Source organism: Neoactinobaculum massilliense (assembly GCF_900604955.1).
Lineage (GTDB): Bacteria > Actinomycetota > Actinomycetes > Actinomycetales > Actinomycetaceae > Neoactinobaculum > Neoactinobaculum massilliense.
On record NZ_UWPE01000001.1, the window covers coordinates 689,936 to 805,278 of the forward strand.

Sequence of the window (115,343 nt, forward strand, 5' to 3'; positions counted from 1 at the left end):
GGCCTCCACGTATTCGTCGTATCCGTTGGCTTCCAGTTCTTCGGCCAGCTCGGGGCCACCGGTACGAACAATCTGCCCGTGAGCAAATACGTGCACGAAATCCGGCTTCACGTACTGGAGAATGCGGTTGTAGTGGGTGATGAGAAGGATGGAGTTCTTGGTGCGCTGGTGCACATCCATGATGCCCTCGGACACCACGCGGAGCGCGTCCACGTCCAGGCCCGAATCTGTCTCATCGAGAAGCGCGATCTTGGGCTCGAGTAGCTCCATCTGGAGCACCTCGGTACGCTTTTTCTCACCACCGGAGAAGCCCACGTTGAGGTCACGCTTGATGAAGTCCGAATCCACCCGGAGGGTCTTGGTCACCTCGTTGAGTTTCGAGGTCCACTCACGCAGCTTGGGTGCGTGACCGTCAATCGAGGTTTTGGCCGTGCGGAGGAAATTGGTGACGGATACACCCGGCACCTCCACCGGGTACTGCATGGCCAGGAACAGGCCGGCCCTTGCCCGCTCGTCCGGCGTCATGTCCGTGATGTCCTCGTCGTTCAGGTAAATCTTGCCCGAGGTGACCCTGTACTTGGGGTGGCCGGCCACCGTGTAGGCGGTGGTGGACTTGCCCGAACCGTTGGGACCCATGATCGCGTGAATCTCATTGTCCCCAATGTGGAGGTTAACCCCGTGGAGAATCGGCTTCTCTTCACCCTCCTTGGTGATGACCGAGGCGTGTAGATCCTTAATATCAAGTGTTGCCATGCTGGCTCCTTAAATGGTGTGGTCAACGTCCACAAGGACGTCCGCGCCGGAAATCTCCAACGCAAAAACTGGTACTGGTTTGACGGCGGGAAGGGAATTGGGCTTACCCGTGAAAAGATCGAAGCTGGAGCCATGTTTCCAGCACTCGATCTCATGGTCGAATACGTCACCCTCTGAGAGAGAGACGCGGGCGTGGGAGCAGGTATCGCCAATGGCGTGCCAGGTTCCATCCGAATCTCTGGCCACGCACACGAGGATTTGTTTCCCGGCCCCATCCGTCAGCGTCACCTGTGTGGCGGCAGCCGGCTCCACCTCGGTGGTGGCGCATGCACGTTGCAGGCTCACGCGTCCTCCCCCAGATCCAGTTCCCGCTCGATGGCACCCATGAGTTTCTCCCGCACCGGCGCCACATCAATCTGATCCACCAGTTCTGCGAAGAAACCACGCACCACCAGGCGGCGCGCCACGCTGGCCGGAATACCGCGGGCCTCGAGGTAGAACAGCTGCTCCTCATCGAAACGACCGGTGGCCGAGGCGTGCCCGGCCCCCACGATGTCACCGGTGAGTATCTCCAGGTTCGGCACGGAGTTGGCCAGCGCGCCATCGGTCAGCACCAGGTTGCGGTTGAGCTCATACGTGTCCGTCTGGGCAGCATCCGCCCGAATCAGGACGTCACCCACCCACACGGAATGGGCGTCCTTCCCCGCCAGCGCACCCTTGTACGTGGTGCGGGACTTGCAGTGGGCCGGCTTGTGGTCCACGAATACGCGGTGTTCGTGGTGGCGGCCCGCCTCCGTAATGTAGGCACCCAGCAGATTCGACTCGGCGCCCTCGCCCTCGAAGGTCTGTTGCGTGGTAACACGGACAAAATTGCCGCCAATGGTCACCACAATGTGCCGGAGCTTCGCGTTACGCCCCAGGCTCAGGCGCTGAGCGGAGTGCATGGCGCCGCTGGGTTCCTGCTCCTGGACGGAGACGATGGTGACATCGGCGTCGTCCCCAACGCGCGCCTCCACGGTTTCCGTAAGATTGCCGGCGCCCGTATGCTCAAGCACCACGACGCCACTGGCTCTGCTCGGCACGTCCACGAAGGTGTGTACCGCGCTCATGCCGGTGGGCGCGTCAATCCGTAGAACGGCGTCGGCGTGCTCACCAAGCGTCACCACATGCGAGGTGCGGAACGCCGCCCAGGCCAGTGCCGCAGCACGGTCGTCGGGACGCCCCACGGTGCCAAGCCGCGGATCCTCGCGCCCCACTTCCTCAATCGTGACGTTATCCGCGTTTTCTACGGTCACGTGTGCCGGGGCCATATCCTGCGAGGCTTCAACGAACGGCGCGGCCCGGTCCATCGGCGTAAACCGCCAGTTTTCCTCATCGTCGCCGCCGCGAGGCACCGCGAAATCGTCCGGGTCAAATGAGGTGAGCCGGTCCGATCGGTCCGAATGCTTCAATTGCGTGGCCTCCATTAGCCGACGCTCCCTTCCATCTGCAGGTCAATAAGCCGATTAAGCTCCAGGGCGTACTCCATGGGCAATTCGCGTGCGATGGGCTCCACAAAACCACGCACAATCATGCCCATGGCCTCCTGCTCGGAGAGGCCACGCTGCTCCAGGTAGAACAGTTGGTCCTCACTCACCTTCGTGACCGTCGCTTCGTGTCCCATCTCGACGTCGTCGGTGCGCACGTCCACGTAGGGGTAGGTATCGGTGCGGGAAATGTCATCCACCAGCAGTGCATCGCACACCGTATTGGACTTCGAACCGTGCGCGTCCTCCGAAATCTCCACGAGACCGCGGTAGGCGGAGCGCCCGCCACCACGGGAAATGGACTTGGACACGATGGACGAGGTGGTGTTCGGCGCCATGTGGTACATCTTCGCGCCGGTGTCCTGATGCTGACCCGGGCCCGCGAATGCGGCCGAAAGCGCCTGGCCATGCGCGTGCTCTCCCAGGAGCATGCAGGAGGGGTACTTCATGTTGATGCGCGAGCCGATGTTGCCATCCACCCACTCCATCGCGCCACCCTCCTCAACCGCGGCGCGCTGAGTCACGAGGTTGAGCACGTTGTTGGACCAGTTCTGCACCGTCGTATAGCGGCAGTGCGCGTTCTTTTTCACCACGATCTCCACGATGGCTGCATGCAGCGAATCCTCCGAGTAGATCGGCGCCGTGCACCCCTCCACATAGTGGACCGAGGAGCCCTCGTCGCAAATAATGAGCGTGCGCTCGAACTGGCCCATCGCCTGCGTGTTGATGCGGAAATAGGCCTGCAGCGGGATTTCCACGTGCACGTTCTTCGGCACATAGACAAAGGAACCACCGGACCACACCGCCGTGTTGAGGGAGGCGAACTTGTTGTCTCCGGCGGGGATAACCGTGCCGAAGTACTCCTTCACCAGGTCCTCGTGCTCACGCAGCGCCGTATCCGTGTCCACGAAAATAACGCCCTGGGCAGCCAGATCATCACGGATGGAGTTGTAGACCACCTCGGACTCATACTGAGCCGCCACACCGGCCACCAGGCGCTCTTTTTCCGCTTCGGGAATACCCAGCCGGTCATAGGTGGTCTTAATATCGCTGGGCAGCTCGTTCCAGTCCTTGGCCTGTTTATCGGTGGCGCGCACAAAGTACTTGAAATCATCGAAATTGATGCCGGAAAGATCTGCACCCCACGTGGGCATCGGGCGCCGCTCGAATAGCTTGAGCGCTCGCAAGCGCCGCTTGAGCATCCATTCTGGTTCGTGCTTCGCCGCGGAGATGGAGCGAACCACGGACTCGTCAAGCCCGCGCCTAGCTCTCTCCCCCGCCTCGTCGGAGTCATGCCAGCCGAATTCGTAGGCGCCGGAGAGCGATGCAATAGCCTCGTCCTGCTCGCGTACGGCATCAGCTACGGCAGCCTCGTGCCGAGTCTGTGTCATGTTCATCCTTTCTGCAGTGCCGGAGCATGCCGCCCCGATACGTTTCCTGGCGCCCACCCGCGCCTCTCCCAACGGCGGCGGGGCGGATAGGCCCGCATTTCTATGCGGCGGTTAGGCGGTTGTGCGTCGCACTGGCGCGCCACCCGGAATCGACACGTTGCACACGTGTGCCCCGCCGGCAATGGTCGAAAGCCGCTGCACGTGCGTATCCAGAAGGCGCCCCACGGCACGCGTTTCTGCCTCACATAATGCTGGTACGTGCTCGGCCACCTCGAGAATAGGGCAGTGTCCCTGGCAGAGCTGGAGGGTGGTGGTACCCGCCACGCGCCGAACCGACGTGGCGTATCCGTCCTGGGTGAATGCCCGCGCCAACGCCTGTGCGCGCTTGCGGAGAGAGTTGCCTCCTTTTTCGACGACGCCGCCGTAGCGCGTCACCAGTTCCGCTTCCCGTTTCTGCGCGAATTGTTCTACGCCCGTCGGGCCGAGTTCCTGCCGCACAAAATCGAATACTCGGTTCGCCAGGGATCCGCACGCATCCCCCAGGACCGACTGCCCGGAATCCGTGGCCACATACTTCCGCGCTGGACGTCCTCGACGCGCATGATCGGATACGTGGGCCGTATATTCCTCGATCTGGCCGGCACGTTCCAGGTGCGCCACGTGTCTGCGTACAGCGGCGGGTGTGAGCACGGTGATCTGAGCCAGCTCAGTGGAGGTAATTGGTCCGTTCTCAACAATGAGGCGGAGGATGCGGTCCCGTGTGCGTTCATCAACAGCAACTCGCGGCATTTGAGTCTCCTCTCAGCTCGCCCCATTTTAGCAACGTAGCAATTGCGAAAACAATGTGGACGGGTCGGAGTGTCTACGTTTCGTGAACGGCGTGGCGCTGTACGACGCCGCGGCACGGCCTCACGTAGGCGAGTGCCCCTATTCCACGGAATGCCCGGGGTGACGGCGTCGTGAGGACCGCGCGGTGTACGCCAGTACAGCGGTAACCAGCGTGGGCGAGGACAACCGACCCTCCAGCACGCCCTCCAAAACTTCGCTCACGGGCACCCACCGGCGTTCGATCTCGGCTTCCTCATCCACGCGCGGGAAGGGCTCCTCGGCCCGGGTGGAATGCTCGGCAAGGTAACACGTCAAGCGCTCGTTCCCCGCGCCGGGCGAGGAAAAGAACGTGCACAGGAATGTGAGGTGGGAGGCCACTAAATCGGCTTCCTCACGCAACTCGCGGACCGCTGCGGCTTCGGGCGCCTCGCCCTCCACATCGAGCATGCCGGCCGGAATCTCCCAGAGTAGCGCATGAACCGGATGGCGATACTGCCGGATAAGTAGCATTTCGGGGCCGGCCGTCCCGCCGCGCACGGCCATGACCGCCACGCCGTCGTGACGCTCCATCCATTCGCGATTCATTCGCGCGCCCGTCGTGGCAAGTTCCAGGTTGTCCACCCACGCCCGTGACACCGCACCGTGAAAACGCTCCTCATGGGAGAGCAGACGGGCGTGGTGCGGTGCGAATTCATCTTTCAGTTCCATGCTTCACCTCTAGTGACTTTGGTGCCCCGAACTCGGGATGCCGCGTGCCCGTCAGCGCACTACGATCCAGCCCCACGATGGTGGCGGCGCCCAGCCCAAGCGTGAGTATGCCGCCAGCTCCAGCCGCGATCAGCGCGCCGAGCACCGAATGGCCCATCGCCGTCAGAATCCACCGGGCTACCCACCATCCGGCCAAGCCCGCCACGGTTGCGGCCGGCACCATAATAAGTGCGGAACGCCCCACACCGGCGAGTGCCCGGTGTCCCACAGCCCGGTGCACCGCCCAGAGTTGGCCCACGGCAGCCACGCTCATACCAACGCTGATGCCGACGCCGATAGCCGTCAGCACACTCGCGCGCCCCTGCGTTCCGGCCAGCCAGTATCCGGCCACCACGGCGGCCACTCCCAACCAGGCACCCACGTTGACGGCCGCCACAGCACGGGGTCTATCGGTGGCGAACAGTACACGGGAGCAGTGGTAAATGAGCGAATAGCCGAGCAGCCCGGGTGCCATGCACACCAGGGCGTGGGCCATGCCGTCCACCGGACGTACCACGGCAAATACGTATTCTGCCGGCACGGCGACGGCCGCAAGCAGTGCCACACAGAGAATCCCCACGTCCACCACCAGCCGGGTGGATGCCGCGGTGAGGCGTGCCAGTCCCGGCCGCCCCGGCAGCGCGGCGGCTTCGGCCAGCCGCGGGTACACGGCGGTGGCAATGGGTACCGCCAGCACCGCATAGGGCACCATATAGACCTGATTAGCAAACGTGTAGACCGGATAGGTGCCCACATCCCCGCGCGCGTTGGCGAACACCATAATGGCCACAATTTGCACCTGCTGCGCCACCACGCCGCCGATACCGGCGGCGGCCAGTGTTGCCGCACGCCTGCCCACACCGGCGGGAAAACGTAGGGTGGGGCGAACCCTGCTGAGGCGCAGGACAGGAATGAGCTGCGGCAGCGAAAATGCCACGACGCCGAGCGTGGTTCCCCACCCCAGCACGTAAACGGCGGCGGTGGACAGCGCCGCCGGATGGGCTTGCTGGCCGGCGGCTACCGCCTGAAACACCGCAAATGCGGCAATGACGGTTACGGAGGAGAGCGCCGGAGCCAGTGCCGGGAGGACAAAATGCCGGTGCGCCTGCAATACGCCGGTGCACACGGCGGCCAGCCCGTAGAGTGGAACCTGCCAGGAAAAAGTGCGCAGCAGAGTGGCGCCCAGCGCCATTTCATCGGGCTTCGCGGCCGGTAGCAGCACAGTCACAACGGCGTTGGCCCCCGCGGTGAGGAGCAGCGCCATCGGCACCGTTAGCGCAACCACCCACGTGAGTAGAGCAGAGACGGTGCGGTCGGCCTCGTCCTGTAGCTGCCTGGCGAGGAAACCGGATACCAGCGGAATGACGGCAGCCGCCAGCGCGCCGCCAGCCACCACCTCAAAGAGCACATTGGGCACCGTGTTCGCGGTGGAATAAGCCTCCCCGGCCTCGGTGGCACCCACCGCCCAGTTCTGCACCCATACGCGCACGAACCCGATGAGGCGCGAAAGCAGAGTCAGCGCAGCGATGGATCCGGCGGCCGATAGTGCCGCCCGACGCAGCGATCTCACGCGTCTGCCCCGCGTCCCCATCGGTCGAGTGCCGCCAGCCACGGCGTGGAAGCGATGATTCGGCTGAAGGAGTAGCGCTCCGAGAGCGCATTAAGTGCGACGACGACGACGAGTGCCGGCCAGCGCACGCCCGCCGGCGCGGCGGCAAGCGCGTATCCCAGCGTAGCGCCGAGGGCGTTCGAACCCAGGTCGCCGAGCATGGTTGTGCCGTGCGCATCCTCCGGGAAACAGACAGCACCGGTTGCGAGGACAGCGCCGGCCAGCGGCCCGGTGGGAGCTGTGGCGAGCGTGAGGGGCAGAGCCAGCGCGCCCGCGCCCTTGAGCGCTCGAGCTGGGCGAAGGTCGAGAAGATTGACCGCATTCGCGGTGCCTGCAATAAGGGCGGCCTGGCAGCCCCACGTCATGGTGCGGATCAGCCCCGAACCGGACCGTTTCATCCCGGCTGCCGCCAGTGCGCCGCCCGTACCGATGATGCAGATTTTCGCCAAACCGCTGGTGAGCTGACCGTGCCGCAACGCCCCTAGGTGCCCCTTGAATCCCTTTGCGGCCGCTGGGAACCGATCCTCACAGTGGTCGTCAATGGCACCCGCAACGGCACCGGCAAGCGCCGCGAACGAGCCGCCCGACGCACCGGCGGCTGCAGCGCCCGCTACCACGCCCATGGCGGCCGCGATGCCTTCACCGAGTCCCACGGTGCGGCCATCTCCCGCCACCCGTGTCCACTCGGCGCCCGGGAGGGCATGGCTGACCCACCGGCCAACCGCCGCCCCCGTGAGCGCGCCCAGTACGGCACGCGTACGTGTAAACCTCACTTGGACGAGGACTCTGCGGACGGCGTGTACCGCGTCCCGATAGCGGCGTCGGCGCCCTTCTCTGAGCCGAGAGCCTCATGCTTGCCGGACAGCTCCGCGCCAAGTGCCAGCACGGTATTAATGGTGGCCGTATCCGTGCCGAGCGAATCCACCGTGGAGCCGCTCCCCTCACCACGAATAGCAGCGAGCAGATCATCATCGCCGCCACCGATAGCCACGGAGGGCCCAACCGCGCTCATACCCGCAAAGGCAGCCCGGTAGGTGGTGGCGTTGGCGGATTCGAGCGCCGCCGCGCTGGCATCCGCACTGGGCGTTGTGGACGTATCCGACGTATCGGCCGGAAGGGACGGCGTCACCAGCACCACGGCCGTAGCCGCAGCCTTGGGGGTAGCCGCCGTTTGAATGAGCGGATTATCCCCGCTCGAGAGCGTGGTCAGGATCGCGGACACGTTGGAATCCGAAGGGTCCCCACGCAGCGCGGTGGCCACGGCCCGCCCCAGTGTCTCCTCCGTGCTGGCGTTGTCCGGCACGTCCGTCAGGTACTGCGTGAGCGAATCGGCGATCGTGGAGCGGTAGGAGCTTGTGGCCGCATCCGAGAACGCCTCGGTCAAGGAGACCACACCGGACACGGATCCACCGGCCTTCGTGATTTCCTGCTGTACCTTTTGAATATCCTCATCGGAGGCATCCGGGGTGACAGCGAAGCCAATGCGCTGCCCCTTAAGCGTGCCGGCGGTCAGTTGCTCGCCGGCGGCCAGCACGGCCGTGTTGGCGGCGTCGAGCTGCGCATTCGCCGTGTCCAGCTGGGTGCGCATGTCGTCCCGGGAGGCGCGCAGTGAATCCAGCTGCCCGGACAGTTCGTTACCGAGCGAGCCCTGCAGCGGCCCCGCCCCAAGAATGATGCCCACCGCCAGCGCCAGAAACACGGACACCAGCGAAACCAAGTGATAGCGAAAATCAACCATGAACGTCCTCTAGAACAAATTCGTCAGCGAGTGCCACACGTCGCCCAACCATGTGGCGATGAGGCTAAGCGTGAGCCGGCCGGTGGTGGTGGAGGCAAGCGCCACCAGGACGGCCGCCAGGCCGGCCACCACCAGCAGGGCAATCATGCCGTTGGAGATGCGGGAGCGGTAAAGCCGCGAAACGCCTTTCGCATCAATGAGTTTTCCGCCCACGGCCAGGCGCGTAAGGAAGGTGGACGCCATGCCGCTGCGGCCTTTGTCCAGGAATTCCACGAGCGTGTTGTGCGTACCCACGGCCACGATCAGCCGTGCCCCCTTGGCGTTGGCGAGCAGCATGGCCACGTCCTCCGAGGTGCCCGTGCAGGGGAACACCACGTGGGGCACGCCCAGGTCCTCGACCCGCTTTTTGCCCGGCGCACGCCCGTCACGATATGCGTGCACCACGATCTCCGCACCGGAGCGCAGTAGCGCCCGATCGGATACCGAATCCATGTCCCCCACAATAATGTCCGGCTTGTATCCGGTCTCAAGGATCGCGTCCGCACCACCGTCCACGCCGATGAGCAGTGGCCGGTACTCACGAATGTAGGGCCGCAGCGCCGCAATATCCTCCTTGTAGCGGTATCCGCGCACCACCACGAGGACGTCGCGCCCGGCAATCTTCGTGCGAATATCGGGCACCCCGAGGCCATCAAAGATGAGGTCCTTTTCACGGCCGATGTATTCCTGCGTGTTCGTGGCGAACGCCTTGAGCTGTGTGGCCATGCCCGCCTGCGCCTCTTTGGCCGCACGCGCAATAGTTTCCGCGGTCTGTACGGTGCCGGCCGCGATCACCTCCCCGTTTCTGCGCACCTCGCCGTTCTCATCCACCTCAACACGGTCGCCATCTCGCAGGTCCATGACGGCCGGCCCCAGATCGTCAATGAGCGGCACACCGGCTTCATTAAGAATTCCGGGTCCCAGGTTGGGATAGCGCCCCGAGGTCGATTTAGCCGCGTTCAGTACGGCGGCTGGTTTGCGTTCCACGAGGCTTTCGGCTGCTACCCGATCCAGATCCACGTGGTTGATGACGGCAATATCGCCTTCTTGGAGGCGCCGCGTGAGCTTCTTGGTTCGGGGGTCCACGCGCGCCGAGCCCACGATTGCGCCGTCGGGCTGCTCCTCATGTCGCTTACCGAGATGAAATACCACGGATTTATCGTGCCACACTTACCTCGGCGAGGAGTTCAGCGGCGTGGGCGCGTCCCAGTGTCGTATCGGTGCCGGCCAGCATACGCGCCAATTCCTCAAGACGTGCTTCTCCGGTCACCTCGTGAACCGCGGTTTTGGCCATGCCTTTCGTTGTCTTTTTCACGACGACGGCGTGGGTGCTCGCGTGGGCAGCCACCTGGGCCAGGTGGGTAACCACGATGGCCTGGTTTACCTTGGCTAGCCGCGCCAATCGGGCACCCACGGCCAGCGCTGCGCGCCCGCCCACGCCGGCATCCACCTCGTCAAAAATGAGGGTTTGGTGGGCATGGCCGGAGCGCGCGGCAAGGGCCACTTCAAGGGCCAACATGATGCGTGAGAGCTCACCACCCGACGCGCTCTTGGCGAGCGGCGCGAGAGGCGCACCACGGTGAGATGCGAGCCGGAACGTGACGGAGTCCATTCCACTGGGTCCCGGTTCAGTGGGCGTGAGAGCAATATCAAAATGCGCATCCGGGAGGGAGAGCGCGGGTAATTCGGCTTCGACCGCTTGCGCGAGGGCGGTGGCAGCGGCGGTGCGCGCCGCCGTGAGCGCGGCCCCGGCGGCGTGCATAGACGCATCAGCCGCAGCCAATTCGGCTTCCAGCTGCTGCCGTGTTTCTTCCGGATCGCCCAGTGCGGCCAGATCCGCACGAGCGCGTTCAGCAGCCGCCAGCGCCTCGGGAATATCCATGCCGATGTCCTTGCGCAGTCCGGCAAGGGCCTGCCGCCGGGCGTAGATGGCGGCGAGGCGTTCGGGCTGCGCCTCGTTATGGGCCGCGAGATCCGCTAATTCGGCACCGATATCCGTCACTTCCGCCGCTACGGATTCGAGCCGCTCGCGCAGCCCCGCCGTCGAATCTACGCCGCTCAGTTTCTCGAGTGCTGCCGCTATCGTGGCGGCCGCCGGCTGTTCCTCCACGTCCGAACCAGTCAGGGCCGAGGCTGCCGCAGAAAGCGCGTCGTAGCGGTCTTCCGCTCCTTCTAGCTCACGCGCTTCTGCTCGGAGCGCCTCATCCTCTCCCTCCTCGGGGGCAACGGCGTCGATCTTGTCCAAGAGGGCGCGCGCTGCCAGCCGACGTTCGGCGGCCTTCGCCACGGAGGCGTTGAATGCATCGAGCTTGTCCTGTGCCGTCGTGTACGCCGAATATGCCGCGGCCCATTTCTCTATCTTTCGCCGGATCTCCGTACCGTAGGCGTCCAGGGCTGCTCGCTGCTGTGCGGGCCCGGCTAGGCGCAGCTGATCGGCTTGCCCGTGAATGGTCACCAACTGGGAGGTGACTTCATTGAGCAGTGCGGTGGGGACGGATCGTCCGCCCAAAAATGCTCGGGACCGCCCGGTAGCCGGCACCACTCGCGCGGCGAGCAGTACCGCACGCCCGTCCTCGACGTCGACGCTGCCGCCCGCTTCCCGTACGCGCGCCACCACGGGGTGATCGGGGTCGATCACAAAGGTGCCCTCCACGGTTGCCTCGCGGGCCCCAACCCGCACCTTCGACGGATCCGCTTTTGCGCCGAGCAGTAGCTGGAAGGATGTGATTGCCATTGTCTTGCCGGCGCCCGTTTCACCCGTCAGCGCCGTGAGGCCGGCTCCCAGCGGCAGTTCGGCCTCCTCAATGACGCCCAGGTTGGTGATACGTACACGCTCGATCACGCGGCCCCCTCGGATCGCCACCCCTGCACGGGAAGATGAAACTTTTTCACTAGTCGCTCGGAAAACAGGGTGGAGCCGAGCCGGGCCAGCTTAATGGATGTTTCTCCCTTGGTGGCTAGGATTTCTGTGCCCGCCGGCGCATTAATGGAGCGGCGGCCGTCGCACCACACCACGGCTTCCTCCTCGGTGATGCGCACCCCGGCGACAGAGTTCGGACTAACCACAAGGGGACGGCTGAATAGGGTGTGCCCGGCGATGGGCACAATAATCATGGCTTCCACGTCCGGCCACACCACGGGGCCGCCCACGGAGAAGTTGTAGGCGGTGGACCCGGTGGGGGTGGAAAATACCAGACCATCCGCGCGAAATGCGGATACGGCACGCTGATCCACCGCGAAGCTCACGCCAATCATTCGGGAGGAGGGGCTTTTTTCAATCGATACGTCGTTCAGCGCCCAGTTGGTGGTCACGGTGCCATCCGGCAGCGTGACGCGCAGTCCCATGGTCATGCGTTCGTCCACCTGCCAGTCACGCTGCACAATTCGTGCCACGACCGTGGGCAATTCGTCAGGCTCGGCTTCCGAAAGGAAACCCAGATGACCATAGTTAATTCCGAGGATGGGTACACCCACCGTGCGAGCAATCTCGGCGCCACGCAGGATGGTACCGTCCCCGCCCATCACCAAGATAAGTTCGGCACCGCGTGCACCCGCGGGCGTTTCGCTGGTATCCACTTCGAAACCCTCGGCCTCCAGAAGGGTACGCAGCACCGCCGCAGTTTCTCGCACCTCGGCGCGGTCACCGCGGTGAATCACCATGGACACTAAACGCCTCAACTGGGCCTCCTTTACTTCGACCATGCTACCCGCGTGAGCCCCGTCGCTTGACGCCCGGTGAATCTCAGCGGCGCCGGTAATCGTGGACGCTATGGGCCTGCCGGAAGCCCCACCGTCAGCGTCGGCTAGTCCTCGTGCGCCAGCCGGCCGAGCTTGCCCGCCGGACCGTTGTGCACGGCCTCACGGACCGCATCCTCAAGGCCGTCCCCAAGCAGGTCCGGCCCATCCTTTGCCATGTGCAGGAAATACTCCACGTTACCGGCGGGCCCCGGGAGCGGCGAGGGCGCCACCGCCTGGATCGCTAATCCTTCCGCGCGTGCCGCCCGTGCCACGTCCGTAACGGTTTCCACGTGGAGCGCCGGATCCCTCACCACGCCGCCGTGGCCCAACCGGTCCTTACCCACCTCGAACTGCGGTTTCACCATGAGTAGGAAATGGGCGTCAGCGGCGGAAGCTCGCACCAGCGCGGGCATGACCAGTTTGAGGGATATGAAGCTCAGATCACCAACGACGAGGCCGGCCTTCGGTGTGACCAGTGCCGGATCCAGGGTGCGCACGTTGGTACGTTCAATCACGGTGACGCGCGTATCCTCGCGGAGGCGCCACGCGATCTGTCCGTATCCCACGTCGACGGCGTACACGTGCGTAGCACCACGCCGCAGTAGAACATCCGTAAATCCACCGGTGGAAGCGCCCGCATCCAGTGCTATGGCGCCCTGCACCCGCGGCGCCTGCTCGCCGAGGTAATCTAGCGCGCCCGCCAGCTTGTAAGCACCCCGGGACACATAGTGTTCCGAAGCGTCCTCCCGAACGAGGAGCGCCTGGGCCGGATCCATCTGACGCGCGGGTTTGGTTACTTCACCCCCGTCCAGGAAAACGGCTCCCATTCGGATGAGCGCGGCCGCCTCCGAGCGGGATTTAGCCAGATTCCGCCGCACGAGCTCGGCGTCTACCCGTACCAGTCGTCCCATTAGCGTGCACGTCCCAGATCTCGGCCCAGCGCCTCCGCAACACGTTCCAGAATGTCGATCTGCTCAGCATCGGACGCCTGGTCGAGCGAGTCCAGGAGCACGGCGGCGTCGTCCGGAGCCTGGGGCTTCGGCGCGTCCCCGCGTTCTTCTCCCCTCGCGCTAGTCACAGGGACTCACCACGGTGAATTCGGGAAGGTGGGATGCCAGGGTCTCGCGCGGCAGTCCCCTGTCCACTGCTTCCCACGCAGCTTTCGCCAACGCCCGGTAGGCCGTCACCGGAATCGGTGCGTCGGCGCCGACCGGCATCCCGTCCACCGTGACTGTGGGTACGCCTGCATCATTCACCGAGGCGCGGGCTCCAGCCGCGCTCCATGCGCCGTCGGCATCACGAACGGGTGCTCTGTAGGGTGCGTTGAGCTCGCGCAGGTCCACCAGCAGGTAGTGGGGGCGTTCCTCCGGCACGGCAAGTACCACGTCACGGGCCGAGTTCACCCCGGTGAGTACGTGGCAGCTTGGAATTTCGGCCGCGTTGGCGCCACGCACATCCGTATTGAGGCGGTCTCCCACGGCACCCGGCGCTGTTGCACCCAGGTGCTTGGTTGCGGTCCGGAAGATTTCCGGTTCCGGCTTTCCGCCCGACGCCGCCTTGACGCCCGTGGCGTTTTCCACCGCACGTACCAGGGATCCCTGGCCCACCATGAATCCGCGCTCCATGGGTAGCGTCGCATCCAGGTTGCTGGCGATGTAGGCGGCCCCACGTTCGATGGCCAGGGCGGCCTCTGAGAGATCCTTCCACCCCACCTCGGGGTAGAACCCGTGGACGACGACGTCTGGAGCGTCATCCGCTGAGTGCACCGGAATTAGGTTCGCGTCCTTGAGCGCAGCCATGACGCCCGGACCGGCAATCGGCAACACTTTGCCGCCCGGGAAGCGCTCTTCGGCCATGTGTACGGCCACCATCGCCGAGGAGAGCACTTCTTCCGGGTGGCCGGTAATACCAACCGAGGCGAGCTGCGCTACCACCTCGTCAGCGGACCGGGACGCATTGTTCGTCAGGAACATGACGGGCAATGTGATCGTGCCGAAGGCCTCCGCGGCATGCGGTGCGGGCTTGGACCCCAGGTAGAGCACACCGTCCAGATCGAAAATGATGCCGTCAAACTGCTCGATCAGGTTCATTCGGCCTCGGTTCCCTCCGCCGCATCCGAGTTTTCATCCGCAGGAGCGACGGTTGCCTCACTGTCAGCGTTTCCTTGAGCACTTGCCCCGTCATCAGCCGAGGCTACCCTGTCCGCTTCATCCTGATCCGTGCTCTCCACGGTGGCCGTAGCCGAGGACTCGGCGTCGGCAACGTCCGCTTCCTCTGTGGCCGCCTCGTTCCCACCGGCGGCATCGGCATGCGTCACGTCGGCACCCGCGGCCGAAGCCGGCTCCGAGTTATCGACGGTGTCCTGCTCAGACTTTGCATCCTGGGGATCGGAATCTTCCGACGGCTCTTCCGTCTCGATATCCACGGCATCGCCGTCGAACACGGACTGCCACCTGCCGCGAATCTCGTCCGCCTCGGTGTCGCGACCCACCTCTTCAAGCCGGTCGGCACGTACGAGCTCCACGCGCGCACGCAGTTCGCCATCAAGCTCCGAGGTATTTACCTTCTCGATCGCTGCCAATCCGCCTTCAGAATCACCCGCATCCGCGCGTGCACCAGACGTCACGATCGCCAGCTCAATCTGTGTGGCCGGATCCAGACGCTTCATCGGAATCTCTGCGATGAAGGACAGCGCCTTTTCCGGCCGTCCGAGCCCACGCTCGGCGTCGGCCTCCAGCGTCACATGCGAGTAATCATCCGTCATGCGACGGTAGGTGCGTAGCTCTCGTAGCGCCTCCCCGTATCGGCCGGTGAGGTAGCTGGTCACGCCAAGCGCTTCGCGCACAATATCGATGCGTCGTGCGGAGGCGTAGGCCGCCTTCGCGTGCTCGTATGCCAGTTCCGGATTGTCGTCGATAACGGAACCGGCGTACGCGAGGTGACGGGCAACTTGGTCCGCATTTGCCTTACTTAGCGGGCGCAGATGGCGCAGGCCCTCCTGGCCGAGATCCGATGCCTGCACAGAATCCGGTACCCGGGGGCCACGGCTGCGCGGCGCTTCATCGCGGCGATCTTCGCCCCGCCGCGTTTCGCTGCGACGGTCATCACGGCGGTCATCCCGACGACGCTCACCCCAACGATCACCACGATCGCTCCGACCACCACGCCGATCATCATTCCACCGGCCACCACGGTCATCACGCCGATCGCCCCAACGCCCACGATCATCCCGCGAACGCCCATCACGATCCCGACGACCGCCACGCCACTCATCACGACACCCACGATCCGAAGAATCCCACCGATGCCCACGCTCCTGGCCACCACGCCCATCACGCGACCAATTCGACTCCCGCCGGCCATCCCGACGACGCTCACCCCAACGATCACCACGATCACTCCGACCACCACGCCGATCATCGCGTGCATGCCATTCACCGCGGTCACGCCGGCCATTGGCGTCTCGATTCCAGCGCCCCGCATTACCGCCGCGGTGCTGGGAGTCGCGGTCACGGGCCGACTGCCATCCGCCCCGCTCAGAATTCTCTCGATCAGACATCGCTACCTCTCCTTTAAACAAACACGCGCGCAAGGCGCCAGACTGCCGTTTAGTCTACGCGAACAAAACCTCATGACGCTTGCATGCTATTCGTTCCGTTGCGCACCGTCGATTCGGTGGATTACTGCCTCACACAGCTCCTCTGGCGCGAAAGATTTCAAGTTCTTATTCGAAGGACTATTGCCTTTGCAAAAACGCGATTAGGTTGGTGCGCTATCAAAATTGCGGTGTGTTGGTGGATTGTTTTGTGGGTCCGCTCCATCAGTCGTGGGCATGAGTACGACGGCGAAGCGGGGCGCGTGGTAGTGCCCCGCTTTTCGTGTTTCAGGGCGTGTGGGAACCGGTGGTCCTGGTTCCTGGTTTCCGTGCCCTTGGGCTCGTGGGTCTTGTGTCTACGGTCTTGTCTACCGGATGCCCCGCCCCTTTTGGGGTGTGGGTGTGAAAAAGAGGGGGGTGCTCGCATGAGCACCCCCCTCTGGGGTTTGTGGGCGGCGGTGTCTTACTCTCCCACACCCTATCGAGTGCAGTACCATCAGCGCGTTGCGGGCTTAGCTACCGGGTTCGGAATGGGCCCGGGCTTTTCCCCACAGCCATGACCACCGCCACAAGCATGGATCACCACAACCCTGCCGACTAGGCGTGGGGGCCGTGAATCGTATAGTAGACGCGAACAACAAGAAAGAATCGTGTAGGTTTTCGGCCATTAGTACCGGTCAGCTCCACCCTTTACAAGGCGTCTACTTCCGGCCTATCCATCCCATCATCTCTAGGAGGCCTCACCCAACCCCACAGGGCTGGTAGGAGAACTTATCTTGAAGCAGGCTTCCCGCTTAGATGCTTTCAGCGGTTATCCCTCCCGAACGTGGCTAACCAGCCGTGCTCCTGGCGGAACAACTGGCACACTAGAGGTTCGTCCATCCCGGTCCTCTCGTACTAGGGACAGCCCTTCACAATTCTCCAACGCGCGTAGCGGATAGGGACCGAACTGTCTCACGACGTTCTGAACCCAGCTCGCGTACCGCTTTAATAGGCGAACAGCCTAACCCTTGGGACCTACTCCAGCCCCAGGATGCGACGAGCCGACATCGAGGTGCCAAACCATTCCGTCGATATGAACTCTTGGGAAGGATCAGCCTGTTATCCCCGGGGTACCTTTTATCCGTTGAGCGACAGCGCTTCCACAAGCCACTGCCGGATCACTAGTTCCTACTTTCGTACCTGCCCGACATGTCTGTCTCACAGTCAAGCTCCCTTGTGCACTTACACTCACCACCTGGTTACCAACCAGGCCGAGGGAACCTTTGAGCGCCTCCGTTACTTTTTAGGAGGCAACCGCCCCAGTTAAACTACCCACCAGGCACTGTCCCTGACCCGGATCACGGGTCGAGGTTAGAAGTGCAACACGGCCAGAGTGGTATTTCACCAATGACTCCACACCCACTAGCGTGACTGCTTCACCGTCTCCCACCTATCCTACACAAGCCGTACCGAACACCAATACCAAGCTATAGTAAAGGTCCCGGGGTCTTTCCGTCCTGCTACGCGAAACGAGCATCTTTACTCGTAATGCAATTTCACCGAGTTCATGATCGAGACAGTGGAGAAGTCGTTACGCCATTCGTGCAGGTCGGAACTTACCCGACAAGGAATTTCGCTACCTTAGGATGGTTATAGTTACCACCGCCGTTTACTGGGGCTTAACTTCCCAGCCTCACACCCACAAGGAGTGCTCACCAGTCTGCTTAACCTTCCAGCACCGGGCAGGCGTCAGTCCGTATACATCGCCTTACAGCTTCGCACGGACCTGTGTTTTTGATAAACAGTCGCTTCTCCCTAGACTCTGCGACCCTCAACCCCACATACCCGCACGGGGCATGCCAAGTCTCAGGTCCCCCTTCTCCCGAAGTTACGGGGGCATTTTGCCGAGTTCCTTAATCATGATTCACTCGCACGCCTTAGTATTCTCTACCAGACCACCAGTGTCGGTTTCGGGTACGGGCGGTTCAAACCTCGCGTCGATGCTTTTCTCGGCAGCCCAGGATCATTCACTACCCCATATACTGGGTCCTCATCAGGCCTCACCCACACGTCTCCCGGATTTACCTAGAAAACGGGCCACACCCTTGAACGTGCCAAGCCATAAGACACGCTGAACTACCACTCTGCGTCACACCTGTTACCACGCTTGCGACCCGTACTTCGGACCCCACGCCGCCCCGCCCACCCATACAAGAAAAATCCTGCACAGGACAGACAGTTTGGGGTGGTTAGCATCAACACGGACCACACGGACGGTTCTCTACCGGTACCAGAATATGAACTGGTCACCCATCGACTACGCCTGACGGCCTCGCCTTAGGACCCGACTAACCCAGGGCGGACAAGCCTGCCCCTGGAACCCTTAGTCATACAGCGGACGGGATTCTCACCCGCCTCTCGTTACTCATGCCTGCATTCTCACTCGCGTCCAATCCACAACCCATCACCAGGCTGCTTCACCTCGAACACGACGCTCCCCTACCCAACACCACCACAAGGATGATGATCATTGCCGCGGTTTCGGCGGTGTACTTCAGCCCCGCTACATTGTCGGCGCAGAATCACTTGACCAGTGAGCTATTACGCACTCTTTCAAGGATGGCTGCTTCTAAGCCAACCTCCTGGTTGTCACAGCAACTCCACATCCTTTCCCACTTAGCACACACTTAGGGGCCTTAACCGGCGGTCTGGGCTGTTTCCCTCTCGACCATGAAGTTTATTCCCCACAGTCTCACTGCGCTGCTACCTGTCCCTGGCATTCGGAGTTTGGCTGATATCAGTAACCCGACAGGGCCCGTCCACCATCCAGTCGCTCTACCTCCAAGGCAGACCACAACACGCTGCACCAAAATGCATTTCGGGGAGAACCAGCTATCACGGAGTTTGATTGGCCTTTCACCCCTACCCACAGCTCATCCCCTCCATTTTCAACTGAAGTGGGTTCGCGCCTCCACACGCTCTTACACATGCTTCACACTGGCCATGGGTAGATCACCCCGCTTCGGGTCTAGAACACGCAACTACCGCCCTTAACAGACTCGCTTTCGCTACGGATACCCCACACGGGTTAACCTCGCCACGCATCACTAACTCGCAGGCTCATTCTTCAATAGGCACGCCATCACCCCCACACAGGAGCTCTGACGGATTGTAGGCGCCCGGTTTCAGGCACTATTTCACTCCCCTCCCGGGGTACTTTTCACCATTCCCTCACGGTACTATCCGCTATCGGTCACAACAGGTATTCAGCCTTACCACATGGTCATGGCAGATTCACACGAGATTCCACGAGCCCCGTGCTACTCGGGAACACATCAACGCAGCCCAGGCAATTCCAGTTACACGGCTCTCACGCTCTCCGGCAGGCCTTCCCAGACCCTTCACCTATCACCCAGGTTTATCACTACGCACCCCAACGTCGGTCAGGATAAAGACACGTCCCACAACCCCCAGCATGCACCACCCGACGGCTCAACACACACACTAGGTTTAGGCTCCTCCGCTTTCGCTCGCCACTACTCACGGAATATCTACTCCAGCAGGTACTAAGATGTTTCACTTCCCCGCGTTACCACCACCCCCCTATCAATTCAGGAGGCAGCGACCAGGCATCACCCCAGCCAGGTTTCCCCATTCGGACACCCTCGGATCAAAACTCGCTAGCCAATTCCCCGAGGCTTATCGCAGGCTACAACGTCCTTCTTCGGCCCATCATGCCAAGGCATCCACCGAACGCCCAACACAACCTACAAACAAAATCTAAAGATGCTCGCGTCCACTATACAATTCACAACCACCACACCAACACCACGCACAAACACACACATAACGCGCGCATCCACACATGGATAGTCACAGGGCCAGTAACCCAGAACCTGACAGCATGAAGACCAGAGAGCATCCACACACAAACCACACAAACACAGGCCACACCAAGCAGCCCATCATGGTTTCAATCCTTAGAAAGGAGGTGATCCAGCCGCACCTTCCGGTACGGCTACCTTGTTACGACTTCGTCCCAATCACCAGCCCCACCTTCGACCGCTCCCCCCACAAGGGTTAGGCCACGAGCTTCGGGTGTTGCCGACTTTCATGACGTGACGGGCGGTGTGTACAAGGCCCGAGAACGTATTCACCGCAGCGTTGCTGATCTGCGATTACTAGCGACTCCGACTTCATGGGGTCGAGTTGCAGACCCCAATCCGAACTGAGACCAGCTTTAAGGGATTCGCTCCACCTCACAGTATCGCCACCCTCTGTACCGGCCATTGTAGCATGCGTGAAGCCCAAGACATAAGGGGCATGATGATTTGACGTCATCCCCACCCTCCTCCGAGTTAACCCCGGCAGTCTCTCGTGAGTCCCCGGCCAAACCGCTGGTAACACGAGACAAGGGTTGCGCTCGTTGCGGGACTTAACCCAACATCTCACGACACGAGCTGACGACAACCATGCACCACCTGTCTACCCGCCCTAAAAGGGCCACACCATCTCTGGCATGTCCAAGTAGATGTCAAGCCTTGGTAAGGTTCTTCGCGTTGCATCGAATTAATCCGCATGCTCCGCCGCTTGTGCGGGCCCCCGTCAATTTCTTTGAGTTTTAGCCTTGCGGCCGTACTCCCCAGGCGGGGAACTTAATGCGTTAGCTACGGCGCAGACCCCGTGGAAGGACCCCACACCTAGTTCCCAACGTTTACAGCATGGACTACCAGGGTATCTAATCCTGTTCGCTCCCCACGCTTTCGCTTCTCAGCGTCAGTAATGGCCCAGTGACCTGCCTTCGCCATCGGTGTTCTTCCAGATATCTGCGCATTCCACCGCTACACCTGGAGTTCCAATCACCCCTACCACACTCTAGCCTGCCCGTACCCACTGCACGCTCAGGGTTAAGCCCCAAGTTTTCACAGCAGGCGCAACAAGCCGCCTACAAGCTCTTTACGCCCAATAATTCCGGACAACGCTCGCGCCCTACGTATTACCGCGGCTGCTGGCACGTAGTTAGCCGGCGCTTCTTATCCAGGTACCCTCAACCCCAAGAACACTCAAGGCCTTGTTCCCCAGCGAAAGAGGTTTACAACCCGAAAGCCGTCATCCCCCACGCGGCGTCGCTGCATCAGGCTTCCGCCCATTGTGCAATATCCCCCACTGCTGCCTCCCGTAGGAGCCTGGGCCGTATCTCAGTCCCAATGTGGCCGGTCACCCTCTCAGGCCGGCTACCCGTCACCGCCTTGGTAGGCCATCACCCCACCAACAAGCTGATAGGCCGCGAGCCCATCCCCCCTCAGAAAAACCCTTTCCAACACCCCACATGCGTGGGACGCAGAATATCCAGTATTAGACCCCGTTTCCAAGGCTTATCCCAAAAGGAAGGGCAGGTTACTCACGTATTACTCACCCGTTCGCCACTCGTGTACACCCCAACAAGTTGAGGCGCCTTACCGTTCGACTTGCATGTGTTAAGCACGCCGCCAGCGTTCGTCCTGAGCCAGAATCAAACTCTCCACAAAAACCAGAAAGCCAAAACGACTCACAAAAACACAACAACCACACCCACCAACACCCACACCACAGTGCAAGCATCAGCCAGCAGTCATCATGGCCTGCCCACCAAGACAGGACTCACAAAAACAACAAACCAACCAACCCCCACAAAAAGGAGCACAGCCAGCCTGTTCTTACTCTCAAAAGTCAACACACTATCAAGCACTCAACCACCACCCCCACACCCCACACACCCAGAACAACCCCAAGCACACAGGAAGGAGAAAACACCACCCCACAGCACCACCCAGCCACCCCCAAAGGGAGAAAACCAAGCACCACCACAAGGCGACGAAGCACAAGCATACCCACCACCCCCACCACCACACAACACCACAAACCCATGCCACTAATCACAAGTTAAACCAAAACATTCCACAATACGAAAACAAGCCTGCCCACAAAATGAACAAACCCATCCACCCACCACACCACCGAGAAACCACCACCACACCCAAAAACACAAAAAGGGAGACCAGAAAAATCCGATCTCCCATACCAAAGCCAAGAACGCCCCGGAAATACCCCGACCCTAGCCCATACGCCCGGCTACACGCGCACCACCGCGAGGTTCTTCTTGCCTTTCCGTAGCAGCGCAATACGTCCGGGCAGCAGATCGGAGGCGGCCAGTCGCGCCTCGCCGTCGGTAATCTTCTGATTATTTAGGTAGAGCCCGCCGGACTTGAGCGTGCGCCGCGCTGCACCCACGCCCTTCTCGAGCCCCGTCTCCACAAAGAGCCGCACCAGCTCGTCGCCCGGCGCCGCCGTAGCGCTCGGAAGCTGCGCGACCGCTGCACCCAGCGTTTGCTCATCAAGTCCGGCAAGTTCTCCCCCACCAAACAGCGCCTCGGATGCTCGCTGGACGCGCGCCACGGCGTCGGCACCGTGTACCCACTCCGTAACATCCGCAGCCAGTACTTTTTGCGCATGACGCCGATGCGGAGCCTCCTGCACCTCCTGAGCAAGCGCCTCGATTTCCTCGCGGGTACGGAACGTAAACACCTTGAGCAGGTGGACCACATCGGCGTCGGCTGTATTGAGCCAGAACTGATAGAACGCATAGGGGCTCAGCATCTCGGGATCGAGCCAGATTGCCCCACCCTCAGACTTGCCGAACTTGGTGCCATCCGATTTAGTGATGAGCGGATTGGTAAGCACATGCACGTCCTTGCCCTCGACCTTGCGGATGAGATCCATGCCGCCCACCAGGTTGCCCCACTGGTCGTTCCCCCCGAGCTCTAGCGTGACCCCGTACTTACGGTAAAGCTGGAGAAAATCATTAGCCTGGAGGATCTGATAGGAAAACTCGGTGTAGGAAATTCCCTCATCTGAAGCCAGGCGCCGCGCCACAATATCCTTCGAGAGCATGGTGCCCATGCGGAAGTGCTTACCGAGGTCGCGGAGAAAATCGATGGCACTCATCTGACTGGTCCAGTCATAGTTATTGACCATGCGCACCGGATTTGGACCGTCGAATTCAAGCAGGCGCTCCAATTGCCCGCGCAGCGCCTGCGCCCACTGAGCAACCGTGTCCTTGGAATTCAACTGGCGTTCCGAGGAGGGCCGCGGATCCCCAATGAGCCCCGTTGCCCCGCCCACGAGCGCGATGGGATGGTGCCCCGCGAGCTGCAGATGCCGCATCACCTTGATCGCCACCAGGTGGCCATGATGAAGAGACGGCGCCGTGGGATCGAATCCGCAATAGAACGTGAGCGGCCCCGAGTTCAGCGCCTGCCGTAGCGCATCCAGGTCCGTATGCTGGGCCACCAGCCCACGCCACTGCAGCTCGTCAAGAACGTCCGTCACTGTATCCTCCGTGTTCGCATTGTTGCCAATCGCACGCTTCCACGTGCGTAGTAGCAGGCTACCGCGGTCCTCCCGCATTTTCCGGTGTGTACCTAACTTCTGGGGATTTTCACCGCACCGTCGACGCCGACGCGGCCGCTTCGCCCCACGAGCGAGGTTCCTGCGGTCTCGTTCGTGGACGTACGAGCCTCCGATCGCGGTCCCGTCCGTATATTCGAGGTACGCACCACCCTCCCGGGGAACCTGGCGGAATCCGCACTACACTGGCTCCGCCATGCTGAAGGAGATGAATGGATAATCCACGTTATTTCACGGTACCTGGATCAGACCGTGTGTTTGACCGCAACAAAATGCTGTTTGTGCTCATCCTGTCCCTGTGTATCTCACTCATTCAGGTGAGCTCGGTCAACAACCTACTACCGTCTATTGAGCACGCCATCGGCGCCTCACAATCGGATATTCAGTGGGTGCTCTCCGGCTATTCGCTGGCCTTTGGTCTCCTGCTGGTTCCTATGGGCCGGCTGGGCGATATTTTCGGCCGCTCTATGATGTGGATGATTGGCGTTGCGATCTTTACGGTGGCCTCAATCCTGTGTGGCATTGCAGCCGATCCCGTCATGCTTAATCTGGCGCGCGCCCTGCAGGGCGTGGGTGCCGGCGTCTTTTCCCCGCAGGTGACGGGCATGATTCAGCAGTATTTTGAAGGCCACGAGCGTGCCCGCGCATTCTCCTATATGGGCCTGGCCATTTCTGCGTCGGTCGCCGTGGGCCCGGTACTCTCCGGATTCTTTGTACTTATTCTCCAGGACGCAGGCTGGCGCTGGAGCTTTGTCGCCAACGCACCGATTGGTATTGCCGCGTTCCTGCTGGGCCTACGGTGGCTCGCGTTCTCTAAGGAACGCCGCACAATCGGCCCGAACGCCGCCAAGAATGATGCCACCTACCGGCGCAGCGCCAAGCGTGCCGGAAAAGAGGTGGGGCGCATGCGAGGACTCTCCATCGACTTGGACCCCGTGGGCACGCTGCTCCTCGCCGTCGCCGTGTTGGCCATTATGCTGCCCTTCATGTTGGATGCATCCTGGCGCTGGTGGCTACTGCTCCTCGGTATCCTTGCTGCCGCTTCCTGGGTGTGGTGGGAAGGTCATTACGAGCGTAACGGGCATATTCCCATGGTGAGTCTGTCTATGTTCAGAACCGAGAGCTACGCCCTCGGCACGCTTATTTCCGCCGTTCAGTTCCTCGGAACCACCTCCGTATTTGTCGTGCTGGCTATGGCCGTACAGCAGGGTCTCGGGTTCAGTGCATTTGAGGCGGGATTCATTGGGCTTCCGAACGCGATCGTCTCCGGGTATATGGCCGTGTGGGCCGGCCGTTATGCGGTAAATAAGGGGCGTGAGGTTCAGGTGGGTGCCTTCGTAGCGATCCTGGTCTCCCTGGTGGCAACAATTCCCGTGGCCTACTGGGTATTCACCACGGGAGCCAGCGGCTGGTGGCTGGCCATTCCCATCACCATTGAAGGCATTGGCCTGGGTGCGGTTGGCTCGGCGAATCAAACCCAGTCAATGATGGAGATTCCATCGGCCCATGGCGGAACGGCCGGCGGCGTCCAGCAAACCTCCCAGCGCATCGCCACGGCCATCGGCACCGCGCTTATTACGGCGGTGCTGTTCGCGTGCGTGCCCGGCGGCCCGGAGGCCACAGCCCATCAGTGGGCCATCGGATTCGGCTGGGCGATGGGCACAATCGCGGTCATCGTTGCCCTCGCCCTTGCGCTCTCTGTGGTGTATATGCGCCGTGGCCGGGTGCGGCGCGCCGTGTAGCACCGCTACGCAGCCACGCGCCGAAGCGTCTCCACGGCCGCGTAGAACTCCGTATACGCACCGGCCTCGGCCCGTAGCGGCGCAAGCACACTGGACTCGGCACGGGCCGAAATTTCCTGTTTGAGGCGCGCAGACACCCGCTGCTCAACGCGGCGTCGTCCCACCTGCCGGGCGGGCCGCGCAATCGCTGAGCATAGTACGCACCACACGGCGCCGCCCAGAAGCAGTACGGCGGGTATGGGCAGTACGCCCCAGTAGGGCGGCTCACCGAGACGAATACCCAGCGCCCCACCAATCCAAATGAGCAGGTACCAGACCAGGCCGGCCGCCAGCGCCGCCGTACCGATCCACTGGCAGGTGTTGAGCACGCCCCACCACGCGGGACGACGCCGATACTCCGTGTCCGCGCGAGCAATAATCTGCTCGGCTTCGTCTCCGAGGGCGTCGGCACCGGTACCGGCCGTTCCCCGCACGGATGCGCGCCACCGGCGTGGCAGCGCCGCACAGGCCCGATCCGTATATGCTGCCAGCGCCGCTCGCGCCGCCGCCCACCGGGCAGGCGACGTCACCCGATTAAGTGCGCCCGTCTCACCCGTATCGTCGCGGCGCACCAGATGCAGGCGCTCGAGCGGATCCGCACCTCGCGTCCGGAGCCACCGCACCACCGGCCACCCGGTGGCCTTGAGCGCCCGGCGCTCGTATGATGCGCCGGCGGCCCGTGCCACCGTGTCCGCGCCAGCCGCGCGTGCTAGCAGGCCAGCCACCGGCGTGAAATCCTCCACGGTAGGCTGCGGAGCCGTGCCGCCTGCCGCACCGGTTGCCTGCAGGAGTGCCGCACCAGCACCGCGTACGCTGCCGGCCAGCCGCTCCGCGGCCGCCTGTCGCGTGCCCGCCACCTTGCTAATGGCCGCTTGAAGCACGCCGAGATTCTCCGCCGTGGCCGCGGACACCGCCACCAGTTCCGGGGTGATACCGTCCGCCGCGGCCTGCCGTGCCAGATCCTCCAGCACGTCTCTTCGTTCTGATTCGTTTAGCCTATCAACCTGGTTGAGCACGATAATCATGGATGCGGACTGCTGCGTGAGGTGACGCAGATAGTCCTCATGCACCACCGCATCCGCGTATTTCTGCGGGTCCAGTACCCACACCAGTACATCGGCCCGGGAGATAATGCGAGAGGCCTCCTCCCGGTGCGTACTCTCCGTGGAATCCAAATCCGGCAGGTCAATCAGCACCACGTCCCGCCACGGTGCCGCGTCCAATTGCAGGAGCACCTTTCGCTCCCGCACTCCCAACCAGTCCAGCAGATCTGCAGCGTGACGGCCCGATACGGCCAATGCCGTACCCGTGGTGGGCCGGCGTACGGCCGTACGCGCAACGCGCTGTCCCACCAGCGCATTAAGAAGGCTCGATTTTCCCGAGCCCGTCGCTCCGGCCAGCGCCACCACCGTGCGGCCAATGCCCACGCGCGCACGTGCATCGGCGACATCCAGTACGCCACGCGCACTCTCCTCTGCCTCGGGATCCACGCGTCCCGCGGACAGTTCCAGTGCACGCTCAAGATGCGACAGTCCTGTTGGCAGGTCCACACTCGCCACTAGATCAGCTCCTTGCGGGCGGCAATACTGGCCGCCTCAAATGATTCCGTCACGTTTGTCAGTTCGCCCTCGCTAAGGTTCAACCGCTCCACTTCTGCTTCAAACGGGTCCCGGTCTCGCCCCAGGAATTCCTCGGCGAGCGCCATGAGACGCGAGCGCGCGGACCGAGTGAGACGGCGAACAGCGTCGTCCCCAAAAACCGTTTCCAGTAGCCGCTGCGCCACCACCGCCGTGCCACCGGCAATCGCAACCTCACCGCCGGTCAGGCCTGCCGTCTGCGAAAACAGCAGGATCATGAGCGCCACGCCGGTCGCATTGACGCCGAGGGAAAGCAGGCGGGCGGTCACCCGTTTCCCCTCCCCTTCTTCCTCCAGCAGGGCGACGACGCCGCGCTGCCACTCGCGTACCACACGCGCCGCGTCCTCGCGCCGCTCCGTTTCGCCGCGTACATGTCCATTCGCGGCCAGTGCCATACCGGCCCCGGTGGTAGTTTCCTCCCAGGCGGCCGAAGTGCTGTGAATAGCGTTCGTTGCGGCAGAGACCAGGAGGGAGGTCAGCGTGTCCTCAATGGCCTCGCCCGCCTGCCGGGTGCTGCGTACCGTGGTGGCGGTGCGCCCGGTAAAGAACGATGCGATCCGATCTCGGATCCCGGATACGCCAGATTCGATGCGCCTGGTGAACTCGCCGGCACCCGCCATTTCCTGCCAGCGTTGGAGTACTTCACCGCGGAGCAGAGAACCGTCGCGCATGGAGACAGCAATCGAGCGGGAGGCCTCGGCAAACGCATCATTCAACGCACCGCTCAGATGACCGCAGACCTCCAGCTGCTGGGTATAGGCGCCCACCACCACATCCTCGCGTTCGAGAAGCGCCGTGAGCGCGCCGGCCAGCGTTTGCCGCGCTACTGATTCTCGAGCGCGCGCATCCTCGGAGAGTCCCTCCAGCCAGCCGCGCAAAGGAGACATGTCGGCAGGCGGCAGTAGGCCGCCCGTCTTCGACTGCTCCGCAATGACGAAGAGAGGCGCCGCGCCCAGACCGTGCTCCTCAAGACGCCGCACCAGATCGGGGCGCACCTCGCCCGCGGCTCCGTTCGGAACCCGGTTAAGTACCACCGCCAGCACAATGTTGCGTTCGGCGGCCTGGTCCAGCAGAGCCCACGGGATTGCATCCGCGTAGCGCGCGGCCGTGGTAACAAACACCCACAGATCCGCGGCACCCAATAGTTCGGCCGCAAGCATACGGTTTTCCGCCACAACCGAATCAATATCCGGCGAATCCAGAATGGCAAGCCCCTGGGGCAGTGAACGGGAGGAAACCAGTTGCACTTCCGTTACGCTTCCGGGCTCGCCAGCCGATCCGGTCACCCGGGCGAGGCCAGGTAGTACAGGCCCGTGCTCAAACCATTCGGCATCCGCGGGCGCGTGCACCAGCACGGGCCGGCGCGTGGTAGGCCGAAGTGCCGATGCGCGAGTAACTCCCTCCCCCATGAGAGAGTTCACGATTGTGGACTTTCCAGATCCGGTGGAACCACCCACCACAGCGAGTAGCGGCGCATCGATCCGGTGCAGCCGCGGAATCACGTAGTCATCCAACTGCATGATGGAATCCGCTGCCGCGTCCTGTCCCTCATCACGCCGTGAGGCTGCGATGGGGAACGCCAGGGTGGTGAGCGCGTCCCGTAGCTCACTCAACGCTTCAGTAAGGCGCGTGGCCGCCTCACTCATCGCTGCTCACCACCGCCGGTCGGAGATCCGCTGCCGGCGGCTCCCACACGTCCGGATCCGCCGGGACCTGCTCCCCTGAACGAATATCGCGCACCTGCTCGCCATCTTCCGCCGTGAACCACACGAACGGGATTCCGCGCCGGTCCGCGTTACGTATTTGCTTGCCGAACTTCTGGGAATTCGGCGAGACATCAGCCGCAATGCCGCGCGCACGCAGGCTCATAGCGATCTTTTCCGCATGCAGGCGCTCCGCCTCATCTGTCACGGCCACATACACGGCCGTGGGTACCTTGCGGGTGGCCTGGAGCAGTCCGCGCCCGATGAAGCGTGAAACCAGCCTGGAGACGCCAATGGAAAGCCCCACGCCGGGGAACTTCTTATTTCCCTGGGCCACCAGATTGTCGTACCTGCCACCGGAGCACACCGAACCGAGGTCCTCATGGCCCTCCAGCGTGGATTCATATACGGAACCCGTGTAGTAGTCCAGCCCGCGGGCAATGGAGAGATCCGCTTGAAGTGAGCCGGGAATCAACGCATTTGCTTCGTCAACCAACCGGGTGAGTTCCTCGAGTCCGGCGTCCAACAGCTCCGAGTGGTAGCCGAGCGCCCGTACACGGTCCGCGAAAGACGTATCCGAGGTGCGGATGGAGGCGAGTTGCACAGCGAGGTCCGCCTGCTGCGCGTTGGCGCCCACCTCCTCGGTGAGCATCTCCGCCACGGCCGAAGCTCCCACCTTGTCTAGCTTATCCATGACCCGGAGCGTGCCCTCGGTATCCTCGATTCCAATGGCCTCATAAAAGCCCTGCGCCAGCTTGCGATTGGAGGCGCGAACAGTCACCTTGGGAATGGGCAGCTTGGAGAGTGCATCCACCATAACCAGCGGCAACTCCACCTCGTGATGGAAGGCGAGGGTATCCTGCCCCACCACATCCACATCCGCCTGATAGAACTCACGGAAGCGGCCATCCTGCGGGCGTTCACCGCGCCACACTTTTTGGATCTGGTACCGCTTAAACGGGAAATCAAGTTTTCCGGCGTGCTCCAGGACGTAGCGTGCCAGCGGCACGGTGAGATCAAAATGCAGCCCCAGCTGCGCATCCTGATCCTGCCCACCCTGGAGACGGGAGAGCAGGTAGATCTCTTTGGATGTTTCGCCCTTGCGCAGCAGCTGATCGAGAGGCTCCACCGCGCGGGTCTCCACCTCTGAGAATCCGTGGAGTTCGAAGGTGGACCGGAGCGTATCGAGCACACTCCGCTCCACTATCCGCTCCTGGGGTAGGTACTCGGGGAATCCGGACAGCGGTGCAATTTTCATGCGTTTATTCTTGCACGTTGGCGCGCATTCCGCGGCCGCCCGCCGCGCGGATCACTCACGGCCCCGCCCGCGTGTCACGTGCGTGGTGCTACAGCGCGCCGTGCAGGAACGGGGAGGTGCGTAGTTCGCGTCCCCAGGTCGACGTCGAACCGTGGCCGGGCAGTAAGTTACGTTCCGGCTCCAAATGGTCACGCAGGTAGCCGAGCGAGATGCGCATGGCGTCGGCATCCCCACCCATGAGGTCCGTGCGCCCAATGCCGTTCCGGAATATAACGTCCCCCGTCAGTGCGTGCAGGGTGGGGTGCGCGTCTGAGCTGAGCAGCGTGCGTGAAGCCGAGTCAAGCTCGCCGGCGAAGGTAAACACCGCCGAACCCTCGGTATGCCCGGGCGCCGGCAATACCTCGAAGGTAATACCGCCGGCCGTGAAACCGGCGTCGGCACGCTCAATCCGAACCGGCCGCTGCCAGGGATGCCCGGCGATCGCCGCGATGAGTTCAGCCGGATGAAGATTTCCGCGCGCCGGATCCTCCAGGCGCACCCGGTCCGCGTCCATGATCCATACCGGCGCCTCGCCCGCAACGATTGCCGCATCCCACACGTGATCCGCGTGCCCGTGCGTGAGGAGTACACCGGCCAGATCAAGATGGAGTTCAGCGAGCGTGGAGGCCGCCCACTGGGCACTACCGGCCCCCGGATCCACTACGACGCCGGCCTCGGCCCCCAGGATGTAACAGTTCGCGTTGAGATACGTCTCAGAGTAGCGACGAATAATCATGCTCCTACGCTACCGCGCCGAAAAGCCCGCTATCAGGCGAGAATTCGACGTAGACTAACGGGCATAGTGTTCCTTTAGCGCTACGCGCCATTTTCCGAGGAGTTTCCATGAGCGAGTCTCAACCCGCATCCACGCCCGTCACGCCGGGTCAGCCAGAAGAAGCCACGCAGGTGCCCGCCGCCCAGGCGAGTGTCCAGCCCGGTGAGAACGCGGCAGCGATGGCAACTGAGGCGCCCGGCGCGCCGGCTCCCACCACGCCGGTGGTATTCACGCCGGAGGAAGCGGCAGCCGCGGCTTTCGGCCGTGTGGCAGACGATGGCTCCGTGTATGTCCGCGAAGCGGAGGGCGAACGCAAGGTGGGCGAATTCGCCGCTAGCGGCTCCACTCAGGATGCGCTCCTTATCTTTGTGCGCCGCTATACGGAACTCGCCACTCAGGTGGCCCTCCTCGAGCAGCGCGTGGAAACTATCGCACCGGAAGAGGCAGGTAAATCCCTCAAGAGCCTCCGCAAGGACCTTGAGGCGCCGGATGCGGTGGGTGATCTCGCGGCTCTACGTAACCGCCTAGAAACGCTCTCCACCCGGATTGAACAGCGCCGCGCCGAAGTAGCCGAGGAGCGCAAGGCGGCCAAGGCCGCCGCCCTGGCCGCCCGCATGGCCGTGGTGGAGCGGGCAGAAGCACTCGCCGCCCAGGATCCGGCCCAGACTCACTGGAAGAACACGCGCGCTGAGCTTTCCTCCCTGTTTGAGGAGTGGCAGCGGCAGCAGAAGTCCGGCGTACGCATCGACCGCCCCACCGAGCAGAAGCTATGGAAGCGTTTCTCCCAGGCGCGCAGCGCATTCGACCGCAACCGGCGCAAGCACTTCGCCCAGTTGGATACGGAGCGTCAGGCAGTCGTGGCTCGCAAGGAGGCACTCATCAAGGAAGCCGAAGCACTGGCTACCTCCACGGATTGGGGTACCACCTCGGCTCAGTATCGTGAACTCATGGATGAGTGGCGCCACGCCGGCCGCGCACGCCACCGTGAAGATGATGCGCTCTGGGATCGGTTCCGTGCGGCCCAGCAGCCGTTCTTCGATGCCCGAGCTGCGCATTTCGCTCAGCAGGATGAAGCCCGCGGGGATAACCTCTCCCGTAAGCTTGCGCTCCTCAAGGACGCGGAGAAGGTGCTGGAGATTTCCGATCCGGAGCAGGCCCGCAATGCTCTCCGCAAGGTGGAGGATAAGTGGGATGAAATCGGTGAGGTGCCGCGCAAGGATGAGGCACGCACCGAGGGGCGCATGCGTGAAATTGAGGATCAGATTCGACGCGCCGAGGCCGAGCAGTGGCGCCGTACCGATCCGGAAAAGCAGGCGCGTTCCAACGGTATGGCGGCCCAACTCGAGGCGCTCATCGAGGAACTTGACGGCGAAATCGCGGCCGCCAAGGCCAAGGGCGATGACAAGCAGGTAGCGGAACTTGAAGAATCTCGCCGGGCACGCGTGGCCTGGCTGGAGCAGGTGAATTCCGCGCTCTAGTTTCTGTGGACACGCGGGGCCGCGCCTGTGGATGGGCGCGGCCCCGTTTTTTGCGTGCGGCAAGAATCGGTACATGAGCACATGGCGTACCGCATCGTTTCCGTCCGCCGCTGAGGCCACCCTGATTCGGGAGGGCCTCCTCATCCCGTATACGGCAGACCACGCCGCCCCGGCTGATTTGGCGGCAACACCGCCACTTCGTGGCGCTCTGATTAGCCCGCTATTGCCCGCCGGCGCCACCGCCGTCGGACTCACCGCATGCTGGATCCATACCGGTTGGTGGCCGAGCTCTCGCTTCCCCGCACTCACAGCAGGGCACCCCTACCGCTCGGACCCCTGCATTCGAACGCGGACCGTCATTCCGCAGGAGCACATCACCCATATTGGCGGCTGCCCCGTGACCCTGCCGGCACGCACCGCGGCGGATCTCCTTCTCCTCGAGCCCACGGATATAGCGCTCAGTGGCCTCTTTATGCTCGCCGAACCGCCGGACCGTCCCGCCTTTTTCTCCGACCTGACCCGAATACTGGCCAGCATGCACCGGCGCCCTCGCCTTCCCCGTGCCCGGGCCATTGTTCAGGCACTGAGTGACGCCGCCCGCGATTAAGCGGAAGTCCCACCCACAGGAAGCTTCCCTACCGCCGGCGCATCGTCTAGTGATGCGGAGACTTCTGCGAATTATTCACCCGATACACCGCGTACACCCCATCCACCTTCCGAATGTCCGTCATCACCCGGCCCAGATGACGCGGATCTGCCACCCGCAGCGTGAACACCTCGTGGGCCTGCCGTTCCTTGGAAGAAACCAGGTTGCCACCCACCAGTTCAATGCCGTCATCCGAAATGACGCGGGATACATCCGCCAGCAGGCCCTTACGATCCAGCGCGTCCACCTGGATTTGCACGGTAAATATGGCGCTGGTCTCTTCACTCCACGCCACCGGAATGAAGCGGTCCGGGTTGCGGCGCAACTGGGTGACATTCGGACAATCCCGCCGGTGCACAGACAGCCCATGACCGCGCGTCACGAACCCAACAATTTCATCCGGAGGCACCGGCATGCAGCACTTGGCCAGCTTGATCTGCATTTCCCCGGAACCCATGGACTCAACAACAACGGCTTCGTCCCCATTGCCGCCCACCTTCGGAGCGATCCGCGTGGGGGTAATGCCCTCCGTCAGATCATCCTCAACGGCGGCCTCCCCACCCTGGTTCTGGATGAGCCGGCGTACCACCGTATCCGCTGATACACCGCCCTCACCAATACCCAGGTAGAGATCATTAACGTCCTTGCGGCCAAACTCCCGGGCCACATCGCCCAGTGTCTCGTGGCTCATGAGCCGCTGGACCGGCTGATTCTTTCGCCGGATTTCGCGGGCAAGCTTCTCCTTGCCCGCCTCTAGCGCCTCATCCCGCCGCGACTTGCGGAACCATTGCTTAATCTTGGCGCGGGCGCGAGGGGATACGACGAAGTCCAGCCAGTCCCGCGACGGCCCGGCATCCAGTGCCTTGGACGTGATGATCTCTACGGTGTCACCACTCTCCAGTTTGTGGTCCAGCGTGACAAGGCGATCATTCACCTTCGCCCCGATCGTGTGATGGCCCACCTCGGTATGCACGGAGTATGCGAAGTCCACCGGAGTGGACCCGAGAGGCAGTTCCAGTACTTCACCACGCGGCGTGAACACGTAGACCTGCTGCCCGGAAATCTCATAGGAAAGAGACTCCAGAAACTCTGTGGGATCCGCCGTTTCGCGCTGCCAATCCACCAGCTGCCGCAACCAGTTCAGTTGATTTTCCATGCTCTGGTCGGTCTTGGCCGCGTTCTCAAAGTGCGTAGCATTCGGGTTCTGCTTGTAGCGCCAGTGCGCCGCAATGCCATATTCCGCCCGCTTATGCATCTCATAGGTGCGAATCTGAATCTCGAGAGAGCGGTTTTCCGGCCCAATCACCGTGGTGTGAATGGACTGGTACAGGTTGAACTTCGGGGAGGCGATGTAATCCTTGATGCGCCCCTGGATTGGCGTATAAAGCGTATTTGCAACACCCAGAGCCGCATAGCAATCCGGGATGGTCTCTACCAGAACACGCAGACCCACCAGATCATAGATGTCGTTGAAATCCTTCCCACGCAAGATCATCTTCTGGTAGATGGAGTAGTAGTGCTTGGGCCGCCCGTTGATGGTGCACTTGATATGGGAATCTTTCAGTGCCCCGGCCAGTTCGCTCTTCACCTTCTTGATGTAGCTCACACGCTCCGGGGTACGTTCGGTCACCAGCCGATCAATTTCCGCGTAAATCTCCGGATAGAGCGCATTAAAGGAGCGATCCTCCAGCTCGGACTTCACCGTGCTCATTCCCAGCCGGTGAGCAAGCGGCGCATATATTTCAAGTGTTTCTTTGGCTTTCCGCTCCGCCTTCTCCTTGGAGACAAACTTCCACGTGCGCGCATTGTGAAGCCGATCCGCAAGTTTAATGATGAGCACGCGGATGTCCTTAGACATGGCGATCACCATCTTGCGCACGGTTTCCGCCTGGGCGGCTTGCCCGTAGGTCATCTTGTCCAGTTTGGTGACACCATCCACCAGCAGCGCTACCGTGCCACCGAATTCCCGCTCCACATCATCGAACGTGTAGCTGGTGTCCTCGACGGTGTCATGGAGTAGCCCACCCACGATGGTGTCCTCATCCATGCCCAATTCGGCCAGGATGGTGGCAACGGCAATGGGATGCGTGATGTACGGTTCGCCGGATTCTCGCTCCTGGCCCTTATGGCACGCGGCCGCCACCTCGTAGGCGTGGAGAATCCGGGCCCGATCTACATTGCGGTCCTGAAGTAGCGTGGCGAGGCCGCGCAGCATCTCCGGCACGCCCGTCCACTGTTTGGTCGATGCGACCACCGAATCGTCAGCCATGGCTCTCCTTTGTAATGTGCCTATCCTAGTTGCCTCGCGCCCGCGCTCATATCACGTCCGTCATCCGAAAGCCCATACGAAAGGGGAGACGCCTCAGCGCCTCCCCCATCGCACCCGCGCGCCTACTAGTAGGAGAGCACCGAGCGTACGTCGTAATTCGAGAGCCGTCCCCGCGCCCCCAGCGCGGCCAACTCAATAAGGACACACAGGCCGGCAACCACGCCACCGCTCCGCTCAATGAGCTGGAACGCAGCGTTGGCTGTACCGCCCGTGGCCAGGACATCGTCGAGCACCAGAACGCGCTGACCATCCTTCACCGTGAAGGGCTGTACCTCCATGCGCGCCGAACCGTACTCGAGGTCGTAATCCACGCCCTCGACGGGTCCGGGCAGCCGTCCTGCCTTACGCACGGTCACCATGCCCACGCCCATCGCGTAGGCCAGCGGTGCGGAAAGAATGAAGCCGCGGGATTCGAGACCCGCCACCGCATCAATCTTGCCGTCGTACATGGTCCCGATCGCATCGATCAGCTGATGGAATGCCTTCCCATCCGCGATAAGCGGCGTGATATCCCGAAACAGCACACCCGGGGCGGGAAAATCCGGAAGATCGCGCACTTTGGAGGCGATCATATCCACTAGTTCCGGAGAGAATCCTTCGCTCACTTCTTCTTTCTCCTATTCTTCCGGTGTGGCTGAGAGGACGCACCCAGGTGCTCACCCGGGGTCCGAATACCCACCAGTACATTTTCTTCCTCGGCCGGCTCCTCCCCCGCCTCTACCCGGCGCTTACGCTCCAGGCGGGCGGCCTCCACCTCTGCCGTATGCTTCTTCATGGCCGGATCCTGATTTGTCAGGGTCACAGCCAGCGGCGAAGCGAGGAAAATAGAGGATAGTGCGGAGAGAATCAGGCCCATAAACAGCACCGTTGCGAGATCCCGCAGCGAGCCTGCGCCAAGAAGCCCCACACCGATAAAGAGAATGCAAGCCACGGGCAGCAGCGACGTCACCGACGTATTAATAGACCGAATGAGAGTCTGGTTCACGGCCAAGTTTGTGGACTCCGCGAACGTCACATCCTTCTGCGTGAGGAGGTGCTCCGAATTCTCACGCACCTTATCGAACACCACCACGGTGTCATAGAGCGAGTAGCCCAAAATGGTAAGGAGGCCAATGACCGTGGACGGCGTGAACTCCAACCCGAATAGGCAGTAAATACCCACCGTCACTATGAGATCGTGGAACAGAGCCAGCACCGCACCCAGCGTGCTTCGCCATGATCGGAAGTAAAGGCTGAGTCCGATGAACACCAGTACGATAAACCAGATAAAGCCCTGCAGGGCCTTCACGGAGATGTCCTGACCCCACACCGGTCCGATGAACGTGGAAGTTACCTCCTCCACGCTGGTGCCGTACGCGTCGGCAAGCGCGGAGCGAATCTCCGTTGTTTCGTCGTTACTCAGCTTGGAGCCTCCGGCCACCTGGACACGGAGAGCGGACTTGCCCACCTGCGCCACGCGCGCCGAATCCTCGCCCGCATACTGAGAGATGATGTTGACGGCCGGCCGCTGGTTGACGGTGCTCGCATTGGACACCGTGAACTGGGAACCGCCGGTGAAATCGATGCCGAGATTAAGCCCCTTAAAGCCCAGCGCCGCCAGCGACACGATCACCGCCACTATGGCGATGGTGAACCAGATCTTGCGGTTCTGGACAATGCGGTAGCTCTTCTTACCGGAGTAGAGCGCGTTGCCGAAGGAATACATCGACATTACTTGGCCTCCTCTTCCGCCGTAGGGCTCTCCGCCGGCGTATCCGTCTCCGCGGTCTCGACGACGACGCCGTTGGCCGCCCGGCGCTGCGCCGCGCGACGTTCAGCCAGTGTCACGCCGGCCTGCGCGGCCCGAGTGGTGCCGCGGCCCGTATAGCGAGGCGCACGGCCGAGCGCCTCGGCACTCATGCCGGACCACCGGTGTCCCTCTCCGAAGAACCTGGTGCGCACCAGACGCATCATCATCGGATAGGTGAACATGATGACCACCACCAGATCCAGGATGGTGGTAATACCCAGGGTGAACGCGAACCCTCGTACCGACCCGACGGCCGCCAGATACAGCACAATGGCCGCCACCAGGTTCACACCGTCCGACACAAAGATGGTCCGCTTGGCACGATGCCACCCGCGCGACACCGAGGAACGCAGCGAATGACCGTCACGGATTTCATCACGAATACGCTCGAAGAACACGATGAAGGAATCCGCCGAAATACCGATAGATATCACGAGGCCCACTACGCCGGCCAGCGAGAGCCGGTAGCCCATAGTCCACGAAAGCAAGCACACGATGAGATAGGACAGGCCCGTGGCCAGCACCACGGATCCGATCGCCACCACACCGAGCGCGTGGTACTGCCAGATAAGGTACATGACGATAAGTAGAAGCCCAACTAGACCGGCAATGAGGCCGGCGGAGAGGGATTCTGTACCAAGCGTTGCCGAAATCTGCTGTTCGGACTGCACCTCAAACTGAAGGGGCAGCGAACCGAACTGAAGCTGATTGGCGAGGGTCTTAGCGGACTGTGCATTGATGCCACCACCGGAGATGGAAGCCTGCCCACCGTTAATCTGCTGGTTCGGCACCGGATTGGAGATCACATGCCCGTCCAGCACGATCGCGAATTCATTCTGCGGAGACTGCAGGCTCACCAGCCGGCCGGTGATATCCGCAAACTCTTTCGCACCCTTGGAATTGAACTGCAGCTGAACAATGTACTTGCCCTCCTGCTGATCAAATCCGGGTGATGCCTGCGATATATCCGTACCCTCAATATCGGCTGGACCCAGCACAAACTTGGTGCCACCCTCACCGCACGCCACGAGAGCCTTCTTCGGATCATCCGTGGCGGCCGACTGCGGGTTATCGCCCGTGCAGTCCATCGTGAGAACGTCATAAAGCACCTGTTCGGAGCTTGCCCACGTCGCATCCGAGCTGTTCTTCGGCGTACCGCTCACGGTATCTGAAATCTTTCCGTCACCGTTAGCGTCCGCAAGCTCCAGGGCCTTGGCTTTCAGTTCCTTGCCCGTATACGGCGTTTGGCTGGCCGAGGACGATGCACTGGGACTTGCGCTGGCCGAAGCTTCGGTGCTGGCGTTACTCGTCGCCGACGCCGAGGCACTGGCCGTACCGCTAGCCGATGCGGTCTCGCTGCTCCCGGCGGTCGCCGAGGTGTCCGGCGTCGTCGACTTTCCCGTAGCCTGCTCATACATTGCGGGCGTTAACGGAGTGGCCGTGGCCATCTCCAGCACCGGACGCATGCGGAGGACAGCAGAGGTGCGTACCAGATTGAGCGTCTCCTCTGACGGGTGCCCCGGAAGGGCGACAACGATATTTGAGCCGCCCTGGGATGAAATTTCCGCCTCGGCCACACCGGACGCATCCACGCGCTGGCGAATAATCGCAATCGCCTGGTTAATATCATCCTGGGTGACCTGTGAACCGTTCGTGGTTTTCGGCGTGAGAATCAATTCCGTGCCGCCCTCAAGGTCCAGGGCAAAATCCGGGGTCCAGCGTGACTTGTGGCCCGTAATGGAACCGATAGTGAGTGCCACCGCCAAGGCAATCGCCAAGACGGTAAGCACAACAAGCCGGCGCCACGGTGCACGTGCCGCCGAAGAGTGTTGAGTTTTTGCCATGATTCTTACTTTTGCTCCGTGTCCGCAGAATCGTCGGTCCCGTCGCGAGCGGCATCCTGCTCCGAAAGAGTCTCGTCCGTGTTCGTCGCTGCGTTTGCCGCCTCAGCGGCATCCTCAGCGGCCGCTTCTTCCTCGGTGATGGGGCTCAACGGAATCTCCGCAGCCCCCTGGATAGCAGCGCGCATCCACACCGTCTCATCGCCCGCGGGGCTTTCGAGCGTTACCGCATCGCCATCCACGGCGACAATCTTCCCGTAGAAACCGGAGCCGGTCACCACGTTGACGCCCACTTTGATGGCTTTATCACGCTCATCAATCCGCCGCTTCTGTTCCTTCTTGGCTGAGTTATTCATGAACCAGGCCATCCCGAACATCACTACGACGATGATGAGAAGAATGATGGGTCCCACGCGCGATCCTCTCCCGTCAATAGACAATTACCGGTGCAGTCTACCTGGCCAAGGTTGCCCGCGCAGAACCAATCAGCATGCGAACGCACTCACGCCAATTAATGAGCACCCGGTACGCCGGTATCCTCATTTGCCAAGCTATGGGCTCCCCTGGGACATGCACCACCCTGCATGGCTAGAGCGTGGCCTGCTCCGGCGGCGGTGTGAGGCCAAGATGCTGCCACGCGAGCATCGTTGCTTTCCGCCCGCGGGGCGTACGCACCAGGAATCCCTCCCGCACCAGGTAGGGCTCACACACCTCCTCGACCGTCTCAGCCTCCTCCCCCACGCTTACCGAGAGCGTGGCCAGGCCTACCGGGCCGCCCCCAAAACGGCGGCATACGGCGTCGAGCACGGCACGGTCCAACCTATTGAGGCCGCATTTATCCACTTCGAACAGATCGAGCGCACTGGATGCTGCTTCTTCGTCCAGCGTGCCGGAGCCGTGCACCTGCGCCCAATCTCGGACACGCCGCAGTAACCGGTTGGCCACGCGCGGGGTGCCGCGGGACCGAGAGGCGATCTCGCTGGCCGCTTCCTCCGTGATATCCACTTCCAGTTTGAGCGCATTGCGCGTGACAATAGTGGCCAGTTCCTCCGTGGTGTAGTACTCAAGGTGAGCGGTAAAACCGAACCGGTCACGCAGCGGAGCGGGCAGTAGTCCGGAGCGCGTGGTAGCTCCCACCACCGTGAAATACGGCAGCGGCAGAGGGATGGACGTGGCGCCGGGCCCCTTGCCCACCATGACGTCCACGCGGAAATCCTCCATTGCCAGGTAGAGCATCTCCTCCGCGGGGCGGGCTAACCGGTGAATCTCGTCGATGAACAGCACGTCACCCTCCTGAACGGAGGAGAGCAGGGCCGCCAAATCACCGGCCGTCTGGATGGCGGGCCCCGAGGTAATCCGCAGTGCGCCACCCACCTCGTTGGCAATAATCATTGCCAACGTCGTTTTCCCCAGGCCCGGCGGACCGGCCAGAAGCACGTGATCGGGTGTGCGCCCACGCCCCAGGGCCGCCTGCAACACCAGCGAGAGTTGCTTGCGGACCGTATCCTGCCCCACAAATTCTGAGAGCTGACGGGGCCGGAGCGCCGCTTCTTCAGCGCGTTCAGGTTCCGTTGCGTCCGGTGATACCAGATTCGCCTCACTCACTTACTTCCGCCTCCCCAGCACCCGGAGGGATTCGCGTAGCAGCTGGGCCACGGTGCCATCGGGGTGCGCCTCAGCCGCCTCCGTAACCGCCGCGTGTGCTTCCGTTTCTCCCCAGCCCAACCCGGTAAGTGCGACGACGACGTCCGCGATCGCCGCCCCGGACGTCTCCGACGCCACCCCCTCCTCCGGCGCGGCCGGACCCAGCTTGGTAGCAAGTTCAAGGATCATGCGCTGGGCACTCTTCTTCCCCACCCCCGGCACACGCTGCAGCCGGGCCGTATCCTTGGCCTCCACCGCACGGCGCAAATCATTCGGGGACAGCGTGGAGAGTACGGCCAGGGCAAGTTTGGCGCCGATACCGGAGACGGATTGCAAAGCTAAATATGTAGCACGTTCATCGGGGCTGGCAAAGCCGAAAAGCGCCAGGGAGTCCTGCCTCACCACCAGGGTGGTGTAGAGCATTCCCTCCTCTCCTTCACGAAGGGAGGACAGCGCACTGGCCGTGGCGTTGATGGAGAGGCCCAGCCCATCCACGCTGATTTCAGCCTCCGTTGCGCCCACGTGGAGCACCTTCCCGCGTACGCTTGAAATCACAGCAACTCCTTCGAACGTTTGTTCCAAACTCTACCGGATCTTGCCGCCCCGCGCGCTCTCGAACGGCGTCGGAACTTTTAAGTACGCCCGGCGATCGGCGTCGTAAAAACGCGGGCCTGGGGCCGCACACCAACACCGAATAATGCGTGTACCTCTCGCGCGGGAAACCGGCCGCCTACTCCACACCCGGCGTAACCGCGCCGTGACGGGATGCTAAATGCTCCGCATCGGCCCACATCTTCTGCGCGGGCGTCAGCCCCGGGCCCTCATTACGAGGCAGATACCCGGCACCGCCGTGCTGACCATTATCCAGGCCGCCCGCCAGCGCCTCTGCCCCGCCGCGCCAGGCGTGCGTAATCGCAATCGCCAGCGCGTCCGCCGCATCCTTAGGCCGGGGCAACTGCTCCATGCGGAGAATACGTTTCACCATTGTCTGGACCTGCAGCTTGTGTGCACGCCCGTTTCCACTCACGGCCGCTTTAACCTCGGAGGGCGAGTGCATCCCCAGCGGAAGCCCCGCCCGCGCCGCCGCCAACATTGCAATTCCCGCCACCTGTGCCGTGGACGTTACGGAGCGCACATTCGACTGCGCGAACACGCGCTCGATCGCCACCACATCGGGATGAAACTCCTCGATCACCGCGTCGATGGCATTGGCGATCAGCAGGAGGCGCTGGTGGGGCGCCATATCCACCGGGCTGCGCCCCACCCGCATATCAACGAGCCTCACTCGGCGCCGCGAATCGGCATCAATTGTGCCAAGACCGCACCGGGTGAGGCCCGGATCGATACCTAGAATGCGCACCGCGCCCTAGTCCTCGTCTTCCTCCGCAAGCTGCGCGGCCACGTCCGCAGGAACATCCTCGTTCGTGTAAACATCCTGGACGTCATCAAGATCATCGAGAGCGTCGAGCAGACGCTGAACCTTGTGAGCGCCGTCCAGATCCACCGGCACCTTCATCGAGGGCACCCAGCGGCTTTCAGCCGCCGCATAGTCAATACCCGCATCCTGCAGGGCAGTACGCACCGCCACCACGTCCTTCGGATCGCAGTAGATGAGGAAGGTGTCCCCACCATCCTCGACCTCGTCCGCACCCGCATCAAGCACGGCCATGAGCACGTCATCCTCCGTGGTGCCACCGGCCTTCTCCGCCTCTACCACACCACGACGGTTGAACAGGTAGGAAACGGAGCCCGGGTCAGCGAGGTTACCGCCGTTGCGGGAGAGCGTGGTGCGCACGTCCGACGCCGCACGGTTGCGGTTATCCGTCAGGCATTCGATGAGAATGGCGACGCCGCCCGGCGCGTAGCCCTCGTAGCTGATGGATTCGTACTGGACTGAACCGTCCGTGGCGCCGCTGCCACGCTTGACAGCGCGATCAATGTTATCGGCTGGCACCGAGGCCTTTTTGGCCTTCTGGATCGCATCGTAGAGGGTCGGGTTTCCCGCGGGGTCCCCACCACCGGTGCGCGCAGCAACCTCGATGTTCTTCACCATGCGCGCGAACATCTTGCCGCGCTTGGCGTCAATGGCGGCCTTCTTGTGCTTGGTGGTGGCCCACTTAGAGTGTCCCGACACGTGCGTCTCCTCCGCTTGGACAGTATTTCCAGCTCATTGTAATCATCTCGCAGGCGCTATGCGTGATGCACACTTGGGAACAGGCCACAGGCTCAGCTCTCCCAGATCTCCGTGACCCGCCCGTCCCAGCCGCGCCACCACGCCGCAGCCATCCGATCGAGTCCACGCGGATACGTCACCGCATCCGTTCCCAGGTTGTCCGGTGCGTACCAGGCGGCACCCTCGAGAAGTTCCCGTTCCCACAGCGTGAGAGTTGCATCGCGCTGAGCCGCCGCTTGCTCCGCCTCCGCCACGGTGAGCCGAACCGTAAAGAACTCCTCATCCTGGCGGCGGGTTTCATGGACAAAATGGAATGTGGCGTGCCGATGCAGCACCGGTCCTTCAAGGCGGTCCGCTTCCACCCGAACGCCCGTTTCCTCGCGGAATTCACGCACAGCACCATCGCGGGCGCTCTCCCCCGCCGCAAGCCCGCCGCCGGGTGTGAAATACCAGCGATGCGCCGTGTCCCCTTCGTCGTGGCCGAGCAGCAGTAGGATGCGGCCGGCCGGATCAAAGGCCACCACGCGCGCAGCCTTTCGATGGGGCACTCCGTCCGCATCCGGTACCCATTCGGCCTCCAGGGCAGCCTCCTCCGCCTGCTCTGCGGCGCTACGATTACTCGTCATCAATATCCACCGTCCTTGGCACGGGCGCAGTGCCCGCCAGATGAAGCAGCCGTGGCAGGAGCGATGCGCGTAGCTGGCGCGCCTGGGCTACATGCGAATTATGGAATGACCGCGTGAGCCGTACATCCAACCGTGCCCGGGAGAGGCGATCAAGGCTATGCTGCGCCGCCGGGGAAATGTCACTCCGATCAATGCCATCCACGGTGAGTCGCAGTGCACGGGACAGGTTGGACTCCGCCTCACGCCGTAGCCGAGGCGAGGGAAGATCCAATACCGTCGGTGCACGTCGATCCGTAATGGCACCCAGGGCATCATCCACCGGCGCCACCATACTCAGGCTCATGGCATGGTCCGCCGCATCCACTAAAACTACCGCTCCGGCCATATCCAGAATGCTGCTCACACCCACTTCGTGAGCCACCTGCGCGCGGTTTGCCAGTGCCTGTTCAAGGGCCTGACGCGACTTCAGAATGGTGACATGCAGCCGGTCGATGCGCCGCGCATCAATGACCGCCCACACAGCCACCACAACGATCGCCAGCACTACCAGCATCCACAACACGGCGAACCTCATTCTTCCACCTCCAGATGGGCGGTACGCACGGCCGTCTCATACACGGCCAGCACCTGGGAGGCCACCGCGGACCAGTCATAACGCTCAGATTCAGTCCTGGCCTTGGCGGCCGTGGCCGCTCGGCGCGGCGCATCCCGCAGCGCCGCAATCAGCACGCGCGCCAAATCCTCCGCGTCCCCGTTTGCGTAGAGGTCACCAAATTCGCCCTCACCGAGGACCGCGCGGAACGCGGGAATATCGGATGCCACCACAAATCCACCGGCGGCCATGGCTTCAATCAGAATGATGCCGAAAGATTCCCCGCCGGTGTTGGGAGCCACGTATGCGGTAGCACTGGCGAGTAGCGCGGCTTTATCGGCGTCGCTCACCGGCCCAAGAAATGTGACAGCGGGCGCCACGGCGCCAAACAGTTTTCGCGCGGCCTCCTGATTGCCCTTCCCGGCCACGATGAAGTGGACATCGGGGAACGCGGCCTGGATCTGCCCCGCCGCCGCAGCCAGTATGGGCAGTCCTTTTCGCGATTCGTCCATGCGGCCCAGGAATGCGACGGTGGGTGCAGCTTCTCCGCCCGTAAAGCGCGGGTCCTTCTCCACGTGAAATTGACGCGTGTACACGCCGTTCGGGATGATGTAGGCATCGCCGCCCAGATACTGCACCAGCGTGCGGCGTGCCTCCTGGGACACTGCGATGCGCGCCTGGATTTTTTCGAGGAAGGGACGGAGTACCGGCCCAAATATATCGAGTGTGCGGGACCGCTCCATCGAGGTGTGATGGGTGGAGACCACGGGCACATCGGATGCCATAAGGGCAAGCATTGAAACGGAAGGAACCAGCGGCTCATGCACGTGCACCACATCGAAATGTCCCGCCCGTAGCCAGTTTTTCACCGCGTGGTTAACCCGCGGCCCGAACGCCAACCGAGCCACCGAGCCGTTGTAGGGCACCGGGACTGCCGCTCCCACCGGGGTGATGGTCTCGTCAGTCCCCTCGCTAGGAGCGATCACGGATACATAGTGTCCACGACGGCGAAGTTCGGCGGCCAAGTCTCGGATGTGGAACTGCACCCCTCCCGGCACATCCCAGGAGTATGGGCAGGCAATCCCGATTCTCATGCGTTCTCCCTCGCCTCTTCGGCCTCCCGTTCCCGCGCCGCGCGCTCACGACTGCGAGCCAGCCGGTCCTGGTCCAGGTCATTCACAAAAAGCGGCTGGAGCATATGCCAGTCCTCGAGATGTGCACGCAGCCCCGATTCGATCCGGCTCACCCACGCCTGGGTCATCCGCTCAAGATCACGCTGCTTTTCCGCTACCGAGGCATCCGGACTGACGCTTGAATAAACGGGATCGTATGCCTCCACCACCACGCGCCACCGGGTTCCTGCCCCGCGCTTGCGGGGCGCCCTCTGGTAATAGGAGAGAACGGGAAGAAGAGGAAGCCCAAGGCTCTGTGCCAGAATGGCCGGCCCGGGGGCTACGCGCGCGATTCCCTCTCCCAGGTGCACCTCAATGCCGGTGTGCGTGAGGTCCCGATCTGCTAGTAGCGGGACCAGCACACCGCCCTTTGCCAGCTCGCCCTCCAGTTTATGGATGGCGCCACCACCCTTAATAACTGGGAAAATGGTGAGGCCCAGCTCCTCGCGAAAGTCCACGAAGGAGTGGTACAGCTCCTCTGGTTCCAGTTTCTCCACCAGCGTGGCCGTGGCCCCAAGATTGAGGGTGGCCCAGGCGCCAGCGAGATCCCAATTTCCAGCATGGAGTAGAGCGCCCACGAATGAGCGGCCCTGAGGCATCCCGGTTTTCATTTGCTCAAGATTCACGGCCACGAAGTGGGCATTAATATCCGCCTCATTCATTGACCGCAGCCGGAATACCTCGTAGTAGTAACGCATGTAGCTTCGCATGGCGGCCCGCGAGAGCCGGCGTGCCTCAGCTCCTCGCAAACCGGGCCTCAGCCGCGCCTGATTCTTGCGAAGTTGGCGGGTGCCGGTGGTAGGGAGCTCCCCCACCACCGTACCGACGACGTTGAAGATCCCCCTGCCCAGCGGCTCGGGTAACCGATTGACCACCGCGTCCGCCGCGCGGAACACCTTCATAACGTCCATTCATTCCTCCCCAACGCCGCGAGAATCTGCCGGGTGCGTCAAATTCGTGGCCGGCCCGTGGCCATTTCGCTGATCGTCCAAATCCGCACCATCCTGCGTATCCGCGCCCGCCGCGCGCCCGCCGCTAGCCACGGCCTGCTGCTTCACCGTGATCATCCGCTGCAGCACGGTGATGAACCCGGCCACAAACAGGTACCAGGCCGCCACCAGCAGCAGCCAGGTAAGCCATTCGCCCCACCCGGTGCCGGCCAACCAGGCGGCGGCCAGCAGAATGACCAGCCGGTCCGCACGCTCGGAGAGCCCAACATTCGCCGAATACCCACTGGCCTCGGCACGCGCTTTGGCGTAGGAGGTGGTGATTGCCACCACCAGTCCGCCCAGGAGGCCCACCATGATCCAGTTGGTCGCTCCAATTTGGTAGCGATATACCCACACCATGATGCCGGCGAAAATAGCGCCGTCAGCCAGGCGGTCACACGTGGCGTCCAGGAACGCGCCCCAGGCGGAGGAGGTGTGCGTGAGCCGCGCCAACTGCCCGTCAAGGCTGTCCATGATCACCACCGCGCCGATCAGCCAGGACGCCCAGACCGGGTGTCCCAGCGGATATAGCGTCAGTGCAAGCAGTACGGTGACTGCCGTGCCCGTGATGGTGATGGCGTCCGCCGTAATCCCCGCCTTGACAGCAAGGCGGGCAATTGGCCCGAACACGCGATAGGCGAATGGGCGCCCCGAGCGCGAGAGCATCTAGGCCTCCTCGATCTTTTCTCCAGCCGGATCGTTGACGCGGCGGGCCACCACGTCCTCGATGTGCGCGATGGCACGATCCACCGGGATACCGTTCTGCTGGGCGCCATCCCGATAACGGAAGGACACCGCCCCGGCCTCCGCATCCTCACCGCCGGCAATCAGCACGAAGGGCACCTTTTCCTTGGCGGCCGTGCGAATCTTCTTGCCGAAGCGGTCCGAGGAGTGGTCCACCTCCACGCGGATGTGATGCGCCCGGAGCTGTGCGGCTACCTCGTCAACGTAACCATCGAAGGCCTCAGCTACCGGAATGAGCCGCACCTGCACCGGCGCCAGCCAGGCGGGGAATGCGCCGGCGTAGTGCTCGGTCAGCACACCAACGAAACGCTCGATGGAACCAAACAGGGCACGGTGAATCATTACGGGGCGCTGTCGGGAACCATCCTTCGCCGTGTACTCCAGGTCAAAACGTTCGGGGAGATTGAAGTCCAGCTGGATTGTGGACATCTGCCACGTACGCCCGATGGCATCACGCGCCTGCACGGAGATCTTCGGGCCGTAGAACGCCGCGCCTTCCGGATCCGGCACCAGTTCCAGGCCCGACGCCGTTGCCACGTCACGGAGCGTATTGGTCGCTTCCTCCCACAGCGCGTCATCGCCGATGAACTTCTTCGGGTCCTTCGTGGAGAGCTCCAGGTAGAAATCGTTGAGACCGAAATCCTTGAGGAGATCGAGCACGAACTTAAGGACGGAGGCAATCTCCTCCCCCATCTGCTCGCGAGTGGTGTAGATGTGCGAATCATCCTGCGTGAAACCACGGGCGCGCGTAAGCCCATGCACCACGCCGGACTTTTCGTAGCGGTATACGGTGCCGAACTCGAAGAGCCGCAGCGGCAGATCGCGGTAGGAGCGCCCGCGCGACTTGTAGATGAGAGAGTGCATGGGGCAATTCATCGGCTTGAGGTAGTAGTCCTGCCCCTGCTTCGTGATATTGCCCTCCGCGTCCCGTTCCTCGTCAAGGTGCATGGGCGGGAACATGCCGTCCTTGTACCACGAGAGGTGACCGGAGGTTTCAAAGAGTGCGCCCTTGGTGATGTGCGGCGTGTTAACGAAGCTGTAGCCGGCCTCCAGGTGGCGCTGACGGGAGTAGTCCTCCATGAGCATGCGCAGCATGCCACCCTTGGGATGGAATAGCGCCAGGCCGGACCCCAGTTCTTCCGGGAAGGAGAACAGGTCCAATTCCTGTCCGAGCCGCCGGTGATCGCGCTTCTCCGCCTCGGCCATGCGTGTCTGGTAGGCCGTGAGATCCTCCTTGGATGCCCATGCCGTGCCATAAATACGCTGCAGCTGATCGTTTGCCTGGTCACCCTTCCAGTAGGCGGCCGATGACTTGGTGAGGGCGAAGCCGTTGCCAATATAGGAGGTGGATGGCACGTGCGGACCGCGGCATAGATCAGACCAGACGGTGGTGCCGTGGCGATCCACGTTGTCGTACATGGTGAGGCCACCCTCGCCCACCTCGACGCTTGCGGCCTCTGACCCCGCGCCCTTTGTTTCAATCAGTTCAAGCTTGTAGGGCTGCGCGGCTTCTTCCTGGCGCGCTTGCTCCTTAGAGACCTCACGGCGTACGAAACGCTGGCTTGACTTCACAATCTTCTTCATGCGCTTTTCGAGATCACGAAGCAGTTCGGGCGTTACGGGATCGATATTGCCGAAATCGTAGTAGAAGCCATCCTCAATGAACGGACCCACTCCCAGGTGCGCATCCGGGTAGATCTGCTGGAGCGCCTGCGCGAGCACGTGTGTGGTGGAGTGACGCAGAATGTTAAGCCCGTCCGGGCTGTCCTTTGTAACCGTCTCTACCTCGGCACCGTCCAGCGTGGACAGGTCCGTAGCAAGATCCCGCAGCTCGCCGTTCACACGAAGAGCGACGATGGTGCGATCCTTGCCAAAGAGATCGATACCGGTGGTCTGATCCTCGATGGTTTGCGGTTTCCCGTCGATCGAGAGATGTGCAGCCATGTGTCTCCTTAAATTGTTGATTGGCGCCGTTACTAGGGGCGTCCCGGTTAGTCTACTCATGCCCACCGGCAGGAACCTGCCTCCGGGCCTGTCGGTGGGATTCGTCATGGCATTCCGACGACGCCGCCAGCCCGGTGGCCATGTACTCGACCAGTGCAGTGGTCAGCGCCACGTCACATTGGCTCATCACGCAGGTAGGCCCGCGGGAAACCCGCGGGCCTACCTCTTCCGCAACTACGCAGGCTCTCTACGAGCCGTGCGTTCGACGTCGTCGGGAATGCGCCAGAAACATATCCGGCACCATCTACTCCGCCTTATGCGCTGCCTTCTTTGCCGGCACGAAACCATAAACCGTGAGTACCAGGCCAATCACGCCAAGTGCCACACCGGCCCACAGGGCTACCTTGCCCACCACAGACCAGCCGTACACGTTAAGCAGAGTGCCACGAATCGTGGAGCCGTTGAGGAACGTGTCAACACGGAGAGACTGAAGTGATGCGGCCGTCTTCGCCGCCTCGGAAGTGGTGGTCGGATCCGCGATTTCCTTGTCAGCGAGGGCCTGAGCCTCTTCTTCCGTGGCGTCCGGGTGAGCAGCCTTGACCTCAGCGAGCACCTTATCCTGCGCATCACTCACGTTCTTGCCCAGCGTTGCATACGTGGCGCCCTCAAGCCCTGCGGCCTTGGCGGCAGCGGCCATGTGCTTGGCCACAAAGTTGTCCGCGTACGCCTTGGCTTCCTTGCCGGTGGACATCTTCTGGCCCGCGTACGGCGTCAGGACATCGGCGTCCGCCTGCGTAATTGAGCCTGCCTTCACCTGCGCCGCCAGCGCATCCTTGGTGGGCATCGTGATGTCCTGCTGCGCGAGCTGTCCGGCAATGAAGTTGCCTGCATACACGCCTCCGCTGAGCGCACCAATCCCAACAAGGAGAAGGATGATGCCGAAAATTTTGCCCAGGGTCTTGTACACCCGCGAAACGGAATTGTCTTCCATGACTGTTCCTTTGATTTGTTGCACGGTGGGATCTTCCGCCCCACTCCGGGTGAGCATATGTCCATGAAGCCGCGGCGCCTAGAGCAAAAATGCATCTGGGCGCTCGCACTTATCCGCACCCTGTATCCCCCACCACACCCGAAGGCTTTAAGTCCTATTTTCAACTGAATGTTCAATGCTTGTGGATACTTAAGTGAGCACACCCCTTGCCACCGCTCGGCTTCAATGAGCAGCAGGAAGAGAAATGTGAACCACTCCGGGGCTAAGTTAATGATTTGCGGCGATAGATAAAATCTACGGTCGCACGTGCGACCACACACCCGCGATAATCACGTACCTGCAATGGGCGTATGGCCAAATAGCGGGGTAGGGTGCTGACCGATCGTCGCCGGCTCTATCCGCAATTGCGCAGGGAGCTACATACACTCACCGGACACAAAAATCCCCACAATTGAAATGATTCAATCGCGGGGTATCAATCATAAAACCCAAAAGAGATAGTGGGCGATACTGGGATCGAACCAGTGACCTCTTCCGTGTCAGGGAAGCGCGCTCCCTCTGCGCCAATCGCCCGATGCGAGGTGGGTACGGGATTCGAACCCGTGTGCACGGCTTTGCAGGCCGTTGCCTCGCCTCTCGGCCAACCCACCGTGCGGATTGACAGAAGAACTGCCACTCCTCCGAGCGGATGACGGGGCTCGGACCCGCGACCTCCACCTTGGCAAGGTGGCGCTCTACCAACTGAGCTACATCCGCGAACGCCTTGCGGCGACCTGTAAAACTATAGCGGGCACCCCCTCACGTGTCCAATGCAGATTCGTGAGGTCTACGCCACGCTCCGAAAACATTGTTGAGAGTTGCGCCAGCCGGCTTGAAACCTGTACTCTCTATATCCGTTCGGGCGATTAGCTCAGTGGTTAGAGCGCTTCGTTCACACCGAAGAGGTCACTGGTTCGAATCCAGTACCGCCCACGAACAGCCACCGAAAGGTGGCTTTTTCTGTATCTGCCGGCGAGTACCCGGCGCTCGGTATCTGGCGGTACCCGCGGGTTGGTTCCTGACAGCTGTCATCTGGCGGTACCTGGCGAGCAGCAACGGATGATCGGTATCCGCCGGACGCATCAGCCCAGGGGTGGGTGGGGCGCTGAGTTGATGAAAAAACTCTTGAGTTGATGGCTAGTGCCCGGTTTTGGGCCTCGAATCGTCCCTCAACCGCGCATTTTCCGTCCACTCGGTAGGAAACCATGAGTTGAGCGCCCCACCGGTGCCGCCACCTCGCCAACGGCACCAACAAGTCCCCGTTGCACGAGGGGCACTCCGAGCTGCGTGCCGAAGGAATGTCGGAGCTGGTCAGAGTCCTCATTGCACGCGGGGCGCCCAGCTGGGCCTGCCCGGTGAAACACCGCCGCTGGAGACTCTCCGTTGCACGCGGGGCGCCCCCGCCAACCGCACCAACCGATAGCCGCTGCACGCCGCCAACCGCACATACCGGCACGTATCCCCCTGGCGCCGCGCCACCGCACCCCGCACGTACCTGCACGTCCCGCCCACGGGCCGCTCCCCGCCAACCGCACACAAAAAGGGCGACGACGTGCGTGACGTCGTCGCCCTCACCAGCACGCGGAACCCTACTTCACGTACGGAATGTTCTCCGCCGCGGGCGCCTTGGAGCGGCCCACGAAGCCCGCTACGGCCACAATGGTGACCACGTAGGGGATCATGTTGACCAGCTCGGAGGGGATGTTGCCGTTCAGCGCCGGGAGCAGGCGTGCAACGGCCTGAGCGAAGCCAAACATGGTGGCCGCCGCCACCGCCCCGAGTGGGTGCCACTTCCCCAGAATCATGGCCGCCAGGGCAATATAGCCGTTGCCGGCGGAGATGTTCTCGGAGAATGTCATGCCCGAACCGATGGTGAAGAAAGCGCCACCCAGGCCGGCAATCGCAGAGCCGAGGATCGTGTTGCGCCACCGGGTGCGGTTGACGTTGATGCCCACGGTATCCGCGGCCTCCGGATGCTCGCCCACCGCGCGCATCCGCAGACCCCAGCGGGAGCGGTAGAGGAACACCGAGAGCAGTGCCACCACCACGTACATGAGGTATACGAGGATCGACTGGTCAAACAGCGCCGGCCCGATCACGGGAATCTGGGAGAGCACGGGAATGGGCAGATCCGGCAGCGAATACTTGTTTGTATTGAGATGCTCGGGATCCGCCTTCATGACGGTGCCAAAGAAGAACGTGGTGAGGCCCAGCGCCAAAACATTGAGCACCACGCCCACAATGATCTGATCCACCCCGTATTTGACCGAGAATACAGCCAGCAGCCAGCCGAACAGGCAGGCCACGATCGGCGCCGCCACCAGGCCAAGCAGCGAGCTGTGCGTGAGCGAGGCCACCATGACCGCGGCGAAGGCGCCAGCCAGCATGTCTCCTTCGATCGCGATGTTGACCACGCCCGCGTGCTCCCCAACGACGCCCGAGAGTGCACCAAAGATCAGCGGCGTGGAGATGGCCACGGTGGATACAAGTACCGAGGTGAGCGTCACCGCACCCGTTGAGCCTGCCCCCGCGAAAATAAGGAATCCCGCCACAAATAGGAGCCCCACAACCACGCCGGTTCCCACCCGCGCACCCCGATGGTGGGAACGATGCGTGGCCGCGTAGGTGGCCCACACGGCACCGATAACGGTGATGGCCGCAAACACCCACAGCACACCAGACGCGTTAATCGTGATATCCGCAATGTTAAGGGCTTGCCCGCGGTCATTGAGGCGCAGCCGGGTGGTGCCGTGCGCCGCCACCGCGAACCAGATGAGGAACAGCGCCGCGATCGCGTAGGTGATGGGTGCTTTCCACGAAATGCGCGTTTGCGCGGCCGATTCCGCCACAGAAGGCGACACGTTACTCATTGTTCTCTCCGTTCTGTGCGGTGGGTTCTTGGACATGGCGCCCGCCTTCCGGGCGTGGCGCCGGTATAGCCTCCGGGACGTGCGCGGCAGCTACCGACGCCGAAGGGACGGCGTGCTTGGCAGCATCCGCGAGCTGTGAATCCGCCCCGGTATTCGGATGCCCTATGGGCAGCAGGCCGGCAGCTAGTTCCTCCCGAAGCGAGTGCCCGGTGGGATGGGGCAGGTGGAATAGCCAGCGCACTAGCGCGGGCGCCGCGATGAGCAGCACGATGACGGACTGCAGAATGAGCACCATGTCGATGGGCACGCCCGCCTGGGACTGCATGGGGTATCCGCCAGCGCGGAAGGCACCAAACAGCAGGCCCGCCAGCAGCGTACCCACCGGGGTGTTACGCCCCAGTAGCGCCACCGTGATGGCATCGAAACCGATGGAGCCGGCCACGTCCAGTGTGACGTATCCGATGTCGCCAAGTGCCTGATTGGCCCCGGCAAGCCCTAGGAATGCACCCGAAATAGCCATCGTGGCCACCGTGATTTTGCCGGCGGACACACCCGCTGTCCGGGCCGCATCAGGATTTGCCCCCACGGCACGCACTTCAAAACCCAGTGTCGAACGCTCAAGCAACCACCAGTAGACGACCACAGCTGCCAGCGCCACGATGAAGCCCACATTCACCTTGAATGGTGCGGATAAAAGCTTGGCGAAGGCCGCGGAATCGGCCACGTTAGCCGTTCGAGGTTGACCGGACCCTGCCAGCTGCCAGTACTTCTGCCCAAGGCAGTAGGCCAGGCCCAGCGAGGCGATGGAGTTGAGCATGATCGTCACGATCACCTCATTGGCACCGGTGCGTGCCTTGAGGATACCGGCGATGGCGGACCAGATGCAGCCCGCCGCTACGGCCGCAATGACGGCCACGAGGGTGTGTAGCCCCATGGGCAGTGACAACTTGGTGCCCACCCACACCGCCGCCAGCGCGCCGGCAATAATCTGCCCTGCACCACCAATGTTGAACAGTCCGGCGCGGAAGCCGAACGCCACCCCTAGCCCACCGATGATGAGCGGCGTCGCATTGTAGAGAGTGTCCGTGATCGGCTTGATCTGACGCTGCCAGGTGGCCGCGGTGGGATCAAAAATGGCGCCGCGGAACATGGCCACGTATGCCTCCCCCACCGAGGCACCAGAAATCACGATGAGGATGGCGCCCACCAGGAACGCCACCACCACGGCAAGTAGTGAGACAAACCAGCCTGAGGCCAGCATGTGGCGAACGGTGATGCCGAACCGGCCACCTTGAACGTTGCGCCGGAGCGCAGGAGCCTGCGAACTCACGCCATTTCCTCCTTTGTGGCGCCCGCAAGCGCCTCGCTGGCCGGCACACCGGCCATCATCAATCCCAGTACCTCCGACGGCGTGGAGGGCGGCACAATCCCAACGATCTTGCCCCGATACATGACGGCAACGCGATCCGAGAGTTGGGTTACCTCGTCCAGTTCGGAGGAGATAACCAGCACCGGGACACCGCGATCACGGACCGCAATAATCTGGTTGTGGATGAATTCCACGCTGCCCACGTCCACGCCGCGGGTGGGCTGATTTGCTACCAGAAGCTTGAGACCACGCGATAGCTCTCGGGCCACCACCACCTTTTGCTGGTTGCCTCCCGAAAGCGTGGCGATCGGATCCTCGATGGCACCTACGCGAATGTCGTATTCCTCCGTGGCCCGTTCCGCCTCATGCCGGACCGCCGTCCGCTGGAGTTCCCCGTGACGCGCAAAGGGGGCGTCACGGTAGCGGTCCAACACCAGGTTGGCCGCCACGGAGAAGCTGGCGACAATGCCGTCGCGCGTACGATCCTCGGGAATGAACCCCACCCCGGCGTCGAGCGATTTTCGCGGGCTCGCGTGGGTGATGTCATGGCCATCCAGTGAGATAGTGCCGCTCGCCGGATCCTCAAGTCCCAGAATCGCACGTGCCAGGGACGTCTGCCCATTGCCCTCCACGCCAGCAATGCCCAGTACCTCGCCGCCGCGCACCTCGAAACTCACGTTATCGAGGGTGAGCTTGCGGCCGGCGTCGAACGCGGAGAGGTGAGAAACCTTCAGCGAATTCTCCCGGACGTGCGGCGCTTCCTTCTGCACCTGCAGCATCACGGGACGGCCCACCATCATGGTGGCCAGGTCCGCCTCGCTGGTATCCGGGGTGGCGCTACCCACCACGCGGCCGCGCCGAATGACGGTGATTTCATCGGCCACTGCGCGCACCTCCCGCAGTTTGTGGGTGATGAACACAATGGAGGTACCGGCATCCGCGAGTTTGCGCATGGTGGCCATCAGCTCGTCGGTTTCCTGCGGGGTGAGGACCGCGGTGGGCTCGTCAAGAATGAGCACCTTCGCCTCACGCACCAGCGCCTTGGCGATCTCCACGCGCTGCTGGAGTCCGACCGGTAGATCCTCGATGAGCACATCCGGATCGAGCTCAAAGCCGTAATCAGCGGAGACCTGCTCTACCCGACGCCGCGCCTCTTTCACGTTGATGAGCCCCGCGCGTCCGGTCGGCTCATCCCCGAGCACCAGCGATTCGGCCACGGTAAACACAGGGATGAGCATGAAGTGCTGATGAACCATGCCGATGCCCGCGGCCACGGCGTCGCCCGGACCGGAGATTTTGACGGGTTTGCCGTCGATGAGAATTTCACCCTCGTCGGGCTGATGCAGCCCATACAGGATATTCATGAGGGTGGACTTTCCCGCCCCGTTTTCACCGAGGAGCGCATGGATATGCCCCTCTTTGATTTCTAGATTGATGTGATCGTTGGCGGTTACGGGACCAAACCGCTTGGTGATCCCGCGTAGCTCCAGCTCCATGGGGCTCCCTTCGCTTAGTTGCAGGAATCCTATCGCGCGTGAGGCTCACGCTGAGCCAATCGGCCACATCGTGTGCCCCGACGACGCCGTCCGCCGCGCCAGCCTCCCTGCGTGCGGCAGCAGGTATCACGGACGTGCGAAAGCCCGCCGCAGCGGTATCCCGGTAAAGGACCGTTCGTCTACGGCGGGCCATCTATTCTGACGCGCTAGGCCTGAGGCTGGGCGTCGGAGGTGATCTTCAGTTCACCCGAGGTGATCTGGTCGGTCAGCTTGCTGACCTCGTCCTTCAGGGACTGAGGCACCTTGGAATCAAAATCGTGGTACGGGGCGAGTCCCACACCCTTGTTCTCCAGCGTGCCAATGTAGGGCGTGCCGTCCAGCTTGCCCTCCGAGCCGGCCTTCACGGTGTCGTACACGGCGTTGTCGATGCGCTTCAGCACCGAGGTAATCACAATGTCCTTGTAATCCGGAGCGGACTCATACCAGTCCGAGTCCACGCCGATGATGTAGGCATTGCCGGAATCCTTGGCCGCCGTACCGGCGCCAAGTGCCGCGTTGCCGGCCACGGGCATGATGATGTCCGCGCCCTGGTCGATGAACTGCTGTGCCTGCTGCTTGCCGAGGGACTTATCCTCGAAGGACTGGGTGAATGCACCGGACTGCTTGGCCTTATCCCAGCCGAGCACCTTCACATTCGTGCCCTTAGCCTTGTTGTAGGCGACCACGCCGTCCACGAAACCATCCATGAAGATGGTGACGGTGGGGATCTGCTGACCGCCGAAGGTGGCCACCGTGCCCGTCTTCGTCATGCCGGCTGCCACGTAGCCCGCCAGGTAGGCGGCCTCCACCGTGTTGAACTCTAGGGCGCGGCCGTTATCCACGCTCACGGACTTACCGCTGGCATCCTGGAAGGCAGAATCCACCAGCGCGAAGTTAAGATCCGAATTATCCTGCGCGGCCTGCGTGATATCCGCCGCGAGGAGGAAGCCGACGCCGATGGTGAGGTTGCATCCGCCCGAGACAAGCGAATCAATATTCGGCTGGTAATCCGAGGCACTGTTGGACTCGGCGGTGCCCGTCTCAACACCCAGCTTCTTGGCGGCGCGCTGCAAACCGTTGTAGGCGGCCTCGTTGAAGGAGTGGTCATCCCACCCGCCGGAATCAGACACAACACACGCCTTGTAGTCCGAGGACGCACCGGAAGCGGTGGACTTTGCGGACCCGCCCGTGGAGCACGCCGTGAGCGTGAGCGCGGCTGCCGCGGCCAGCGCCGCGAACTTTGAAGCCTTCTTCATGTGGATTCTCCTCATTATTGGCAGTAGGCCGAGCCTGCGGCGCCGCGGGGCGCCGCGCAACCCAAAATTTTACTGGACGTTTACCTAAAATTCCCCTGACGGCCACTAACCGAGCATTCACCGTCCGTACTTTGAACGTGAGCAGGACGGCGTCGTCGCCGTTCCCCCGTACTCTACCCTCCTAAAACCGCTCCACCGCGCGTATCGCGCGCATCAAACACGGCCTGTAGCGGGCTATGAGAGAATGACGTCATGAGAATTTGGCCCGGAAATGCCTATCCCCTCGGCGCTACCTTTGACGGCACCGGAACGAATTTTGCGCTCTATTCCTCGGTAGCCGAGAAGGTGGAACTATGCCTACTCGGGGCGGACAACGCCGAAACACACGTGGAATTACGCGAGGTGGATGGCAACGTGTGGCACTGCTACCTCCCCGGTGTACGGCCGGGACAGCGCTACGGCTACCGGGTGTACGGCCCCTATGATCCCTCCCACGGCCTCCGCTGCGATCCGTCCAAGTTCCTCCTCGACCCCTATGCCAAGGCCATCGATGGCAACGTGAGAAACGAGCAGGAAATTTTTTCCTATCGTTTCGAGGATCCCACCCAGCGGTCGGAGCTGGATTCACTGGGGCACACACCCGTCTCCGTGGTGGTCAATCCATTCTTTGACTGGGGCAGGGACCGTCCGCCCGCCCACGAATACAACGAGACCATTATTTATGAGGCACACGTGCGCGGCTTTACCATGCGCCACCCGGATGTGCCCGAAGCGCTCCGCGGCACATACGCCGGCCTGGCGCACCCCTCGGTGGTGCGCTATTTCAAGGAGCTGGGTATCACGGCCGTGGAGCTCATGCCTGTCCACCAGTTCATTAATGATCCCACGCTGCAGGAGCGCGGCCTGTCCAACTATTGGGGATACAACACGATCGGCTTCTTTGCACCCCATGACGCCTACGCGGCGCGCGGCGGCGGGGAGCAGGTGGATGAGTTCAAGGGCATGGTTAAATCGCTCCATGAGGCGGGCATCGAGGTGATTCTCGACGTGGTGTATAACCACACCGCCGAGGGCAACGACATGGGACCCACACTCTCCTTCAAGGGCATTGACAATCCCTCCTATTACCGGCTGGTTCCCGGCGATGAGGCGCACTACTTTGACACCACGGGCACCGGCAATTCCCTCAACATGAAATCGCCCCACACCCTCCAGCTCATTATGGATTCGCTGCGCTACTGGATCACCGACATGCACGTGGACGGGTTCCGTTTCGATCTCGCCTCCACCCTGGCGCGGGAGCTGTACGCGGTGGATAAGCTCTCCTCCTTCTTTGACATTATTCAGCAGGATCCGATCATCTCCCAGGTGAAGCTCATTGCTGAGCCGTGGGATATTGGCGAGGGTGGCTACAACGTGGGCGGATTCCCGCCGCTGTGGACAGAATGGAACGGAAAGTTCCGTGATACCGTCCGTGATTTCTGGCGCGGCGAACCGGCCACGCTCCCCGAATTCGCCTCCCGCCTCACCGGCTCCTCGGATCTCTACGAATCCTCGGGGCGCCGCCCCTACGCCTCCATCAATTTCGTTACCGCCCACGATGGCTTCACGCTGCGGGACCTCGTCTCCTACAACAGCAAGCACAATGAGGCGAACGGCGAGGACAATAAGGACGGGGAGAACAACAACCGCTCCTGGAATTGCGGCGTCGAGGGCGAAACGGATGATGCGAACGTGCTCGCCCTCCGGCATCGCCAGGTGCGCAATTTCATGGCCACACTGCTCTTCTCCGAGGGCATCCCCATGATTTCGGCGGGCGATGAGATCGGGCGCACGCAGGGCGGCAATAACAATGCCTACTGCCAGGACAACGAAACCTCCTGGGTGGATTGGAATTTTTCTCCGGATGCGTTGGACTTCCTCGAATTCACCCGCGATGCCATCCAGTTCCGCAAGGACCACCCGGCCCTGCGCCGGCGCCGTTTTTTGAACGACGATTCCCTCACCAAGTGCGAGGATGCGCTGGGTGAAATCCAGTGGTTCCAACCCGACTCCTCACCCATGACCGCGGCGGATTGGGAGTCCGGTTTCGCCCGATCGCTCATGGTGTTCTTCAATGGCCACGGTATCCGCGAACCAGGTCACTTCGGCGAAGACATTTTCGACGACGACCTGCTGTTTACATTCAACGCCGGCGATGACCCGGTGGAGTTCACCATCCCGGACGCCCAATTCGGGCGCACCTGGCGCGTGGTGCTTTCCACCGCCGGTTCCACGGATCCGGGCACCCGCTTCGCTCCAGGGGAGCATTTCTCGCTGGTGGGGCGCGAGATGCGCGTACTTATCAACGCCACCGAGGAGATCGAGAACGCCTCGCGCATCTACACGAACGTGGTGGGCACCGAGGAAGCCTATGTGTACCGTCAGCTCAAACAGGCCGAGAAGCGCAAGGGCGAGGTTCTTGCCTCTTCCGTCCACCGCCGCAGCCCCGCGGAGGAAGCCGCATTTTGGAAAAAGGTAGCGCTCGCCTCTCACGCCGCGAGCGCCCCGGATGAAACTCCTGGCGACGTTCCGGATGCGGATACCGCGGATGGTGGCGCTTCTGGTACCCGGGAGGCTTCCGGTAGCGGCGCTGAGTGATTTTTTGCGCGGTACTCCCGCACCTCCCGGAGCACCGCGCACACTGGCGGACGGCGTCGTCGTGTCCGCGGGTGCGGGCGTGCGTTAGCGTGGAGACATGAAAGTTTCCCGGCGCACACCTATTTCTACCTACCGGCTCCAGCTGGGCCCGCAGTTTACCTTCGACGCCGCGCGCAGGACTCTCCCCTACCTTCATGAACTTGGCGTGACGGACGTGTATTGCTCGCCCATCCTGCAGGCGGCGCCCGGTTCCACTCACGGGTACGACGTCGTGGACCACACTCGTATTTCGGAGGCCATGGGTGGGCGCGTGGCGTTTGAGCAGTTCGCGGATGCCGCACATGAGCTGGGCATGGGTGTGGTGGTGGACGTGGTGCCCAACCATATGGCCGTGCCCACGCCGCTCTATCACAACAGGGTGCTGTGGCGGGTGCTACGGGATGGGAAGGATTCCCCCTACGCCAAGTGGTTCGACGTGGACGTGTCCGAGGGACAGGACGGGCTGCTACTTCCGGTGCTGGGCGATCGTATTGGCACCGTGTTGGCCAAGGGTCAGCTTACGTTGGAGCGGATGGTGGTGCCCGGCTTTGAGGGTGAGGGCGAAGCATGGGTACTCCGCTACTTTGACCACGTGTTCCCGGTGCGAGCCAATACGGAGGCTCTGCCGCTCTCCGAACTGGTGGACCGCCAGTATTACCGCCTGGCTTACTGGCGCGTGGCCGAGGAGGAACTCAACTACCGGCGTTTTTTCGACGTGGATACGCTTGCCGCCATTCGGGTGGAGGATCCGGAGGTGTTTGAAGCCTCGCACCGGCTACTGTTCACCGAATTCGACGCCGGCTACATCGACGGTTTCCGCATCGACCACCCGGACGGGCTGGCCAACCCGCGTGAATACTTTGAACGGCTAAACCGGGCTACCGGGGGCGCCTGGGTGGTGGCAGAAAAGATTCTCGAGGATGAGGAGACGCTCCCGGCGGACTGGAAGGTGGCCGGCACCACCGGTTATGAGCTCAGCTGGCGGATCGGCGCCATGCTGGCCGATCCCACCGGGGTGAACGGGCTGTACGGGCTGTGGGCACTAGCCACCGGGGAAACCGAACCGTATCTGGCAATGGAGGTGAACGCGAAAAGGCAGATCATTGATTCTTCTCTGCATGCCGAGCTGCTTCGCATGGCAAATCTCATGGGCCAGGTGACGCGTTCGGACGTGCGACTACGTGACCACACGGTGCGGGCACTCACGGATGCGGTGGCCGCACTCGCCATCTCCATGGATCGTTACCGTGCCTATGTGGAACCCGGCCGGCGTCCCACGGCGGAGGCCGAGGACACGATTACCCGGGCAGCTCGGCGGGCGGGCACGCTTCTCGGCCCCGATCGGCGCGAAACCCTCGAGCTAGTGGTGGACATTCTGTTGGGCCGGGAGATCGGATCGGCCGGGCGCACGCATGATGCTCAGCGCAATAAAGCCATTGTGCAGTTTCAGCAACTGTGCGGTCCCGTAATGGCCAAGGGCGTGGAGGACACCCTCTTCTACCGTTTTACGCCCTACACCTATGCGAACGAGGTGGGCTCCACTCCCACCGCGCCCGCCATTGAACCGGATCAGGCCTGGCACTACGTGGCTAAACTCGCCGCCGGGTGGCCGTCCTCCATGAGTACGCTCACCACCCATGATACGAAGCGCGGAGAGGACGTCCGTGCCGCCATCGCCACGCTCACCGAATATCCCGGCGAATGGCGCGATCTGGTTACGCAGGTACGTGCCCGGCACGCCGAACAGGCCGCCGGTGTGGACAGCCGCATGGAAGCACTGATGTGGCAGGCCATCTACGGCACCTGGACGGACGAGGGGCCCATTGAGGTGGACCGGCTGGTGACCTATCTGCAGAAGGCAGCGCGAGAAGAAAAGGATTGGACCAGCTGGACGGATCCCGATACGGGAGGTGAGGAGCGCCTGTACACCTACGCCCGCACCGTGCTGGCGAGTGATGAATCCCGCTCTGATATCGCCGCTTTCTGGGCGCGCACGGCGTCAGCTCGGCAAGCGCGGCTGCTGGCGCAAAAGGTTATTGCGCTTACCATCCTCGGCGTGGCGGATAATTACCAGGGCGAGGAAATTACCCGCAACATTCTTGTGGATCCGGATAACCGACGCCCGGTAGATTTTGCTGCCCTCAAGGCCCGGCTTGACGCATTGACCACGCGCAATACGCCGGGACAATCTATTGATGATCGCAAACTGTGGGTGACCTCCCGTATTCTTCAGCTACGCCGCAGGATTCCGGAGGCATTTGTTGGAGATGGTTCAGGGGTAATGCCGCTGGCCACCACCACGGGCCACGCGATCGCGTTTGCCCGTACAGTCAACGATGTCCCGCGCGTGCTGGTCATTACTGAGCGTCTGCATCGCGGCATCCACCAGGCGGGAACGAACGAGGCGGCCGTGGTGCTCCCGCACGGCCGTTGGCGGGATATTTTTACCGATTCTATCCACGAGGGCACCGTGTCAATTTCCCGCCTGTTCGCTGATCTACCCGTGGCCGTGCTATATGCGGAAGAAGAGGCTGACGCATGATGACACGCGTATGGGCACCCAACGCCCAATCCGTCGCACTTGTGACGGAGGCGGGAACCGCGCCGATGACACCCCTGTGGGGACGTCGCACCGAACCGCGTGGCTCACGTGACGCTAACACCGGCGGCGCCGGGGCATTTGTGAGCAGCGCGGCCGGGTCCGGCGGCGCCGGTACGACGACGAACGGGGCGCTCGAGCCCCGCACGTACGGCTGGTGGGAAGGACCGGCGCTTGAGGCGGGTCAACGCTACGGTTTCTCGCTTGATGGTGGCGATCCCCTCCCTGATCCGCGCTCGCGGTTCCAACCCGACGGTGTCCACGGCCCCTCCGAATGGATGGATCCGGCTGCCTTCCACTTCAGTCCGTTTACCCCGCCGAATGCTCTCGGCGCCGTGTTCTACGAACTACACGTTGGCACGTTCACGCCGGAGGGCACCTTCGCCGCAGCCGCCACAAAACTCCCCTACCTCGCCCGCCTGGGCATCCAATACGTAGAAATTATGCCCGTGGCCCCCACCCCGGGCACACGGAACTGGGGCTATGACGGCGTCGACATTTTCGCGGTCAACGCCGCCTACGGCGGTCCCGCGGGATTTGCCGCGTTTATCGAGGCGGCGCACCGCGCAGGCATCGGTGTATGCCTGGACGTGGTATATAACCACTTCGGACCCGACGGAAACTACCTTCACCCCTTCGGCCCCTACTTCACGAACCGTCATGAGAGCCCATGGGGCGAAGGCATAAACTTTGACGGCTCCCCGGAAGTGCGCCGATACTTCATCGATAACGCGCTCCAGTGGATCCGGGACTACCACGTGGATGCGCTGCGTCTGGACGCGGTCCACGAGATGGTGGACAACTCCCCGCGCCACATTCTCGCGGATATTGCTGACGCCGTGCATGATTTCGGCCGCCGGGCGCACCGGCGGGTAGCGCTCATCGCGGAGTCGGATCGCAATAACCCGCTGACGGTAACCCCCACCGCCGAGGGCGGACTGGGGATGGACGCGCAGTGGGCCGATGATCTGCATCATGCCCTCCACGTGTATCTCACCGGGGAGCACCACGCCTACTATGGCGATTTTGCTCTCCCCGGTGCATTGGAAAAGGCCGCTCGCCACGTGTTCGTGCACGATGGCAACTTTTCGAGCTTCCGTGGCCGCCCCTGGGGTGCGCCTGTCTCCCCGCGGGTGGATTCGCGTCGCTTCGTTGCCTTTGTGCAGAATCATGATCAGGTGGGAAACCGGGCACTTGGCGACCGCCCGGACCTTTGCCCCGCCCAGCAGGCGGTGGGGCTGGCGCTCACCCTGCTTTCGCCGTTCACTCCCATGCTCTTCATGGGTGAGGAGTGGGGCGCCACCACCCCGTTCCTCTTTTTCACGGACTACGCCGGGGAGCTGGGACGCTCCGTGGATGAGGGACGCCGCAAAGAGTTTAAGGACTGGGGGTGGGAGACGGCGGAGCGCATCCCGGCCCCGCAGGCGCTTTCCACGTTTACCGCCTCAAAGCTTGACTGGACGGAGGCGGGTAGGGAGCTGGCGGATTTCACGCGCACCCTCATCTCACTCCGGCACTCGGATTTCTCCAGTGCGGACCGGGAGGATTCAGAGATTGTGCGCCTGGGGAGCGCCGGCTACTACCGCCGCGGCCAGAATTACGTGGTCTTCTCCGTGGCAGGCGCCGCCACCGTGAGCTTGCCCGCTGCCGGCCTGCGGGTGGCCGCCACCTTCGGGGCACCCACCCTGGCCGGCAGCACGGTCACGTTCACCGGCCCGGGTGTGGCCGTGCTGGTGGCGTAGCTCAGGCCCGGTCGCCGCTCGGCCCATCGCCGCGCTTGCCACCCCGCAGCCGCGTGAGGGCACGCTTCGCCACGGCCACGCCGCCGCGCTTCGCCTTGAGGGCCACCGTGAGGCCGCGGTAGTAGAGCGGATAGATCGGCGTGTCCCAGGCCCCGGCCACCTCGGTGATGTGCTCGGAGAACTTCGTTTTGAATCCGCGTACACCCGCCAGCTGAGGCGCACGCTCCGAATCGATGCCCATGAGATCGAAGGACTCCACGCCCTCCTTCTTCAATTGTGTGGCCATGTACCACACCAGGAGGTCTGGGCCGCCGGCCTTGCGTGCCTCCGCATTCGACCCGGCGTAGTAGTAGGTGGCAAGCCTGTCCGTTTTCGTCACGATGCCCCAGCACAGCGGGCGCCCGCCCGCACGCACCGTGTAGAGGCGCGCATGTTCACCCAGTGAGGCAAGCATCCGCTCATAGGTGGATTGTGGGGAAATGCCAAAGGAATCGCGCTGGCCCGTTTCCTTCAGAATGGCGTACAGCTCCCCGAATACCTCTCCGGCCCGCGCGGTCTCTTCGCTGCATTCCAGCGTGGTATTCCGCATGGCTCGGCGCACGTCCCGCCGCCCACGCTTCTTGAACGAAGCCATGAGATCTTCTTCGCTCTGGGTGAGATCCAGCACCACTGTCCGGTCAAACGTCACGGATTGAAGCAGCTCGTGGAGATCCGCCGCGTTCGCCCACGCATGTAACCTAATGAAGGCGATCCGCCGGGAGAGCCGGTGGACTACGGCGCGCAGTTCACGGCGGAACTGTGCCTCCTCCATCGGCGAGGGCTGCTCCCCCACCCAGACGGGCCCGTGCTTCGCCCATGCGTACCGGAAGCCGCGCCCCGTGAGCTCCGTAAGCGAGATAAAGGCACGGGGCTCACCGTCCCGGTCCCATACCAGCCGCGTCAGGGGGCTACGGCCGGCCACGGCGTCGTCGAACGAATCCCACGTGGGCGTTTGCTCGAGGGGCAGTAATACGCCGCAATCGGCGGCCTCCTGAAGATAGCGGGAATCCTGGACCTGTCGGAAAGCGCTTGAGTGCATGGCTCCCATCCTACGGCGCGCCTGCCACCGCCGGTGGAGGGAACCCCTTACATTAATCGGGTGATTGACGCACCAGCTCCGTTCGCCCGCGCCCTTGATTCACTGCGAGGCCACACGTTCCGTCCGGAGCTACGGGTGCATCAGGTTCCCCCACCGCGGAATCTAGCGCCCTGGGCCGTGGCACTGGAGGCCCGCATTAGTTCCTCTCGCACCGGGGAGGATTTTCGCGGGCGCGGACGCTTTGTGGTGCTCTATGATCCGGCGGGACAACCGGCTTGGGAGGGCCCTTTCCGCCTGGTCTCTACGGCCGCGGCACCCACCGATGAGGATATGGCGGCCGATCCATTACTCGGTGAGGTGGCCTGGAGTTGGCTGGCCGATGCGCTCACCATTGAAGATGCGTCATACCACAATCTGGTTGGTACGGTGAGCCGCATATACAATGAATCGTTCGGCGGCCTCGAGCGTTCCTCCTTCCTCACCGAGCTTGAGCTCCGCGCTTCGTGGAGCCCTGACAATGCCAACCTGTTCTCTCATCTGGAGGCCTGGGTAGCATTCCTCGCCCGCGTCGGAGGCCTTGCCCCGGCGGGTGTGGCCACACTGCCCCGCCTTCTTCACCCTTCACATGACTAATCTTTCCGATCCGGTTCCCGCTACTGTTTCTCCTCTTGATGTACCCCGCGGTGGCGTACCCCCGCTCACCAATACGGATGTCGACGCCGCTGTTCAGCGCCTTGCGTGCGGCACCGGTCCCTTTGCCGTGGATACTGAGCGCGCCATGGGTATTCGCTATTCGGAGCGCGCCTACCTGGTTCAGATCAAGCGCGCGGGGGCGGGGATTGTGCTACTGGACCCGCTCGGAATTGAGGACCGGCTGGGCGGCCTCAGGGACGTCATGAGTAGGGATCAGTGGATTCTTCACGCCGCGGACCAGGATCTCCCCTGCCTACGCGAATTGGGCCTTGAGCCGCCCGAGCTATTCGATACCGAGATAGCGGGCATGATTCTGGGCTTCGAACACATCTCCCTTCAAGCCGAGGTAGAGAACGTACTGGGCATCCGCCTGGCCAAGGAGTACTCGAATTCTGATTGGTCGGTGCGCCCCGTTTCCGAACCCATGCGCGCCTACGCGGCACTGGACGTGGAGGTACTCATTGAATTACGCGACGCGCTCACAGCGATGCTGGAGCAGGCCGGACGGCTCGACTGGGCACTCCAGGAGAATGAAGCGGTGCGAGTAAGCCGGCCGAAACCGAAACGCAAGGAACGGTGGCGCCGACACGCGAAGAGCGCGGGGATCAAGGACCGGCGGGGACTCGAGATGCTGCGCCAACTGTGGCTGGCCCGTGAGGAACTCGCAAAGGCGCGCGATATCGCCCCCGAGCATGTGTTTCCGGGGAAGGCCATGGCCGCGCTCGCCGCCGCTAAGCCGCGTTCGGAGCAGGATGTGCGCCGTCATTCGACGCTGCGCTCCCAGGCTCGCCGGCGCGACGCCGGTGTATACGCCTCCGCCGTCCGTCAGGCCTGGCGCACGTCTGAAGACAATCTGCCCCCACGCCGCCCCGTGTCGTCGGACCCTTATCCGGCCACCCGTGAGTGGCACCGCGCCTCGCCTGCAGGCGCCGAACGCTGGGCCGTGGTGCGCCCCGCCGTGATTGCACGCGCGGAGGAATTGGGGATCCGCCAGGATGTGCTACTCAAACCCGCCTTCCAAAAGCAGCTGGCCTGGACCGGGTGGGAGGACAGCTCCGTGGCGCAGGTACTGACCACCCTCGGTGCTCGCCCCTGGCAGGTGGACCAGGTGGCGCCGGCCATCGAGCGCGCCTGGGCAAAGTAGCGGTGCGGGCCGGCGGGCCCACGTTTCGTTCCACCCGTGGTTCGCCGTTGGCGTTCGGCGCGTCCAGCCCTGCGGCTGGGTTCGCCCCACCGGCGAGCCGCCTACCGATGCTATACGCTGCCCGTGCTACTCCAGCGCGGTGACCACTTCGAAGTGATACGTGTTCGGGAACAGGTCCACGGATTCAATGGAGGTCACCCGGCGTCCTTCGGCCACCAGCGTGGCCACGTCACGCGCCATCGCCGCCGGATCGCAGGAGATAAGCACGATGCGCCGCGCCTCCCCGCTACCCAGCACTTTTGCCACGTCTACTCCCAGGCCAGAGCGAGGCGGATCGGCCACCACCACGTCCGCGGGCGTGCTTGCCACCCGCGGCGTCACCTTGCCGGTAGCGGCCTGCGCCCACGGAAAGTCCCGTAGGTTCGCGCGAGCATCCTCCACGGCCAGGGCGCTCCCCTCCACCGAACTGACCCGGCCACCCGCACCCACCGCGATGGCCAACGGCTGGGTGAACAATCCGGCGCCGGCGTACAACTCGACCACGCGGTCGCCGTCGTGCGGGCGGGCAGCGCGCATCACCAGACGGATGAGCGTTTCCGGCGCCATGCGATGCACCTGCCAGAATCCGCCGGCCCGTACCCGGTAGGAGTAGAGGGCGCCGTCCACCACCACATCCTCGGTGACGAATGGACTCACGCCGATCCCGGGTGCGCTCTCTACCTCCCGGTTAATCACCACCACGGGATCCGAGCCGCTGGGCGCCACGGCACGTACGCGGTCCCCGGGCCGAATCACACTGTTCCAACGCCCCTCCAGCAGCCCCAGCTCCGCAATCTCAGGAACGGCGAGCGGCATGGAATGAAGCGGAAGGATCTCTTTGCCCCGCTCCCGGTACATGCCGAGCCGACCCTCGGCGTCCGCTGTCAACTCAATGCGCGTCCGGGTATGCCAACCCCCACCGGGCAGATCCGAAGGGAGGGTGCGCACACGCGGTTCGATCCCCACCTCATCCAGGTGCTCAGCGAGAGCCTCCCCGCCCACGCGCCGCAACGTGGAGCGCAGGACACGGGTTTTCCACTCGGCCTGAAAGGCGAATTCCACGTGTCCCAGGTCCGCGCCACCCACGCCGCCCGGTCCGCCCTCGGCCCAGGGATGCACCACCCGATGCGGTGATGGGTTCTCCAGCACCTCCACCACGTCGCCGCGCAGGTACTTGGCGTTCTCCGAAGTGACCTCCACCGCCACGGTTTCTCCCGGCAACCCGAAGCGAGCAAACACGGTTTTCCCGCGAGTATGGCCCGGCTCCGCCGGCAGATGGCCCACGGCCACGCCGCGATGCCCAATATCGGTGAGTGTGACGTTAATCATTCTTCGGACTCCTCAGCTTCGGATACCGGATATGGCACAGCAATAAGCATCACGCGATCTTCCTGGGACAACTCCGCGAAAAGCCGCCGCATGCCCCCGCGGAGCATACCCGCGCGCCCCGCGTCCGGCCGTGACACAGAGGGCGCAAACACGGCGACGACGTCGTGCGGATGCCCGGCAAGCAACGCACGCACGTAGGTGAGAACCGGTTCGCGAAGAGAGCCGGCCGGCGTTCCCAGCACGGTGAGGCTGACGGGAAGGCGCGAGGCATCCCAGTCTTCGCGCACGCGACCGGTGCGGCGCGGATCGAAGTCCACCAGCAGCGCGGTGAGCGTGGAGAGCCGAAGCGAACGCGCATAGGTCACCGCGCGCAGAGAAGGAAGGTCCAGGGCATCGACAAGAATGATGCCGTGTACGCGGGTGGGCAGGCTTCGACCGGCGGTGAGATCGTCGGGCCGCAGTGTCTCCACAGCCATGGCGCGCCGCCGCTGCCCCGCCAGCACCAGGGCGGACGGCACCGCCAGCACCAGCATCGTGAGGAGCGAGGAGAACGGGTTCACCACCACCTCCGTAAGGAGCACAAGTAAGCCGAATACGGCGAGAACGCCGAACACCCAGCGCGAGGTGGCCGCGCGGCGCCGCACCTCCTGTTCCTCACTCTTGCGAAGCACGGCGAGGCCGCGCCGCACGAGGGCCAGCGCATACAGCGTGTACACGGTGAACGCACTGAACACAAACATTTGCGCCATCTCACGGTTAACCGTGACGAAGGCGGCAATGAGGGCGGCGAGCAGTCCGGCCACCACCACGACGGCGCGCCGGGGCCGACGCGCTTCCGGGGAGGCGAACGCCGCCGGCAAAATGCGATCCCGCGCGAGCTCACTCAGGAGACGGGGAATACGGTCGTAGACCACGAGCACAGCAGACATTGCACCGAGGATGAGCGCACCACCCACCGCGGCTGCCACCTGCCCGTTCATCAGGGCACCCGCTACACCCACCAGCGTGACATCGCCCTCCGCGCCACCGAAGCCCAACGCCTCCACCATGTAGGTGGAGAGCATGATGGCCACGGCCGCCAGGCCGAAAGAACGCAGAAGCACACGGAAGGGCACGTGGCGTCGTTCTCTGCGGGGCGTGAGGCGCTCGGAGACGACGACGAGGAGCGCAGCGGGCAGGAGAGCCACCAGGCAACCGCGCACCACGTCTGCACCCGTGTATCCCGCGCTCCCGGTAGGCGTGGGATGAACCGAGGCAAAGAGGATTGTGCCTGGGTGCATCGTTGGCAGCGGAGCGGGCGCGGCCGGAGCCTGCGCGATCGCCGCGAATGCCGCATCCGTGGCGGATGCCTCATGAATAAGCCCGGCCACAATGACCGTGGTGAGGGCTAGACCGGCGGCAAAGCCGCCCGCGCCGAGTAATCGCGGCGGCACGCGCTTGCCCAGCATGGTGGGGATGGCAAGAAGAATTACCATCGGAATGGTGATAAGCCGCCCGTCCACGGCAAATGGGGTGATGCGGTCCATGACGGTGGCCACCACACCGGCAATCATGACCAGCAGGAGCACGTGGCACACAAAACGAGCGGCCGCCATGATGACGCCGGCACGAGCGCCCAGGTAGGTGGCCGCCAGCGTCTGGGAGGAGGCGCGCGGCACCAGCCGCGTAACACCCAGGCTGCCGGCCAGCGCAATCCCGAGCGCGGCGATGCCCACGGCCGTTGCCCCACCCACCGTGCCGGCGGGGGCGTGCGCGAGGGTGTTCTGGAGCGGGCCGGGAACCAGAATCGCGGACATGGTCACCAGAACGTAGATACCCGTGGCGCCGGCCGCTTCTTTCGCTGTGCGTGTCATCGCATATAACGGTACCCGGCCCGCCCGCGAAGCGGATGGCGGGTGGCCGGCCACATCCGGGCCTCGTGCGGTAGCGTGAAGCGCGTGCACTTCGTGATTATGGGTTGTGGCCGAGTGGGGGCGTCGCTGGCGCGTACCCTCGCCAGCATGGGTCATTCGGTAGCGATCATTGACCGGGACGCAGAGGCGTTTCGGCGTCTTCCGGAGGATTTCACCGGACAGGAGGTGACCGGTGTGGGATTTGACCGTGACGTGCTCAAGCAGGCCGGCATCGAGGAGGCGGACGGATTCGCTGCCGTTTCTTCCGGCGATAATTCGAATATTATCGCCGCCCGCGTGGTGCGAGAAAACTTCGGTATCGCCAACGTGGTGGCGCGAATCTATGATCCGTCCCGGGCAGACCTCTATGAGCGGCTGGGTGTCCCCACGGTGGCCACCGTGAAATGGACTGCGGACCGCGTGCTCCACAAGCTCATTCCGCTCGGCCCTCACTACACCTATTCGGATGCGATTGCTGAGATGTCCCTGGTGAACGTGGATGTGGATGAGAGTTGGTTTGGTTCCTCCATGGCGCAGCTGGAGGACGCCACCGGTGCCCGCGTCGCCTACCTCACCCGCTACGGTGCGGGCGTACTCCCCGATGAGGACGAGGTGCTTCAGGATGGCGATGGCCTCTCCCTCATCGTTCCCACCGCGCATGCCGCTGCCGCGCAGCATGTGCTCATGAACTCAAAGAAGGACTCCCAGTGAACATCCTTATTGTGGGCGCCGGCGCCGTGGGCCGTAGCGTAGCGCGCGAACTCGTGGCTGCAAACAACCTCACCATCATTGACGTCAAGCCGCAGGCGATGAAGATCTCCTCCGTACCGGAGGCGGATTGGCAGCTGGGTGATGCCTGCGAGATTCCCACGCTGGAAGCTGCGGGCGCCGGCGAGGCGGACATCGTGGTGGCCGCCACCGGGGACGATCGCGTCAATCTGGTGACCTCGCTCCTGGCAAAAACGGAATTCGGCGTGGAGCGTGTGATCGCCCGCGTCAATAATCCGAAGAATGAATGGCTGTTCAATGACAGCTGGGGCGTGGATGTCACCGTGTCCACCCCGCGCACGATGACGGCACTGGTTCAGGATGCGGTGGCGGATGGCAGCCTCTCTCGCGTGCTCGTCTTTCATCGTTCCGGTGCCTCGCTCTGGCAGGCAACCGTGGCCGACACCGCGCCGGCCCGCGGCACAACGGTGGCCGCCCTCGGCCTTCCGGCGGGTGTTGCGATCACCGCAATTGTGCGCGACGGCGCCCCATTTGCCGCCGATCCGGACCTCACCTTCGATGCCGGAGACCAGGTGCTCCTCATCGGCACTATCGATAAGGCCTCCATGGGCACGGTGGAGGCGCTTTTCCGGGGCGCGGCGGCCTAACCGACGGGGCACTGTACGGCGGGCTTTGGGCGCTGGGACGACGCCGAACGCTACAGCACCGGGTCGTCCGGATCGTAGGGGTGCAGGTAGGTATCCACCGGTGGAAGATCACGCACCAATAGCCAGGACAGCCACAGCACGCCACCGTAGAGGAACGGGCCCATAATGACCTTCGCCACGCCAAGCGCAGCCGTCAGCCCGCCCAGGTAGAGCGGCCCCTGGACCGCCACCCGCAGAGCAAATAGCCCCGCCCACATCCATGTCACCACCGTGTACCGGCGCCGGGTGGTTTTACCCTCCGGGACCGTGGAGGTGCGCCAGGCAGCGGCGTCGTCACGAAGAAAACCGATGATGTATCCCACCAGTGGGTGCCGTACGAGCACGGAGAGTAGCAGTATCGCGCAGTAGACAATGTTAAGAATGAGGCCAAGCGCGAAATAGTTGGCGGGCTGCCCGCTGTGCCACGCCCAGATAGTGGACAGAGCGGTAGTAAAAAGGCCGGCAAGGGCCGGACCGGTATCCAGGTGCTGGAATGTGCGGATAAGCGTGGCCAGTAGCGCGAAGGCGAGAGCGGTAACCAGTGGAACGCCGAGGCCACCGGTCACCGTGTACAGAACCACGAAAATGATGGCCGGTGCATTGGCCTCGATAACGCCGCGGACGCCTCCCACGGCCTCCCACATATTGAAGGACTCCCCCGCCACGGAGCGCACGCCGCTCATGACACCTCCACCAGTGGTTGCACCCGGTAGCTCGGGCACACGATGACGCGCTCACCGCGCCAGCAGACCGGGGCACCCCGCATGACCACGTGGTCCCCCACCGCCAGGCAGCGAATGCTTCGGCGTCCAAGAAACATGGCTGTCCAATCTCCATTCGGAGCGTGCACCCGCACGGCGACGTGGGGTTGGCGGGTGGTACCCGGGTAGGAGATGGAGGTTACCGTTCCGGTCACCGTTACCTGGCGTTTCACCGCTAGTGGATCTCCTGAATCTCGGGGCCGCGCTTGGGCAGCTCGATGGAGGGGCGCTCCGGCCGTGGTGCAGTCCGGTCCGGTTGGGGAAGGCGCAGCGGAAGCAGTTCACGCGGCGGATGCGGGGTTTGCCCTCGGCTTACCACCAGGTTGTCCAGGATTTCGTGGAGAAAATCAATGCCATCCTGGGCACCCTGTGCTCCCGCCCCGGTCATGGCCGCCCGCAGTAGCCAGCGGGGGCCATCAATACCGATGAAACGCACGGGGACACGCACCCCCTTGGAGGGACCCACCATAGAGGCATCCACTTCTTTGCCGTAGTGACCGTCCACCTCATCGAAGTGGCCGTGCTGGGAAACAATTGACGTGATGACGGCGGGGCGAATCTCATCCCAGATTCCGTGCGATTTTGGCGCCGCGAATACCTGGAGCTGGACGGAGGTACCGCCCTTGGAGTACACGACGCCCATCACGGTGCCCTGCTGCTGCATCACCGAAAACTGGATGCGAGCCTCCTCCACATACGGGAGCTGGAGCGCACCCGCGTCGATCCGGCGCGCCTCGGGAACATCATCCGAATCCGCATCATAAGGACCCAGGCCATCCTGACCGCGCGTATAGCCGGTAGATGCAGCGGGGGCCACGCCGCCCGCCGCAATATCCTCGCCCTCCGCCGGCTCGGAAACCACATCCTGTGGCGCCTCAGGCGTGCCTTCCGTCGCGTCCTTGTGCTTCCTATGCCAAAACAGTCCCATGGTGCTTGCTCCTTTGTCCGTCCCAGGCTACCTGCTTTTCATCCGCTCGCGCCGGGGCGATTGTGACAGGCACCCGAACCGGCGGCGAGCACACCGGACGACGTGAACACCCGCACAATCACCCGCACCGCCGGGCGCAAAAACACCACCGGGCATAAAGAAAGGCGCCCGAGGCGCCCTTCTTCGTTAAGCCGCGCAGTCCTGGCAAACGGGTAACCCGTTCTCGTAGTGATCCAGCTGTGAAGCATGGTGCACCAAGAAACACTGGGAGCACGTAAATTCGTCGTCCTGTGCCGGCACCACGTTGACGGCTAATTCAACATTGGACAGGTCCGCGCCGGGCAGCTCAAAACCTTCCGCCGCTTCTACCTCATCCTCGTCAACGTTTCCAGACTGGTCCTCGGAACGCGCGCCCAGGGCCTTCAGTGAATCCTCGCGGATGTCGTCATCCCGCTTACGCGGGGCATCGTAATCAGTTGCCATCTCTGCTCCTCTTGTGGGTCCGATCCCCCTATGGCTCATCAAGACAACGCGGAAGGAACTAAGATGTTCCCGCTCGCGCTCCTGAACGCGCGGCTAGTGTAGCAAGCGGATTCCACCTGTCAAGAGCGGCATTTCGCACCGACCTGGCAGGGCGGCTACGATGTAGCCACCAAGCGGAGAAAGGTTGCCATGAAGTCTCTGGAGCTATTGGGCCTGCAATCAGACGGGGAACACATCACCCTCAATGATGCGGAGGGCAACCGCTACTCCCTGCCCGTCACCGATGATCTGCGCGCCCTCCTACGCCGTGATCGGGATCCCAAGGAGATTGCCACCAAGCCGGCCCATCAAATGGCACCCAGGGAAATCCAGGCGCTCATCCGGCAGGGCAAGACGGTTGATGAAGTATCGGAGCTGGCCGCAACGCCGGCCTCCCGTATTGCAGCCCTTGCTCATCCAATCGAGGTGGAGCGCGCCTACACGGCCCAGCAGGCCCGCCGCTTCCCGGTGAGCCAGGATACCGGCGCCTTCACACTTGAAGAACTGGTGACGTCCCGCCTGGTGGGACGCGGGGTCCCGGCGCGCAGCGTCGTGTGGGATGCCACGCGCACACATGGCCATCCGTGGGAGCTCACCGCCGGTTTCGAGGTGGACGGGAACCCGCACAGGGCCCGCTGGAGCGTGGATATGGAGGCGCGCACCGTCGAAGCCCTCAACGATGAGGCCGCATGGCTCTCCGAATCATCCCTTGAGCACGACGCCGCCCCCTGGCGTCCGGTCAACACGCCACCGGCGGAGAATCTAGGCGGCGTGCCCTCCATTGACGCGGTCCTATCCTCACTTGATTCCCAGCGCGGCAAATTCCGCCCCATGCCGGATGAGGACAATGACGTTCCCGCCCCCGGGTTCGACGGCGCCCATCCTGCCGCGGACACCCCCGCGGATGGTCCGACGGCACGCGTGCTCCCGCTCCGGGCCCCGGACACGCCCGGCCAGCGCAGCCTGCTGAAAGAGCTTGGTGTTTTGGAGCGTGCCGATCAGCGCACGGCAATGGAGGCGCGCCCGGCCGACGGCACAAATGCCGCGGATGCTGCGACGCCGACCACGGCGGACCAGCCGGCCTCTTCAACCGAGCCGAGTTCGACTCCAAAGGCAGCCGAACCCGCTCCCGAACCCAAGAAAAAGGCCTCGCGACGCCGGAAGGACCGCCCCACCATGCCCAGCTGGGATGAGATCGTCTTCGGCAAGAAGGACTAGCGCCCCACCTCATGTAGCACCAGGGGGATGCGCATCTCCGCTTCCGTCAGTGAGCCGTGCACGCCCTTCATGAAGGGGCGGTTTGCACCCCGCTCGCGGGAATCGGACACGGCCACGCAGCCACGCTGGAATGAAATGACATCCCCGCACACCGCGAGCGCCCACTCGCTCATTTCCCCATAGATTCCACTCGCGGCAGCCTCCTGCTTGGTGACCACAACGGCGTCGTCGCCCAGAACGTTTTGCCACCGCTCGCGTACGCCTTCCGGATCGCGGGTGTAGAGGTGACGGCAGCGTTCCTCTCCCGAGACAAGGTCCACGCCTTCGCGTAGCTCGGGCAGGGAGGCGATGTCATAGCGCGAGGTCACGTCAATCATGCCGTGGTCCGCGGTGAGCACGATCAGGGTGCCGGTGGGCAGGGCACGTTCGAGGCGGCCAAGTCCTGAATCGAGCTCCTCAAGGCGCGCGGCCCATTCCTCGCTGCGCCAGCCGTGTCCGTGACCGGCGTGATCCACCATGTCCCAGTAGAGATATGCGAGCCGGCCCGTCCGGAGAAACGCGGCGGCACGGTCCACGCGCTCAGCAAGCGTTTTCCCGCCCAGGTGCGAGGCGCCCCGCTGGCTGGCGCGCGTGAGGCCGGAGGCGAAGAAGGCTGGATCCTGTACCACGGCCACCGGGGGCTCGTCCATATTGTCCTGTGCCCACGTCGCTACCTCACGGGCCATCCCATCGTTGTGTTCAGTGGCCGGGCCATCGGCAACCCGGCTTGCCGCCTGCTCGAACAACGTAGGAACCCGCTGCCACTCCTCCGGTCTCATCCCGGCCTGCTTCCATTTGAGCAGTGAGAAGCTTCGCCCGGTGGCCGGGGACCGCAGCGCGTAGGAGAGCATGGCCGTCTGCCCCGGGCGCTCACCGGTGCCTAGGGCAGTGAGCGCGGCAGCCGTGGTGGAGGGAGCAATCGTGGAGATCACGTGACGGTCCCAGGCGCGCAGGTGAGCGGCGTAGGAAAGCCGCTCGGCAAGATTGAGGGCGCCTAGACCGTCCACCAGGACCAGGCAGACGCGCTTGGCAGCCGGGATCCCCAGTACGGCACGGTCCTCGCCGCCGGTGGATCCCCCGCTAGCGGTGGAAATCCCCACGGCGTCCAGGCACGCCCCCAGCACGCCGCGAAGGTTCGCCGGGAGCACGGGCACGAAGTCTGAAGCCTTTGAAAAAATGGACATGAGGCGAGCCTACCGCGGTTCGTATCACCCACCGCGGCCGCAGATTCCGCGATACTAGGGGGCATGGCTTCCGTTTCAGAACACATCGTTGACGTCAACGTGTCCACGGAGATGCGCACCTCCTTCCTCGAGTACTCCTACTCGGTGATCTACGCGCGTGCGCTCCCGGATGCGCGGGACGGCCTCAAGCCCGTTCAGCGGCGCATCCTCTACCAGATGGGTGAGATGGGGCTGCGCCCCGACAAGCCGCATGTCAAATCCTCCCGCGTGGTGGGTGAGGTGATGGGGAAGCTGCACCCACACGGCGATTCGGCCATTTATGAGGCCACCGTGCGTCTGGCTCAACCGTTCACGATGCGCCTGCCGCTGGTGGATGGACACGGCAATTTCGGCTCGCTCGATGATGGTCCGGCCGCCTCGCGCTACACGGAAGCGCGCCTGGCCCCCGCCGCCCTGCCCATGCTCGCCTCAATTGACGAGGACACCGTGGACATGGTGCCGAATTATGACAACACGCTGGAGCAACCCTCGGTACTGCCAGCGGCCATTCCCAACCTGCTGGTTAATGGCTCCTCGGGTATTGCCGTGGGCATGGCCACGAATATTCCGCCCCACAATCTGGTGGAGGTGGTGAATGCAGCCAAGTATCTGCTTGCCCACCCCGATGCCACCCTGGATGATCTCATGCGCTTTGTCCCCGGCCCGGATCTCCCCGAGGGCGGGAAGATCGTGGGGCTGGACGGTATTCGGGACGCCTATGAAACGGGCCGCGGGATTTTCCGTACACGGGCCACGGCGTCGATCGAGAAGGTGAGCGCTCGCAAGCGCGGCATCGTCTTCACCGAACTCCCCTACCTGGTGGGCCCGGAGAAGGTGATTGCCAAGCTCAAGGATGCGGTGCAGTCCAAGAAGGTGAAGGGCGTCTCGGGGGTGCAAAATCTTACCGACCGCCACCACGGCATGCGCCTGGTGGTGGAGGTGAAGAACGGCTTCAACCCGGAGGCCGTGCTTGCCCAGCTCTACAGGCACACCCCGCTTGAAGAATCCTTCGGTATTAACAATGTGGCACTCGTTGATGGCCAGCCGCAAACCCTCGGCCTCAAAGCACTACTACGTGTGTGGGTGGATCATCGCATCACCGTGGTGCGGCGCCGCTCCGAATTCCGCCTGAAGAAGGCGCAGGATGATCTCCACCTGGTGGAGGGCCTCCTCACCGCCGTGCTCAATATCGACGAGGTGATCGCCGTTATCCGGTCCTCCGAGGACACGGCGGCCGCCCGCACCCGCCTCATGGCCGTCTTCGATCTGGACGAGGCGCAAGCGGATTACATTCTTGAACTACGTCTGCGCCGGCTCACCCGGTACTCTCAGCTGGAGCTCGAGCAGCGCAGGGATGAGCTGAACGCGACCATTTCCGAGCTCACGGACATTCTTGGGAGTGAAGCGCACCTGCACCGCGTGGTGGCTGACGAGATGACCGAGGTGGCGCGTACTTACGGCACGCCGCGGCGCACGGTCCTCCTTGCGTCCGATGGCGCCGCCCCCGCCGCCCCTCTCGAGATTGCCGACGACCCCACGTGGGTGCTGCTTTCCGGCACCGGCCTGGTGGCGCGCACGGAAAGCGGTGAGCGACCGGTCCGTACTGGTCCCCGCATACTTCACGACGCCGTTGTTGCCGCGGTACCTGCCACCGCGCGCGGACGCGTGGGGGTACTGACCGATGCGGGAACGGTGTACGCCGTCGACGTCGTCTCGCTTCCCACCATTCCTGATTCAGCAGGCGCGCCGTCGTTGGCGGGTGGCTCGCCCATTGGCGAACTCGCTCTGTTCGGGAACGGAGAAGTGCCGCTCACCCTGGTGCCGTTGGGCGAGGAGGCACCACCGTTGGCCATCGCCACGGCGCAGGGCCGGATTAAGCGCCTGCAGGCAGCCCACCCGGACAAGGATTCCTGGGAGATCATCACGCTTCAGGATGGGGATCGAGTGATCGGTGCTGCACCGGCACCGGATGCCAGCCAACTGGTACTGGTCACAAACACCGCACAACTGCTGCGCTTTGAAGCCTCCGCCGTTCGCCCACAGGGCCGCACAGGCCGCGGTATTGCCGGAATGAAGCTGGCTGCCGACGCGCATGTCATTGCACTCGGGGTGGTGCGCAATGAGGATGTGAGCGCAGCCCTTGTGGCCACGGTTGCCGCCGCCTCGGGCGCCCTACCCGGCACGGCATCCGGTAGCGCGAAGGTGACCCCGCTGGACCGTTTCCCGGCCAAGGGACGTGCCACCGGTGGCGTGCGCTGCCAGCGTTTCCTGAAGGGCGAGGACATGCTGCAACTCGCCTACGTGGGGATGGAGCCGCTGCGGGCGGTGAGCGCGTCGGGACGAGCGGTGCCCCTACCGGAGCCGGTGGAGAAGCGTGATGCGAGCGGTACGGAGGTGGAGGCACCCATAGCCGCCATCGGATAGTGTTCGGCCGTTCCCTCGCACCACGTTCCGCACACCACAGTGAGATTCGCACGACGAACGCGGGTAGGCGGCATCGTCCCGGGAAAAACCGCGCCGCGCCGCCAACCTGTCCGCCGCGCTCCGTCCCCTACATCGTCTCACCAGGTGCACTCCAGGCTTTTCGCATGATGGTAGGACCGTTGACGTTCAAGCTCGGCCGAGTATTCTCTCCCCATACGGTTCCAAGGGACCGACTCTCCGCCCCACGTGGCGCTATCGCCTTCCGGGAGCCGGAAAACTACGGCCATCCGGCCGCCAGTCGAGACCAGTAGAAAGGACGATGATGCGAGGATTTGGCGCGTCAAAGATCATGGGATGGCGCTTCGCGCTCCTGGTCATCACGCTGATGGCACTCATGATCAGCATGTTTACTAATGCCCCAAGTGCATTCGCAGCCGGTAGTTCAGGCTCGGACAGCGCAAGGGGCAAATCTTTTGTTATTGCAACGGACACCACCTTCGCCCCGTTCGAGTACCGGGATACCGCCGGTGAACTCACGGGCATCGATATTGACCTCATTAACGAGGCCGCCAAGCGCGAAGGTTTCACGGTCACCATCCGGGCGGTTGGGTTTGACGCCGCTCTCCAGGCCGTACAGTCCGGACAGGCCGACGCGGTGCTATCCGGCATGTCCATCACGGATGAGCGCAAGAAAGTCTTTGATTTTTCGGACCCGTATTTCGATTCCGGGGTCCAGATGGCCGTGCGGGCCAACAATAATGACATCACCTCCTATGAGGATCTCCGCGGCCAAACGGTAGTAGCCAAGACGGGCGCCGAAGGACTCGCATTCGCGCAGTCCATTGCCGATAAATACGGGTTTACCGTCAAGGCACTGGCACAGGCGGATACCATGTACTCCGAGGTGAACGCGGGCCACGCAGCCGCCGTATTTGATGATTATCCGGTGCTGGCCTACGGGATTAAGCAGGGCAATGGCCTCAAGGTGGTCACCCCCAAGGAATCCGGCGCACAGTACGGTACGGCCGTACTCAAGGGCACACACGCGGACTATCTCAACGCATTTAATGATGCACTTGCCTCGATGAAGGCGGATGGCACCTACCAGCAGATTATTGATAAGTATCTGAGTAGTGATGCGTCCGAGGCCAACACGTCCTTCTGGGGCCTACTGTCCAGTTCACTTCCCAGCCTGCTACGCGGCCTAGGTATCACCGTGGCGGTCGCCGCCATCGCGCTGGCCATCGCCACCGCACTGGGCGTCCTGTTCGGCTTCTTCCGGGTGTCCCACAATCGTGTTCTCAAGGCACTCGCCGCTATTTACGTCAATATCTTCCGCGGCACCCCTGTGCTAGTGCAGGCGTTCTTCTTCTACTTCGGTGTTCCCGCCGTCACCGGACAAAACATTCCGGTGTTCTGGGCGGGCGTTATTACCCTGGCGCTTAATGCCGGCGCATACATGACGGAAATTGTGCGCGGCGGTATTGACTCGGTGGATCCGGGCCAGATGGAAGCGGCGCGGTCGCTCGGTATGAGCTGGCTGCAATCCATGACCCATGTGGTGGTGCCGCAGGCGATTAAGATCGCCACGCCCTCCGCTATTAATCAGTTCATCATCACCCTCAAGGACACCTCCCTCCTGGCGGTGTTGGGCCTGGCAGAACTCACCTATCAGGGGCAGCAGATCATTGCCCGCAACTTCCGCTCCTTCGAGATGTGGATCATTGTGGGCGTTCTCTACTTCATCGTGATCATGCTCCTGACGTGGCTGTCCAATATTCTCGATAGGAGGTTCAACAAGTGAGTGCCACCGATATTCTCCGCACCAACGCGGATGTAGATCTTTCCATTCCGGTCCATGAGCGGCCGGTCATTCTCTCCGTCAAGGACCTCCACAAGAACTATGGGCACACCCACGTGCTCAAGGGCCTCTCCGTAGATGTTCACGAGGGCGAAGTGGTCTCCATCATCGGCCCCTCCGGTGCCGGCAAGTCCACCTTCCTGCGCTCCATCACCCGGCTGGAAACCCCCACCTCCGGCACCATTAAGTTCCGCGACCGGCTGATCACCGGGGACAAGAAGTCCCTTAATAAGCTGCGACGCCGCATTGGCATGGTGTTCCAGCACTTCAATCTGTTCCCCAACAAGACGGTGCTGGAGAACGTGACCATGGCGCCCACTGTGCTGGGACTCATGTCCAAGCCCGAAGCCGAGAAGCTGGCACTCCAGCTGCTCGACCGTGTGCACCTGGCCGAGCGCGCGAATTCGCGGCCCACGGAGCTTTCCGGTGGTCAGAAGCAGCGTGTAGCGATCGCCCGAGCCCTGGCCATGAAGCCGGACATCATGCTGTTCGACGAGGCCACCTCCGCGCTCGACCCCGAAATGGTGGGCGATGTGCTGGATGTGATTCGTGACCTCGCACTGCGCGGCATGACCATGATTCTGGTGACCCACGAGATGGGATTCGCCCGCGAAACCTCGGATCGCATCCTGTTCATGGACGGGGGCGGCATTCTGGAGCAGGGCTCCCCGGAGCAGATTTTCGGCTCCCCCACCGAGGAGCGCACGCAGGCGTTCCTGTCCAAAGTGCTGTAGGAACTCTGGGTGGTCGGCGCGCCGATCCACCCAGGCCGATCTGGCCGACGCTGAATGGCGGACTCGCGATTGCGGGTCCGCCATTTTTATCTGGTTTCGTGGAGCCGCGGATTATGCAGGTGACGCGGGCTCCACGACCGCCGGCGCAGCAGCCGCCGTGCCTTACTCGTCGCGCAGTGCCAGTCCCTGCTCCTTAATGACCGCAAGGAGCGGCGCCGTTTCGCTGCGGCTCACACCCATTTTTCGAGCGATTTGCGCGGTGAATTTATCTACCCTGCGGTTCTCGTCCCGGAGGTCGTAGTACTGGGCGACGACGTCGTCGTACTCACGTAGCGCCTCGGTAACGTTGGAGAATGCGGGGTACTCGTCGACGCCGACTGTGACGTTCAGTGGGAGGCGCGGCTTGTACTGGGGCGCCTGGGCCGGGTGGCCGATGAGGAGGCCGAGGACCGGGAAGGTTTGGCGCGGCAGTTTGAGTGCGCGGATGACGCGACGGTAATCCCCCGCAATGGAGCCGAGGTAAACGGTACCGAGGTCCATGGACTCGGCGGCCACCACTACGTTCTGCGCGGCCAGGAGGGAATCCTTGACGGCGGCGAAGAAGGTGGAGGCAAGTTCGGTAGCCTCCGGACCTTGGCCAGCCTCCTTACGGATCTGGGCGTCGCGGTGGACATCGGCAACGAATATCCACAGCTGGCCGGCGGTGCCATCCACGTAAGGCTGGCCGGAGGCCTCATAAATCTCGTGACGAATGGCGGGGTTGAGGACGCGAATGATCGTGCACTGCTGATAGAAGCTGGACGTGGCCGTATGACGGGCTACTTCCAGGAGCGTCTCCACCTCACGGTTCGTGAGCGCCTCGTCCGTGAAGCGGCGAATGGTACGGTGCGAGAGCTGTAGCGCAACCGTCTTGTTCGGGTCCAGACCCGAAAAGTCCTCCCGGAGCGAATCGCGGTTATTAGTAATCTGTTCAGCCATGGTCTCAGCGTAGTCGCGCGGGAAGCCGTAGCAATATCTCGGTTTTCGGGCGGATCTGAGGACTTTGCGGGCGGGTGTCGCTACATTGAGGGGTGGTATCACTAGGCTGAGAGGTGGGTTACTTGCCCTGGTCTGGGTGACTCTTCGTCGAGGACGTCGCCAGGTGGAATCTAGGCCACCCACCGGGCATCCGCGTAAGGGCGACGGCTATACCCCAGCCAAAACTTGCTATCTTCGGCTGATGCTGCGACGGTGTGGACGTACTCGGGCTGTCTGATGCCTGAGCGGTAGGAGTCAATTTGGTGTCCACGTTTCGCGAGGATTCAGCATGCGTTTGCTCCACGTCAATCACACGGAGAAGGGTATTAAATGCCCGCCGGGCCCGCCGCCGGCCACCTCTCTCAACGAAGTTCCAGAGTTGACTCGGCAGTTTTGCATCCCGTATGTCGTCCCACGTTGTCAGCGGCTTTTTCGGTAGCCGCCAAAGTGCGCCGTACCAGACCACAAGTGCCACCTCAACGACCAAGAATATGATTGCAGGAAGGATCCCCCACGGCCAGTTCCACGCCAAAAATGAAATACTAACGAAAAGCGTAGTATAAATCGCACACAGAATGGCCCAAATCATCCAGGGCGTTCCCCGGGACCATCTCGGCCGGCAGGCTTCTGCTCCGTTTCCGCCATTCTGCGACCACTCACCGCCTGGCCCTGAGATGACCTTGTATTCGTCAATCAGGTTGAGAAGTGATTCGCCGCGCTCCCAACCAATCCTCTGAGTAAAAGCCGCCTGTATGATGGCCATGCCGATTGTGATGACCAAGTACCCAGCGATCGAACCTCCAGAGATCGACGCATCGGGGGCTGGCTTCCAAAGAGCTATACAACCGACCGGTAGGATTATCATGGCCGCAAGCAGCAACAAACTCGGCCAGTAACGGCGCCACGTACCCGTTGCATCACTCAGCTGAAGATTCTTCCCCTCACCGCCACTTCCAGCAGAGTGACGGTACTCCCAGCTCAACACGCTCCAATTTGTGACGCAACGGAACGCAGATAGTGCTCGTGACGCGCTGTCCTCCCATCCCTGCGAGGCGGCGAGGGCTACTGGAGACAGGTCCACCGCAAGAATTGCCACAACCCAAAGGATGGTTCCCTTAACGGCCTGCGAGTCGCTGAGGCTGGCATATACAAGCGATGTGAGCCCCGCTCCTGCCATTATGGCGGCGCCAGGAAAAAGAGCATACAGAGTGCCACGGGCCACGCGCTCTTCGCTGCTTTCTGATTCGAAATCGGAAATTATGCTCTCTGTTTGACGTTGAAAGGGGCTCACGTGAGCCCCTCCTCCGTCATTTTCCGGCTTGAGCAAGTGCATGACGTACGACTCATTCCCGAGTACGCGAACAACCTCAGGACTACATTTTTCGCCTGAATCGACCTTTTGAAATACGTGTACGACTCGCGCCCTGAACTCTTTCAATCGATTTCGTTGGCCCTGCGCCCACTTGGCGATACGTTCCACGCTAATCAGAACAACTACTATCGCGAGTATTCCGACCGTGACATCCCACCAGTTGGTCATCTCGAATGCGACGGGTTCTAGCGCGTCTTCGAGAGAAATACCGCGCAAGGCCTCGCCATCTGAGGACTCTGATAACAAGAGCTTCCACGCAGAGGCTACCAATGTCGGTATGTAACCCACCGACAGAAGGAGCACGAAGAACGCAAAGGCCAACCCCACCTGCAGCCCTATCTTGCTCCACCACCAGCGAGCCTCGGCACCACTACTTCGCACGGTACGCCCTATCTCATTCGTGGATACTGATCGTAACTAACGTACCCCTACGCGTCGATGGCATCCATGGAGATATCGTCCGCGCCATCCACGATGAACTGGCGGCGCGGCGCCACCTCGCTTCCCATGAGCACGTCGAATACGCTCTCGGCCTCGCGCAGCGCCGCCTCATCTTCGATGTCGATACGCCGCAGCGTCCGCTTATCCCGATCCATGGTGGTTTCGGCCAGCTGCTGCGCGTCCATCTCCCCCAGGCCCTTGTAGCGCTGGATGGGCTCCTTGTAACGTTTCCCGGCCCGCTCCAGCTTACGGATCTCCTGATGGAGCTGAGCTTCCGAGTAGGTGTAGATGTAGCGGCCTTTCTTTCCGCCCGAGCCGGCCACCTCGATCCGGTGGAGCGGCGGCACGGCGGCATAGACGCGGCCCTCTTCGATGAGTGGGCGCATGTACCGGAAGAACAGCGTGAGCAGCAGGGTGCGAATGTGCGCACCGTCCACGTCCGCATCCGTCATCATGATGACCTTGCCGTAGCGCGCATTATCCACGTTGAAGGTGCGCCCCGAGCCGGCACCGATCACCTGAATAATGGCGGACACCTCCGCATTACGCAGAATCTCCGCCGGTGATGCCTTCTGCACGTTGAGGATTTTCCCGCGAATCGGGAGGAGCGCCTGAAACTCGCTGTCGCGGGCTAGCTTCGCCGTACCGAGCGCGGAGTCGCCCTCCACAATGAACAGTTCGGCGTTTTCCACGTCCTCGGAGCGGCAATCCGCCAGCTTTGCCGGCATCGCGGAGCTTTCCAGCGCGTTCTTGCGGCGCGAGATTTCCTTATGCATACGGGCCGATACGCGCACCCGCATTTCCGCGACCACCTTTTCCAGCAGCCGATTTGTTTCTGTTTTCTGATCACGCTTGGAGGAACCCAGCACTTCCGTGAGCTGCTCGGTCACCATGGTGGACACAATCTGGCGGATGGGCGCCGTCCCCAGTACCTCCTTGGTTTGGCCCTCAAATTGAGGTTCCGCCATGCGCACGGTGACGACGGCGGTGAGCCCGGCCAGCACGTCGTCCTTCTCGATGCGCACGTCACGGCTGGTGATCTTCAGTTTGCGAGAGTTCTTATCCACCAGCGCGCGCATGGCCTTGAGTAGTCCCTGCTCGAATCCCGTCTGGTGGGTGCCTCCTTCGGGAGTACGAATAATATTGACAAAACTCTCCACCCGCGTCTCATAACCGGTGCCCCAGCGCAGCGCCACGTCCACGGTAGCCGTACGTTCCACGCTCTTTGCCCGCAGGTGCCCCGACTTTTTATCCAGCACCTGTGCTTTTTCTTCGTAGGTGCCCTCCCCCGAAATACGGATGGTGTCCGTCACCGCCCGATCCGCGGCCAGAAAGTCCACAAAATCCTTGGTGCCACCCTCGTAGCGGAATTCCTGCGTGACCGGGTTGCCATCTTCCCCTACGGCCTCGGCACGGTGATCCTCCACCACGATGCTCAGGTCAGGGATGAGAAATGCGGTCTGCCGTACGCGCTCGATTAGTTCCTCGTAGGAGAACTCGGCGGTGGAGAGGAAAATCTCCGGGTCCGCCCAGTAGCGCACCCGCGTGCCTGTCTTTTTCTTGGCCGTTTTCCCAACGATGGCGAGTTCGCTCCCGTCCGTAAATGCCTTAAATGGATTTTCCGGGGATGGTTGCTTTTGCCCATCGCTGTACACGCCCGGCTCACCGCGGCGAAATTGCATTTGATAGGTCTTTCCACCCCGGTCCACCTGGACATCCATCCGGGCTGAGAGCGCGTTCACCACGGACGCACCCACGCCGTGGAGTCCGCCGGACGCGGAGTAGGAACCACTGCCGAATTTTCCTCCGGCGTGGAGGCGCGTGTACACCACCTCCACGCCGGAGAGTCCCACGCCCGGCACGGTGTCTACGGGCACGCCGCGACCGTCGTCGTGCACAGCGACGGAACCGTCCCCGTACAGAATCACCCTGATGTTATGAGCGAAGCCCTCGAGCGCCTCATCGACCGCGTTATCGATGATTTCCCACAGGCAATGCATGAGGCCACGAGAATCCGTTGTGCCGATGTACATGCCGGGGCGCTTGCGAACGGCGTCGAGGCCGCCGAGCACCTGGAGATGACGAGCTGAGTATTCTTCGCTGGTTGACACGCCGTACATGGTATCGAACGTCTGTGCGAGGACCGACGAGGTGTGGCGAAGTCAGGGGCACCGGACAACTACGCAGGCGTACTATCCTGCCCGGCGCGAAAACGGCGATGCCCGGATCGCGAGCACACAAAAGGCGGGTACCGCGTGGCACCCGCCTCCGCGCTGTACCTCTAATCGATACGGTCGCGTTCGTCCTGGATACGCACCGCGCCCTCCCGCAGCTTCTCCAGATGCTGATTGGCGTGATGCCCGCAGAATAGAAATTCGCCGTAGGGCATGACTACGCGCACATAGGCCTGTGCACCGCATGCGTCACAGCGGTCCTCCGCCGTCAGGGGCCTCATTTCAATGGTTGCTGAAGTACTCACGCCTATATCAAAGCATGAAGTCTCACCCGTATTCCGTGATGTCCGCATTGTGTTCGCCACCAGCGCTAGGGTTGGGCGCATGCATGGATTCGCGGCCATTGATTTGGAAACCACCGGGCTCTCCCCCAGCTCCGACCGCATTATTGAGATCGGCGTGGTGGTACTGGATGAGCAATGCCGCGAACTTGAGCAGTGGTCCACCCTGGTGAACCCGGGGCGCCCCGTCGGTGCCACGTTTGTTCATGGCATCACGGATAACGACGTCGCCACCGCGCCCTCCTTCACCGAGATTCTGCCCGCACTGGTGCCGTTACTGCGCGGCCGGGCGATCGTGGCGCACAACGCACCCTTTGACGTGGGCTTCCTGAACGCGGCATTCGGGCGAGCAAGTTTCCCGCTTCGTATTCCCGCGGCCGCCACGGTGGACACGTTGGAGCAGTCGCGCATCTACCTGCCGGAGGGAAGGCATTCTCTGGTGGCCGCCACCGCGCGTGCCGGCATACCACTGCCCACGCACCACCGCGCACTCGGCGATGCACGAGCAGCCGCCGGGCTCCTACGGGTGTACATGGAACGGGAAGCTGGCGGCGTACGCTTCGCCGAGGAGGCCCGCACGCGCGATGGTGCGCCCGTCTACCCGCGCAGCTGGATGCCGGCCCTGAAAGCCGCCGCCTACGTGCCCTGGCCGGATCCACTCTTCTAGCGCGTCTCATTCAAGGCGTCCCAGCCACGGCAAAGGGGCGTCCGGCCACAGACCGGACGCCCCCCCAAACTACTGCGCGCTCTATCTACTCCGACTACTCGAGATAGTCGCGAAGTACCTGGGAACGGCTCGGGTGACGCAGCTTGGACATCGTCTTCGATTCAATCTGGCGAATACGCTCGCGCGTCACGCCGTACACGCGGCCTATCTCATCAAGTGTCTTGGGCTGGCCATCCGTCAAACCGAAGCGCATGGACACCACACCGGCCTCACGCTCCGAGAGCGTATCGAGTACCTGATGAAGCTGCTCCTGCAGCATGGTGAATCCCACCGCATCCGCGGGGTGAACAGCCTCAGAATCCTCGATGAGATCGCCGAATTCTGAATCGCCATCCTCGCCCAGCGGCGTGTGCAGCGAGATCGGCTCGCGGCCGTAGCGCTGTACCTCCACCACGCGTTCTTCCGTCATATCCAGCTCGTTAGCTAGTTCCTCGGTGGTGGGTTCGCGGCCCAGATCCTGAAGCATCTGCCGTTGCACGCGCGCCAGCTTGTTAATCACCTCCACCATGTGCACGGGAATGCGGATGGTGCGGGACTGATCCGCCATGGCGCGGGTGATGGCCTGCCGAATCCACCACGTGGCGTAGGTAGAGAACTTGAAGCCCTTCGTGTAGTCAAACTTCTCTACCGCGCGCACCAGGCCGAGGTTGCCCTCCTGAATAAGATCCAGGAACAGCATGCCGCGCCCCGTGTACCGCTTGGCGAGAGACACCACCAGGCGGAGATTTGCCTCTAGAAGGTGATTTTTAGCGTTGTGGCCATCACGTGAGATGACACGTAGATCGCGCTTGCGCTTGCGATCCTGTTCTTCATAATCCGCATCCGGATGATCCAGCAGGTACTGCGCGTAAAGCCCGGCCTCGATACGCTTGGAAAGCTCCACTTCCTCGGCCGCATTGAGCAACGGCACGCGGCCAATCTGCTTGAGGTAGTCCTTCACCGGATCCGCGGTGGCACCGGCGGTGTGTACACGGACAGCCGGTTCATCCGAGCTATCCGAATCCTTCACCGTGAAGCTGCCCTTTGCCCGGCTCTTTGGCTTCTCGTCTTTGGCTTCGTTTTTTTCTTCCGAATCTTCCTCTGTTTCTTCATCCTCAGAGGCGTCATCATCGGATTCGTCAGCATCATCTACGGTGTCAGAGGCATCATCGTCAAGGTCTAGATCCTCGGTGAGATCCACATCCTCGTCCATGTCCTCCGCCATGAGGTCCTCGTCCAGTTTGTCCGGTTCCGGGGCATGCTCATCCTTGACCGCGGCCTCCTTCGATGCCTTGGAGGCGGACTTCACGGACTTTTTCTTGGACCCCTTAGCTGTCGAAGCCTTGGTAGTGCGCTTCTTCGCAGGCGCCTTCGCCGCGGCGGACTTCGTGGCCTTACGCTTGGCGGTTTTCTTCTGCGGTGCCGCCTCGTCTGCTACGACTTCCTGCTCCTGTGCGCTGGCTCGCTGACTGGCCACGTGAACCCTTTCCGCTTGACACACGCCGGACACACACCGGCGCAAATACAGAGACTAAACGAGATAGCACGCGAAATTGTTCCCGGCAATATGTGAGAGAAACCCTAAAATCAGTTGTCCACCATCTCCGACGCCGTCATCCACGGTGGTAGCACGCTTGCGTCGAGCGCCTCGCTTAGGAGCCTGGTGAGCGTGTAACCAGGATCGATCTCGCACGCGGACTGCACCCGCGCCGCCGCCACCGAGTTCATACCCAGCCACCAGGCAAGATAGGCCGACGTAGCTAGAACCGGGGCTGTTGGAACATAAGCGGCAACGGCCTCAAGAAGCAATCGCACATTATCCGCCCGCACCACATGTGGCATCTTCAACCCCATTATTTCCTCGGGCCGGAGCGGCATGCCCAACGGCACTTCCGCGAGCGCCCACGCCAGTAGCGCGTCCCGAAGAGGCACCTGATCGATGACCGCCGCCAACGCACCGGCCTCGGCGGCGGTCAGTGCACTGTCGCCACGGCGATGAAGAAGCCTGCCCACGGTTCCGGTGAGCATGTCACCCGCCCCGTGGGTATCACACGCGGCACCCGCTGTCATTGTGCTTGGCTTGCCACCGGTATCCTCGCCGCTACTCATTGTTTCCGCATCGTCCGCAGCCGCTTCTCGCATGTGCCACATGGCACGCACGTGCTCAGCCGCGTCACGCAGCGCGGGTGATTGGGGAATGATTGCCATCTCCGGTGGCGTCTCGGTGGGTGCCGATCCCTCGTAGACGAATTGCGCGGCAGCAAGGCTCCCCTGTAACTCGTTCCAGGGCCGCAGCTGCCCGCTCACACTCATGAATCCTCGCGGATCAGCAAAGTAAAGAAACAGTTCCGCAGCCTCACCCCATCGTTCCTCCAGCGCCTCCCACAGGATCTCCGCTGCCCCCACGTATTCGGAACCGTCACGCGCCACCTGGAGTTCGGCGTCATCTGAATAGACGGCGAGTACAGCGCGGCGTACCCCGCACGCCAGTAGAGTGGCGGCCAACGCACGCGCACGCTCCTCGGTGAGCGGCCCGGTAGCGAGGTCCACGGTGAGAATCGGGCAGGCTCCATCGGGTAGACCGCTGCAGGCAGGCGGTGTTGAATCAATCCCCAATACAACAGCGTGGTGCGTGGGCACAAAACCCAGGAGATGCGGGATAACGGCGAGCGCTTCCTCCGGCGAGTACAAAGTAATTGTGTTCATGGGCATAGTCCAGCGCGGACCACCGGTTCCATACGCCGAATCCGAGCCGCCTGTGGATGCTCATAACACCTGACTACCTCGGGACGCGGCGAGCAGCCGGGAAACTGCCCGGTAGACTCCATTTATGGCCATTGATGCGTTTCTTGAGGCGGTCACGGAGCATATTAGCCGCGCACTCGCCTACGTTGACACCGGAGTGCAATTACCGTCCGCCACCCGCGAGGGATTCAATCCGGCACGCGCGTTAATGCGAGGCGGAAAGCGCACCCGCGCCCGGCTGGTCCGTGCCGGCATGCTCGCCGCGGAGCCCGTACCTACCGCCTCTCTTCAGGAGCGAGCGGCGATGCTCGCGGCCGGCGTCGAACTATTCCAGTTAGCCGCGCTTATTCACGACGACGTGGTGGATCACTCGCCCACACGCCGCGGCGTACCCGCGTATCACGTTGCACTCGAAGAAACCCACGCGCGCCGGTCATGGCGCGGAGATTCGGCAGATTTCGGACGCAGCGCCGCCGTTGTGCTTGGAGACGCACTACTTGGCAGCGCCGTCAGCCTGGCCGCGCAGGCAGCAGCCGATGCCCCGGCGGTGATGACACGATTCGCACGCATGATCACCAGCGTTGGTTGGGGCCAGTACCTGGATCTGCGCTCCGAAGTACAACCGTTACGCGCCGCGGAGACGGCACAGCGCGAAGCCATGGAGGTTATCAGCCTGAAAACCGTCGGTTATTCGGCCGTGGATCCTCTTCTCATGGGCGCCCTACTTGGCGGTGCGGGGACGGAGATGACAGACGTCCTCGAATCTTTTGCCCGCCCATTTGGCGTCGCTTTCCAGCTGCAGGACGACGCACTGGGGGTGTTCGGTGACCCGGCCGAAACCGGTAAGCCGGCCGGAGGGGACCTGGCAGAAGGAAAACACACCGTGCTACTTGCGCTCACCCGTGAGCGCGCCACCTCCGCACAGATGCGCGCTATTGACGCGCTAGCCGGAAGCAAGCCCACCACCGCCCAGGTGGAGCGCGCTCGCCGCGTGATCACCGAGTGCGGTGCCCAGCGCGCCCATGAAGCGCTCATCGCTCGTTACGAGGCGGCCGCGCGCTCCGTGCTTACGGCTATCCCCGAACCGGCCCGGGGCACGCTGGCCTCATTCCTGGACGGGCTCAGTGGACGCAGCCGGTAACGCCTGCTAAACGGCTACACTGTGTACGTGGCATCACTTTGTACAGCATTCACACCTGGCACAATTGTCACAGATTAGATCGAGCGGCATTCACCGCCGCTCACCGTCCACGACGTACGGGAGAGGAGGGACACCTTGGCATCATCCACCGCGGATCGTCTCCATGGGTTGCACCTCACCCCTCACCTCACTCCCACGCAGCTTCGGGAGTATCTCCGCGAGATGACCGTCCCCTCACGGGTGGACATGCAGGATGCGGTCAGCCATACGGCCACCATCATGGGTGTTAATCCGCATCTAGCCATGGGTGTGGCCTATATCGAATCCGGTTTTGAGGCGGCGAAGGTTTCAGATTCAGGCGCGATCGGCGTTATGCAGCTCGGGCCGGAAGCGGCGGAGTGGGCGGGCCTCCTGGTGGGCCGAGAGCTCAATCCCCTCAACCCCGCGGATAACATCACCGCAGGTATAGCAATACTGCGCTACCTCCTTCGCCACACGTCCTCGGTCCATGAGGCCGTGGGCGCCTACTATCAGGGCCTCGCCTCTATCCGTTCCACCGGTCCGCTGCCCGCCACGCAAAACTATGTCACCCGCGTGGTGCGTGCCGCTCGCCTCCTCTGAACGGTACCCCGTGGATTCTCTGAGCCTGGGCACCGTGGTGGATGGCCGCTACCGCATTGAGGCACGCATTGCCCGCGGCGGCATGGCCACCGTGTACCGAGCGCTCGATACCAGCCTCGACCGCGTCGTCGCCCTCAAGATGATGCACCCCTATCTGGCCGCCCAGCCGGCTTTCACCGCGCGATTCCGCACCGAAGCCCGCGCGGCCGCACGCCTGTCTAATCCGCACGTGGTCAGCGTGTTTGATCAGGGCATGTGGGCCTCACCCGATGGGAGTGCCGCCTACCTCACCATGGAATTCATGGCGGGCCCGGACCTGCGCTCGGAACTGCGCCGTTTTGGATCCTTCAACCTCGGTACAGTGCTGGAGCTTCTTGACCAGGTACTGGACGCCCTGGCCGCCGCCCACCGCGCGGGTATTGTGCACCGTGATATCAAGCCGGAAAACATCCTGCTTGAGCAGCCTCTACCGCCTGCCTCCACTCTGAACCACGCTGCCATTCAGGCGAAGGTAGCAGATTTTGGGCTGGCCCGCGCCGTCAGCACGGCCACCACCTCCACGGCCTCCTACGGCACTGTTGCCTACCTTGCGCCCGAGCTCATCGAATCGTCGGACGCCGCGACCCCGCGCTCGGACCTGTACGCCGTCGGCATCATGGCCTTCGAGCTTCTCACCGGCACGCTCCCGTTCCACGGCGAAACCCCCATTTCGGTTGCCTTCCAGCACCTCAACGCCCCGATGCCACGTGTGGGCACCCAGGCCACGTGGCTGCCCGACGCCGTTGACTCGCTGATTGGACTGCTCACGGCCAAGGATCCATCGCGTCGCCCCATCGACGCCGCCGCGGCACTCACCGAGCTTCGCCGCATTCGCGCCATGATTCCCCGGGAGATTCTCATTCGGCGTATTCCCGTGATCCCACTCGCGACGGTGTCCCGGCCTGCTCACGGCGAACCCACCCGGGTGCGCCATGCTGCCCATACGCGCCGGGTCGCTCATGCGGGCGCGGCACCGGAGCTTACCCGCCGCGCGGCCGCGGTGGGCACCGGACCCAATCACGCCTCCGAGGTACCGGCAACCCGCAAGCGGTCAGCCCGCCCCAAACGCCGCCGCTGGCCCTGGCTGCTCGTGTTCCTCCTGGTTGCGGCCGCAGCCGGCGCCGCCTGGTGGTTTCTTGCGGGTCCGGGCCGTCGTATCCCGGTGCCGGATGTCACCGGTCAGAGCGCCGCAACGGCCACCGAGACGCTCGCCCAGGCCGGATTCACGGTCAACCAAACACAGGATTTCTCTGACTCCGTGACCGAGGGCCTGGTGATCTCAACGGATCCAGCCGCCGGCGCATCGATCCTCACCACCAGCCCCGTGCAAATTACGGTGTCCCGCGGCGTCGAAATGGTGACGGTACCCGACGTGTCGGGAATGAGCGAGCAGGACGCAACCGCCACGCTCCAGGGGGCACGGCTTACTCCCTCCACCACCGAGGCCTACTCGGAAACCGTGGAGCGTGGCGGCGTCGTCGAACAATCGGCGGCACCGGGTACCTCGCTCCCCCACGATTCCACGGTAGAAATCACCGTTTCAAAGGGCCGCGAGCCTATCGAGGTGCCGAACGTAACGAATACGTCCCGTGCCGACGCCGTCGCACGAATCGAGCAGGCGGGACTCAAGGCGGACGCAACCGAGGCGTTCTCGGACACCACGGCAGCCGGTACCGTCATCAGTCAGGACCCGGCGGACGGTACCCTCTTCCGCGGTGACACCGTGCACCTGACCATCTCCAAGGGACCCGAGCTGGTGGAGGTGCCGGATGTGCTCAACATGCCCTTTGACGAGGCAAAGGAAACGCTCGAATCCGCCGGATTTAAAGTGGAGCGCAAGGACATTCTGGGCGGATACCTCGGATTCGTGCGCGGAGAATCACCGACGGGTAAGCAAAAGCCCGGCACCACCATTACGCTGTCGGTGGTTTAGCCGGGCTTACCCGCCACGCTACCGGACTATTTCGCCCCGTCGCCCTGCGCCGAACCATCCTCGATCTGCCCGATCTCTCCCAGCAGCTTGCGGAACCAGGACCTATTGATATTGAACGGCTTGTGCCCGGCCACCCGCGGGAAGGCGATGCAAGAGAGCAGATTGCCGTTCTCCTCGTCGTGTCCCACCAGGCCGGATTCTCCGCGCATGGCCGCATCCACCGCGAAATCCACCATGCCCTTGATAAGCACCAGGTCGCGGTCCGAGGCCGGGGCGGAACGTGAGAAGTACCCGGACTTCTGCACCAGGGTCTTCTCCGCCCCCAAACGGGAAGCGAACTGCGAGGCGAACCATTCGCCGGGGTTAATCTTGTCCAACTTGACGTGCCCGAAGGCGTCAATCGGAACCTCCTGGCCGGTGGCCCGCATGTGCGCCACGATCTCATCGACACCGGCGCCCTCGGAGAGGAAAATATTGACGTTGCCCAGCCGGTCCATGATGCCCCGGAGTCGCTTCGCTTCGGTGGCGAAATCAATGGTCATTTCGGGCAGGTATACGGCATGAACATCCCAGGTTTCAGGTGTGAGCCCCAGCAGCGGCGCCCACGTTTGGCGGCCCACCCAATTGTGATATTCGGATGCTGCTTCGGCGGTGAGGTAGCCACAGTTACGCCCCATCACCTCATGAATAATGAGCACGCGCGGGGTGGAGTTGTGCTCGGCAATGATATGCTCGGCGAAATGGGCGGCCTCCTCCGCGGCCGTCCACGCGCCCATGGATTGGGCCACCGGCACGATGTCATTGTCAATCGTTTTTGGCAGGCCCACCACGGTGAGCGAGTAGCCGTTATCTTCCAGGTAGGCGGCCAGGTCCGCGGCCGTTGTACTGGTGTCATCACCGCCGATAGTATGGAGCACGTCCACGCCATCCTTCTGCAGCTGCTTGGCGGCCACTTCCAGGGCGTTTTCGCCCTCGTGGATGAGTCCACGACGAAGCAGATCCTCCGTGTTCGTCAGTTTGACACGCGAGTTTCCGATGGGCGAACCGCCGAAGAAGTGGAGGATGTGCGTCTGCTTGCGCGCCTCCGGAGTCACCGTAATCGAGTCCCCAAGCAGTAGCCCGCGGTACCCGTACCTGTAGGCGATAATCTCCGTTTCAGGCGAGAGCTCCGTATAACGCTCAATGAGGCCAGCCACGGCGGACGACAGGCACGGGGCATATCCTCCGGCCGTAAGAATTGCTACTCGACGGATGGTCATCATTGTCCTTTCGTCACGTCACGGCGACGTCGTTGCGATCGCGCGGGTTCCATGTTAGCCGCCTTTTACCCGTGTTCACGGCCTGCCCCACGCGAGTTCCCTTACACGTCCGACCTGGTCACGCGCCTACGCGCCCTCCCAGGCGTGCCAGAGCGCCGCGTACTGCCCGCCACGTGCCAGCAGCGCGCGGTGACTCCCCGTCTCAACGATGCGCCCATCGTTCATAACCGCTATCCGGTCCGCACTATCCACGCTGAAGAGGCGATGCGCCACGGATATCACCGTGCGGCCACGCAGCACCGCGGCGAGGGCGCGCTCGGTGGCGCGGGCGGACACGGCGGACATGGCGGCGGTAGCCTCATCGAGGATCACGATGGCGGGATCCTGCAGCAGCACGCGAGCAAGCGCCAGCCGCTGCGCCTCCCCGGGCCGGAGCACGCCGTTGCTCACCTCACGATCAAGCGGCGCGTCCAGTTCCACCGTGTCCAGCGCGCGCCGCAGCTCCGCATCCGTGGCGTTTTCTCGGGCCAGGCGCAGATTATCGGCCACCGTACCGGTGAACACGTAATTTTCCTGGGTGACCAGCGCCACCAGGCGGCGTAGTCGCGCCTCGGGGATGCGGGACACATCCACCCCTCCGATCGTGACACGTCCCCGCTGGGGTTCCCCAAGGCCGGCCATGAGGCGGACCAGGGTAGATTTCCCGGCACCGGACATACCGACAATGGTGAGCCGCTCCCCCGGCGCCACAAACACGGTGATGTCACGGAGAGCCGGACGCGCGCCGGCGTCGTCGTACCAGAACGTGGCCCCCTCCACCCGGACCTCCATACCGCGAGGCTCCTCGTTTCCCTCTGGTACGCGCGGGGCGAGACTAATCCCGACGATGCGCTGGAGCGCCACGGAGGCGTACTGGATCGAGTCCATGAGCCAGGAAATGGTCTGTAGCGGGCCGGCCAGCTGCAGGCAGTACATGACCAGCATGGCCAGGCCGCCGGGGGTGAGGCCGTGGTGTAGTAGCACGGGACCCGCAAGCACCGCGCAGCATGCCGGCACATAGATGAGGATGCGCATGGTGGCGGCGAAGCGAGAACGCTGGATGGACGTGTACACCTCGTTGCGTTGGAATTCGCGCAGCACGGTGTGTACGCGTCCCTCACGGACGCGCCCCAGCCCCGCCGCGTCCACGGTGGTGTACTGAGCGAGGGTCTCACTAGTGAGGCCGTCGGCATCGGCGCGGCTTTCAGCGGCGGCACGGTAGGCGGGGATTGAGTAGCGCAGGTAGCGGCGGGTGGTCAGCCACAGTCCTACGCCGGACAGCACGATGGCCCCGGCCATGATGGGCGCCGTCCAGCAGATGGCTGCACCCACAGCCACCAGGTTAATGAGGGTAACCACGGTGAGCGTGAGGTCATTCTGGATAAAACCGGATATCTGCTTGATGTCACCCGTGGTGCGCCCGAGGAGATCCCCGGTACCGGCACGCTCCACGGTTTCCAGCGGTAATCCGACGACGCCGTCCACCGCTTCCTCCCGCAGCTGGGCAAATACGGTTTCCCCGAACACATAGGAGGCATGACCGGACCAATAGGTCAGCCCCATGTCCGCCACCACGACGACGCCGATCGCCGCGAGCAGGCGCGGAAGCGCGGCAGTCTGGCCGGCGAGTAGAGCATCAATGGCCCAGCCGATGAGGGCGGGCACGGCAATTTCGGCCGCGGCCACGAGTACCTTGAGGGCGAGCATACGAGCGAAGGCGGCGGCGTGGCCGCGCAGGAGGGCGGCGAGGCGACGGACGACCTCACGCCCGGAAGCAATGGGAAGAATCATTGTCTTTCTCCTTCCGCGCGGCGGACCACCCGCCGGTAAGCCGGCAGCTCAAGGAGCTTCGCATGTGATCCCACGTGTGCGCCGGCGGAATCGAGGAACACCACCGTGTCCGCCTGCGCGAGGACCAGCGGGGAGGCGGTGACCACGAGGGTGGTGGCGTTCAGGCGGGCCCGGTGAACACCGGCGGCCACGGCCGCCTCCGTATGGGAGTCGAGGGCGGAGGTGGGCTCGTCAAGGATGAGCACCGGAGGCGCCGCGGCCAGGGCGCGGGCGATGGCCACACGCTGACGCTGCCCGCCGGAGAGGTTACGGCCGCGCTCGGTGAGTTCACCGTCGAGGCCACCCAGGGCATCCGCGGCGTCACCCGCCATGGCCGCAGTAATGGCCGCCGTGAGGTGGACATCCGCGGGCTTGGGACCATATGTCGGGTGTCCGGCCGGCTCCAGCCCGTGCTCGCGCCGCACCGTGTCCGTAATGATTTGACGCATCGTGCGCGGTTGTCTGCCGGCCGCGTCTGCGCCGGCCAGGTTCTCCCGGAGCGTCCCGGCGAACACCTCAGGAATCGGCGTGCAGTAGAGGATTCCTGCCCGCACCTCCGCGAGCGCCACCCGGTCCAGCCGCGTACGCCGGTCACCTACGCGAGCCTCCACAACGCCGTCGTCCACACGTGCGAACCTGCGCGCTACCGCGCTCCCCTGCTCGGGGCTGGCGGTAACCAGTGCCGTGAGGCGGCCGGGGGTGAGCGTGACGCCGGAGGCGGCGTCGTACAGGGAGACGCGAGACCACTCGGGTGCGGGTACGGGTATATCCGGTTCGGTCAGGAGCGGCGGGGCGGCCAGGGCGGCCTCGATGCGCTGGGCGGACACGTGGGCGGCGGTGTACTCGCGCACGCAGTTGGCAAACGCGGCGATCGGTGCGGACACATAGCCGGCCAAGCCCCATACGCCCACTACCTGACCAGGCGTGATGATGCCGCGGGTGGCGAGTATCAGCGAGGCGATGGCGAGGAGCGCGGAGAAGCCGGTGGGGAGGGCATCAATGGCCGTGTCGATGAGGGCACCGGGCCGTGCCAGGGCGATGCCCGCCGCTTTCACCCGGCTGGATTGGCGCCGGTAGCGCCGCAGGAACCAGGGTGTTCCGCCGGTGCCGCGGAGAATGCGCAGCCCGGCCACCGTGTCCGCGGTCATGGACGTGAGCGTACCCATTTCGTGGCGCACCGCTGCACGTCGGCGCGTGAGGGAGGGAACCAGGCGGGTGGTAGCCCAGGTGATGAGCGGGGCGCCGACCGCTGCGATGATGCCGAGCAGTGGGGAGGACGCGAAGATCAGCACCACGATGATGATTTCGGCAAGCAGGTTCGCGGCGGCATAGGGCGGGTAGAGGGCAAAGCTGCCCAGCGTGTCCGGGTCGGCGCCGGCCGCCTGCACCAGGTCGCCACTACTTTCTGCGCGCACGCGCCGCGGGAAGAGGTGATGGATGACGCCCAGGCGCACGTCGATGCCGGCGGGGCGCGTGAGCGGGATTTCGAAGACATCAACAAAGGCGCCGAGAGCGCAGGATAGTAGGCCGACTACCAACCAGGCCATGGGTATCAGGAGCGCGCCGCCGGCCGTCAGCCGGTCCACGGCGCGCCCGAGCGCCCAGACCACGAGCACGGGGCCCACGGCCACCAGGACATCGGCAAGGAAAACGGTGAGGGCGTAGCGCCAGGAGGGCAGCAGTGCGCGGCGCTCCAGCCCGCGCACGCTGGTGGGAATGGATGAATTTTCAGGAACGCGATAGGCCTCCGGCAGGGAGGCGGGCATGGATGCCACAAAGATTCGCATGGGTGCCTTTCAGATGGACGAGCAGGGCATACTGCTCCCGCGAAATCACGGCACCGGGAGTATTTAGCGGGCGATGCCGGAGAGGGAGCTGTGGAACGAGTCCATACGGCATCGCCTTTCCGAGGGATAAAGAGTCCATCTGACGGGCCCACTTTATACAATGTGCGCCATGACGTCTAATAACCTGGGCGGCCCGCGCGATTGGAGCCCGCCCGAGATCGACGAGGACTTCGAGAGCATCGACCCGGACCTGCTTGCCGAATTCAATCCGCCCGCGCCGCCGGCCCACCCGCTGCAACGCTGGGCGTGGATCGCCACCGCGATCTGCCTGCTGGGCGGCATTCTGAGCTGGCTGCTCCACGGGCCCGGGTGGCTGCGCGGCGTGCTGTTCGTGGGAGCGGTGATGTGCGCGGTGGTTGCGGTGATGGCCTCGGCGCCGCATTCCCGCGATATCGACGACGATGGCGCCCGACTCTAGACATGCCGCGCGTAATAATGCCCTGCGTCCATGCGCCCCGGGGTGTACGGACGCAGGCAGTCGACGTCGTACCGGTTGCCCGCGCCGCCGGCTCCAGAGGCTGTCGGCGCTTAGGCATAGCCTGACGCTATGAAGGAACCCATCACCGCTCCGGCGCCGGGCAGGCGGCTGGACCTGGAACGTGCCGCGCGGCACGCGGAGGGCCAGGGCACACCGCCGGCCACCCAGATGCAGTTTGGTGACCTCGGCACACCGCTGGAAGAGGTCACATTTGTGGTGGTGGACCTGGAAACCACGGGCGGACGCCCGGGCGCGCATGCCATCACGGAATTCGGTGCGGTCAAGGTGCAGGGCGGAGAGGAGCTCGGCCAGTTCTCCACGCTGGTCAATCCCGGCGTACCCATCCCACCGCAGATCACCCTGCTCACCGGCATCACCACGGGCATGGTGGCTGAGGCGCCATCCATTGACCACGTGCTGCCTGCGTTTCTTGACTTTGTTGGCGCGGATGCGGTGCTGGTAGCCCACAATGCGCGCTTTGACGTGGGACACCTCAAAATTGCGGCCAAGGAACTGGGTATCCCCTGGCCGCGCCTCGGCGTGGTGGACACCCTCGCGCTCTCCCGGCGCGTATTCACCCGGGATGAGGTCCCCAACCACAAACTGGGCACGCTCGCCGCCTACTGCCACGCCGCCGTCTCGCCTACGCATCGTGCCTTGGATGATGCACGCGCCACGGTGGACGTCCTCCATACCATGCTGGAGCGGCTCGGACCGCTCGGAGTCACCCACCTGGAGGATCTGCGCACAGCCACGGACCGAGTGCCGGCGAAACGTCGGCGCAAGGCGAGCCTCGCGGACGGCCTGCCGCACTCCCCGGGTGTATACCGTTTTCTTGGTCCACGCAGCGAGGTGCTCTATGTGGGCACCTCTGTCAACGTGTATAAACGCGTGCGCCAATACTTCACGGCATCCGAATCCCGCCGCCGCATGGGTGAGATGGTGGACCTGGCGCGCAAGGTGGAGGCCACCGCAACAGAGACGGTGCTCCAGGCCAGTGTGGAAGAGGTACGGGAAATAGCTGCGTTTGATCCTCCCTACAACCGGCGCTCGCGGCGGCCACAAAACAAGCCGTGGCTGGAGCTTACGGAAAAGCCACATCTGCGCCTCAAGGTTGCCCGCGGCATCCCGGAGGCGAATATGGAAACCTCGCTGGGGCCGTTTGGTTCGGGCTCGCAGGCGCGCCGGGCACTCGAACTGATTAATGATGAGGCCGGGCTTCGCGGCCGTGGTCTCGGCATCGCTCGCCGTTCGGATCTTTCCGATACCCCGTGCACCGTTCACACCGATCAGGAGGGCCGGCCGTGCTGTGTGCTCCCGCCACGGGGCATGCTCAATGCGCCCGAGGTAGCCCGCCTCCGCGCCGCAGAAATTCTGGCCGGGAAACTTGACGCCGTATGGGCGCATGCGAAGGGACGGCTGCGCCGCCTCTCCACCGAGGAACGCTTCGAACAGGCCTCCATTGAGCGTGACCGTCTCCAGGCCGTACTGACGGCGGCCAAACGAAGGGAGAAGTTACTCCCGATTCTGCGGGCCGCCGAGATTCGCGCCGCCTCCTACCGGGGGGATCACTGGGAGGTGGCCGTCGTGCGCTGGGGCAAACTGGTTGCGGCCGCCCGCGTGCCCTCCGATCAGTTCCCACCCGACATTGTGGACGCTCTGGCCCGCACCGCACCGGAGGTTGAGCGCCCCGCGCGGGCCGGCGGCGCCACGCATATCGAGGAGTCTGAGATTCTGGCCGACTGGCTGACCGACCCCACTACGCGCGTGCTCTCAGTGGAATCCGAGCGGCCACTCGCCTTACCGATCAATGCGGCAGCCCGCTTCTCGCTGCCCCAGCCCGTTGACCTCCCACCCGCCTTTGTGCCCTCGGACGGGCCGGGACACCGGCGTCCGCGTCGCTCCTAGAGCCAAAACTAAGCCGCGCCACCGCGGCGTCGTTCCAGGACTTGCGTGGCTGGTAACGAAGGCCGCGGAATAAAATCGACGCCCACGGGATTCAGAAAGCGTCAGCGATGAAAGGAGGCCGTTATGGCCACGTATGAACTCCCGGAACTCCCCTATGATTACTCGGCGCTAGAGCCCTATATCTCGGGCAAGATCATGGAACTCCACCATGACAAGCACCACCAGACATACGTGAACGGCGCGAACAAGGCGCTGGAAAACCTCGCGGCTGCACGTGAATCAGGCAATTTCGCGGCTATCAACCAGTACTCTAAGGATCTGGCTTTCAACCTGGGCGGCCACATCAACCACTCCATTTTCTGGACGCTACTCTCCCCGGATGGCGGCGGGGAGCCGGAAGGCGAGGTTGCGGAGGCCATCAAGGACTCCTTCGGTTCCTTCCAGAACTTCCAGGCCCAGTTCACCGCGGTGTCCACGGGCATTCAGGGCTCCGGCTGGGGCGTGCTCGCCTATGATTCCGTGGCCGGCAAGCTGGTCACCTTCCAGCTCTACGATCAGGCCAACAATGTGCCCGAAGGGGTCTTCCCCATCTTCCAGCTGGACATGTGGGAGCACGCCTACTATCTGGACTACCTCAATGTGAAGGGCGACTACGTGAAGGCCATCTGGAATATAGTTAACTGGCAGGAAGTGGCCAACCGGCTTGCTGACGCCCAGCAGAAGGCCCAGGGACTCATCATCCGCTAGTGGCCAAACATGGGTAGCTCGCAAGACCTACCGCTACCAGGCCGCTATGCCCGGCCCCGCGGTTTGCCAGAGGTTTGCCACGCATCGCAGCCGGGCAGCCACGTGCAGGCGTAAAAGCCGGATGGGCGTAACGGCAGAGCGAACATACGAGAGGGGGCGGGAATATCCCGCCCCCTCTCGTCTACCCTGCTCGATTACATGGACCCCACGATGTCCACGACGACGGCGAGCGTCTTTTCCTCACTGTCACCGGGCACCGTCATGAACACGCGAGATCCTACCGGAATCCCGGCCAGTGCATTGAACACGGTCTGTCCGGTGGTGGGAATAAACGCGGCCCCCTTGGGCACCGTGGTTCCCGTCCACGTGTTCTCGGTGTAGGAATTCTTCCAGTCCGTGGCCGCGTACTGAATGATGTACGTGCCAGAATCCGGCAGTGCCTTGCCCGTACCGCGGGCAATCACCGTCACCTGCGGGCTATTTGCCTCGGTGGCCGTTGCGGATGGATCCGTGACGGGTGCCTTCTGCCCATCCTTCACCTTGAGATCAGTGATGGGCTCGCCAAGACCCGCGGAGAAGGTGACGGGAAGGTCAGCCACCTTGGTCTCCTCCTTGGCGTCCTTCTGCCCGGTTTGCGCGGGCACCACACCGCTGGTGATCTCCACGTAGAAGGCGATCGTATCCGTTCCGCTAATGCCCGCTTGCGAATTGCCCTGCGCCCCATAGCCGTAGTCCGCCGGGATGGAGATGATGAGCTTGTCCCCCACATGCGCGTGGGACATGGGATACGTCCACCCCTTTACCACCTGGGTGAGCACGAAGCTGGTGCCCTGGCCACGCTCAAAGGAGGAATCAAAGGGGACGGGATTTCCCCACACCTGCCCCACGTAGTTGGCGGACACCATGGAATCCTCGGAGAGCGCCTCACCCTTCCCCTGGGACACCACGCACACGCGTAACCCGTCAGGCGCATCCCCATCCGGGAACCCGAGCTTCACGGTGCCGGAGGAGGTTTTCCCCACGTTCGGCATTCCGCTCGGGCCGTACTTTATTTCAGGCTCATCCCCGTTTGCCGCGATATCCGCGGTATTCACGCACGTGGGTTCCTTGTACGCAATCGGTTCCGCATCCGCCGTGGCCGTGGCACTTGCGCTGGCCGACGCCGACGCTGAGGCCGCGCCGCTTCCCGATTCCCCCGAGCACGCCGCCAGGCCCAGCATCATGAGCAGGGCTACTCCGGCCGTTGCCGCTTTACGCATGCTTCTTCCCCATTTCAGCGATCTTGCTTAGCAGGATGGCTTCGGCGGTTGTGGCCTTCTTCCAATCGTCAAGAGCAAGGGACTCGTTCTGGGAGTGAGCACGCGTGTCCGGATCCTCAATACCGGTGAGCAGCACCTCGGCGTGAGGGAACATTGCCTTGAGGTTGGAGACAAACGGAATAGATCCACCGGAGCCGATATTGACGGGCTCGGTGTGCCAGGCGTCGCGGAAGGCATCAAGAGCGGCCTGCGCGGCGGGTGAGTCCACGTTCTCCTTGTAGCCGGGGCCGGCCTCCTTAATCTCGGCGGTGATCTTAGCGCCGAACGGGGCGTGCGCCTTCAGGTGCTCCACCAGCTTTTCTGCGGCCTCCCGCGTGTTCTGGCCGGGGGCAACGCGCAGCGAGAGCACACCGGTTACCGACGGGATGATGGTGTTGGAGGATTCGGCCACGCTGGTGACATCCATCCCCACCACGGCGATGGCCGGCTGCGTCCACATCCGAGAGGCGAGAGAACCGTGACCGGCCAGCTGCACGCCATCAAGTACGCTCGCATCCTTGCGCAGCACGTCCTCCGGGTAGTCGGCTTCGGCGTCGTCGTAGGAGGTGAGGCCGGCAACCGCCACACTGCCGTCTTCATTGTGAAGCGTGGCCACCAGCCGAGCGAAAGCCGTCACCGCATCAATGATCGGTCCACCGAACTGTCCGGAGTGCACGGCATGCTCCAGGGTGGAGACGGTAACCTCAACGGTGGCGACGCCGCGCAGCGAGGTGGTGAGCGACGGCGTACCCACGCGCCAGTTTCCACAATCCGCTACCACGATGACGTCGGCCGCCAGGCGGTCCCGGTAGGTCTCCAGGAAGTCCTCAAAGGTGGGCGACCCTACTTCTTCTTCGCCCTCGATGAACACGTTGACGTTGACGCCCAGTTCGTCACCGAGCACCTTGAGTGCACCCATGTGCATCATGATGCCGGCCTTGTCGTCTGCGGCGCCGCGCCCATACAGGCGGCCGTCTCGCTCCGTGGGCTCGAAGGGATCGGATTCCCAGGTATCCAGGGTGCCGGCCGGCTGCACGTCATGGTGCGAGTAGAGCAGCACCGTGGGGGCATCCTCACTCACCGTGCGGCGCGCCAATACGGCGGGCCGGCCCGTCCGTCCGTCCTGCGTCTTCAACTGCACAACTTCCGCCTCAAGGCCACGGTCACGCGCCAATTCCGCCACACGCTCGGCGCTTTCACGCACCCGCGCCTGATCGAAAGCGTCCACCGAGACAGAGGGAATGCGTACCAGGGATTCCAGTTCTTCGCGCAGCTGAGGAAGGAGTTCCTCCGTGCGCCGTGTGATTTCTTCACTCTCCATGTGATCAACCCTACCGGCCCGCGCGCCCCGCGGTCGGTTCTACCCCACCGGTCGGTACGGTGCGGTACCAAACGACGTCGGTCGCTGACGGCTCCGCCCAAGCCCTACGTTCCCGTGCGACGTCGTCGTGGCAGGTAGTAGGACGCCGAGTCGTGAGGCTCCCCTACGCGGCGGGCCGCGTTTGCGTAAACTAAACGCGCACTCACGAGGGGAGATTTTTGTGTTCGGACGTAAGAAGAAGGACGAAGCGGACGCGACGGTGGAGGAAACACCGCGCCTGCCCAAGGGCTATACGCCCGCAAAGGGCACGCCAACGCCGAAGCGTAAGCAGGTAGAGAACGCGCGCCGCCGGCCTCTCATCGCCTCGGGTGCGCATCTCACCAAGGAACAGAAGAAGATACTCAAGGCGGAGCAGCGCGCGCGGAGCGAGGAAATCCGCAACACGGAGTACCAGGCCATGAAGACCGGGGATATCGCCCACATGCCGTGGGAGCATCGCGGCCGCGAGCGCGCCTGGGCCCGCGATTTTCTCGATGCGCGGCGCACCAGCGCGGTAGGGCTGATGCCGCTAGCTATCGTGCTGATCATCGGATTGTTCGCACTGCGTAATTATCCGGTGATTCTCAACTTCTTCATTATTGCGGCGTACGTGGTCATGTTCATCATGTTCATCGACGCCATCTGGCTGGCCGTCAGAACAAAGCGCGCCGTTCGCTACCATTTTGGCGAGGATCGCATTCCGCCGCGCCTGCAGGGCCAGCTCACGTCTCGCGCAATGACGCCGCGTCGCTGGCGGCTCCCCAAGCCGCAGGTCAAGGCTCATGAGTACCCCGCGGGTGGCACGCCCGCCGAATATCGCGAGGCCTACCGGAACAATCGCGCGAAGGCGCGCGAGGAGAAGAAGCTGCAGCGCGAAGTAGCGCGGGAAAAGTAAGGCCACCCGGCCGGTTAACCCCGGCTGTATTGGTCGGGCAAACTGCGCCGGCCAATACGGCCGCAATCACCGAGCAGCTACTGCAAACTGCGGTTCGCGATATGTGCGGGGCGAGAATAGAACAGCCAGCCAAGAGCCAGCAGCGCCCCGACGGTGGTCAGATAAAAATAACTGGAACCCGCCTGGTACCAAGGATTGACGGCGATAAATGCGTCCGGAAGGATGGTACCCACCACCGGCATCACCACGTTCAAAGCCCACGACACCCCGGCTACGCGCCGCATTCGCCGACCATTATGGAGCGTGCCAATGGCCGCCAGCATCCATATGGCGGCGGCCAGAATAGCTACGGCGGCCTGAGCGGGATGCCGAGCCACGAACGCGTCGGAGGCACCAATCACGGTGCGCCACACCACCACCACGGCACCCACCAATAGCAAACCAATGAATACGGCAGGCCACCCTGTAGCCCGATGCCTCGTATCCTTGATCAGTTCCGCCATTGATTTCCTCAGTCCAGGGGCCCGCGCTTCGGTACCACAACCCATCGAGTGTACGCTAGGCCAATCCCGCTCTACCGTGCTACCTCCCACACGTGATGTGCGCCGCCACCACGCCCACACCATCTCACGGTAGGGTTTCGCCCGGCCCATCGGGAATTCGCGCCGCTCAATTATCGTTTTCGGCAGAGCGTTTTTGCGAATTTGGGTGAACTTTTCATGGCACAATGAAGAAGAGCGCCGAAAGTCCTAGACGTTCGGTATCGGTCCATAAAGAACGGAGAAGTTGGTGGCAGAAACAAAGGAATACGACGTCGTAATCCTTGGCGGTGGCAGTGGCGGATACGCAACTGCTCTCCGCGCTGGGCAACTCGGCATGTCGGTTGCGCTAATCGAAGCGGACAAGGTAGGCGGCACCTGCCTGCACTACGGATGCATCCCCGCCAAGGCGCTGCTTCACGCCGCTGAAGTAGCAGACGAAATGCGCGAAGGCCCGTCCATCGGTGTGATGGGCACCTTCAACGGCATGGACATGGTGGCCCTCAACGCCTTCAAGGACGGCGTCATTGGCAAGATGTTCAAGGGCCTGCAGGGCCTTCTCAAGGGACGTCACGTTGAGATCGTCAACGGCTGGGGAACGCTGGTAGCACGTGACACCATTCAGGTGAACGGCGTCAACTACAAGGGCAAGCATGTCGTGCTTGCCTCCGGCTCCTACTCCAAGACCATCGGCCAGCAGATCACCTCTCGCGTGATTACCTCCACCGAGGCGCTGAGCCTCACCCAGGTTCCGTCCTCGGCCATCGTGCTGGGCGGCGGTGTGATTGGTGTGGAATTCGCCTCCACCTGGAAGTCCTACGGTGCGGATGTTCAGATCATCGAGGGCCTGCCCCACCTCGTGGCCAACGAGGACATCGATATTTCTAAGAACCTTGAGCGCCAGTTCAAGAAGCGCGGTATCAAGTTCGCCACCTCCACCATGTTTGACCACGTGGAGGAGACGGCTACCGGCGTGCGCGTGTTCACCCAGGATGGCAAGGAGTACGACGCCGATATCCTGCTGATCGCGGTCGGTCGCGGCCCGCGCACCAAGGATCTGGGGTACGAGCAGCAGGGCATCACCATGGACCGTGGCTTCGTGCTGACCGATGAGCGCCTCCGCACCAACGTTGAGGGCATCTACGCCGTCGGCGATATCGTGCCGGGACCGCAGCTGGCCCACCGCGGCTTCCTGCAGGGCGTGTTCGTGGCCGAGGACATCGCCGGGCTCAACCCGCGTGTCATCAACCCGGATTACATCCCACGCGTCACCTTCTGCCGTCCCGAGATCGCTTCCGTCGGTATCACGCAGGCTCAAGCCGAGGAGAAGTTCGGTAAGGCTAACGTGGAGACGGCCAAGTTCAACCTGGCCGGCAACGGTAAGTCCCAGATGCTCGGTGCAGACGGCTTCGTCAAGCTGGTTCGCCAGAAGGATGGCCCCATCGTGGGCTTCCACGCCATCGGCGCCCGTATGGGTGAGCAGATCGGTGAGGGCGAAACCATGGTTGCTTGGGAAGCCTTCCCGGAGGATTACAACGGGCTTATTCATGCCCATCCGACCCAGAACGAGGCCCTTGGCGAAGCCGCCATGGCACTCGCTGGCAAGCCGCTTCATTCCAACTAGAGGGGATCACAATGTCAGAACCTATTAAGCTGCCCTCACTGGGCGAATCTGTTGACAGCGCCACCGTCACCTCGTGGCTGAAGGAAGTTGGCGAGGAAGTAGCAGAAGGCGAACCGATTCTCGAGGTGTCCACGGACAAGGTGGATTCCGAGGTTCCCTCCCCCGTCGCCGGCATTCTGGAGAAGAAGGTTGTTGACGAGGATGACGAAGTAGAAACTGGCGCCATTCTTGGCTACATCGGTGATGGCTCCGGCGTGGAGGCGGGCGGAGCGGCAGAAGCCGCCCCCGCTGCTCCCGCACCCGCAGCTGCCCCGGCCCCGGCCGCTACTCCAGCTCCGGCCGCCGCACCTGCCGCTGGTGCTGCTACCGGCACCGAGGTCACGCTCCCGGCTCTGGGCGAGTCCGTGGACGAGGCCACCGTCACCTCCTGGCTCAAGGAGATTGGCGATTCCGTTGAGGTGGGCGAGCCCATCGTTGAGGTGTCCACGGACAAGGTGGATTCCGAGGTTCCCTCCCCCGTCGCCGGTACGCTCCTTGAAATTCGCGCGCAGGAAGACGAGGAGGTCGAGGTTGGCGCAGTGCTCGCCGTCATTGGTGATGCCGCCGCCGTCCCGGCTCCGGCCCCCGCTGCCGCTCCGGCACCGGCTCCCGCCGCGGCCCCGGCCGCACCGCAGGTTCAGGCCACCACTGCTGAACCCGATGCCTACATCACGCCGATCGTCCGCAAGCTCGGTAAGGAGCTGGGCGTGGATCTCAGCAAGGTGAAGGGCACCGGTGTTGGTGGCCGTATCCGCCGCCAGGATGTTGAGGCAGCCGCCAAGGCTGCCCCGGCTCCCGCCGCTGCGCCGGCCGCTCCGGCCCCCGCTGCTGCTCCGGCCCCGGCCAAGCCGGCCGCCAAGGCTGCCCCGGCCTCCGCTGAGGCCGATCAGCTGCGTGGCACCACGCAGAAGATGACCCGCCTGCGTCAGACCATCGCCAAGCGCATGGTCGAGTCTCTGCAGGTGTCCGCCCAGCTCACCACGGTGATTCGCGTGGACGTGACGAACATGGTCAATCTCCGCAACCGCGTCAAGGGCGAGTTCCAGTCCCGTGAGGGCACGAAGCTCACCTACCTGCCCTTCTTCGTGAAGGCAGCAATTGATGTGCTGAAGAACCACCCGAAGCTCAACGCCACCATCCATGACAAGGAAGTGGAGTACTTCGATCACGAGAACATCGGCATCGCGGTAGATACGCCGCGCGGCCTGTTCGTTCCGGTGGTGAAGAACGCGGGTGAGCTCAACATCGCGGGCCTGGCCAAGGAAATCAACACCTTGGCTGGCGCGGTACGAGAGAACACCATGAAGCCGGATCAGCTCTCCGGTGGCACGTTCACCATCACGAACACCGGTATCAACGGCGTTATGTTCGATACCCCGGTTATCAACCAGCCTGAGGTGGCCATCCTCGGCATCGGCGGCATTCTCCGGGAGCCGGCCGTGGTGAAGGACGCCAACGGCAACGAAACGATCGGTATCCGTTCCGTGGTGTACCCGGCGATCACCTATGATCACCGTCTCGTGGACGGCGCTGAAGCCGGCCGCTTCCTCAAGGAATACAAGCAGCGCCTTGAGGCCGCGGATTTCGAAGCTGACCTGTAAAGCGAAGCTTCGCTGAACCGCTGGTGGGGATCGGGCACGCGCCCGGTCCCCACTTTTTTAAACGCATTACTCGCACGGACTCACGTCCACCAGTTGGCCCGCATCCAGTTGCCACACGGCGCAGCGTGGCTGCGCCACCCCGAAGGCTCGCCCGTCGGCGTAACGTAACCGCCGCTGCCTGGTCCACACCTCCACCCGGCCGTCAGAATTCGCCTGCGCAGCCACTACCTCGGTATCAATGTCCACCACCGGCGCGTCCGTCAGCTCACTGGCGAACGCCTGCGCCCGTGCTCGCTCCGGCCCATCTGGCGCAGTGAGCGCAATAATCGCCGCGCCATCGCCCGCCATAATGGCCGCATCGCGGGCGGATACCAGTTCTGAGACAAGCTCCATCACCCCGTGCGTAGCGTCCGAATCCGGCGGGGCCGACGTCGTGGTGGGAGCAGCCTGCCTAGCGGCGGATGATTGCGACACCTCGGATGTGGATACGCCGGCGCCCCACGCGTTCGCCGGGCTCGGCATCCCGGTGGTGCCAGCGGGGCCCGCGGCCGGATGCGTCACCGTGGGCATCCCGAACCCCATCACGCAGCCGATTGCCAGCGCCACCGGTAGCGCCCACCACCTCCACGTTCTAGCCGCCGCACCTTGCTTGGCACCGCAGCGAGAGTCTTGAAAACGCGAGGACACACCCGGGCTACTGTGCCGGCCACGGTGGGGCGCGCGGCCCGGCAGGCTCTCGGCATGATGTGTTCGGCGTCGTTCCATAGGGCTATTTCACCCCGTGACCGCACTCTCACGCGCAGGTTATCCACAGGCTTCCAAGGTCCAGGTAGAATGGGCGGGTATTTCCAAGGAAGGGTGGCCATGGCCAAGCAAAAGCAGCAACAGAAGCGGCCCGGCTTCTTCGCGACGCTCCGTGACGCGTATAAGATTTCCCGCCGTACTTACCCCGCACTTGGCTGGTGGCTCGCCGGCGTAGGGGTGCTTGGCTTGGCAATCGGCGTGGTGGTGGGTGCCATCACGAAAGCGTGGGTGGCCTGGATTATTCTGGGCGTCCTCCTGGCACTCACATTCCCCATGCTGCTGCTCACGCGACTAGTCCGTAACGCCTCTTACGCGCAGCTTAAGGGCGTGCCCGGCGCCACCACAGCGGTGCTTGGGAATCTCCGCGGCGCCTGGATCACACAGGATGAGCCTGTGCGCGTGAATGCTCGCCATCAGGACATGGTGTTCCGCGCTATCGGGAAGCCGGGCGTGGTGCTTGTTGCTGAAGGCCCGAAGTCACGCACGGCGAAACTGGCGCGGGATGCAGAGCGCGATGTCCACCACGTGTCACGCGAAGTGCCTGTCACCATTCTTTTTGTCGGTGACGGCGAAGGCCAGGTACCGCTCAGCAAGCTTGAGCGTACGGTGAAGCGCCTCCCCAGCAAGATCAGCCGAGCCGAAGTGTCCGCCCTGGACATGCGGCTTCGGGCACTGGGCAATAACGCGCTCTCCATTCCAAAGGGAATCGATCCACTCAATACAAAGGTGTCTCGCCGCGCACTCCGCGGCAACTGACACTAGGCTCCGCGAAACTCGCGGAGTTTTTTGTTTCCGGAACCACGCAGCTTATCCATCGAGGTCCGCATATCATGAGGACCAACCAACAACAGGAGAAACATGTTCGCCAACGCCACCGAGGCAGTTGATTTCATCAAGAATGAAGATATCCAGCTCCTCGATATTCGATTTACTGATCTGCTGGGTTCCACGCAACATTTCACGGTATCCGCTGCCGGCCTCACGGCGGATGAGCTCTCCGCGGGCTACATGTTCGACGGGTCCTCCATCACCGGTTTCACGGAAATTCATAAATCGGACATGCGCCTCCTCCCCGATTTCTCCTCCTCCTTCGTGGATCCGTTCCGTTCCACGCCCACGCTGAACATGAACTTCGCCGTGGTTGATGGCGAGACAAATAAGGGATACGGCCGCGATCCCCGCATGGTTGCCAAGCGTGCGGAAGCCTACCTGCGCTCCACGGGTATTGCGGACACCGTCAGCTTCGGCGCTGAAGCAGAGTTCTATTTGTTCGACGACGTCCGCTACTCCACCACTACTAATGCGTCCAGTTTCCTGGTTGATTCGTCTGAGGGTGCCTGGAACTCCAATCGTGAGGAGGAGGGCGGTAACTCCGGATACAAAATTCCCGTGCGCGGCGGCTACTTCCCTGTTCCGCCTACAGACGCCTCCACGGAGGTTCGCGATTTCATGTGTGCCACGCTGGAGAAGGTAGGCCTCATTGTGGAGCGCGCCCACCATGAGGTTGGCACCGGCGGCCAGCAGGAGATCAACTACCGTTACGCCCCGTTGCTCACCGCCGCGGATGACATGATGAAGTTCAAGTATGTGGTACGTATGTGTGCGGATGAAGCCGGAATGACCGCCACATTCATGCCTAAGCCCCTGGCTGGTGACAACGGTTCCGGCATGCACTGCCATCAGTCACTGTGGAAGGATGGCCAGCCCATCTTCGCGGATCCCGCCGGTTACGCGGGTCTGTCCGAGGCGGCGCGTTTCTACATCGGTGGACTTATCAAGCATGCGCCCTCGCTGGCCGCGTTCACCAATCCCACCACAAACTCCTACCGGCGCCTGGTCCCGGGTTTTGAAGCTCCCGTTAACCTGGTGTACTCCTCCGGTAATCGCTCGGCATGCATTCGTATTCCGCGGGCCGGTGACGCGCCGGCCGCCAAGCGCGTGGAATACCGCGTCCCGGATCCCACCGCAAACCCCTACCTGGCCTTTTCGGCGCAGCTCATGGCCGGTCTGGACGGCATTCTCAACCGGATTGAGCCACCCGCACCGGTGGATAAGAACCTCTATTCTCTTCCCGCCGAGGAATTGGCACAGATCGGAAAAATGCCCGGTTCCCTGGAGGAGGCGCTTAACGCCCTCGCGGAGGATCACGCCTACCTCACGGCCGGGAATGTGTTCAGCGAGGATCTGATTTCCACGTGGATTCAGTTGAAGATGGACCGTGAGGTAACGCCGCTTCGTGCCCTTCCCCACCCCTACGAGTTCAACCTGTACTACAAGTACTAAAAACATCGGACCCCACGCGGACTGTTTCGATTTCAGTTTGAGAGCAGTCCGCGTGGGGTCTCGCGCACCGAAGACGGCGCTGGGCAGGCCGAGGCGTTCCTACCCCCTCTTCTTTCCCTCCCCAGCGGGGCGTTTCTTCCGTGGACTTGCGTCCAGATCGTCGGCCAGCGGATGGGAATGGAGCCGGCGCTCTATACCCATAAGCGCCTCGGTCAGGCCGGCCCAGGTGGTCCACTCATTCGATGTGGATACCATCCACGGCACCGCATCGGCCACCGTCATGTTTTCCACCACGGCTAACCGCTCCAGCGAATTCTCCCATTCTTTCATACAGTCCAGCGCACTAGCCCAGGAGGAATAGCCCGCAAAGCCGGCTAGCGTGGCGCCTTCGCTCCGTGGCGCTTCAATGAGGAATCGCCGGAAACCCGCCACTTGATCACACGCCACGATGCCGTCCGGTGTAAGCGAGGAATACCGGAGGACGGCGACGAGCCCCATGAGGGCCACCGCCGCCGATACACCAAACCAGAATCCGCCCAGCCCCGTGGCAATCAGCCAGATGAGCGCACCGAGTGCACCGAGCGCACCGACACCCGCAAGTACGGCACCAATGGTGCCCAGTGCTTCGCGCCGGCGCGAGTACCATCCGCGCGTGAGTACCTCCCGCTTCTCCGCCTCCGCCTGTGCCAGTGAGGCACGCAGCGAATAGCCCTGGACGCGTGCAAGCGGCTTGCCCTCCACCGGAAGTCCGGCCGATTCAAGTGCGCTTCGGTAGCTCACCGAATCCACGGGATTGGCCGCGGCGTAGGCGGCCGATTCTGCCCTGCCGCTCTCCAGTACCGCGAGAAGGCTGCGGGCATCCTCCGGGAGGTCATCTCCTTCGGATTCGCGGTCAAGGCGCACAATATAGACCCGCTGACCCGCCGTGGTGTGATCCGTCATGAATACAAAACCGATGTAGCCGCGCCGGGCCAACTCAAACAGCGTGGCGGTAGTGGATTCATCCCCCGCTGAGCCGCGGTAAAGAAACCCGCCCACACCCGGTGACATCTCTGGCGGGGCAGAGCGGAGCGGCGCCTCGTCTGTGCCAGCGCGACGCAGCGGATGCTTACCAATACGCGGAAATTCTCCGCGCGGCGTATCCGCATAGGCGCGGGACGCCCGCAGCGCCACCAGCATCACGGCCAGGGCGAACACCACCAGGGCCAATCCTGCTACAAACTCCGGCACGGTAATTCCCAGTGTCTGCACCACTCTGTTCACGCTACCTCCCGGCTGCTAGCCTACCGGCCGCGTGCGAGCCTACCGATCCCTCGCGGTATTTCTTGTCGGAGTTGTGCCCCGTCATTTCTTGCCGGAGTTGTGCCCCGCCGCAGGTCTCGACGCCTCTCACCTGCCGTCCGTCCATCATCACTGGCCCCACAATTTCCCTCCCTGCCCGGCTGCTCGCCGCCCGGCGTCGGCCGGACATACAAAACACCCGCTGCTACCACCCACATCCTCCGCTGTGGCGTAGCCTACAGGCGTGAAGATTCAGACTATGCCGAACGCGGGCATTGACGTATCCGCCGTCGCGCTCGGGCTCATGCGCATTAACGATAAATCTGACGCCGAGATCCGTAATCTCTACGCCGCCGCCCGTGAATCCGGAATTAATTTCTTTGATAACGCGGACATCTACGGCCCCACTCTGCACGCATGTGAGGCCCGTTTTGGCGGAGCGCTCAAGCTCTCCTCATCCGAACGCGAGCACATCATCATCCAGACGAAGGCGGGCATCGTCAAGGATCAGGGATACTACGACTTTTCCTATGACCACATCATGCAGGAGGTCAATGACTCCCTTGCCGCGCTGAGGACGGACTATATCGACATCCTGCTGCTGCATCGTCCGGATGCGCTGGCTGAACCGGAGGAGGTAGCGCGCGCATTTTCTGATCTTCAGGCCGGTGGCAAGGTGCGCTTCTTCGGCGTCTCCAACCACACGCCGCGGCAGATCGACCTGTTGAAAATGGCTGTACGGCAACCCATTGTGGCGAACCAAATGCAGCTTTCCATGACGCATTCGTTCCTGGTGGCTCAGGGCATTGCCGCAAATATGCGCGAGGATCAGGCTGTGGTGCGCGACGGCGGCGGCCTGGTGGACTACTGCCGGGTAGGTGGTATCACGCTCCAGGCGTGGTCACCCATGCAGAGCGGTGAGGGCGGGCTCGTGCTTGACCACGAGCGCTACCCCGAGCTCATGGAGGTAGTTGACCATCTTGCCACCAAGTACGGTGTCACCCCGGAGGCTATCGCCACGGCATGGATCACGCGGCATCCGGCAAACATTCAGGTGATTCTAGGAACCACCTCGCCCCAGCGCGTACGTGATTCCGCGGCGGGTGCGGATGTGGTGCTGACTCGTGCCGAGTGGTACGCGATCCTCCGGGCGGCAGGTTGGATCGTTCCCTAGTGCCCCACATCGCCGGGCCCACCGCGCTTATCCGATAGGATAGTGAGTCGCGCGGTTCGCTCATGCACCGCGTGCCGTGCCCGATCCTAGGAGAACCCATCATTCCCCTGACATCATTGCAATCATCCGCAGCCTCACTGGATGGCCTCACCGGCTGGGTCGTGACCGTTGTGGACACTATCGGCGAACTCGGTGTGGCACTCCTGATTGCCCTGGAGAACGTGTTCCCGCCCATCCCCTCGGAAGTCATTCTTCCGTTAGCCGGCTTTACGGCGGGACAGCCCGGTTCCGCCATGTCGTGGCTTTCCGCCGTAGGTGCGGCAACCGCCGGATCGCTCCTGGGCGCCTGGATCCTCTACGGGCTGGGCTACTGGTTTGGACGCGAACGCACTCGCAAGTTTCTTCTGTGGCTCCCGCTCACCAAGGCCTCGGACGTGGATAGGACCGAAGCGTGGTTCGATGCTCACGGCAAGTGGACCGTCTTTTTTGGCCGCATGATTCCTGTGTTTCGCTCGCTGATCTCGCTTCCGGCCGGCGTGGTGAAAATGAATGTCTGGGCTTTCACCCTGCTGACCACGGCGGGTTCGGCCATCTGGAACATCGTGCTCATTACGGCCGGCTACTATCTAGGGGCAAACTGGACTGTAGTCCGGGATTATGTGGGGTATGTGGCCTCTGGGGTGGTGGTTCTCCTCGTCGTGGCCATTATCTGGTGGATAATCCATCGCGTGCGGCAAAATCGCACGGCCGCGTAGCGTCCAGGGTCAGTATGATTGCGTGCCATACAGGATCCGTTCGACGCCGCCGGCGTGCCTTCACCACGGCTAGTAGACGGGCATCACCTGGGCGGCGTGGCCCGCGCCGCCTCGTCCCAG

92 protein-coding genes, 4 tRNA genes and 3 rRNA genes (1 of these 99 cut by a window edge) are annotated in these 115,343 nt (G+C 63.0%); 29 read left to right on the forward strand and 70 right to left on the reverse strand.

All coding sequences use genetic code 11. From position 1 onward, the window contains the following. The 21 genes from sufC to tyrS all read right to left on the reverse strand — a co-directional run. Nucleotides 1-753: the 5' portion of a Fe-S cluster assembly ATPase SufC gene (gene sufC, locus EIH27_RS03065; RefSeq protein ID WP_124039499.1), read on the reverse strand. Its footprint begins 3 nt before the window's first position; 753 of the gene's 756 nt are visible here — the first part of the coding sequence; its start codon is at nucleotides 751-753; its stop codon lies beyond the left edge, outside the window. A gap of 9 nt (nucleotides 754-762) precedes the next feature. Then, nucleotides 763-1,098, reverse strand: a complete 336-nt coding sequence (locus EIH27_RS03070; RefSeq protein ID WP_124039500.1) for a non-heme iron oxygenase ferredoxin subunit — start codon at nucleotides 1,096-1,098, stop codon at nucleotides 763-765. Further along, the gene (gene sufD, locus EIH27_RS03075) at nucleotides 1,095-2,219 is read right to left on the reverse strand and encodes a Fe-S cluster assembly protein SufD (RefSeq protein WP_124039501.1); all 1,125 of its coding nucleotides are present in this window, start codon (nucleotides 2,217-2,219) and stop codon (nucleotides 1,095-1,097) included. The genes EIH27_RS03070 and sufD overlap by 4 nt, the downstream gene beginning before the upstream one ends. Continuing rightward, nucleotides 2,219-3,670, reverse strand: coding sequence for a Fe-S cluster assembly protein SufB (gene sufB / locus EIH27_RS03080; protein ID WP_124039502.1), 1,452 nt, complete (start codon nucleotides 3,668-3,670; stop codon nucleotides 2,219-2,221). Before sufB ends, sufD begins: the two co-directional genes overlap by 1 nt. Nucleotides 3,671-3,781: 111 nt before the next feature. Further along, nucleotides 3,782-4,459, reverse strand: a complete 678-nt coding sequence (locus EIH27_RS03085; RefSeq protein ID WP_124039503.1) for a helix-turn-helix transcriptional regulator — start codon at nucleotides 4,457-4,459, stop codon at nucleotides 3,782-3,784. A 138-nt stretch (nucleotides 4,460-4,597) separates the two neighbouring features. Further along, nucleotides 4,598-5,206 carry an NUDIX domain-containing protein gene (locus tag EIH27_RS03090; RefSeq protein WP_124039504.1) on the reverse strand — a complete coding sequence of 203 codons (609 nt, stop codon included), beginning with the start codon at nucleotides 5,204-5,206 and terminating at the stop codon, nucleotides 4,598-4,600. Beyond that, the gene (gene murJ / locus EIH27_RS03095) at nucleotides 5,190-6,815 is read right to left on the reverse strand and encodes a murein biosynthesis integral membrane protein MurJ (protein WP_241152946.1); all 1,626 of its coding nucleotides are present in this window, start codon (nucleotides 6,813-6,815) and stop codon (nucleotides 5,190-5,192) included. The genes EIH27_RS03090 and murJ overlap by 17 nt, the downstream gene beginning before the upstream one ends. Next, on the reverse strand, nucleotides 6,812-7,627 hold the full coding sequence (locus EIH27_RS03100) for a hypothetical protein (RefSeq protein WP_124039506.1): 816 nt from the start codon (nucleotides 7,625-7,627) through the stop codon (nucleotides 6,812-6,814). The genes murJ and EIH27_RS03100 overlap by 4 nt, the downstream gene beginning before the upstream one ends. Next, on the reverse strand, nucleotides 7,624-8,592 hold the full coding sequence (locus tag EIH27_RS03105; RefSeq protein WP_124039507.1) for a copper transporter: 969 nt from the start codon (nucleotides 8,590-8,592) through the stop codon (nucleotides 7,624-7,626). The genes EIH27_RS03100 and EIH27_RS03105 overlap by 4 nt, the downstream gene beginning before the upstream one ends. Before the next feature lie 9 nt (nucleotides 8,593-8,601). Beyond that, nucleotides 8,602-9,783 carry a putative cytokinetic ring protein SteA gene (gene steA / locus EIH27_RS03110; protein ID WP_124039508.1) on the reverse strand — a complete coding sequence of 394 codons (1,182 nt, stop codon included), beginning with the start codon at nucleotides 9,781-9,783 and terminating at the stop codon, nucleotides 8,602-8,604. A 4-nt stretch (nucleotides 9,784-9,787) separates the two neighbouring features. Continuing rightward, entirely contained in the window at nucleotides 9,788-11,473 is a 1,686-nt protein-coding gene (gene recN, locus EIH27_RS03115; RefSeq protein ID WP_124039509.1) for a DNA repair protein RecN, read from the reverse strand. Further along, nucleotides 11,470-12,309 (reverse strand): NAD kinase, encoded by an 840-nt coding sequence (locus EIH27_RS03120; RefSeq protein ID WP_241152947.1) that lies wholly within the window; start codon nucleotides 12,307-12,309, stop codon nucleotides 11,470-11,472. Before EIH27_RS03120 ends, recN begins: the two co-directional genes overlap by 4 nt. A gap of 125 nt (nucleotides 12,310-12,434) precedes the next feature. Continuing rightward, a complete protein-coding gene (locus EIH27_RS03125; RefSeq protein ID WP_124039510.1) occupies nucleotides 12,435-13,280 on the reverse strand; it encodes a TlyA family RNA methyltransferase in 846 nt (281 codons plus the stop codon). Beyond that, the gene (locus tag EIH27_RS07825; protein WP_164461584.1) at nucleotides 13,280-13,447 is read right to left on the reverse strand and encodes a hypothetical protein; all 168 of its coding nucleotides are present in this window, start codon (nucleotides 13,445-13,447) and stop codon (nucleotides 13,280-13,282) included. The genes EIH27_RS03125 and EIH27_RS07825 overlap by 1 nt, the downstream gene beginning before the upstream one ends. Continuing rightward, nucleotides 13,440-14,459, reverse strand: coding sequence for an HAD-IIA family hydrolase (locus tag EIH27_RS03130; protein WP_124039511.1), 1,020 nt, complete (start codon nucleotides 14,457-14,459; stop codon nucleotides 13,440-13,442). The genes EIH27_RS07825 and EIH27_RS03130 overlap by 8 nt, the downstream gene beginning before the upstream one ends. Beyond that, on the reverse strand, nucleotides 14,456-15,391 hold the full coding sequence (locus EIH27_RS03135) for a hypothetical protein (RefSeq protein WP_206424869.1): 936 nt from the start codon (nucleotides 15,389-15,391) through the stop codon (nucleotides 14,456-14,458). Before EIH27_RS03135 ends, EIH27_RS03130 begins: the two co-directional genes overlap by 4 nt. Next, nucleotides 15,340-15,825, reverse strand: coding sequence for a hypothetical protein (locus EIH27_RS03140; RefSeq protein WP_124039512.1), 486 nt, complete (start codon nucleotides 15,823-15,825; stop codon nucleotides 15,340-15,342). Before EIH27_RS03140 ends, EIH27_RS03135 begins: the two co-directional genes overlap by 52 nt. 589 nt (nucleotides 15,826-16,414) lie before the next feature. Beyond that, a 5S ribosomal RNA gene (gene rrf / locus EIH27_RS03145) occupies nucleotides 16,415-16,532 on the reverse strand. An 80-nt stretch (nucleotides 16,533-16,612) separates the two neighbouring features. After that, a 23S ribosomal RNA gene (locus EIH27_RS03150) occupies nucleotides 16,613-19,719 on the reverse strand. Nucleotides 19,720-19,930: 211 nt separating this feature from the next. Continuing rightward, a 16S ribosomal RNA gene (locus EIH27_RS03155) occupies nucleotides 19,931-21,474 on the reverse strand. The 16S, 23S and 5S rRNA genes sit together here, the layout of an rRNA operon. 583 nt (nucleotides 21,475-22,057) lie before the next feature. Continuing rightward, the gene (gene tyrS, locus EIH27_RS03160; protein WP_124040121.1) at nucleotides 22,058-23,314 is read right to left on the reverse strand and encodes a tyrosine--tRNA ligase; all 1,257 of its coding nucleotides are present in this window, start codon (nucleotides 23,312-23,314) and stop codon (nucleotides 22,058-22,060) included. Between the two features lie 290 nt (nucleotides 23,315-23,604). Here tyrS and EIH27_RS03165 point away from each other — a divergent pair, with 290 nt between their 5' ends. Beyond that, entirely contained in the window at nucleotides 23,605-25,134 is a 1,530-nt protein-coding gene (locus EIH27_RS03165; RefSeq protein WP_124039513.1) for an MFS transporter, read from the forward strand. A 5-nt stretch (nucleotides 25,135-25,139) separates the two neighbouring features. On the opposite strand, the gene EIH27_RS03170 is transcribed toward EIH27_RS03165, so the two are convergent. The 4 genes from EIH27_RS03170 to EIH27_RS03185 all read right to left on the reverse strand — a co-directional run bounded on the left by EIH27_RS03170 (nucleotide 25,140) and on the right by EIH27_RS03185 (nucleotide 30,546). Further along, nucleotides 25,140-26,732 carry a GTPase gene (locus EIH27_RS03170; RefSeq protein ID WP_124039514.1) on the reverse strand — a complete coding sequence of 531 codons (1,593 nt, stop codon included), beginning with the start codon at nucleotides 26,730-26,732 and terminating at the stop codon, nucleotides 25,140-25,142. Next, a complete protein-coding gene (locus tag EIH27_RS03175) occupies nucleotides 26,732-28,456 on the reverse strand; it encodes a GTPase domain-containing protein (RefSeq protein WP_124039515.1) in 1,725 nt (574 codons plus the stop codon). Before EIH27_RS03175 ends, EIH27_RS03170 begins: the two co-directional genes overlap by 1 nt. Further along, nucleotides 28,449-29,771: a histidine--tRNA ligase gene (gene hisS, locus EIH27_RS03180; protein ID WP_124039516.1), complete on the reverse strand. Its 1,323-nt coding sequence runs from the start codon at nucleotides 29,769-29,771 to the stop codon at nucleotides 28,449-28,451. Before hisS ends, EIH27_RS03175 begins: the two co-directional genes overlap by 8 nt. Nucleotides 29,772-29,859: 88 nt before the next feature. After that, a complete protein-coding gene (locus EIH27_RS03185) occupies nucleotides 29,860-30,546 on the reverse strand; it encodes an MBL fold metallo-hydrolase (RefSeq protein ID WP_124039517.1) in 687 nt (228 codons plus the stop codon). Nucleotides 30,547-30,653: 107 nt separating this feature from the next. Here EIH27_RS03185 and EIH27_RS03190 point away from each other — a divergent pair, with 107 nt between their 5' ends. After that, nucleotides 30,654-32,063: a DUF349 domain-containing protein gene (locus EIH27_RS03190; RefSeq protein ID WP_241152948.1), complete on the forward strand. Its 1,410-nt coding sequence runs from the start codon at nucleotides 30,654-30,656 to the stop codon at nucleotides 32,061-32,063. Nucleotides 32,064-32,136: 73 nt separating this feature from the next. After that, a complete protein-coding gene (locus EIH27_RS03195; RefSeq protein WP_124039518.1) occupies nucleotides 32,137-32,670 on the forward strand; it encodes a hypothetical protein in 534 nt (177 codons plus the stop codon). 46 nt (nucleotides 32,671-32,716) lie between these two features. Here EIH27_RS03195 and EIH27_RS03200 read toward each other — a convergent pair whose 3' ends face one another. The 19 genes from EIH27_RS03200 to EIH27_RS03290 all read right to left on the reverse strand — a co-directional run bounded on the left by EIH27_RS03200 (nucleotide 32,717) and on the right by EIH27_RS03290 (nucleotide 50,299). Next, on the reverse strand, nucleotides 32,717-34,924 hold the full coding sequence (locus EIH27_RS03200) for a RelA/SpoT family protein (protein ID WP_420892144.1): 2,208 nt from the start codon (nucleotides 34,922-34,924) through the stop codon (nucleotides 32,717-32,719). 179 nt (nucleotides 34,925-35,103) lie between these two features. Further along, a complete protein-coding gene (locus tag EIH27_RS03205; RefSeq protein ID WP_124040123.1) occupies nucleotides 35,104-35,610 on the reverse strand; it encodes an adenine phosphoribosyltransferase in 507 nt (168 codons plus the stop codon). 29 nt (nucleotides 35,611-35,639) lie between these two features. Continuing rightward, nucleotides 35,640-36,749, reverse strand: a complete 1,110-nt coding sequence (gene secF / locus EIH27_RS03210) for a protein translocase subunit SecF (RefSeq protein WP_124039520.1) — start codon at nucleotides 36,747-36,749, stop codon at nucleotides 35,640-35,642. After that, nucleotides 36,749-38,671, reverse strand: a complete 1,923-nt coding sequence (secD, locus tag EIH27_RS03215; protein ID WP_124039521.1) for a protein translocase subunit SecD — start codon at nucleotides 38,669-38,671, stop codon at nucleotides 36,749-36,751. The genes secF and secD overlap by 1 nt, the downstream gene beginning before the upstream one ends. Before the next feature lie 5 nt (nucleotides 38,672-38,676). Then, nucleotides 38,677-39,081, reverse strand: a complete 405-nt coding sequence (locus EIH27_RS03220) for a preprotein translocase subunit YajC (protein WP_124039522.1) — start codon at nucleotides 39,079-39,081, stop codon at nucleotides 38,677-38,679. Nucleotides 39,082-39,256: 175 nt separating this feature from the next. After that, a complete protein-coding gene (ruvB, locus tag EIH27_RS03225; protein ID WP_124039523.1) occupies nucleotides 39,257-40,273 on the reverse strand; it encodes a Holliday junction branch migration DNA helicase RuvB in 1,017 nt (338 codons plus the stop codon). Further along, on the reverse strand, nucleotides 40,274-40,867 hold the full coding sequence (gene ruvA, locus EIH27_RS03230) for a Holliday junction branch migration protein RuvA (protein ID WP_124039524.1): 594 nt from the start codon (nucleotides 40,865-40,867) through the stop codon (nucleotides 40,274-40,276). A gap of 175 nt (nucleotides 40,868-41,042) precedes the next feature. After that, nucleotides 41,043-41,672: a crossover junction endodeoxyribonuclease RuvC gene (ruvC, locus tag EIH27_RS03235; RefSeq protein ID WP_124039525.1), complete on the reverse strand. Its 630-nt coding sequence runs from the start codon at nucleotides 41,670-41,672 to the stop codon at nucleotides 41,043-41,045. A 6-nt stretch (nucleotides 41,673-41,678) separates the two neighbouring features. Beyond that, nucleotides 41,679-42,446: a YebC/PmpR family DNA-binding transcriptional regulator gene (locus EIH27_RS03240; protein ID WP_124039526.1), complete on the reverse strand. Its 768-nt coding sequence runs from the start codon at nucleotides 42,444-42,446 to the stop codon at nucleotides 41,679-41,681. Between the two features lie 92 nt (nucleotides 42,447-42,538). After that, nucleotides 42,539-43,111, reverse strand: coding sequence for an NUDIX hydrolase (locus tag EIH27_RS03245; RefSeq protein ID WP_124039527.1), 573 nt, complete (start codon nucleotides 43,109-43,111; stop codon nucleotides 42,539-42,541). Beyond that, the gene (locus EIH27_RS03250) at nucleotides 43,101-43,685 is read right to left on the reverse strand and encodes a hypothetical protein (protein ID WP_124039528.1); all 585 of its coding nucleotides are present in this window, start codon (nucleotides 43,683-43,685) and stop codon (nucleotides 43,101-43,103) included. Before EIH27_RS03250 ends, EIH27_RS03245 begins: the two co-directional genes overlap by 11 nt. Next, entirely contained in the window at nucleotides 43,682-44,797 is a 1,116-nt protein-coding gene (locus tag EIH27_RS03255; protein WP_124039529.1) for a glycosyltransferase family 4 protein, read from the reverse strand. Before EIH27_RS03255 ends, EIH27_RS03250 begins: the two co-directional genes overlap by 4 nt. Beyond that, a complete protein-coding gene (locus EIH27_RS03260) occupies nucleotides 44,794-45,786 on the reverse strand; it encodes a phosphatidylinositol mannoside acyltransferase (RefSeq protein WP_124039530.1) in 993 nt (330 codons plus the stop codon). Before EIH27_RS03260 ends, EIH27_RS03255 begins: the two co-directional genes overlap by 4 nt. Further along, on the reverse strand, nucleotides 45,787-46,530 hold the full coding sequence (gene pgsA / locus EIH27_RS03265) for a phosphatidylinositol phosphate synthase (RefSeq protein ID WP_124039531.1): 744 nt from the start codon (nucleotides 46,528-46,530) through the stop codon (nucleotides 45,787-45,789). Next, on the reverse strand, nucleotides 46,531-48,552 hold the full coding sequence (thrS, locus tag EIH27_RS03270; protein WP_124039532.1) for a threonine--tRNA ligase: 2,022 nt from the start codon (nucleotides 48,550-48,552) through the stop codon (nucleotides 46,531-46,533). It abuts the gene before it with no gap. Nucleotides 48,553-48,856: 304 nt separating this feature from the next. Next, complete coding sequence (locus EIH27_RS03275) at nucleotides 48,857-49,543, reverse strand: hypothetical protein (protein WP_124039533.1); 687 nt, start codon at nucleotides 49,541-49,543, stop codon at nucleotides 48,857-48,859. Nucleotides 49,544-50,044: 501 nt separating this feature from the next. Further along, a tRNA-Val gene (locus EIH27_RS03280) sits at nucleotides 50,045-50,116 on the reverse strand. A 6-nt stretch (nucleotides 50,117-50,122) separates the two neighbouring features. Then, nucleotides 50,123-50,193, reverse strand: a tRNA-Cys gene (locus tag EIH27_RS03285). Between the two features lie 33 nt (nucleotides 50,194-50,226). Next, nucleotides 50,227-50,299, reverse strand: a tRNA-Gly gene (locus EIH27_RS03290). A gap of 143 nt (nucleotides 50,300-50,442) precedes the next feature. Here EIH27_RS03290 and EIH27_RS03295 point away from each other — a divergent pair. Beyond that, nucleotides 50,443-50,515, forward strand: a tRNA-Val gene (locus EIH27_RS03295). 656 nt (nucleotides 50,516-51,171) lie between these two features. Here EIH27_RS03295 and EIH27_RS03300 read toward each other — a convergent pair. From EIH27_RS03300 to EIH27_RS03315, 4 genes are all read right to left on the reverse strand, one after another. After that, nucleotides 51,172-52,452, reverse strand: a complete 1,281-nt coding sequence (locus EIH27_RS03300) for an ABC transporter permease (RefSeq protein ID WP_124039534.1) — start codon at nucleotides 52,450-52,452, stop codon at nucleotides 51,172-51,174. Further along, nucleotides 52,445-53,713, reverse strand: a complete 1,269-nt coding sequence (locus EIH27_RS03305) for an ABC transporter permease (RefSeq protein ID WP_124040124.1) — start codon at nucleotides 53,711-53,713, stop codon at nucleotides 52,445-52,447. Before EIH27_RS03305 ends, EIH27_RS03300 begins: the two co-directional genes overlap by 8 nt. A gap of 65 nt (nucleotides 53,714-53,778) precedes the next feature. Then, a complete protein-coding gene (locus EIH27_RS03310) occupies nucleotides 53,779-55,317 on the reverse strand; it encodes an ABC transporter ATP-binding protein (RefSeq protein ID WP_124039535.1) in 1,539 nt (512 codons plus the stop codon). Between the two features lie 206 nt (nucleotides 55,318-55,523). Then, a complete protein-coding gene (locus EIH27_RS03315) occupies nucleotides 55,524-56,612 on the reverse strand; it encodes a BMP family lipoprotein (RefSeq protein ID WP_124039536.1) in 1,089 nt (362 codons plus the stop codon). Nucleotides 56,613-56,864: 252 nt separating this feature from the next. On the opposite strand from EIH27_RS03315, the gene glgX reads away from it, so the two are divergent. From glgX to treZ, 3 genes are all read left to right on the forward strand, one after another. Continuing rightward, a complete protein-coding gene (gene glgX, locus EIH27_RS03320; RefSeq protein ID WP_124039537.1) occupies nucleotides 56,865-59,252 on the forward strand; it encodes a glycogen debranching protein GlgX in 2,388 nt (795 codons plus the stop codon). A gap of 97 nt (nucleotides 59,253-59,349) precedes the next feature. Further along, the gene (treY, locus tag EIH27_RS03325) at nucleotides 59,350-61,833 is read left to right on the forward strand and encodes a malto-oligosyltrehalose synthase (RefSeq protein ID WP_124039538.1); all 2,484 of its coding nucleotides are present in this window, start codon (nucleotides 59,350-59,352) and stop codon (nucleotides 61,831-61,833) included. Beyond that, complete coding sequence (gene treZ, locus EIH27_RS03330; RefSeq protein ID WP_241152949.1) at nucleotides 61,830-63,632, forward strand: malto-oligosyltrehalose trehalohydrolase; 1,803 nt, start codon at nucleotides 61,830-61,832, stop codon at nucleotides 63,630-63,632. The genes treY and treZ overlap by 4 nt, the downstream gene beginning before the upstream one ends. A gap of 1 nt (nucleotide 63,633) precedes the next feature. On the opposite strand, the gene EIH27_RS03335 is transcribed toward treZ, so the two are convergent. Continuing rightward, nucleotides 63,634-64,710, reverse strand: coding sequence for a lipid II:glycine glycyltransferase FemX (locus EIH27_RS03335; protein WP_124039539.1), 1,077 nt, complete (start codon nucleotides 64,708-64,710; stop codon nucleotides 63,634-63,636). A 60-nt stretch (nucleotides 64,711-64,770) separates the two neighbouring features. On the opposite strand from EIH27_RS03335, the gene EIH27_RS03340 reads away from it, so the two are divergent. Both EIH27_RS03340 and EIH27_RS03345 read left to right on the forward strand, forming a co-directional pair. Next, nucleotides 64,771-65,343 (forward strand): DUF3000 domain-containing protein, encoded by a 573-nt coding sequence (locus EIH27_RS03340; RefSeq protein WP_164461585.1) that lies wholly within the window; start codon nucleotides 64,771-64,773, stop codon nucleotides 65,341-65,343. Continuing rightward, nucleotides 65,336-66,547: an HRDC domain-containing protein gene (locus tag EIH27_RS03345; protein ID WP_124039540.1), complete on the forward strand. Its 1,212-nt coding sequence runs from the start codon at nucleotides 65,336-65,338 to the stop codon at nucleotides 66,545-66,547. The genes EIH27_RS03340 and EIH27_RS03345 overlap by 8 nt, the downstream gene beginning before the upstream one ends. A 126-nt stretch (nucleotides 66,548-66,673) precedes the next feature. Here the strand turns inward: EIH27_RS03345 and EIH27_RS03350 are convergent, their stop codons facing one another. Beyond that, entirely contained in the window at nucleotides 66,674-67,915 is a 1,242-nt protein-coding gene (locus EIH27_RS03350; RefSeq protein ID WP_124039541.1) for a class I SAM-dependent RNA methyltransferase, read from the reverse strand. Further along, entirely contained in the window at nucleotides 67,912-69,768 is a 1,857-nt protein-coding gene (locus tag EIH27_RS03355; protein ID WP_164461586.1) for an APC family permease, read from the reverse strand. Before EIH27_RS03355 ends, EIH27_RS03350 begins: the two co-directional genes overlap by 4 nt. Before the next feature lie 84 nt (nucleotides 69,769-69,852). Between EIH27_RS03355 and EIH27_RS03360 the strand changes: the two genes are divergently transcribed. Then, nucleotides 69,853-70,518 carry a potassium channel family protein gene (locus tag EIH27_RS03360; RefSeq protein ID WP_206424870.1) on the forward strand — a complete coding sequence of 222 codons (666 nt, stop codon included), beginning with the start codon at nucleotides 69,853-69,855 and terminating at the stop codon, nucleotides 70,516-70,518. Further along, nucleotides 70,515-71,183, forward strand: a complete 669-nt coding sequence (locus EIH27_RS03365) for a potassium channel family protein (RefSeq protein ID WP_124039544.1) — start codon at nucleotides 70,515-70,517, stop codon at nucleotides 71,181-71,183. Before EIH27_RS03360 ends, EIH27_RS03365 begins: the two co-directional genes overlap by 4 nt. Nucleotides 71,184-71,233: 50 nt before the next feature. On the opposite strand, the gene EIH27_RS03370 is transcribed toward EIH27_RS03365, so the two are convergent. The 4 genes from EIH27_RS03370 to EIH27_RS03385 form a co-directional block, all read right to left on the reverse strand. Beyond that, entirely contained in the window at nucleotides 71,234-71,905 is a 672-nt protein-coding gene (locus EIH27_RS03370; protein ID WP_124039545.1) for a DUF3159 domain-containing protein, read from the reverse strand. Continuing rightward, nucleotides 71,902-72,156: a hypothetical protein gene (locus tag EIH27_RS03375; protein ID WP_124039546.1), complete on the reverse strand. Its 255-nt coding sequence runs from the start codon at nucleotides 72,154-72,156 to the stop codon at nucleotides 71,902-71,904. The genes EIH27_RS03370 and EIH27_RS03375 overlap by 4 nt, the downstream gene beginning before the upstream one ends. 2 nt (nucleotides 72,157-72,158) lie before the next feature. Next, the gene (locus tag EIH27_RS03380; RefSeq protein WP_124039547.1) at nucleotides 72,159-72,911 is read right to left on the reverse strand and encodes a DUF3710 domain-containing protein; all 753 of its coding nucleotides are present in this window, start codon (nucleotides 72,909-72,911) and stop codon (nucleotides 72,159-72,161) included. 186 nt (nucleotides 72,912-73,097) lie between these two features. Beyond that, complete coding sequence (locus EIH27_RS03385; RefSeq protein ID WP_124039548.1) at nucleotides 73,098-73,394, reverse strand: DUF4193 domain-containing protein; 297 nt, start codon at nucleotides 73,392-73,394, stop codon at nucleotides 73,098-73,100. Between the two features lie 189 nt (nucleotides 73,395-73,583). Here EIH27_RS03385 and sepH point away from each other — a divergent pair, with 189 nt between their 5' ends. Beyond that, nucleotides 73,584-74,651 (forward strand): septation protein SepH, encoded by a 1,068-nt coding sequence (sepH, locus tag EIH27_RS03390; RefSeq protein WP_124039549.1) that lies wholly within the window; start codon nucleotides 73,584-73,586, stop codon nucleotides 74,649-74,651. On the opposite strand, the gene EIH27_RS03395 is transcribed toward sepH, so the two are convergent. Beyond that, nucleotides 74,648-75,874, reverse strand: coding sequence for an alkaline phosphatase family protein (locus EIH27_RS03395; RefSeq protein WP_124039550.1), 1,227 nt, complete (start codon nucleotides 75,872-75,874; stop codon nucleotides 74,648-74,650). The two genes, sepH and EIH27_RS03395, sit on opposite strands and share 4 nt — an antisense overlap. Before the next feature lie 63 nt (nucleotides 75,875-75,937). On the opposite strand from EIH27_RS03395, the gene EIH27_RS03400 reads away from it, so the two are divergent. The 3 genes from EIH27_RS03400 (at nucleotide 75,938) to EIH27_RS03410 (ending at nucleotide 80,932) form a co-directional block, all read left to right on the forward strand. Further along, nucleotides 75,938-78,337 carry a DNA gyrase/topoisomerase IV subunit A gene (locus tag EIH27_RS03400; RefSeq protein WP_124039551.1) on the forward strand — a complete coding sequence of 800 codons (2,400 nt, stop codon included), beginning with the start codon at nucleotides 75,938-75,940 and terminating at the stop codon, nucleotides 78,335-78,337. A gap of 319 nt (nucleotides 78,338-78,656) precedes the next feature. Next, nucleotides 78,657-80,141 carry an amino acid ABC transporter substrate-binding protein/permease gene (locus EIH27_RS03405; RefSeq protein ID WP_206424871.1) on the forward strand — a complete coding sequence of 495 codons (1,485 nt, stop codon included), beginning with the start codon at nucleotides 78,657-78,659 and terminating at the stop codon, nucleotides 80,139-80,141. Nucleotides 80,142-80,185: 44 nt separating this feature from the next. Continuing rightward, on the forward strand, nucleotides 80,186-80,932 hold the full coding sequence (locus tag EIH27_RS03410; protein ID WP_478212208.1) for an amino acid ABC transporter ATP-binding protein: 747 nt from the start codon (nucleotides 80,186-80,188) through the stop codon (nucleotides 80,930-80,932). Between the two features lie 162 nt (nucleotides 80,933-81,094). Here the strand turns inward: EIH27_RS03410 and EIH27_RS03415 are convergent, their stop codons facing one another. The 4 genes from EIH27_RS03415 to EIH27_RS03430 all read right to left on the reverse strand — a co-directional run bounded on the left by EIH27_RS03415 (nucleotide 81,095) and on the right by EIH27_RS03430 (nucleotide 86,241). After that, a complete protein-coding gene (locus EIH27_RS03415) occupies nucleotides 81,095-81,910 on the reverse strand; it encodes a nitroreductase family protein (protein WP_124039552.1) in 816 nt (271 codons plus the stop codon). 118 nt (nucleotides 81,911-82,028) lie between these two features. Beyond that, complete coding sequence (locus tag EIH27_RS03420; protein WP_124039553.1) at nucleotides 82,029-83,702, reverse strand: hypothetical protein; 1,674 nt, start codon at nucleotides 83,700-83,702, stop codon at nucleotides 82,029-82,031. A 47-nt stretch (nucleotides 83,703-83,749) separates the two neighbouring features. Then, entirely contained in the window at nucleotides 83,750-85,873 is a 2,124-nt protein-coding gene (locus tag EIH27_RS03425) for a DNA gyrase/topoisomerase IV subunit B (protein ID WP_420892136.1), read from the reverse strand. Between the two features lie 170 nt (nucleotides 85,874-86,043). Further along, nucleotides 86,044-86,241 carry a DUF7455 domain-containing protein gene (locus tag EIH27_RS03430; RefSeq protein ID WP_124039555.1) on the reverse strand — a complete coding sequence of 66 codons (198 nt, stop codon included), beginning with the start codon at nucleotides 86,239-86,241 and terminating at the stop codon, nucleotides 86,044-86,046. 79 nt (nucleotides 86,242-86,320) lie between these two features. Between EIH27_RS03430 and EIH27_RS03435 the strand changes: the two genes are divergently transcribed. Beyond that, nucleotides 86,321-86,944, forward strand: coding sequence for a 3'-5' exonuclease (locus EIH27_RS03435; protein WP_124039556.1), 624 nt, complete (start codon nucleotides 86,321-86,323; stop codon nucleotides 86,942-86,944). 94 nt (nucleotides 86,945-87,038) lie between these two features. Here EIH27_RS03435 and EIH27_RS03440 read toward each other — a convergent pair whose 3' ends face one another. Further along, the gene (locus EIH27_RS03440) at nucleotides 87,039-88,460 is read right to left on the reverse strand and encodes an RNA polymerase sigma factor (protein ID WP_206424873.1); all 1,422 of its coding nucleotides are present in this window, start codon (nucleotides 88,458-88,460) and stop codon (nucleotides 87,039-87,041) included. 110 nt (nucleotides 88,461-88,570) lie between these two features. Next, complete coding sequence (locus EIH27_RS03445) at nucleotides 88,571-89,689, reverse strand: DUF4192 family protein (RefSeq protein WP_164461587.1); 1,119 nt, start codon at nucleotides 89,687-89,689, stop codon at nucleotides 88,571-88,573. Nucleotides 89,690-89,813: 124 nt separating this feature from the next. Between EIH27_RS03445 and EIH27_RS03450 the strand changes: the two genes are divergently transcribed. From EIH27_RS03450 to pknB, 3 genes are all read left to right on the forward strand, one after another. After that, nucleotides 89,814-90,869, forward strand: coding sequence for a polyprenyl synthetase family protein (locus tag EIH27_RS03450; RefSeq protein WP_124039559.1), 1,056 nt, complete (start codon nucleotides 89,814-89,816; stop codon nucleotides 90,867-90,869). Nucleotides 90,870-91,004: 135 nt separating this feature from the next. After that, on the forward strand, nucleotides 91,005-91,490 hold the full coding sequence (locus EIH27_RS03455; protein ID WP_241152950.1) for a lytic transglycosylase domain-containing protein: 486 nt from the start codon (nucleotides 91,005-91,007) through the stop codon (nucleotides 91,488-91,490). 10 nt (nucleotides 91,491-91,500) lie between these two features. Next, on the forward strand, nucleotides 91,501-93,462 hold the full coding sequence (pknB, locus tag EIH27_RS03460) for a Stk1 family PASTA domain-containing Ser/Thr kinase (protein WP_164461588.1): 1,962 nt from the start codon (nucleotides 91,501-91,503) through the stop codon (nucleotides 93,460-93,462). A 26-nt stretch (nucleotides 93,463-93,488) separates the two neighbouring features. On the opposite strand, the gene EIH27_RS03465 is transcribed toward pknB, so the two are convergent. From EIH27_RS03465 to EIH27_RS03475, 3 genes are all read right to left on the reverse strand, one after another. Continuing rightward, complete coding sequence (locus tag EIH27_RS03465; protein ID WP_124039561.1) at nucleotides 93,489-94,721, reverse strand: pyrophosphate--fructose-6-phosphate 1-phosphotransferase; 1,233 nt, start codon at nucleotides 94,719-94,721, stop codon at nucleotides 93,489-93,491. Between the two features lie 126 nt (nucleotides 94,722-94,847). Further along, complete coding sequence (locus EIH27_RS03470) at nucleotides 94,848-96,551, reverse strand: ABC transporter ATP-binding protein (RefSeq protein WP_124039562.1); 1,704 nt, start codon at nucleotides 96,549-96,551, stop codon at nucleotides 94,848-94,850. Next, nucleotides 96,548-98,377: an ABC transporter transmembrane domain-containing protein gene (locus EIH27_RS03475; protein WP_124039563.1), complete on the reverse strand. Its 1,830-nt coding sequence runs from the start codon at nucleotides 98,375-98,377 to the stop codon at nucleotides 96,548-96,550. Before EIH27_RS03475 ends, EIH27_RS03470 begins: the two co-directional genes overlap by 4 nt. A 169-nt stretch (nucleotides 98,378-98,546) precedes the next feature. Between EIH27_RS03475 and EIH27_RS03480 the strand changes: the two genes are divergently transcribed. The 3 genes from EIH27_RS03480 (at nucleotide 98,547) to EIH27_RS03490 (ending at nucleotide 101,570) form a co-directional block, all read left to right on the forward strand. After that, nucleotides 98,547-98,855: a hypothetical protein gene (locus EIH27_RS03480; protein WP_124039564.1), complete on the forward strand. Its 309-nt coding sequence runs from the start codon at nucleotides 98,547-98,549 to the stop codon at nucleotides 98,853-98,855. Nucleotides 98,856-98,984: 129 nt separating this feature from the next. Continuing rightward, the gene (locus EIH27_RS03485) at nucleotides 98,985-100,823 is read left to right on the forward strand and encodes a DEDD exonuclease domain-containing protein (protein WP_124039565.1); all 1,839 of its coding nucleotides are present in this window, start codon (nucleotides 98,985-98,987) and stop codon (nucleotides 100,821-100,823) included. Nucleotides 100,824-100,946: 123 nt separating this feature from the next. After that, the gene (locus tag EIH27_RS03490; protein ID WP_124039566.1) at nucleotides 100,947-101,570 is read left to right on the forward strand and encodes a superoxide dismutase; all 624 of its coding nucleotides are present in this window, start codon (nucleotides 100,947-100,949) and stop codon (nucleotides 101,568-101,570) included. A gap of 194 nt (nucleotides 101,571-101,764) precedes the next feature. Here EIH27_RS03490 and EIH27_RS03495 read toward each other — a convergent pair whose 3' ends face one another. Beyond that, a complete protein-coding gene (locus tag EIH27_RS03495) occupies nucleotides 101,765-102,829 on the reverse strand; it encodes an FKBP-type peptidyl-prolyl cis-trans isomerase (RefSeq protein WP_124039567.1) in 1,065 nt (354 codons plus the stop codon). After that, entirely contained in the window at nucleotides 102,822-104,189 is a 1,368-nt protein-coding gene (locus EIH27_RS03500) for a dipeptidase (protein ID WP_124039568.1), read from the reverse strand. Before EIH27_RS03500 ends, EIH27_RS03495 begins: the two co-directional genes overlap by 8 nt. 220 nt (nucleotides 104,190-104,409) lie before the next feature. Here EIH27_RS03500 and EIH27_RS03505 point away from each other — a divergent pair, with 220 nt between their 5' ends. Beyond that, nucleotides 104,410-105,123 carry a DUF3043 domain-containing protein gene (locus tag EIH27_RS03505; RefSeq protein ID WP_124039569.1) on the forward strand — a complete coding sequence of 238 codons (714 nt, stop codon included), beginning with the start codon at nucleotides 104,410-104,412 and terminating at the stop codon, nucleotides 105,121-105,123. Between the two features lie 77 nt (nucleotides 105,124-105,200). Here EIH27_RS03505 and EIH27_RS03510 read toward each other — a convergent pair whose 3' ends face one another. Then, a complete protein-coding gene (locus EIH27_RS03510; protein WP_124039570.1) occupies nucleotides 105,201-105,626 on the reverse strand; it encodes a hypothetical protein in 426 nt (141 codons plus the stop codon). A 286-nt stretch (nucleotides 105,627-105,912) separates the two neighbouring features. Between EIH27_RS03510 and lpdA the strand changes: the two genes are divergently transcribed. Further along, nucleotides 105,913-107,286 (forward strand): dihydrolipoyl dehydrogenase, encoded by a 1,374-nt coding sequence (gene lpdA / locus EIH27_RS03515; protein WP_124039571.1) that lies wholly within the window; start codon nucleotides 105,913-105,915, stop codon nucleotides 107,284-107,286. An 11-nt stretch (nucleotides 107,287-107,297) separates the two neighbouring features. Then, nucleotides 107,298-108,926 (forward strand): 2-oxoglutarate dehydrogenase, E2 component, dihydrolipoamide succinyltransferase, encoded by a 1,629-nt coding sequence (gene sucB, locus EIH27_RS03520; protein WP_124039572.1) that lies wholly within the window; start codon nucleotides 107,298-107,300, stop codon nucleotides 108,924-108,926. 66 nt (nucleotides 108,927-108,992) lie between these two features. On the opposite strand, the gene EIH27_RS03525 is transcribed toward sucB, so the two are convergent. After that, the gene (locus tag EIH27_RS03525) at nucleotides 108,993-109,532 is read right to left on the reverse strand and encodes a hypothetical protein (protein WP_124039573.1); all 540 of its coding nucleotides are present in this window, start codon (nucleotides 109,530-109,532) and stop codon (nucleotides 108,993-108,995) included. 258 nt (nucleotides 109,533-109,790) lie between these two features. Between EIH27_RS03525 and EIH27_RS03530 the strand changes: the two genes are divergently transcribed. Both EIH27_RS03530 and glnA read left to right on the forward strand, forming a co-directional pair. Next, nucleotides 109,791-110,486: a DUF4191 domain-containing protein gene (locus EIH27_RS03530; protein ID WP_124039574.1), complete on the forward strand. Its 696-nt coding sequence runs from the start codon at nucleotides 109,791-109,793 to the stop codon at nucleotides 110,484-110,486. Nucleotides 110,487-110,588: 102 nt separating this feature from the next. Beyond that, complete coding sequence (gene glnA / locus EIH27_RS03535) at nucleotides 110,589-112,013, forward strand: type I glutamate--ammonia ligase (RefSeq protein WP_124039575.1); 1,425 nt, start codon at nucleotides 110,589-110,591, stop codon at nucleotides 112,011-112,013. A 99-nt stretch (nucleotides 112,014-112,112) separates the two neighbouring features. Here glnA and EIH27_RS03540 read toward each other — a convergent pair whose 3' ends face one another. After that, nucleotides 112,113-113,267 carry a DUF2207 family protein gene (locus tag EIH27_RS03540; RefSeq protein WP_124039576.1) on the reverse strand — a complete coding sequence of 385 codons (1,155 nt, stop codon included), beginning with the start codon at nucleotides 113,265-113,267 and terminating at the stop codon, nucleotides 112,113-112,115. 271 nt (nucleotides 113,268-113,538) lie between these two features. Here EIH27_RS03540 and EIH27_RS03545 point away from each other — a divergent pair, with 271 nt between their 5' ends. Both EIH27_RS03545 and EIH27_RS03550 read left to right on the forward strand, forming a co-directional pair. Beyond that, nucleotides 113,539-114,468 carry an aldo/keto reductase gene (locus EIH27_RS03545; RefSeq protein ID WP_241152951.1) on the forward strand — a complete coding sequence of 310 codons (930 nt, stop codon included), beginning with the start codon at nucleotides 113,539-113,541 and terminating at the stop codon, nucleotides 114,466-114,468. A gap of 116 nt (nucleotides 114,469-114,584) precedes the next feature. Beyond that, entirely contained in the window at nucleotides 114,585-115,223 is a 639-nt protein-coding gene (locus EIH27_RS03550; protein WP_241152952.1) for a DedA family protein, read from the forward strand. Nucleotides 115,224-115,343: the final 120 nt, after the last annotated feature.

Coding starts and splice junctions, on each gene's coding strand:
- sufD (WP_124039501.1), bottom strand. CDS start 2,219: ATGGAGGCCACGCAATTGAAGCATTCGGACCGATCGGACCGGCTCACC.
- sufB (WP_124039502.1), bottom strand. CDS start 3,670: ATGACACAGACTCGGCACGAGGCTGCCGTAGCTGATGCCGTACGCGAG.
- EIH27_RS03085 (WP_124039503.1), bottom strand. CDS start 4,459: ATGCCGCGAGTTGCTGTTGATGAACGCACACGGGACCGCATCCTCCGC.
- EIH27_RS03090 (WP_124039504.1), bottom strand. CDS start 5,206: ATGGAACTGAAAGATGAATTCGCACCGCACCACGCCCGTCTGCTCTCC.
- EIH27_RS03105 (WP_124039507.1), bottom strand. CDS start 8,592: ATGGTTGATTTTCGCTATCACTTGGTTTCGCTGGTGTCCGTGTTTCTG.
- EIH27_RS03125 (WP_124039510.1), bottom strand. CDS start 13,280: ATGGGACGACTGGTACGGGTAGACGCCGAGCTCGTGCGGCGGAATCTG.
- EIH27_RS03130 (WP_124039511.1), bottom strand. CDS start 14,459: ATGAACCTGATCGAGCAGTTTGACGGCATCATTTTCGATCTGGACGGT.
- EIH27_RS03140 (WP_124039512.1), bottom strand. CDS start 15,825: ATGGCCGGCGTGACCGCGGTGAATGGCATGCACGCGATGATCGGCGTG.
- EIH27_RS03165 (WP_124039513.1), top strand. CDS start 23,605: ATGGATAATCCACGTTATTTCACGGTACCTGGATCAGACCGTGTGTTT.
- EIH27_RS03175 (WP_124039515.1), bottom strand. CDS start 28,456: ATGAGTGAGGCGGCCACGCGCCTTACTGAAGCGTTGAGTGAGCTACGG.
- hisS (WP_124039516.1), bottom strand. CDS start 29,771: ATGAAAATTGCACCGCTGTCCGGATTCCCCGAGTACCTACCCCAGGAG.
- EIH27_RS03185 (WP_124039517.1), bottom strand. CDS start 30,546: ATGATTATTCGTCGCTACTCTGAGACGTATCTCAACGCGAACTGTTAC.
- EIH27_RS03190 (WP_241152948.1), top strand. CDS start 30,654: ATGAGCGAGTCTCAACCCGCATCCACGCCCGTCACGCCGGGTCAGCCA.
- EIH27_RS03195 (WP_124039518.1), top strand. CDS start 32,137: ATGAGCACATGGCGTACCGCATCGTTTCCGTCCGCCGCTGAGGCCACC.
- EIH27_RS03200 (WP_420892144.1), bottom strand. CDS start 34,924: ATGCTGCGCGGCCTCGCCACGCTACTTCAGGACCGCAATGTAGATCGG.
- EIH27_RS03205 (WP_124040123.1), bottom strand. CDS start 35,610: ATGATCGCCTCCAAAGTGCGCGATCTTCCGGATTTTCCCGCCCCGGGT.
- secF (WP_124039520.1), bottom strand. CDS start 36,749: ATGTCGATGTATTCCTTCGGCAACGCGCTCTACTCCGGTAAGAAGAGC.
- secD (WP_124039521.1), bottom strand. CDS start 38,671: ATGGCAAAAACTCAACACTCTTCGGCGGCACGTGCACCGTGGCGCCGG.
- EIH27_RS03245 (WP_124039527.1), bottom strand. CDS start 43,111: ATGACGAGTAATCGTAGCGCCGCAGAGCAGGCGGAGGAGGCTGCCCTG.
- EIH27_RS03250 (WP_124039528.1), bottom strand. CDS start 43,685: ATGAGGTTCGCCGTGTTGTGGATGCTGGTAGTGCTGGCGATCGTTGTG.
- EIH27_RS03255 (WP_124039529.1), bottom strand. CDS start 44,797: ATGAGAATCGGGATTGCCTGCCCATACTCCTGGGATGTGCCGGGAGGG.
- EIH27_RS03260 (WP_124039530.1), bottom strand. CDS start 45,786: ATGGACGTTATGAAGGTGTTCCGCGCGGCGGACGCGGTGGTCAATCGG.
- pgsA (WP_124039531.1), bottom strand. CDS start 46,530: ATGCTCTCGCGCTCGGGGCGCCCATTCGCCTATCGCGTGTTCGGGCCA.
- thrS (WP_124039532.1), bottom strand. CDS start 48,552: ATGGCTGCACATCTCTCGATCGACGGGAAACCGCAAACCATCGAGGAT.
- EIH27_RS03275 (WP_124039533.1), bottom strand. CDS start 49,543: ATGGAAGACAATTCCGTTTCGCGGGTGTACAAGACCCTGGGCAAAATT.
- EIH27_RS03300 (WP_124039534.1), bottom strand. CDS start 52,452: ATGAGTAACGTGTCGCCTTCTGTGGCGGAATCGGCCGCGCAAACGCGC.
- EIH27_RS03305 (WP_124040124.1), bottom strand. CDS start 53,713: ATGCTGGCCTCAGGCTGGTTTGTCTCACTACTTGCCGTGGTGGTGGCG.
- EIH27_RS03310 (WP_124039535.1), bottom strand. CDS start 55,317: ATGGAGCTGGAGCTACGCGGGATCACCAAGCGGTTTGGTCCCGTAACC.
- EIH27_RS03315 (WP_124039536.1), bottom strand. CDS start 56,612: ATGAAGAAGGCTTCAAAGTTCGCGGCGCTGGCCGCGGCAGCCGCGCTC.
- glgX (WP_124039537.1), top strand. CDS start 56,865: ATGAGAATTTGGCCCGGAAATGCCTATCCCCTCGGCGCTACCTTTGAC.
- treY (WP_124039538.1), top strand. CDS start 59,350: ATGAAAGTTTCCCGGCGCACACCTATTTCTACCTACCGGCTCCAGCTG.
- treZ (WP_241152949.1), top strand. CDS start 61,830: ATGATGACACGCGTATGGGCACCCAACGCCCAATCCGTCGCACTTGTG.
- EIH27_RS03335 (WP_124039539.1), bottom strand. CDS start 64,710: ATGCACTCAAGCGCTTTCCGACAGGTCCAGGATTCCCGCTATCTTCAG.
- EIH27_RS03345 (WP_124039540.1), top strand. CDS start 65,336: ATGACTAATCTTTCCGATCCGGTTCCCGCTACTGTTTCTCCTCTTGAT.
- EIH27_RS03350 (WP_124039541.1), bottom strand. CDS start 67,915: ATGATTAACGTCACACTCACCGATATTGGGCATCGCGGCGTGGCCGTG.
- EIH27_RS03355 (WP_164461586.1), bottom strand. CDS start 69,768: ATGACACGCACAGCGAAAGAAGCGGCCGGCGCCACGGGTATCTACGTT.
- EIH27_RS03370 (WP_124039545.1), bottom strand. CDS start 71,905: ATGAGCGGCGTGCGCTCCGTGGCGGGGGAGTCCTTCAATATGTGGGAG.
- EIH27_RS03380 (WP_124039547.1), bottom strand. CDS start 72,911: ATGGGACTGTTTTGGCATAGGAAGCACAAGGACGCGACGGAAGGCACG.
- EIH27_RS03385 (WP_124039548.1), bottom strand. CDS start 73,394: ATGGCAACTGATTACGATGCCCCGCGTAAGCGGGATGACGACATCCGC.
- sepH (WP_124039549.1), top strand. CDS start 73,584: ATGAAGTCTCTGGAGCTATTGGGCCTGCAATCAGACGGGGAACACATC.
- EIH27_RS03395 (WP_124039550.1), bottom strand. CDS start 75,874: ATGTCCATTTTTTCAAAGGCTTCAGACTTCGTGCCCGTGCTCCCGGCG.
- EIH27_RS03400 (WP_124039551.1), top strand. CDS start 75,938: ATGGCTTCCGTTTCAGAACACATCGTTGACGTCAACGTGTCCACGGAG.
- EIH27_RS03405 (WP_206424871.1), top strand. CDS start 78,657: ATGATGCGAGGATTTGGCGCGTCAAAGATCATGGGATGGCGCTTCGCG.
- EIH27_RS03415 (WP_124039552.1), bottom strand. CDS start 81,910: ATGGCTGAACAGATTACTAATAACCGCGATTCGCTCCGGGAGGACTTT.
- EIH27_RS03435 (WP_124039556.1), top strand. CDS start 86,321: ATGCATGGATTCGCGGCCATTGATTTGGAAACCACCGGGCTCTCCCCC.
- EIH27_RS03445 (WP_164461587.1), bottom strand. CDS start 89,689: ATGAACACAATTACTTTGTACTCGCCGGAGGAAGCGCTCGCCGTTATC.
- EIH27_RS03450 (WP_124039559.1), top strand. CDS start 89,814: ATGGCCATTGATGCGTTTCTTGAGGCGGTCACGGAGCATATTAGCCGC.
- EIH27_RS03465 (WP_124039561.1), bottom strand. CDS start 94,721: ATGACCATCCGTCGAGTAGCAATTCTTACGGCCGGAGGATATGCCCCG.
- EIH27_RS03470 (WP_124039562.1), bottom strand. CDS start 96,551: ATGATTCTTCCCATTGCTTCCGGGCGTGAGGTCGTCCGTCGCCTCGCC.
- EIH27_RS03475 (WP_124039563.1), bottom strand. CDS start 98,377: ATGCGAATCTTTGTGGCATCCATGCCCGCCTCCCTGCCGGAGGCCTAT.
- EIH27_RS03480 (WP_124039564.1), top strand. CDS start 98,547: ATGACGTCTAATAACCTGGGCGGCCCGCGCGATTGGAGCCCGCCCGAG.
- EIH27_RS03485 (WP_124039565.1), top strand. CDS start 98,985: ATGAAGGAACCCATCACCGCTCCGGCGCCGGGCAGGCGGCTGGACCTG.
- EIH27_RS03490 (WP_124039566.1), top strand. CDS start 100,947: ATGGCCACGTATGAACTCCCGGAACTCCCCTATGATTACTCGGCGCTA.
- EIH27_RS03495 (WP_124039567.1), bottom strand. CDS start 102,829: ATGCGTAAAGCGGCAACGGCCGGAGTAGCCCTGCTCATGATGCTGGGC.
- EIH27_RS03500 (WP_124039568.1), bottom strand. CDS start 104,189: ATGGAGAGTGAAGAAATCACACGGCGCACGGAGGAACTCCTTCCTCAG.
- EIH27_RS03510 (WP_124039570.1), bottom strand. CDS start 105,626: ATGGCGGAACTGATCAAGGATACGAGGCATCGGGCTACAGGGTGGCCT.
- sucB (WP_124039572.1), top strand. CDS start 107,298: ATGTCAGAACCTATTAAGCTGCCCTCACTGGGCGAATCTGTTGACAGC.
- EIH27_RS03530 (WP_124039574.1), top strand. CDS start 109,791: ATGGCCAAGCAAAAGCAGCAACAGAAGCGGCCCGGCTTCTTCGCGACG.
- glnA (WP_124039575.1), top strand. CDS start 110,589: ATGTTCGCCAACGCCACCGAGGCAGTTGATTTCATCAAGAATGAAGAT.